Genomic DNA, 115,343 nt, shown 5'->3' with positions numbered 1-115,343 from the left:
CGGGAGAACGTCAACGGTCTGCGCAAGGACAACTCGCTGATGCGCCAGACGGTCAACAGCATGCAGAAGCAGCTGGAGACCGAGGAGGACTTCGCCGCCGAGATGGCCCAGCTGGTCCTGCCCGGCAAGCTGACCGGCCGCCGGGTGCTGGTGCTCACCATGCCCAGCGGCCGCGACCAGGCCGAGGGCGTGACGAAGATGCTCCAGACCGCCGGGGCCGACGTCACCGGCCGCATCGACGTCCAGGACAAGTTCGTCAACCCGGACAGCAACAACAACCTGCTGGAGCTGGCCGTCACCGCCGCCCGGCCGAACAGCGCCTCCAGCGCCAACCTGCCCGGCAACGGGCACGGCGTGGAGACCTCCAGCGCGCTGCTGGCAAACGTCCTGGTCGACCGCCCCGCCGGTAGCCCGCCGGTCAGCGAGGCCGACCGGCGCGCCGTGCTGGAGCACTACGCGACCGCCGGTTACCTCACCCCTGCGGACAAGATCTCCACCGCCGCCGAGGCCGTGGTGATGGTCACCGGCCAGCCGTACGTGGACAAGGACTCGGCGAAGAAGGACGAGTCGGTGGTGAAGATCGCCGAACAGTTCGACCAGGCCGGGGCGCTCGTGGTCGCCGGCATGGGCTCGACCGGCGGAAACCTCGTCTCCGTGGTGCGCGGCGACCCGGTGCTGGCGCAGACGATCTCCACCGTCGACAACGCCAACACCGTGCAGGGCCAGCTCGTCACCAGCCTCGCGCTGGCGCAGCAGCTCACCGAGAAGAAGACCGGCCAGTACGGCGTGGGCGACAACGCCGCCGCCCGGGTGCCTACACTGCCCCGGTGACCGCCCGGGCCGCCCGGTCCGTGCCGTGTCGCGTTCGAAGTCCGGATCGAGGAGGTCCCGTGAGACTGGGTCGGCTGCTCGCCGTGGGGGCCGGGGTGCTGGCCGCCCGCTACACGCTGCGCCAGACGCGTACGTCGCCGGGCGGGCCGGCGCTGGAGCGCACCAACTACCGGGGCCGCACCGTGACCCTGGCCGCCGGTCCGGCCCTGGCCGTGGGCGCGGCGGCCGGTGGCGCGCTGGGCGCAGGCAGCGCACCGGCCGGCGCCGCCGCGCTCGTCGCCGGGCTCGGCGCGGGCGCTGTCGGCCTCTACGACGACGTGGTCGGCGCGCGCCCCGAACAGAAGGCCGCCAAGGGCTTCGCCGGGCACCTCGCCGCGCTGCGCGAGGGCCAGATCACCGCCGGGATGGTGAAGGTCGCCGGGGTGGGCGTGGCCGGGCTCGGCGCCGCGGCGCTGCTCGCCGCCGACCGGCGGGTCGCCGCGCACCCCCGCCGCCTGCGCGCCGGGGCGTTCGGCCGCGGGCTCGACGTGCTGCTCGGCGCCGGCGTGGTGGCCGGCACCGCCAACCTGGTCAACCTGCTCGACCTGCGGCCCGGCCGGGCGCTGAAGTCCGGCATGCTGCTCGGCGCGCCATTGACCACCGGCCCGTACGGCGGCATCGCGGCGGGCGCCGTGGGCGCGTCGGCCGCGCTGGTCGGCGACGACCTGGGCGAACGGGTGATGGTCGGCGACAGCGGCGCCAACGCGCTCGGCGCGCTGCTCGGGGTGAGCATCGCCGCGCGTACCGGGCCGCTGGGCCGCGCCGGCGTGCTGGCCGTGCTCGCCGCGCTCACCGCCGCCAGCGAGAAGGTCAGCTTCACCCAGGTCATCGCGTCCACGCCGGGGCTGCGGCACCTCGACGAACTGGGCCGGCTGCCCGACTGACGTGACGAAACCGGCACCTCTCGCCGCCGCCGGCCGCGTCGCCGGGGCGGCCGCCCTCATCGCCGTCCTCACCGTGGTCAGCCGGCTCGCCGGCTTCGGCCGTACCGCCGTGTTCACCTGGACGCTGTCCACCAGCGACCTCGGCGGCGCCTACCTGGTGGCCAACTACGTCCCGAACTTCATCTTCGAGATCGTCGCGGGCGGTGCGCTCGCCAGTCTCGTCGTACCGCTGCTGGCCGGCGCGGTCGAGGCGGGTGACCGGCGCGCGGTGGCCGCCACCACCGGCGCGCTGCTGACCTGGACGCTGACGCTGCTGGTGCCGCTGGCGGTGCTGGTGGCGGTCTTCGCCGACCCGCTGCCGGGCCTGATCGGAGACGGCCTCAGCGAGGCGCAGCAGGCGTCCGGGGCCCGGATGCTGCGCGTCTTCGCGCCGCAGTTGCCGCTCTACGGCGTGGGCATCGTGCTCACCGGGGTGCTCCAGGCGCACCGCCGGTTCGCCTGGCCGGTCATCGCGCCGCTGCTGTCCAGCATCACCGTGATCGGCGTCTACCTCGCCTTCACCGCGACCGAGGGACGGCTGGCCACGATCGGCGAGGCCGGGCGCGGCGGCGAGCTGCTGCTGTCCGCCGGCACCACGCTCGGCGTGGTGGTGCTCTCGCTGTCGCTGCTGATCCCGCTGCGCCGGCTGAGGCTGCGGATCCGGCCGGGCTACCGGTTCCCGGCCGACGCCCGGGCCCGGGTCGGCGGCCTGGCCGTCGCCGGGGTGGTCACCGTCGCCGCCCAGCAGATCGCCCTGGTGGTCGCGCTCAACCAGGTCACGTACGGCCGGACCGCCGACGTCGGCGTCTACAACCTGGCCCAGACCGTCTACTTCCTGCCCTGGGCGGTGCTGGCGGTGCCGCTGGCGGTGGCCGCGTACCCGACGCTCGTCGCGGCCCGGGCCGGCGGCGACGAACGGGCCTACCGGGAGACGCTCGCCCCGGCGGTACGCGGCGTGGTGCTGTTCAGCCTGCTCGGCGCCGCCGCGCTCGTCGGCACCGCGATCCCGGTCGGGCACTTCTTCTTCGCCGACCCGCTCGACGCGCGCACCGCCGCGGCCGGGATCGCCGGATTCGCGCCCGGCCTGCTCGGCTACGGCCTGTTCGCGGTGCTGACCCGCGCCCTGTACGCGCGCGGCGAGACCCGCGCGGCCACCGTCGCCACCGCGCTGGGCTGGCTCAGCGTGCCCGCGTTCGCCGTGCTGTTCGCCCAGGCGCTGCCGCTGACCGACCGGGTCCTTGCGGTGACGCTGGCGTCCTCCGCCGGCATGGTGCTGCTCGGCGCGCTGCTGATCGCCGCCGTACGGCGTGCCGCCGGGCCCGAGGCGCTCGCCGGCATCGGGCGGGCCGGCGCCGCCGGGCTGCTGGCCGCCGTCGTCGCCGGAGCCGGCGGGGCGGCCGTCGCGGCGGGACTCGCCGGGCTCGGCGACGGCACCCCGACGACACCGTGGGCCCTCGCGCAGGGCATGCTGTCCGGGGTCGTGGTCGGTGTCCTGTTCCTCGCCGTCGCCTGGCTGACCGACGCCCGCGACCTGCGGCCGCTGCTCGCGGCCGTGACCCGCCGGCTGTGCCGGCGACGCCCGGCCGGCGGGAACGACGGCCCGCCGGCGCAGCAGCACCCCGGCGAGCGGGGCGACGGAAAGGAGACCGTTTCCTCATGACGGACGCCTCGCCCGCACCGCGCTGGCCCGGGTCGGTGGCCCTGGTACTCGCCTCCAGCACCGGCGGGGTCGGGCAGCACGTGCGCTCGGTCGTCGGAGGACTCACCGAGGCCGGAGCGTCGGTGCTGGTGTGCGGACCGGCCGCCACCGAGGAGCAGTTCGGCTTCACCGGCGTCGGCGCCCGGTTCACGCCCGTGGAGATCCCGGCCAGCCCCACGCCGGGCGACGCGCGCGCGGTCACCGCGCTGCGCCGGGCGCTCGCCGACACACCCGTCGACGTGGTGCACGCGCACGGGCTGCGCGCCGGCCTGGTCGCCGCGCTCGCCCGCCCTGCCGCGCCGCTCGTCGTCACCTGGCACAACGCGGTCCTCGCCACCGGGCTGCGCGGCGTGGCGTCCCGGCTGGTCGAGCGGATCGTCGCCCGCGCCGTCCGGGTCGCCCTGGGCGCCTCCGCCGACCTGGTCGAGCGCGCCGCCGCGCTGGGCGCCGCCGATGCCCGCCTGGCTCCGGTCGCCGCGCCCACGCTGCCCGCGCCGCGCCGCCGCCGCGCCGCCGTCCGCGCCGAGTTCGGCGTCACCGCCGACCGCCCGCTGATCCTCTCGGTGGGCCGGCTGCACCCGCAGAAGCGGTACGACGTGCTCATCGACGCCGCCGCCCGCTGGCGCACCCGTACCCCCGCCCCGGCCGTGGTGATCGCCGGCAGCGGGCCCGCGTACCTGCCACTGGCGGCCCGGATCTCGGCCGCCCGCGCGCCGGTCACGCTGCTCGGGCACCGCACCGACGTGGCGGACCTGCTGGCCGGCGCCGACCTCGCGGTGGTGACCAGCGACTGGGAGGCCCGGCAGTTGTTCGCGCAGGAAGCGCTGCGCGCCGGCGTACCGCTCGTCGCGACCGCCGTCGGCGGGCTGCCGGAGCTGGTCGGCGACGGCGCCGTGCTGGTGCCGCCCGGGGACGTCGACGCCGTCGACGCGGCCGTGCGCGACCTGCTCGACGACCCGGCCCGCCGGGCCGAGCTGGGCCGCCGGGGCGCCGCCCGCGCCGCGACCTGGCCCACCGAGGCGGACACCGTGGCCGCCCTCGCCGACCTCTACGCCGAGCTGACACCCCAGCACTCCGCCGGGAACCGCTGATGCTGCGCCGACTGACCCCGGTCCTGCTGACCCTGGTCGTGGTGGCGCTGGGCATCACCGCGCTGGCCGCCCGGCCGGACGACGGCGCGCAACGGCCCGGCGCTGACTTCGTGGTCCTCGTCGGCGCGGCCGGCCTGCGCTGGGACGACGTCGACCCGGAGAACACGCCGACGCTGTGGCGGATGGCCGAGCAGGGCGCGATCGGGTCCCTGTCGGTGCGTTCCGCGCACCGGCCCACCTGCCCGGTCGACGGCTGGCTCACACTCGGCGCCGGGAACTTCGCCGCCTGGCCCGGCACCCGTCCGGGCGGTGGCTGCCCGGCCACCGGCGTGACAGTGGAACGGCCCGACGGCATCGGCGCGAACCTGCCCGACCAGCCGAGCGTCGTCGCGCACAACCAGGAACAGCTCGCCTGGGGTGCCAGGCCCGGCGCGCTGGCCGAGTCGGTGCGCTGCTCGGTGGCCGTGGGGCCGGGCGCCGCGGTGGCCGCCGCCCGCCCGTTCGGCCGCGTCGACAGGTACGCGCCCACGCTGCCCGAGAACGCGGCGGAACTGCTCGGCTCGTGCGTGCTGAGCATCGTCGACGTCGGCACCGTGGACGACGACGACCCGGCCGTACGGGCCGCCCAGGCGCGGCAGGCCGACGCCCGGCTCGCCCGGGTGCTCGCCGCGCGCCCGCCGCGCTCGCTGGTGCTGGTCGCGGGCGTCTCCGACACCGACTCCCCGGCGCGGCTGCACGTCGCGATCGCCGACGGCCCCGGCTGGACGGGTGGCTGGCTGACCTCGCCGAGCACCGCCCGCTCCGGCTACCTGCAACTGGTCGACCTGGCCCCGACGGTGCTCGCCGTGCTCGACCGTCCGGCCCCGGAACGGGCCTTCGTCGGCCGGCCCGCGGTGATCGTCGACGACCGGCCCGACGACCTGCGGGCCGCGATCGAGGCGCCGGCCGACGCGGACCGGGAGGCCGCCGCCCAACGGCGCGTCGCCGGCTGGTTCTTCACGCTGCTCGCCGCCGCGCAGCTGGCCCTCGCGATAGCGGTGCTGCCGCTGCTGCGCCGGGCCCGCCGGCACGCCGGGCCGCACGGGCCCGAACCGGTGTCCCGGCGCGTCGTGGCGGTGGTGGAGCTGCTGCTGATCGCCGCCGCGCTCGCCGTGCCCGCGGCGCTGCTGGCCGACGCCGTGCCCTGGTGGCGCGGCAGCCACGCCGGCCTGTGGTACGCCTCGGTGACCGCGCTGCTCGTCGTCGGCGGCACCGCCCTGGTCCGGTTCAGCCCCGGGCACGAACGCACACTCGGCCCGCTCGGCGCGGTCGCCGGGCTGGCCGCGCTCGTGGTCGGCGTGGACGTGCTCACCGGCTCCCGGTTGCAGCTCAACGGCGTGGTCGGCTACTCCGCGCTGGAGGGCGGCCGGTACGCCGGGCTCGGCACCGTCGGGCTGGGCGTGTTCGTCGCCGGGTCACTGCTGTGCGGCGGCTGGCTCGCCCAGCGGTTCCGCAAGGGCTGGCGGCCGACGGTGATGGTGGCCGTCGGCGGACTCGCAGTGGTGATCGTCGGCAGCCCGTACCTGGGCGCCGACTCGATCGGCGCGATCGCGCTCACCGCCGGGGTCAGCGTCGCGGCCGCCATCTGCACCGGCGGCTGGCTCACCGTGAGCCGGCTGGCCTGGGCCACCATGGCCGCGCTCGCGGTCACCATCGGCTTCGCCCTGGTCGACCTGGGCCGACCCGCCGAGGAGCGGGGGAGCCTGGGCCGGTTCCTGGCCGCGCTCGGCGACGGCACCGGCGGGCTCACCGTGCACCGCTCCGGCGACTCCAACATCCAGACGCTGGTGAACAGCCCGCTCACCGTGCTGGCCCTGGCCGGGGCGGCGCTGGTCTGGCTGGCGCTGCTCCAGCCGTGGGGCGGGCTGATGCGGCTGTTCGGCATCTACCCGGCCATCCGGGCGGCGATGGCCGGCACCGCCGTGGCCGTCGGGCTGGGCGGCGTGCTGGGCGGCTCGGCGCTGGACGTGGCCGGCGCGGCGGCGGCGCTCGTGGTGCCCATGGCGGCCCTGTCGGCCCTGCGGGTGCTCGACCACTCCACCGACCGCACGTTGCCCGACAGCGGCCGTCCTGGCGGCGAGGGCGGCGCGGTCCCGCCGGGCGGCCCGGACGGCTCCTCCCGCGGCGGCGCCGCCGCCGACGGCCCGGCCGGCGACGGTGCCGAGGGCGGTCGGTCGGCGGGCAAGGGCCCGGCTGGCGATGGTGCGGGTGGCGGTCGGTCGGTGGGCGAGGGCCTGGCCGGGGACGGCGCTGTTGGCGGTCGGTCGGCCGACGGCTCGGCCGGAGATGGTGCGGGCGATCCGGGGGAGGCCGGGGAGCCGGCCGACCCGGACGAGCAGGACTCCTCAGGCACGGAGGAGCCGGACGGGTCGCGTGCCGCCGGGACGGCCCGCGGGGTGCGGGTGCCCGCACAGCCGGCCCCGGCATCCTCAGAGATCCCCGCCGGCTGAGCCGGACCCTGCGTGCTGCCCGCCAGGTCTGCCCGCCTCGCCAGTTCGGGGAGGTGGCGGGGTCGGGGCCCGGTGGATGGCGCCAGATCGGCGAGGTGGTGTCGATCAACGGCCTGGAGGGGCAGTGTGTCGCCGGGATGGCCCGCGGGGTGTGGGTGCCCGCACAGCCGGCTGGCGGCGGCCTCGGAGATCCCCGCTCGCTGACCCGGTCCGGGTGCTGCCCGCCAGGTGTGGCCGCCTCGCCAGTTCGGGGAGGTGGCGGGGTCGGGGCCCGGTGGATGGCGCCAGATCGGCGAGCCGGTGTCGATCAAGGTCCCAGACGGGCCGCGCGTCGCCGGGACGGCCCGCGGGGCGCGGGTTCCCGCACAGCCGGCCGGCGGCGTCCTCGGAGATCCCTGCCCGCTGAGCCGGTCCGCGTGCTGCCCGCCAGGTCTGCCGCCAGATCGGGGAGGTGGCGGGGTCAAGGCCCGGGGGATGGCGCCACATCGGCGAGGTGGTGTCGATCAAGGCCCCGGACCCGTGCCGGACCCGTGCCGGACCCGTCCTGGAAGAACCCGCGCGAGCGCCGGGAGAAGGCCGGCACCGGCCTCACGTGCGCCGACAGCGGGTGCGACGCCGGCTCACGGTCCGGATGGTGTTACCGTGGAATCCCGTGGATCGCGTGATCACTTGTCTGATCGGCACGGCGGTTCGCACGACCGCTACGGACGACACGGGAGCAGGCCTTGGCCCCAACAGCACGGACGACCAGGCACATTTTCGTCACCGGGGGCGTCGCCTCCTCGCTGGGTAAGGGCCTCACCGCCTCCAGCCTCGGCAGTCTGCTGACCGCGCGCGGACTGCGCGTGGTGATGCAGAAGCTCGACCCGTACCTGAACGTCGACCCCGGCACGATGAACCCGTTCCAGCACGGCGAGGTCTTCGTCACCGAGGACGGCGCCGAGACGGACCTCGACGTCGGCCACTACGAGCGGTTCCTCGACCGGGACCTCTCCGGCAAGGCGAACGTCACCACCGGCCAGATCTACTCGGCGGTGATCGCCAAGGAGCGGCGCGGGGAGTACCTCGGCGACACGGTTCAGGTCATCCCGCACATCACCAACGAGATCAAGGCCCGGATCCGCGGCATGGCCGACCCGGACGCCGACGGCCAGGTGCCCGACGTGGTGATCACCGAGGTCGGCGGCACGGTCGGCGACATCGAGTCGCTGCCGTTCCTGGAGTCGATCCGGCAGATCCGCCACGACCTGGGCCGGGACAACTGCTTCTACCTGCACGTGTCGCTGGTGCCGTACCTGGCGCCGTCGGGCGAGCTGAAGACCAAGCCGACCCAGCACTCGGTGGCGCAGCTGCGCAGCATCGGCATCCAGCCCGACGCGCTGGTGCTGCGCTGCGACCGGGAGATCCCGGACAAGGTCAAGGAGAAGCTGTCGCTGTACTGCGACGTCGACCGGGAGGCGGTCACCGCCGCGCCGGACGCGCCGAGCATCTACGACATCCCGAAGGTGCTGCACCGTGAGGGCCTCGACGCGTACGTGGTGCGCCGGCTCGGCCTGTCGTTCCGCGACGTCGACTGGACCCGCTGGGACGACCTTCTGGAGCGGGTGCACCAGCCGCGGCACACGATCACGGTCGCGCTCGTCGGCAAGTATGTCGACCTGCCCGACGCGTACCTGTCGGTCAGCGAGGCGATCCGGGCGGCCGGGTTCGGCCACCGCGCCCGGGTGAAGCTCAAGTGGGTGCCGAGCGACGACTGCGTCACAGCGGCCGGCGCGGCGGCCGCCCTGTCCGGCGTCGACGGCATCGTGATCCCCGGCGGCTTCGGCGTACGCGGCATCGAGGGCAAGGTCGGCACCGCCCGGTACGCGCGGGAGAACGGCATCCCGCTGCTCGGCCTCTGCCTCGGCCTGCAGTGCATGACCATCGAGGTGGCCCGCCACCTGGCCAACCTCGACGGGGCGAACTCGCTGGAGTTCGACGAGGAGGCGGTGCACCCGGTCATCGCCACCATGGCCGACCAGGAGGACATCGTGGCCGGCCGCGGTGACCTGGGCGGCACCATGCGGCTCGGGGCGTACCCGGCGAAGCTGGCCGAGGGGTCGATCGTCGCCGAGGCGTACGGCAGCACCGAGGTCAGCGAGCGGCACCGCCACCGGTACGAGGTGAACAACGCCTACCGGGACCAGCTCACCAAGGCCGGGCTGACCATCTCCGGCACCTCGCCGGACGGGCGGCTCGTGGAGTTCGTCGAGCTGGACCGCAACCTGCACCCGTTCTTCGTGGCCACCCAGGCGCACCCGGAGCTCAAGAGCCGCCCCACCCGCCCGCACCCGCTGTTCGCCGCGTTCGTCGGCGCCGCCGTGGCGTACTCGCAGGCCGACCAGCTGCCGGTGGACCTGGACGGCGCGGCGAAGAAGGCCGGCCGCGGCGGTGGCGCGAAGGCGACCGCGAAGTGAGCGGGCGGACCGCGCGGGCGCGCCGGGAGGCGGCGTGAGCGGCGTCGAGCACCGGTACGAGGTGACCGGCCGCCGGGAAATCTGGTCCGGCCGGATCTTCTCCGTGGTCAGCGACGACGTCACCATGCCCGGTGGCGGCGAGGCGACCCGGGACTACGTGCGGCACGTCGGCGCGGTCGCCGTGGTGGCGCTCGACGACGCCGGTCAGGTGGTGCTGATCCGCCAGTACCGGCACCCGGTCGGCCGGCACCTGTGGGAGCTGCCCGCCGGGCTGATGGACGTCGGCGGCGAGGACCTGGCCGCCGCGGCGCTGCGGGAGCTGGCCGAGGAGGCGGACCTGACCGCCGGGCGCGTGGACGTGCTCGTGGACCTGCACAGCTCGCCCGGCTTCGCCGACGAGGTGGTCCGGGTGTTCCTGGCCCGTGAGCTGGCCGAGGTGCCGGCGGAGCAGCGGCACGACCGGCACGACGAGGAGGCCGACCTCCAGGTGGTCCGCGTGGACCTGGACGAGGCGGTGCGGATGGTGCTGGCCGGTGAGATCACCAACGCGTCCTGCGTGGCCGGGCTGCTCGCCGCGGCCCGCGCCCGCGAGACCGGCTTTACCGAGCTGCGCCGGCCGGAGGCGCCGCTGCCGCGCTGATCGGGAACCGACGACGAAGGGGCCGCGCGGCGCTGTGCGCCGGGCGGCCCCGTTCCGTTCCGGTGGTCAGTCGCGCAGCGGGCGGCCCTGCCCGTCGACACCGCCGTTGACGAGGATCAGGATGCCGTCGACGAGGCCCCAGATCGCGCCGATACCGCACGTCACGAGCGTGACGATGAGCTGGATGACACCGGTCTTGGTGTCGCCCATGTAGAACCGGCCGATGCCGAAGCCGCCGAGGAGGATCTGGAGCACACCCGCGACGACCTTGCTCTTGTCCGAGAGGCCCTGCGGGTACTGCTGGTAAGGAGTGGTCATGAGCGGACACAATAGTGATCGACTCGCGTCCTGTCGGCCCCGGCACCCCGGTCGTGGAAGGATATTTACCGAACTCTGTCCTGTCGGCTGATGACGTCTCCACCGGCCAGCCTGGCGCATGCCTGACACACCGTCAGCACTAGCGGGCACCGGATGTCACAGTGTCGCCGTCCGTGGGCTTCCCACGGCTCTAGACTGCCGCCGGCGGGACCGGTGTACCGCGCCGGCAACGGAGCCGGCGCGGCGCCGCGCAGTCGGGGGTGAGCAGCCCCGGAGGAAGGTGTCTGCATCGTGAAGGTCGGAATCCCCCGCGAGGTCAAGAACCACGAGTACCGGGTGGCGATCACGCCCGCGGGCGTCAACGAGTTCACCCGCCACGGCCACGAGGTCTTCGTCGAGGCAGGCGCCGGCGTCGGCTCCAGCATCACCGACGACGAGTTCGCCGCCGCCGGCGCGAAGATCCTGGCCACCGCCGACGAGGTGTGGGACACCGCCGAGCTGGTCCTCAAGGTCAAGGAGCCGATCGCCGAGGAGTACCACCGGATGCACGAGGGACAGGTGCTCTTCACGTACCTGCACCTGGCCGCCTCCCGCGACTGCACCGACGCGCTGGTCGACCGCAAGGTCACCGGCATCGCGTACGAGACCGTCGAGCTGCCCGACCGGTCGCTGCCGCTGCTCGCCCCGATGTCCGAGGTGGCCGGCCGGCTCGCCCCCCAGGTGGGCGCCTTCTACATGATGCGCACCGGCGGCGGGCGGGGCGTGCTGCCCGGCGGCGTCTCCGGCGTGTACGCCGCAAAGACCGTGGTCATCGGCGCGGGCGTGTCCGGCCTCAACGCCGCCGCCATCGCGCTGGGCCTGCAGTCCGAGGTGCTGCTGCTGGACAAGAACGTGGCCCGGCTGCGCCAGGCCGACGCCATCTACCGGGGCCACCTGCAGACCGTCGCCTCCAACGCGTACGAGATCGAGCGGGCCGTGCTCGACGCGGACCTGGTCATCGGCGCGGTGCTGGTGCCCGGCGCGAAGGCCCCGAAGCTCATCTCCAACGAACTGGTCTCCCGGATGAAGCCGGGCAGCGTGCTCGTCGACATCGCCATCGACCAGGGCGGCTGCTTCGAGGACTCGCGCCCGACCACGCACGCCGACCCGACCTACAAGGTGCACGACTCGATCTTCTACTGCGTGGCGAACATGCCCGGCGCGGTGCCGAACACCAGCACCTACGCGCTGACCAACGTCACCCTGCCGTACGCCCTCGAACTGGCCAACCAGGGCTGGCAGCAGGCGCTGCGCAACGACCCGGCGCTGGCGCTGGGCCTCAACACCCACGCCGGCAAGGTCGTCTACGGCCCGGTCGCCGAGGCGCACGGCATGGACGTGCTGCCGCTGGACGAGGTGCTGAGCTGACCGACACCGCCGTGCGCGGGACCGGCGCGGAACCCGCGCCGGCCCTGCGCCGCGCGGTCCGCACGTACCTGGACCACCTGACCGTCGAGCGCGGGCTGTCCGCGAACACGCTCGCCTCGTACCGCCGGGACCTGGACCGGTACCTGGCCACGCTGGCCGCGGCCGGGGTGAGCGACCTGGCCGCCGCAGGGCCCGCGCAGGTCGAGGCCCACCTGGCCCGGCTGCGCGCCGGCGACGACGACCACCCGCCGCTCGCCGTCTCCTCCGCCGCCCGCGCCGCGAGCGCGGTACGCGGCCTGCACCGCTTCGCGCTGCGCGAGGGGCTGGCCGCCGCCGACCCCAGCCGCGACGTCCGCCCGCCCGCGCCGCCGCGCCGGCTGCCCCGGGCGCTGCCCGTCGACGCGGTCCTGCGGCTGCTGGAGGCCGCCGACCTGCCCGGCGCCACCGGCGACGCCGCCGCCCGCGCGCTGCGCGACCGCGCGCTGCTGGAATTCCTGTACGGCACCGGCGCGCGCATCTCCGAGGCGCTCGGCGCAGCAGTCGACGACCTGGACCTCGACGCCGGCGCCGCGCTGCTGCGCGGCAAGGGCGGCCGCACCCGGCTGGTCCCGGTCGGCGGGTACGCGGCCGACGCGCTGCGCGCCTGGCTGGTCCGGGGCCGCCCGGCGCTGCTTGCCGCCGGACGCGGCACCCACGCGGTCTTCGTCAACGCCCGCGGTGGCCCGCTCACCCGGCAGGGCGCCTGGGCCGTGCTGCGCGCGGCCGCCGGCCGGGCCGGCCTGCCCGTCGACGGCCCCGACGCGATCTCCCCGCACACGCTGCGCCACTCGTACGCCACCCACCTGCTCGACGGCGGCGCGGACGTGCGCGTGGTGCAGGAACTGCTCGGCCACGCCTCGGTGACCACCACCCAGGTCTACACACTGGTCACCGTGGAACGACTGCGCGAGGTGTACGCGACGGCGCATCCGCGGGCCCGCTGAGCGCCGACGTGGCCGGCCCTGGCTGACGGGCGGCCGACACGCCGACCCGCTACCGAACGCGCTGCTGGCCGGTGGCGTACAGTCGGCATCGGCGCGGGCCTCCAGGTACGACGGACCGGGGGTGCGCAGCGGCGCCGCGAGGGACGTCGGACGGCTCCGACGCCGGGTGGTCGTCGGGAGGGGGCAACGAGGACATGGCAGGCAACGGTGACCGTGCCGAGACCTGGACGTCGGAGCTCCGTGAGCAGCAGGCGACGCTGGGCGCCGATCTCGGCCCCGCCGACCCGGCCGCGTACACCATGCGCAAGCCGATCCCCGAACCCATGCCGACCGACCGGCACGGCCCGGCGCGGATCATCGCGATGGCCAACCAGAAGGGCGGCGTCGGCAAGACCACGACGACCATCAACCTGGGCGCGGCCCTTGCCGAGTACGGCCGCAAGGTGCTGCTCGTCGACTTCGACCCGCAGGGCGCCCTCTCGGTCGGGCTGGGCGTCAACCCGCACAACCTCGACCTGTCGGTCTACAACCTGCTCATGCAGGACGACGTCACCGCCGAGGACGTCCTGATCAAGACCGACGTGGCCGGCCTGCACCTGCTGCCCGCCAACATCGACCTCTCCGCCGCCGAGATACAGCTCGTCAACGAGGTCGCCCGGGAGATGGCCCTGGCGCGGGTGCTGCGCACCATCCGCAAGGAGTACGACTTCATCCTGATCGACTGCCAGCCCTCACTGGGCCTGCTGGCGATCAACGCGCTCACCGTCGCGCACGGCGTGCTCATCCCGCTGGAGTGCGAGTTCTTCAGCCTGCGCGGCGTGGCGCTGCTGCTGGACACCATCGACAAGGTGCGCGAGCGGCTCAACTTCGACCTGGAACTCGAAGGCATCCTCGCCACCATGTACGACAGCCGCACCACCCACTGCCGCCAGGTGCTCCAGCGGGTGGTCGAGGCGTTCGGCGACAAGGTCTACCAGACCGTCATCACCAAGACGGTGAAGTTCCCCGAGTCCACGGTGGCCGGCGCCCCGATCACCACCCTCGACCCGGCCTCCTCCGGCGCGCGCAACTACCGGCAGCTGGCCCGGGAGGTCATCGCCGCCCAGGCGGACCGGTAGGGCGCACGCCGGCTGCCCGCCGCGTCGTCTACGGTTTCCCGGTGACCGCACCGCCCCTCGACCCGCCGCACGGCACCGGCGACTCCGCCGTAGCCGCGGAGCTGGCCGCCGAGGTCGACGGTGTGGTGCCCGACAGCCCGGAGACCAGTGGCTTCACCGTCCGGCTGGACAACTTCACCGGCCCGTTCGACCTGCTGCTCCAGCTGATCAGCAAACACAAGCTGGACGTCACCGAGGTCGCGCTGCACAAGGTCACCGACGAGTTCATCGCGTACCTGCGTGCCATGGGCGACCAGTGGGACCTGGACGAGACCAGCGAGTTCCTGCTCGTCGCCGCCACCCTGCTCGACCTCAAGGCGGCCCGGCTACTGCCCTCGGCCGAGGTCGAGGACGAGGAGGACCTGGCGCTGCTGGAGGCGCGGGACCTGCTGTTCGCGCGGCTGCTGCAGTACAAGGCGTACAAGGAGGCCGCCGCGCACATCGCCGAACTGGAGGCGGTCGGCGGTCGGCGCTACCCGAGGGCGGTCACGCTCGAACCCCGCTACGCCGAGGCGCTGCCCGACCTGGTGCTCGGCATCGGCCCCGAACGGCTGCGCAAGCTCGCCGTCAAGGCGATGAGCCCGAAACCGGTGCCCGAGGTGTCCATCGCCCACGTGCACATGGTCCGGGTCAGCGTCCGCGAACACGCCGGCATCATCGCCGACCGGCTGCGCCGCGCCGGAATCGCCACGTTCTCGCTGCTCTGCGCCGACTGCGAGATGACGCTGGAGGTGGTGGCCCGGTTCCTGGCGCTGCTGGAGCTGTACCGACAGGGCCTGGTGGCGTTCGTGCAGGAGCAGGCGCTGGAGGAGCTGACTGTTCGCTGGACCGGCCCGGCCGACGGCGAGGCCGAGCTGAACGTCGACGAGTACGCCGGCACGCCCGAGCCCACCGACGCCGCCGGGCCGCCCGGCGCCGCACCCGCTGCCGCTGACGCGGCGGCTGACGCTGTGCCCGGCGGCGACATGTCGGCTGACATTGCCGCATCCGCTGACGCCGCCGTGCCTACCGTGGCGGCGGACGAGCCCGCACCGACGCAGGAGTGACCGGATGAGCGACGAGGAACGCCGCGATTCGCTGGCCGACCAGGCTGCCGCCTGGATCCCCCCGTGGCAGCGCCCGTCCCCGCCCGAGCCCGACCCGGACAGCCGTGAGTCCCGGGAAGCAGAGGAAGCCGACTCGGCCCCGGAGCCGCCGCCCACAGATCTTGGAAGCCAAGGGCCCCTGGAGGGGCCGTTTCCTTCCAAGATCGCCGAAACCGTGTCGGATCTTGGTACGAAGGCGCCCCCTGAGGGGCGGGAACGTACCAAGATCTCGGGTGAAAGCTCGACGGCCGACGCTGACGAGCGCATCGAGCCTTCGGCCGACGCCGGCACTGATATCGATCCGGCTGTCGACGCCGACATCGACATCGACACCGCCCCGGCCACCGGCGTGGGCAGCGCCCTCGCCGTCGACATCGCCCCGCCAACCGGGTCCGACAGGGCCCCGGCGCCCGGCATCGACCCGGCGGCCGACCCCGGCATCGCCCCGGCAACCAGCTCCGGCGTCGCCCCGGCAGCTGCCTCCTCCCCGACAACCAGCTCCGGCGTCGCCCCGGCAGCTGGCTCGGGCATCGACCCGGCAGCCGACACAGGCGTCGATCCGGCAGCCGGCTCCAGCGCGGGCTCCGAGGCTGACGCCGGCGATCACCCGGCAGTCGCCGTCGACTCCGTCACTTCCGACGCCCGCCGAGACGACGACGTCGACGCCGGGCACGGCGACGACGGCCGGCGAGACGCCGACAACACCGCTGGGCCGGACGCGGACGCGGGGCGAGACGGCGACGCGGCCGCGCAGGAACCCGCGGACCGGGCGAGTGGGGGAGCGGGCGCTGACGGCGTACCCCAGAAGCGGGGACGCCGGCGGGCCGCGCCGGAACCGCCGCCCGCGCCCGTCCTGGACGACGCGGAGCTGCGCGGCGCCCTGGAGGCGATCCTGCTGGTGGTGGACCAGCCGGTGAGCGAGCTGGTCCTGGCCGAGGTCCTGGAGCAGTCCCCGGAACGGGTCGGCGCGATGCTCGACGAGATCGCCGCCGGGTACACCGCCGCCGGGCACGGGTTCGACCTGCGCCGGGCGGCGGGTGGCTGGCGTCTCTACACCCGCCCGGAATACGCCACCTACGTCGAGCGGTTCGTACTGGACGGGCAGTCCGTGCGGCTGACCCAGGCCGCGCTGGAGACCCTGGCCGTGGTCGCCTACCGGCAGCCGGTGACCCGTTCGCGCATCTCGGCCATCCGGGGTGTCAACTGCGACGGGGTGCTCCGTACCCTGGTGGGTCGCGGCCTGGTCGAGGAGTGCGGCACCGAAGCGGACACCGGCGCCTACCTCTACCGGACCACCACGATGTTCCTGGAGAAGCTGGGGCTGAACTCGGTGGACGACCTGCCGCCCCTGGCCCCGTTCCTTCCCGACGACGTAGAAGAGCTTGCCGATGCGACGCGATGACCGTGCCCCGAAGCCTGACGCCCCCGTGTACGAGGGCGCCGAGCGCCTGCAGAAGGTGCTCGCCGCCGCGGGGGTGGGTTCCCGGCGCGCCTGTGAGGACCTGATCTTCCGGCGGCGGGTCACCGTGAACGGGCGGGTGGCGCAGCTCGGTGACAAGGCCGACCCGGCCCGTGACGTGATCGTCGTCGACGGGGAGCGGCTGCAGGCCGACGTCCGCCTGGTCTACGTGGCGATGAACAAGCCGCGCGGCGTGGTCACCACCATGGCTGACGAGAAGGGCCGCACCGAGCTCGCCGACTTCATCGGCGCGCGGGTGGAGCAGCGGGTCTACCACGTCGGGCGACTGGACGCCGACAGCGAGGGCCTGCTCCTGCTCACCAACGACGGCACCCTCGCCCACAAGCTCATGCACCCGTCGTACGAGGTGCTCAAGACCTACCTCGCCGAGGTGGCCGGGCCGATCCCGCGCAGCCTGGGCAGGCGGCTGACCGCCGGCGTCGAGCTGGAGGACGGGCCGGTGAAGGTCCACGGCTTCAAGGTGGTCGACACGCTGGGCAAATCCGCCCAGGTGGAGCTGACCCTGCACGAGGGGCGCAAACACATCGTCCGGCGCCTGATGGCCGAGGTGGGACATCCGGTGTCCCGGCTGATCCGTACCTCGATCGGTCCGATCAAGCTCGGCGACCTGCGCACCGGGCGGCTGCGGCGGCTGACGAACGCGGAGGTCGCCGCCCTGTTCAAGGCGGTGGGTGACTGACCCGCCGATCGGGGGTACGGCTCCCGGTAGGCTTCGACGCGGTCCGCGGGCCGGCGCGTGCCGCCCGGCGGGACGCCCGCGCGGCGCGGGCATGATTGACGACAGAACCATCCGCTCAACGGCGCCCGGGAATCCGGGCGACCCGCGAGGTACGGGCTGAGGAGGACAACGGTGGAGGAGAACGTACCGGCCGGGCGATGTGTGGTCGCTGTGGACGGGCCGTCCGGTTCGGGGAAGTCCACCGTGTCGCGGCGGCTCGCTGCGGGCCTCGGTGCCCGCTACCTCGACACCGGCGCCATGTACCGGGCGCTGACCTGGGCGGTCCTGCGCTCCGGCGTGGAACTCACCGACGCCGAGTCGGTGGCCAAGGTCGCCGCCGAGGCCGACCTGCGCATCGGCACCGACCCCCAGGGGTACGCCGTGACGGTCGACGGCACCGACGTGTCCACCGCCATCCGTGGCGCCGAGGTGACCGCCGCGGTGTCAGCGGTCGCCGCCGTCGCCGCCGTACGCGAGCTGCTGGTGGACCGGCAGCGGCGGGTGATCGCCGACGCGGGCCGGATCGTGGTCGAAGGCCGGGACATCGGCTCGGTGGTCGCGCCGGACGCGGAGCTGAAGGTGTACCTGACCGCCTCCGAGGCGGCGCGCGCGAAGCGGCGCAGCGCCGAGGACGCCGCCGACGTCGCGGCGACCGCCGCGGACCTGGCCCGCCGGGACCGCCTCGACTCGACCCGCAAGGTCAACCCGCTGCAGCAGGCCCCCGACGCGGTGGTGCTGGACACCACCGAGCTGGGCATCGACGAGGTAGTGGCCCGCCTGCGCGAGATGCTCACGGAGCGGGGTGCCGCGTGAGCGCGAGGAGTGAGCGGGTTGTGCGAGCCCCGCAGTCGCGAACGAAGGGCGGCTCGGCATGAGTGACGATTTCGGTGGCTGGGTGGAGCTGCGCGAGCCGGAGGTCGACTCCGGCGAGCCGGCCGGCCCGCAGCCCGTGGTGGCGGTGGTCGGCCGCCCCAACGTCGGCAAGTCCACGCTCGTCAACCGCATCATCGGCCGCCGGCAGGCGGTCGTCGAGGACATCCCCGGCGTGACCCGGGACCGCGTGCCCTACGACGCGCAGTGGAACGGCCGCGCGTTCACAGTGGTGGACACCGGCGGCTGGGAGCCCGACGCCAAGGACCGGGCCGCCGCCATCGCCGCCCAGGCCGAGACCGCTGTGGCGACCGCCGACGTGGTGCTGTTCGTGGTGGACGCCATGGTCGGCGCCACCGACGTGGACGAGGCCGCGGTGAAGATGCTGCGCCGCAGCGCCAAGCCGGTGATCCTCATCGCCAACAAGGCCGACAACACCACCATCGAGATGGAGGCGACCTCGCTGTGGTCCCTCGGCCTCGGTGAGCCGTTCCCGATCTCGGCGCTGCACGGCCGCGGATCCGGCGACCTGCTCGACGCCATCCTCGACGCGCTGCCCGAGGCGCCCGCGATCGTGGAGAACCGGCCGCGCGGCCCGCGCCGGGTGGCGCTGGTGGGCCGCCCCAATGTCGGCAAGTCCAGCCTGCTCAACCGCTTCTCCGGCGAGGAGCGGGCGGTGGTCGACTCGGTGGCCGGCACCACAGTGGACCCGGTCGACAGCCTGGTCGAGATCGGCGGCGAGACCTGGCAGCTGGTCGACACCGCCGGCCTGCGCAAGCGGGTCGGCAAGGCCAGCGGCACCGAGTACTACGCCAGCCTGCGTACCGCCTCGGCGATCGAGGCGGCCGAGGTCGCCGTGGTGCTGATCGACTCCAGCGAGGTGATCAGCGAACAGGACCAGCGGATCCTCACCATGGTCGTCGAGTCCGGCCGGGCGCTGGTCATCGCGTTCAACAAGTGGGACCTGGTCGACGGCGACCGCCGCTACTACCTGGACAAGGAGATCGACCGCGAGCTGCGGCGCATCCCCTGGGCGATCCGGCTGAACCTCTCCGCGAAGACCGGCCGCGCCGTCGACAAGCTCGCGCCCGCGCTGCGCAAGGCCCTGGCCAGCTGGGAGACGCGCATCCCGACCGCGCAGCTCAACCAGTGGCTCACCGCGCTGGTCCAGGCCACCCCGCACCCGGTACGCGGCGGACGCGCGCCGCGCATCCTGTTCGCCACCCAGGCCGGCGCGGCGCCGCCGCGGTTCGTGCTGTTCACCACCGGTCCGCTGGACGCCGGCTACCAGCGCTTCGTCGAGCGCAAGCTCCGCGAGGAGTTCGGCTTCGAGGGCAGCCCGATCGAGATCTCGGTACGCCCGCGCAAGAAGCTCGGCCCCGGTGGCCGGGGTAAGGCCCACGGCTGACCCTTCTGCCCGCTGCTTGCCGCTTGGTTGCCCCGCGCCACACCCTCCTAGGATGCTCTAGGGAGTGTGGCGCGCGGCGCAGGAGGGGCCTGTGCGCGCGGTGCGAAGATCCTGCGCTAAGCTGTACCGGCTGCCGCAGGGGAGACCTGGCGGGGGCATCGGGACGTGGCGCAGCTTGGTAGCGCACTTGACTGGGGGTCAAGGGGTCGTCGGTTCGAATCCGGCCGTCCCGACTGGTATTCACCAGCGAATATAGAAGATCATGTGTGATCTTGCGGTAACGCTGGCAGTAACGGAGATCGCTTAGCGTGGGCTGTGCTCCCCGATCCCGTTACTGCGGAGGTGCAGCCCGATGGCTGTCTACAGCTACCGCCTCGCCAACGGCCAGACCCGCTGGTTCTTCATCATCGATCTCCCGCCCGACGCGAACGGGCGCCGCCGCCAGCACAAGCGGCAGGGGTTCCCCAATCAGGCCGCTGCCCTGAAGGCGGAGGACGAGGCGCGCGCCGCGTACGGGGGAGCGGACCTCGGCGCCGACGGCAGCGTTGCTGCCGAGCTGGAGAGCTGGCTCAACGAGCGCGAGTTGGACGTCCAAGAGACGACCCTCAGCAACTACCGGGACGTCATCCGCTGCTACGTGGTCCCGCACATCGGCGGGCGACAGCTCTACGCGCTCGACAAGCGGGTGATCCACGACCTCTACAAGAAGCTGCTGAAGAGCGGCGGCAAGAACGGCGGGCCGCTGTCGCCGACCACCGTCCGCATCGTGCACCGGATCATGATGAAGGCATTGGGCGACCTCGGGGTCAATGTCGACGGTGTACGGCAGCCGCGGCAGGTCGAGCGGGAGACGATGGGGCGCAAGGGCGTCTGGACGCCGGCGCAGTCGGCGAAGTTCCTCAAGTACCACGCCGATCACCGGCTCCGTGCCGCGTGGGTGCTGGCGATCGTCGTCGGCACCAGGAGAGGGGAGCTGGCCGGTCTTAAGTGGCCGCGCGTCGAGCTCGACCGCGGCGTGCTGCTGCTGCACTGGCAACGCACTACAACCAGCAACGGGGTGGTGGAGAAGGCGCCAAAGGGCAAGAGCAAGCGGGCGGTAGCGCTCGGGCCGGCCCTGGTAGCGGAGTTGCTCGCCCACCGAGAGCGCCAGGCGGTGGAGAAGGCCGACGCCGGGGTGCTGTACCACGACGGCGGTTACCTGTTCTGCCGCGAGGATGGGGAGCCGTACTACCCGAAGTACTTCACCGATCAGTGGGCGAAGGCGTGCGCCGACGCCGGCGTCCCGGTGATCGCGCTGCATGACGCGCGGCATACCTCCGCTACCACCGGCGCTGACGCCGGTGTTCCCGAGCACGTGATGCAGCGGCGGCTTGGTCACGCTGACAGCCGGACGACGCGGGAGGTCTACACCCACGTGCTGCCGGAGAGCGAGCGTCGGGCCGCGGAGCTGATGGAAGCGGTGCTTGGAGACGCAGCGACCTGGTCACCTGCGGCGTAGCCCCGGCTGGTAACACCCGCTCTGCTGACGTTTGATCACGTTCGGCAACGCAGCAGGCAAGGGGTCGCCTGCAACGTGAAGATTACGCCGGTACCGGCGTACTCACGATTGCGGGAGGTGTGCGGACGATGTCGACTACCACGACTGGCGGGCGCAAGGCGGGCCAGATTTGGACGATTGAGGCGGTCCGTGACCTCGGGGTCACGACCGATGTGGAGACCGCTGCAGCGATCCTCGGCATCGGCCGCACCAAGGCATACGCCCTCGCCAGGACCAACGAGTTCCCGGTGCGTCTCCTGCGCGTCGGCCGGCGGTACCTTGTCCCCGTGCAGGCGATCATTAATCTCCTTGCCGTCGAGTAGCCGGTCTACGTGACCGGGCCTCTGAGCTCGAGCACACTGGTCTCCGTCGGCCGCAGTCGGTCGCTGCCATCCGACTACCGCTGGCGGTGCACTCCGGACCTCCGCAAACGTCAGCGATGACGACGCCACGTAGTTGGCCATTTACCTCTTGCCGTGCCTTATAGCAGCAGCTTCCTGGCGCCAGACGGGGGAGCGGAGAACAAGGGCGGCCGCGTTGATCTTGCGGCGTTCACTTTCACACGAGTTCCGTGGAAGCCGAGCAACCAGAGCTCTCGCCTCCCGTAACAGCTCCCATGCGATTGGCTCTCTACCGGCGCGCATCGCCGCGACGAGGTTCGTCAGGTCAGCGTTCAAGCGGTTCCGGATGGCCTTCTCTCGGGTGGGCAGAGGTCTGCGGGAGGACCGATCGCCCAGAGGATCGCGGATAGGGCGCAGGTCGGACGTCAGCCCGCCTGATGTGAGGTTCACGCGTCGTGACTTCATGCCACCTGCTCTCGGTGAGCGGCTGACCGAAAATTTTACCTACTGCCTGCGCGCCATAGCCAGCGTGCTACCAGGCACGAGGCCCGTGCCCTGCACTGCCTGAAGCGTTGCACTTGATCTTCGCATACGACTCCGAAACGCTCTCCCTCTCGTCAGTCGTACGTCCGCTTCGATCGAGCGGTCTAGCTCAAAGGCCAGCGTCGGAGAGCATCCATACCCTACGTAGTGGTACTTGGGTGCGCATCTCCTCCGGCAACCGGTCATATGTGCGCAAGACGGCGTCGACAACGTCACCTGCCTCCCACACTCGTACCCGCAAACGCTGGTTCTTCAGCGCGTCGCGTGCTGGTCTTGTCAGGCCGCCCCTGAAGTGACCCCATGAGACCGGACACCTCCTGACTTGGCATCCTGCCGAGGAGGAGGAAACCGCTGTGGCTCGACAGAGCAAGTACCCCGAGGAGTTCCGCCGCCAGGCTGCGGCGCTGGTGCTCGACTCCGGTCGCACGCTCCGTGACGTGGGTCGAGAGTTGGGCGTCAACCACGAGACGCTGCGCAACTGGGTCGACCGGATGCGGCAGGAACGCGACGGCGGCCGGGCCAGCGACCTGGCCGCTGACGAGCGGGCCGAACTGGTGCGGTTGCGGCGTCAGGTCGCCCAGCTGGAGCTGGAGAAAGAGATCCTGAAAAAAGCCGCGGTCTTCTTCGCACGCGAGACGGAGCGGTGAACCGGGCCGACGTGTACCGGTTCATCGACGCGGAGAAGACCACCTATCCGGTCCGTCTGCTCTGCCGGCTCCTCGGCGTCGGCCACAGCGCCTTCTACGACTGGCTGCGACAGGGACGCCACCGCAATGCCGAGCGGGAACGCCACGACCAGCAGCGCGTCGAGATCACCCAGCAGGCATGGTCAGAGCACCGCGGCGTCTATGGCGCCCGACGACTAACCGCCGAGCTGCACGAGCGCGGCCACAGGTGGAACCGCAAGGCGGTAGCGAGGCTAATGCGCCTGGCCGGTATCGAAGGCGCCCACCGCCGGCGGCGCGGTAAGGCCCGCCGCAAAGCCGTGTCCACCGCGACGGCGCCGGACCTGGTCCAGCGGCAGTTCACCGCGACAGCACCCAACCGGCTGTGGGTCGCCGACATCTCCTACCTGCGCACCTGGGAAGGCTTCCTCTACCTCGCCGTCGTGGTCGACGCCTACTCCCGCCGGGTAGTCGGCTGGGCGATGGCCGATCACCTGCGCACTGAACTGATCCTCGACGCGGTCGGCATGGCCATCCAGCACCGCCGACCCGCCCGTGATCAGCTCATTCATCACTCGGATCGCGGGACCCAGTACACGTCGTTCGAGTTCGGCCGGACCCTGCGCTCCTGCGGCGTCCTGGCCTCGATGGGCTCGGTCGCCGACTGCTACGACAACGCCATGGCCGAGACGTTCTTCGCCACCCTCAAGACCGAACTGGTCTACACCCGCGCCTGGCCGTCCCGTCACGAGCTGGAGATGGAGGTCTTCTCCTACATCGAAGGCTTCTACAACCCTCGCCGCCGGCACAGCCGTCTGGGTAACGTCAGCCCCGACACCTACGAGAAGATCCACCGAGAGTCCCTGACAGACATCGAGGTGTCCGGCCGATAGGGGTCACTTCAGTCAGCGATCGCGAGCGCAACCGGCCTGGGCGCCAGCCGCGTCTCTGAGATCGCAGGAGGCCGGCGAATCGTCACTGACTACTTGGTGCTGGAGCGCATCGCGGAAGGGCTGTGCATTCCCCGCCACTACATGGGACTCGCCCTCGACGAACAGGCTGTTCGCCACCGGCAGGGCTCGTCTTTTGAACAGGCCGGAGCTACCCCGCCGATTGATCCCCGCGAGCTGCTCGGCGTCGTCGCAAGCATCGCGGTGGGGTCCATACCCGCAGGCGTCGAGCGGTGGCTACCCACCTCTCAGGAGGTCGTCGTCCCGGCCGCGGTCGGCCAGGACGAGGTAGCCACCGTTCGTGCTGTGACCGCCTTCCACCGCCGGCTCGATGCCGCTGCTGGAGGAGGGCGCTGCCTGCAATCCGCACGCGGGTACGTGGCATGGGCGACACAGCTCCTGCAAGTGCGGTGCAACGACGTGGTAGCTGCCGAGCTGCGGGCCGCCCTCGCCGAGCTGCACAACCTCGTCGGTTGGGTGGCGCACGATCTCGACGATCACGACATGGCGCGTCGGCATCTCACCCAGAGCCTCGTACTGGCACGACAGACTGACGCTCTGCCGCTGCTGGCCAACACGCTGTATCGCCTGGGGCGGGTCAGTCTGCATCAGGAACAGCCGGCTGAAGCGCTCCAACTGTTCGGCCTTGGCCAGCTCGCTGCACAGCAGGCCGGCTGCCATGCCAGCGTCGGCATACTGCACGCCAACTCCGCGTGGGCCTACGCGCTCCTCGGCGCCGACCACCAAGTGGTTGACAGCCTGACCCGAGCTCGACGCGAGCTCGATCAGGCGGACCTGGACACGGCGCCGGCCTGGACCCACTTTGCGCTGACCGAGGCCGACGTGCATGGCATCTCCGCCGTCGTCTATTCCGCCCTGGCCCGCCACCCGGAGCACGTCGGCTACGTTGATCGCGCTTCCGAGCACTCCCACCAGGCGGTCCGGCTACGCCGCCCGCAAGATCGTCGGTCCTTCATCTTCGACACAATCTCGGTCGCGACCGCGAGTATCCTGGCCGGTGATCTCGCTACCGCTGGCGAGTACGGAATCAAGGCGGTGGGGCTGGTGGCGGACGGGATGCGGTCGGCTCGCGTCAACGATCGGCTGAACGCACTGTGGGAGCTCGCCGCGCCGCAGGTCGGGCGAGAGCCGGTGCTTGCTGCTCTCGGCAATCGCATCTCGGAGCTGCAGGGGGTCTGATGACCACCGCACTCAGCGACGCTGTCGCCTCGGAGCTCCGCAGCCACCTGGATGACGTCTGTCGGCAGCTTGGCGTCGATCCGGACGGCGCGAGCCTCGTCAAGTACACGATGAACGCGGTGTTCGTGGCGCCGCCGTTCGTGATCCGACTCGCTGCCGGCCCACCTGCCGCAGCGCTCGCCCATCGGGTGGTGTCGGTCGCGGCGTGCCTGGAAGGGGCCGGCATGCCGACCGTGCGGCTCGCCTCCGGGGTGCCGTCTCAACCGATCTTCAGCGGGGAGTGGGTTGCCACGGCTTGGGAGTACGTGCCCACCGTTGGAGACGAGCCTAAGCCCGTTGACCTCGCCGCGCCGCTCCGCGCTCTCCACAGCCTTGAGCAGTTAGAGGTTGCGTTGCCGCGCTGGGCGCCGATCGAGAAGTTTCGTCGGCGCCTCGCCGCTGCCGCGGCGCTACCGCTTGAAGGAGCCGCCGAGCTGGAGCACTGGTCGAGGACGGAGCTCGGGGTTCACGCCACCGACCTGCTTCGCGATCTTGACCGGCGGTGCTGCGAAGCAGAAGAAGACCTTGATCGGGTCGCGTGGCGACTCCCGCCCGGTGTCATCCACGGGGATGCGCACACAGGGAACGTTCTCCTGGCCGCCGCGGGCCATGGTAGGCCCGCCCCTTCAGGGCCTTTGCTGTGCGACTTGGACGGGATGTGTATCGGCCCGCGGGAGTGGGATCTTGTACCCACCGCCCACGGTGCTACCCGGTTCGGCCGCGCACCCGCCGACTACCAGGGTTTTGTCGAAGCCTACCAATTTGACGTCACCGCCTGGACGGGCTGGCCTGTCCTCCGCCGAGTCCGCGAGCTGCAGCTGGTGACCAGCACCATTGACCGTCTTGCGGGTCGCCCAGACGTCGCCGGTGAATTGGCCCACCGTCTGCGATCCCTGCTCACCGAGGACCTGGGCGCGACATGGACCCGCTACCGCTGACCTCGGTGCCCTCGGCTACATGCCATGCCGCTGAAACTGGCCCGCTCCCGGTTGGTGGCGGTCTCGTCGCTTAGAAGTTCTTTCTTCACACTGGTCCGTTTTATGACGAACTAAATCCTCTGCGCACCGCATGTCCGCCACTCGTCGCGCTGACGACACGGGTCGACAGCCAGCCCTGCACCCTTCTTGTCCGCCTCTGCCGTTACGGTAGGGCCCGCAACGAGTGCGTAATCGCAGGCCGCAAGGAGATGACAACAAGCATGACCCTGATGGATGCTCGCCCGGCTGACCGCTACGCGCGCGCTTCCAGGCCGACGCACGACACGCTTGCAGTCCCGCTGAGCCTGCCGGAGCTGGAGCAGTATTTGGCCCGTGCCGCTGACTTGTTGCGCGGGAACATCGACCAGGCGGACTTCAAGGCGTACATCTTCCCGCTGATGTTCTTCAAGCGGATCAGTGACTGCTACACCGAGGAGTACGAGCGGGCGCTGGCGGAGTCGGACGGCGACCACGAGTACGCGTCGCTCCGCGAGAACCACCGCTTCGGCATCCCCACCGGCAGCCTCTGGGAGGATGTTCGCGCCCGCACCCAGAACGTCGGGCAGGCCCTGGTAACCGCGTTCCGGGCGATAGAGAAGGTCAACCCGGATGTGCTGTACGGCATCTTCGGCAGTGCCGCCTGGACGAATAAGGACAAGCTGCCCGACGCCAAGCTCCGCGACCTCATCGAGCACTTCTCCACCAGAACGCTGAGCAACGCGGTTGTCGCGCCGGACGTGTTCGGGCAGGCGTACGAGTACCTCATCAAGCGGTTCGCGGACCAGTCCAACAAGAAGGCTGGCGAGTACTACACCCCGCGGTCGGTGGTGCGGCTGCTCGTCGACATCCTCGATCCGCAGGAGGGCGAGACGGTCTACGACCCGGCGTGCGGCACGGGCGGCATGCTCATCGAGGTCATCGAGCACGTGAAGCGCCAGGGTGGCCGGCCGCAGACCTTCTTGGGCAAGCTCTACGGTCAGGAGAAGGTGCTCGCCACTTCCGGCCTCGCCAAGATGAACCTGCTGCTGCACGGGGTCGAGGACTTCACGATCGAGCACGAGGACACCCTGCGCTCGCCGGCCTTCTACGACGGCGCACGCCTCGCCCAGTTCGACTGCGTGATCGCCAACCCGCCGTTCTCGCTCAAGAACTGGGGCGAAGTGGAGTGGGGCTCCGACCCGTGGGGCCGGAACCGGCTCGGGGGCGTGCCACCTAAGGGGTACGCCGACTGGGCCTGGGTCCAGCACATGATCGAATCCGCAGCACCGGGGACGGGTCGAGTCGCCGTCGTACTCCCGCAGGGTGCGTTGTTCCGTCAGGGCGCCGAGGGGCGCATCCGCGAGTTCGTGCTGAAGGCCGACCTGGTTGAGGCTGTGATCGGCCTCGCGCCGAACCTCTTCTACGGCACCGGCCTGGCCGCGTGCGTGCTGATCCTGCGCCGTCGCAAGCCCGAGGACCGCACGGGCAGGGTGCTGTTCGTCAACGGCGAGGCGCTATTCAAGCGCGGCCGCAACCAGAACAGCCTCGAACTCGAGCACGCCGAGGCCCTGCTGCGGACCTTCCAGGCGTTCGTCGACGCTCCCGGCCTGGCGGCGGTCGCCACGCTCGACGACATCAAGGCCCACGGATTCAACCTCAACATCCCGCTGTACGTCGCTCCTGCCGACGACGGCGAACAGCGTACCCTGGAGCAGGCCCTGACCGACCTCGAAGCGGCCCACGCCGCTGCCCGCGAGACCCGCGCCGCGCTAGAAGCCGAACTGGCCAAGTGGGGCCTTGGCCCGAGGGAGGTGGCGGCGTGAGCACGCGCATCACTCAGCGCGAGCTGGAGTCCTACCTGTGGGGCGCGGCCGTCGTGCTGCGCGGCCTCATCGACGCCGGCGACTACAAGCAGTACATCTTCCCGCTGGTCTTCCTCAAGCGGCTCTCCGACGTGTACGACGAGGAACGCGCCGCGGCGCTGGCCATCTACGGTGAGGACGAGGCGGCCGACCTGCCGGAGAACCACCGTTTCGCTATCCCCGACGGCGCCCACTGGCAGGACATCCGCGACGTCGGCAGCGGCGTCGGCGCGGCGGTCCTGGCCGCCATGCGGGCGATCGAGTCGGCCAACCCGGACACCCTGACCGGCGTGTTCGGTGACGGCGACTGGGGCAACAAGAACCTGCTGCCCGACCGGACGCTCAAGGAACTCATCGAGCACTTCTCCACCAAGACGCTCTCGGTGGCGAACCTGCCCGAGGACGAACTCGGTCAGGGATACGAATACCTGATCAAGAAGTTCGCCGACGACTCCGGCCATACCGCCCAGGAGTTCTACACTAACCGCACCCTCGTCCACCTCATGACGATGATGCTCAAGCCCGAGCCGGGGGAGTCGGTCTATGACCCGACCTGTGGCACCGGCGGGATGCTCATATCCACCGCCGCCGAGCTGCGCCGGCAGGGCAAGGAGTGGCGCAACCTGCGCCTGTACGGCCAGGAACTGAACTACGGGACTTCGGCCATCGCCCGGATGAACCTGTTCCTGCACGGGATCGCCGACGGCCGCATCGGGCACGGCGACACGCTTACCAAGCCCGCCTTCCTTGACGGTGCCCGGCTGCGCACCTTCGACGTGGTGCTCGCGAACCCGCCGTACTCCATCAAGGCGTGGAACCGCGCGGCGTTTGCCAATGATCCTTACGGCCGCAACCTGTGGGGAGTTCCGCCCCAGGGTCGTGCCGACTATGCCTTCTTCCAACACATCGCTGCGAGTCTCGACCCCGAAACTGGTCGGGCCGCGATTCTCTTTCCCCATGGCGTGCTATTCCGCCGCGAAGAGGCCGGACTGCGCGAGAAGTTGGTCAAGTCAGACATGCTTGAAGCCGTCGTCGGGCTTGGAGCAGGTCTTTTCTACAACTCGCCCATGGAAGCCGTGGTTGTCACCCTGCGCGCCAATAAGTCCGCCGAGCAGCGCGGCCGGGTTCTTTTCATCAATGCGGTCAACCAGGTTTCCCGTGAACAGGCGCAGTCGTTCCTCCGGGAGCGGCATCAAATGAAGATCCTGGCCGCATACGAGGCATTCGGTGGCGACGACGGCTTCGCGGCCGTTGCCACCCGCGACGAGATCTCCGACAAGCAGTATAGTTTAGCCATTTCGCTCTATGTCACCCACTCGGCTGGAGAAGCCAAGTCGCTCAATGTCAAAGAAGCGGTTAACGAATGGCGAGCTGTCGCTGGCGAGGTTGACGCGTCAATCCGAAACGTGGTCACCCTTCTGCGGCAGGAGGTCAACCGGTGATCCTCAACTTGGACAAGGCCAACTGGAAGCGCGTGGCGCTCGGAGACGTTGCAACGGCATCCAGAGAAAAGGTTGATCCTGCTTCCGGCGATGTGAAGCGCTACATCGCGGGCGAGCATATGAACACCAATGTCCTGAAGATTCATCGCTGGGGAGAAGTCGGCGAGGGCTACCTCGGGCCTGCATTCCACCGTCGCTTCCGCCCAGGGCAGGTACTGTATGGCTCTCGACGAACGTATTTGCGCAAGGTTGCCGTTGCAGACTTCGATGGAGTTACCGCCAATACCACCTTCGTTGTTGAGTCCAAGGACCAAGCCCATCTGCTGCAAGCTTTTCTGCCCTTTGTGATGGCGTCGGAGTCATTCCACAACTTTGCGGTTCGTGAGTCAAAGGGCTCGGTTAATCCTTACGTGAATTGGTCCGATATCGCACGGTATGAGTTTGACTTGGCTCCCATTGGCGAGCAGAAGCGCATGACTGATCTGCTGTGGGCCGTGGAGGCATCACGAGAAGCGGCTCGTGCTCGGCTGCATGCCGCGGAGCGAGTCGAGAAAAAGCTTCTAGAAGGCATGGTGCATTCGGATTGGCCTTATGCAACCGTGTCCGAGTTGGGCAATGTCCAACTGGGTCAACAGCTGCACCCAAAGTACCGGGTGGGTCCGAAGGTTCGACCGTATCTCCGTGTTGCTAACGTCGGCGATAATTGCCTTCGCCTAGATGATGTGGCAAGCATGGACTTTAGTGATCCTGGTGCCGAAAAGTTTCGACTAGAGCCTGGAGATGTGCTACTCAACGAGGGTCAAAGCCTTGAGCTGGTCGGTCGTTGCGCGATGTTCCGAGGTGAGATTCCGGACTGCTACATGCAGAAGACTCTACTGCGATTCCGGGCTGGTGCGGAAATTGTCCCTGAATTTGCGCTAGCATGGTTCCGTCGATGCTTCTATCTTGGCCATTTCGCCGAGATGGCAAAGAGGACCACGTCAATGGCTCACCTTACCGCTGTTCGCTTCTCGGCGATGCCGATGCCTTGTCCGCCGATGGCCGACCAGCGCGCCGTTGTTGAACTGGTGGAATCCGTCGGGGGCATGCTGGCGGCAGCCCGTGAGGAACTTCATGCGACAGAAAGTCTGCGTTCATCGCTCCTCACTGAAGTCTTTGGAGGCAACTAATGTCTCAGTTCACCGAGGACAAGACTGTTCGGGACTTTGTGCGTGACCTTGTTGAGTCAAACGACATCCAGTTCGTATCCGGCAAGGGGTTGCCGCGCCGGGAGGATGAGGTGCTGCTGGAGGGGCCGGTCAAGGAGGCTCTGCAGCGGTTGAACCCGGTCATCGAGGCCGATCCGCGGCTGGCGGACGAGGTGATCTACCACCTGCGAGCGATCGTCCTCTCCGCTCGCCGGACGCCCAATCCGGTGGTGGCGAACGAACAGTTCGCCGCGTGGCTGACCGGGCAAAAGTCGATGCCGTTCGGCCCGGCCGGGGAGCACGTCACCATCCGGCTCATCGACCCCGACAGTCCCGCGCCGAGCGCCAACCAGTGGATGATTTCCACGGAGGTGACGTATCGGGTTGGGCGGGTCGAACGCCGCTTTGACCTAGTGCTGTGGTGCAACGGTTTCCCGTTGGTCGTCGGCGAGGCGAAGTCGCCGGTCCGTCCTGCCTACTCCTGGATCGATGCGGCGGCGCAGATCAACGAGGATTACGAAGTCAACGTACCGGCGTTCTTCGTTCCCAACGTGTTCAACTTCGCCACCGAAGGCAAGGACTTCCGGTACGGCTCGGTCGGCATGCCGGTCGGCCTGTGGGGTCCGTGGCGGGAAGAGACCGACGACGAGGCCCCGGCGCGGACCGGCCTGGCGGTGGTGCGCGAGGCCGTCGAAGGCGTGCTGTCGCCGGCGGCGGTGCTGGACTTCCTGCGGTTCTTCACGGTGTTCGCAACTGACAAGAAGCACCGCAAGATAAAGATGATCGCGCGATTCCAGCAGTTCCAGGCAACGAACCTCATCGTCGAACGGGTGCTGCACGGGCGGATCAAGCAGGGCCTGATCTGGCACTTTCAGGGTTCGGGCAAGTCGCTGCTCATGGTCTTCACCGCGCAGAAGCTGCGCGCGACGGCCGGTTTGACGAACCCCACGGTGATCATCGTGGTCGACCGGATCGACCTGGACACCCAGATTACCGGCACCTTCAACGCCTCGGATGTGCCGAATCTCGTCTCGACTGACAGCCGCAGGGAGCTACAAGCTTTTCTCACGGCGGGCGCTCGGAAGGTCATCATCACCACCGTGCACAAGTTCGGCGAGGCGCCGGGGGTGCTGGACGACCGCGACAACATCATCGTCATGGTCGACGAGGCCCACCGTTCCCAGGAGGGTGACTACGGGCGCAAGATGCGTGAGGCCCTGCCGAACGCGTTCCTCTTCGGCCTGACCGGCACCCCGATCAACCGGCGGGACCGCAACACCTTCATGTGGTTCGGGTCCACAGACGATGAAGGTGGCTATCTCTCGCGGTACTCGTTCCAGGATTCGATCCGCGATGGGGCGACGTTGCCGCTGCACTTCGAGCCGCGCCTGTCGGAAATCCACCTTGACGAGGCCGCGATCGACGCGGCGTTCGCCGAGTTGGCCGAGCAGCACCGACTCACCGAGGCAGACAAGAGCACGCTGTCGAAGCGGGCCGCATCGCTCGAGGTGTTGATCAAAGCGGACGAGCGGGTCCGCCGGATCGCGGCCGACATCGCCGAACACTTCCGGACGAAGGTCGAGCCACAGGGGCTGAAGGCGCAGGTGGTCGTCTACGACAAGGCGACCTGCGTCGCCTACAAGGCGGAGTTCGACGAGATTCTCGGTCCCGACGCCTCCACGGTCGTCATGAGCCGCACCGCTCGTGACCCGGAGGAGTGGAAGGAGTACACCCCCGACCGGGACGAGTTGGAGCGCATCACCGCCCGATTCAACGACCCGGCCGACCCACTGAAGATCATCATCGTGACGGCGAAGCTCCTCACCGGGTTCGACGCGCCGATCCTCTACGCGCAGTATCTCGACAAGCCGCTGAAGGAACACAACCTGCTCCAGGCGATCACCCGAACCAACCGGGTCTACCCGCCGACCAAGACGCACGGGCTGATCGTCGACTACCTGGGCATCTTCGACGACGTCGCCAAGGCGTTCGCCTTCGACGAGAAGAACGTCCAGCAGGTCATCAGCAACATCGCCGTACTGCGGAATCAGCTTGGCCCCGCAATTGAAGCCGCGCTGGCCTTCTTCCCCGCCGTCGACCGTACCGTCGGTGGCTACGAGGGGCTCATCGCCGCCCAGACCGCGATTAGCAGCGACGAGGCCCGCGACGCGTTCGGCGCGGCCTTCAGCGTCGTCGCCCAACTCTGGGAAACCCTCAGCCCGGACCCGATCCTCTCCACCTACGCGGCCGACTACCGGTGGCTCACCGACGTCTACGAGTCGGTGCGGCCGTCGGACATCGCCGGTCGGCTCGTGTGGCACACCCTCGGGGCCAAGACGTTGGAACTCATCAACGAACACGTCACCGTCGAGGTACCCCGTACCGACCTCGACATGATCGTCCTGGACGCCCAGGTGATCGAAGACCTCATGACGGGCCGGCGGAAGGACGTCGACCCGGTCGAGGTCGAAAAGTGGATTACCGCCCGTATCGCCAAGCACATCGGTAATCCTGTCTTCATCGAACTCGGCAAGCGGCTCACCGCACTGCGGGAGAAGTACGCCCACTCCCAGCAGGCCAGCCTGGACTTCCTGAAGGAGCTGTTCGCCCTTGCCCGGGACACCGTGGCCGCGGAGAAGGCCGCCGCCGAGGTGCCCCGCGAGGACCGAGGCAAGGCGGCGCTCACCGAGCTGTTCCAGTCCCTCAAGGGCAACGGCACCCCGATCATCGCCGAGAAGATCGTCGACGAGGTCGACGAGGTCGTTCGGGCGGTGCGGTTCACGGGCTGGCAGGACACCCGTGAGGGCGACCGACTGGTCCAGCAGTCCCTCCGCAAGACGCTCTGGACCAAGTTCAAGATCCGCGACAACGACGTTTACGAGCGTGCCCTCGGCTACATCCGCGAGTACTACTAACGCTGCCTGCTCGGCGCAGGCGTAGGCCGCAAGAACGGTTGATGCTACGCACCGCTACCAGTCCTAGCGCCAGCATCTGCACATGCCCGGTCTTCGCGCGCGATTTCGCGGAACGCGTCGTCGAGAGAGTCGATGGGAAGCTCGCTGTATTCCCACGCCTCGGTGTACCCGTCCTGCCGATCGACCACGAGCGACGATCGGGTGCGGCGCAGCCCACGGCTGAGGAGACCGCGGAGGAACGCTTGCTCCAGGTCGAATGCGCGCCCGCCGTCCATCTCGTCGCTGATCTCAATCAGCTTCCAGCCGAACCGGCGTAGCTTCTTCAGCCGTGCCGCCGGCACATTCGTGATCCCAATCTTCCGCTGCTCCTGCCCTTCGTAGGTGCGGCGAAGCAGGTACAGATACGCAGGCAGGGCCGGGCGAAACCCGGTGACGGCGCACGTGGGACATCCATGTCCATCGCCGGCTGTCCGATTCGCCACTGACGTTGTCCAGAGGTGGGCTGGGTCGGTGCGGCACCGCCAGGTGAAGCGCTTGTGCGTGCCAGCGAGGACCTGATCAGGGGTGCGGCCACCATTAAGTGCTGGGTCGAGCTCGGCGGCGACCTCGGGGAACCGGGCGGCGAGGGAGTTGGTACGGGACAGACGCATACCGGCGCAGCACGGGCAGCCGAGCCCGTTTGTCGTGCGGGAGTACACCTTGGCGGGCCAGATGTGGTCCGGGCCGGCTGGGCATCGCCAGACGAGGGTACGGTCGCTGCGGCTGACGACCTTGTCGGCGGTGAGCCCGTCGTTGAGGGTGGGATCGAGTTGAGCAGCGACCGCTGGGTAGAGGTTCGCGAGTGAGTTCGTGACAGACACCTGCCAGCCGGCGCAGGCCGGACAGCCGGTCCTGGCACTCGTTCGTTTGTCTACCGACACCCTCCACTCGTGATCGGGGCCCTCCGGGCACTTCCACCACACCGCCTCACCGCTCCCAGCCACGATTTGGTCGGGGGTACGGTCACCGTTCCGGGTGGGGTGCCACTGGGCGGCGATCTCTGGGTGTCGGGCCCGGAGGGAGTTCGTCACGGATAAGCGCAGTCCGGCGCAGCACGGGCATCCGGCGCCGGCGACTGTCCGGGTTCGGATGACTGTCTCCCACTCGTGGTCGGGGCCTTCGCCGCAGATCCACCAGGCACGGTCGACGCTGCTGGTGCTGATCACATCGGCCGGGGTGCGGGTGCCGTTCCTGCTGGGGTGCCACTGCGCGGCGATCTCTGGGTATCGGGTCGCGAGGGAGTTCGTCTTCGACAGCTGCCGTCCGCCGCAGGCCGGGCAGCCGGCGTCTCGGGTGGTGCGGCCACACACCGGGGTCGACCACACGTGGTCGGGGCCAGCGTCGCACCGCCAGACGGCTGGTGTCGCACTGCCAGCAACGATCTGATCGGCGGTGAGACCGCCGTTCAGCGCCGGATCGAACTGCGCCGCGATCTCCGGAAACCGGGCGGCGAGGGAGTTCGTCCGTGACACCTTCTTGTTGGCGCAGTACGGGCAGCCCGTCCGGCCGCGGGTGCGGGAGCTGGGGCTGGCTTGCCAGTCGTGGCCAGGGTCAACGACGCACTGCCACCACACGAGCTTGTTGCTCTGCGCGGTCACCTGCTCAGGCCGAAGCGGCCCGTTCCGGTCGGGGTGCCACTGCGCCGCGACCGGCGGAAACAGCGCGGCGAGAGAGTTAGTGGACGACACTTGATTGCTCGCGCATGCCGGGCAACCGGTCTTGTCGAAGGTGCGGCTGTTCGGCGAGACCCGCCAGGTATGGTCAGGCCCCTTGTCGCAGATCCACCACAGCGGTTTGTTGCTGCCGGCGATTACCCGGTCGGCGGTGATCCCGCCGTTGCGGGCCGGGTCCAACTGCGCGGCAACCTCAGGGAACAGGGCGGCGAGGGAGTTGGTGACCGACACCTTCTGGTTCGCGCAGCACGGGCAATTGGTGCCCATGGTGGTGCGCTGCACGATCCGTACCTGCCACTCATGGTCCGGGGCCGTGTCGCACAGCCACCACACCGCTGTGCCGCTACCGAACACGACGGTGCCGGGGGTCAGCTCGCCGTTCTTGGTGGGATGCCACTGCGCGGCGACATGTGGGTAGCGGACGGCGAGCGAGTTCGTCACGGATACCCGCTTGTTGGCACAGAAGGGGCAGCCATTCCCCCCGGTCGTGCGCGAAGAGATTTGCGCCTGCCACTCGTGATCAGGTCCCAAATCGCACCACCACCAAGCGGTCCGATTGCTGCCGAACACGACGGTGTCCGGGGTCAGGTCGCAGTTCTGAGTGGGATGCCACTGGGCGGCAACGGCTGGGTACCGGGCCGCAAGGGAGTTCGTCACCGAGACTCGTTGTCCGGCGCAGAACGGGCACCCTGCACCCGGCCTTGTCATGTTCCCTACGACGGCCTGCCACTCGTGGTCAGGTCCTTCGGGGCACTTCCACCACAGTTTCCGTCCGTTGCCGGCTGACAGGGTTGCGAGGTCAAGTGTGGGATTGAGGTCCGCGTGAATCATCGCAACCAGGTGTGGATACCCGTCCCGCAGAGTCAGACCGCGCCGCAGCGGCACGGTCCTATTGTCCGGAAGGGATCGCTCGGAGTCAGCGGGCGGAGTCGCGACGGCAGGGTCGAGCCCTGCACGAACACCGGAGTCAACGGCTTCTCTTGGCACAAGCAGCAGGGTATTCGTAGGGTAGGACGCTGGTCCTGCCGCAACGTTGGGCCGGCGACGATGGCACACCACATGCACCTTTCCCTTGCGGACCGACCTGTGGCTCGGAAGCCGGAACGCGCTGATTCCGCGAACCAAGGACGCCGAGTTCTACGAGGCCATCAAGGACCTCACCGGCTAGACCTATACGCGTCACGGCCTCGCCGAACGGCAGATCACCACGCCAAGCTCCTGCGCCGGTTCGCAACCTGGCACGTCCTGCCCCGGCTCCGGGCTCGCGCCGAGACTCGGCCGATCACCCGGCCGGGCGCCGCTACGCCGGCGAGCAGATCAGCCAGGCTGCCGACCTGCTCGAATGGCTGGCCGCCCGTGGCTCTGCGCTCGCCGACTGCCGTCAGGCCGACGTCGACGCGTGGTCCGTCGAGCACAGCGACAGCAACCGCGACACCGTCCGGGCGTTCCTGCAGTGGTCGGCCGCGAACCGGCTCAGCCCACGGTTCGAGCTGTCGGCCGCCCAAGGACCGGCCGCCGCGGCGCTGCCCCAGCACTACCGCACCGCCACCAACCGCGAATCATGCTGGCTGTTCCCCGGCCGCCGCGCCGGCCGACCGCTCCAGCCCCGCACCCTATCGCCGCTGATCCAAAAGTTCGGCGTCCTCACCACCGCCCCGGGATCCGCCAGCACGTGCTCGACGTGCCTGCCCCGGATCGTCGCCACCGCACGCCGGCTCCACGTGGTCCAGCTACGCCCCCACCGGTCGCGCGGACACGGCCTGACGCGTCCGAGGTCCAGTGATCCGAGTGCCGGGCCCCTCACTGGCCGCCAGGTGACCGGCCCGCCGCGCGCCCGAATCACCGCCGCCAGTTCTCACTCCCCCGAGTGGGGCGGCGTCCGACCTGACTTGTCCGCCCCTGCCGCCGACCGGGCCCACCCCGATGACCGATCGGGCAGGGCGGATGCTGAGGCATCGGTTTGGTCTTGAAGACGCCTTGGCTTGCTTGCATAGTCGCCCTACCGCGCTGCCCCCCAACCCAGAAGAGGGAGACCGTGTCACACGCATCCGAGATACTTCGGCTCCGGGAAGCCGAGTGGGCGCCAGCCCTGCGCGCGGTGTCGCTGGTCGCCGAGATTGACGCACCGGAGGACCACGCCAAAGAGGTCATTCGCGCCCTGGGACGGGCTTTTTGGTATTGCAAGCCCCTAGAGCGGCAGCGGTTGCTCACCCGTCACTACCCCGCGTGCCTGGTCGTCGGCCTGGCTGGAATCGGTGCCGTCGGGTACGAACACGGCGACTACTGGAGCGCCGTCCACAACGAGGCGCCGGGCCAGGTCGACCAGACGTTCTGGGGGAGGGCCTTCCGCCTCAACCTCGACCACTTCCGGCTGGCTCGGTTTCCTGGTCTGCCGCAGGTCTACGTCGGTGAGATCCTCATGCATGCCGGGGTCCCCGCGTACTGCCTCGGCGATCTGCTGAATCTCCTCCTGCACCGCCAGGCCCGCGAGCCCGGACTCACTGGCGAGAGCTTCCTCGCCTGGGCGCTCGCGCCCGGCCGTGAGTCGCGGCTGAACGGGACCGACAAGCCGGTGCAGCGGTTCATCCAGCGCGGCGAGGACTACGCGGCGGACCTTGTCGACCGCTGCCTCGACCTGTTGGAACGGCTGCGGCAGCCGGGGTTCACCGCCGACGGACTCGGACTCTCCCCACACCTGGTTGCCAAAGCACAGGCGTTAGCGGAGGCGGAGCAGCTCGACTGGACGGGCAGCTCGGAGCGCGTCGGATCGGCCGCGCAGGCGGCGCAGCAGCGCCCCCACCTGGAGTTGGAGCCGTTCGGCCGTGGCCTGATGGTGTGGTTGCCGCAGGTCCACGACGCACCGGACGGTCGCGTCATGTGGCAGTTGCGCTTCGATGGCGAGGTCCAGTCGGTCGTCAGCCAATCGCGTTGGCCTGGCACCAGCGAGACGGCACCCGCAACGGTGGTAGCCATCGCACGCCCCGCGCGTCAGGCGACGGTGGAGCTGGCCGGCTACGACCAGGAGTACGAACTGGATGTTGTCGACCCGCGGGATCCCCTGTTGGTCTTCACCGAGGACGGCCGACGGGTGCCGGCGACCACCGGCCTGCCGCCCGAGCCGGTCTGGTTGCTGTACCCGCAAGAGAGCGACGGCGGTAGGCCGCTCGAGCTGCAGGTGGATGGCGACCTGGTCGACACGTACGACGTGCCGGCCCCGTACGGCTGGCTCGGCTGGACGCTGCGCCGCGCCGACCTTCGCCAGGTGTCGCAGCTGTGGCTTGGTGGCGGAACGCCCCGCCGGGTTAAGGGTGCCCGCCGCGCCCATCTGCAGCTCGCCCAGCCCTTGCCCGGAGTGAGCAGCCTCGCCGGCGCACCGGTGATCGCGACGGCCCCGCGGCTGACCCTGCCGACGGAGCCCGGCGTGAGCACCGACTGGTCGATCCGGATCCGCCGCCCCGGCTCCGGTCAGCTCCTGCACACCGAGAGCCTCTCCGCCGACCACGACACGACGGTCGACCCGTGGCGGGACCTTGCCCGCCCCTTGGTCGGCCCCTACGAGATCACTGTCCGAGGTCCGCTCGGCCGCGGCCTGGCCCGCACGCTCGAGTTCGGCGAGGGGTTGTCCGTCATCTCCTACCCCGCCTGGCGGGAGATCACGGCGGACGGGCTGGAACCAGCCACCGTAGGAGCCGACGTCACCCTGCCCGGCCTGTCGGTCACGCCCCCAATGACTCACCTGGGCCCCGCCGACACCGCTGTCGAGCTGCAGCTCGACAGCCCGGGCGGCGCAACCACCGTACGGGTCACGCCCGCCCACATGGCGCTCCAACGGCTGGGCGGCGGCAGCCGCGGCGAATGGTCCCTGCAGCCACTGCGTCTGGACACCGAGACGATCGGTGAGGGCGAACTGCTGGTGCGGCTGCCGCGGGCGGCGGACGCGCGGCTGATCGTCCGTTCCGGGGGCCGCGAGCTGCAAACTGTTCCGTCTGGAGCGACCTATGGGCAGCCGATGGCCCGGTTCCCGCTCGCGGCCATCGCCGACACGGTCGGCACCCACGGGCTCGCCCAGCTCGATGTCCGCTTTGACGGGCAGGACTTCCCAGCAGCGCGCTGCGTACCTCGACGCCTCGCCAGCGCGGTGCACCTCAAGGACGACCGGCTGGTGCTGGTCGACGGCGTGCGAGCCGAAGGGCTGACGGCCGCGCTGTACCAGGTGTACGCGCCGTGGGAACCGCCGTACCTCGCACGCCTCAGCGCGGACCTGGTCAGCGACCGGCTCCCCACGCGGGTTACCACGGCGGGTCCCCTCGTGGCGCTGCTGCGCATCGAGGATCCGTGGTTGCCGTCGGACTGGCCGGAGTGGCCCGGCCGCGACAACGCCTTCGACCTCGCCGAGCTGAAGTGGCAGCCGACCGGTCAGGACCCGGCGGGTGAGGCGGTCTCGGCGTACCTGGCCGGAGCAGGTGCCCTACGCGACCTACCGGACATCGCGCCGCTGCTGTTCGACCTCTACCCGCGCGCGGACGACCTTCGTGCCCGTGGCGTCACAGCCAACATCCGTGGCGCCGCGGCGCTCCTGCGCCCGCATCCCGCCGCCGCGCTGGCCGCGCTCACCAAGCACCGCGCCTCGGCCGACCAGGTGGTCGCGCCCCTGGTGCACTCCGGTCTGATCGCCCTGCCTCCCGGCAGGTACGTCAGTGCGGCCGACGAGGCGCGGCTATGGACGACGAGCCCACTGGCCGCAATGCTCGCCTCGGCCCACCGGCTCCCCGACATCGCCTCCCAAACCGATCTGGGCGAACAGATCGCCGCGGTGTGCGGGGAGGTGGCGGCGCACCTGCTCGCCGGCGGGCCCGATCCGCACGAGACGGTCGGCAGGTTCGACCAGTCGGCCGAGGTGTTCGCGTTGCTGCCGGCCGAGGAACGCGACCGGGTGTGGCGGGCGATGCGCGTCGTTCCCGGCGGCCTGCTCGACGCCGACGAACGGATGGTTGCGGCCCGCCACCTGTTCGAGGTACGGGTGCGGCCCGGCCTGGGACGGCTCTCCAGCAACGCAGAGGGGCTGCTGCGCGCCCTGCAAAAGCCCTTGGCCGAGTGCGGCGGCCCGCGGGTGGTGGCCGCGCTACAGGCGCGCAACCCGACTCGAGGGTGGCTTGCTCTCCCCGCGCTGTCGCTGGCGTTCGCCTTCGTGGCGCGGCTGGCCGCCCGAGGGCACGCGGCCCCGGCCGGGCTGCTGCCACGAACCCTGCCCTCGCACGCGACGCTCGCCCGCAGTGCGCCCCGTCTCGTGGCCATCGACCTTCTCCTCGCGGAGTTCCTCCTGACCGGAGCCGGAGCAGCCGAATGATCCTCGACCCCCTTGCCACCAGCGACGCGATCGTCTCCACCTACCGGCGCTATCTTCGTTCCCTCGTGGAGCCGAAGGATCCCCGGCTCGCGACCGCGCTCGAAGCTGCCATCGGCGACGCGATCAACCAGGAGATCACCAAGGGGCCACTGCTCGAGGCGACCCCGCCCTACGTCACCAGCGCCACACCCCGGCAGCTCATCGACGCGGGCGTGCTCGATCCCGGCATCGCCAGCCTGGGCGCCGGCCTGGCCATCAACCGTCCGCTCTACCAACACCAGGAGCGGGCGATCCGGAAGGCAACCGCAGGGCGCAACATCGTCGTCGCCACCGGCACCGGATCCGGCAAGACCGAGAGCTTCCTCATCCCCATCCTGAGCCGGCTGATGGCCGAACGTGCGGCGGGCAGCCTCGGGCCTGGCGTGCGGGCGCTGCTGCTGTACCCGATGAACGCGCTGGCCAACGATCAGATGAAGCGGCTGCGGGGCTTGCTGGCCGAGGCGCCGGACATCACCTTTGGCCGGTACACGGGTGAGACCCGCCGGAGTCGCCGGGAGGCCGTGGAGGTCTTCGAGCAGCAGAACCCTGGCGAGCGGCCGCTGCCCAACGAACTGCTCAGCCGGGAGGAGATGCAGCAGCGACCGCCGCACCTCCTGCTGACCAACTACGCCATGCTCGAATACCTGCTGCTGCGGCCCTTGGACATGGATCTCTTCGAGGGCGAACACGCCGGGCACTGGCAGTTCATCGTCGTCGACGAGGCGCACGTCTACGACGGGGCTCGCGGGGCCGAGCTGGCGATGCTGCTGCGCCGACTCGCCGACCGGGTGGATTCGGGCCGACCGGTGCAGTGCATCGCGACGAGCGCGACCGTCGGTAGCGACATGGGAGCCGTGGTCGACTTCGCTGCCTCCCTCTTCCCCGTCCCCTTCGAGTACGACCCCGCCGATGAAGCGAGGCAGGACGTCATCACCGCCGACCGGGTCCAGCCGCCGCCCGGGCCCGAGTGGGGACCCCTGCCCGCCACGGCGTACGAGAAACTGCTAAACGCGCCGGACCCCGCCGGTGCCGTCGTGGCCCTCGCCCGAGAGCACGGGTACGCCGGGGACGACCCCGCCGAGGCGCTGGCGTATGAGCAGCGCGTTCGCCGGCTCAAGGCGCTGCTCGCCCACGGGCCGATACCGCTGCACGAGGTCGCCCAGGCCCTGTTCCCCAGTAGCGGCGCGTCCGCGACCGCGTCGATGGTCGCCTTGGCCAACAGCGTCCACGACAAGGACGGCACACCGGTGCTCTCCGCCCGCTACCACCTCTTTGCCCGCGCGACGGAAGGGGCTTTCGCCTGCCTCGGAGCCAACGGGCCGCACGTCAGTCTGACCCGACACGAGCGCTGCGGACGGTGCGGCGACGCCGCCTTCGAGTTCGGCACCTGCCGCCGCTGCGGCACCGTCTACCTGATGGGCACGCTGGAGCGGGTCGGCACCTTCACCGTGTTTCGGTCCCGCCGCTCCCGTGACGAGCAGCAGGTGTGGATGGCGCTGGTCGACGAAGTGGCGACCGACGAGGACGAGGAGATGTTCAGCGGTGCCGCCCAGGCGGCCGGCGAGCTGGGCGCGCTGTGCACCCGGTGCGGGGTGTTCCAGATCGGTAAGGCGGCCAACTGCCCGCGCTGCCCGGACGGCGCAATGCGCGCCGTTCGTTTCCTACGGCAGCGCAGCGACGAACTCACGGCCTGCCTCGCGTGCGGGGGGCGCGGAGCCGGCCTGATCCGACTCTTCGCCAGCGGTAACGAAGCCTCCGCCTCGGTCCTGGCGACCGCCCTCTATCAGAAACTGCCCGTAGCCTCCGATCCCGTTCAGCAGGGCCTGCGGGGCGGCGGGCGCAAGCTACTGCTGTTCAGCGACAGCCGGCAGTCTGCGGCGTACTTCGCGCCGTACCTCGAAGACTCCTACGAGCGGGTACAGCGTCGGCGGCTGCTCCACGAGGGTGCCGTCGCCGCTGCGGCGGCCGACGACGAGGTTCGCCTCACCGACGTCGTCTACCACACCTCCCGAGTAGCCGACCGGTACGGCATCTTCGAACGGCGGCAGAGCCGACAGGCTCGGGAGCGGCAGGTCGCCCTCTGGGCGCAGGTCGAGGCTGTCGGCGTTGACGAACGCAACTCCCTGGAGGGCAGGGGACTCATCGCCTGGGACATGTCCCGCGACCCTGCCTGGCTACCACCCCAGCCGCTGCTTGCCCTCGGCCTCAGCGACGAAGAGGTCTGGGCGCTGCTCGCCGAGTTGATCCGATCGATTCGGCTCCAGGGCGCCGTCGGCGCCCTTGACGGAGTGGACCCCCGCGACGAGGCGTTCCAGCCGCGGCTCGGCCCGATCTACGTACGCGGCACCGGCTCCGACGCGCGCCGCAAGGTGCTCAGCTGGCTGCCGACCAGGGGGACCAACCGGCGGGCCGACTTCGTGACCCGCGTGCTTGCTCGGCTCGACCGGCAGGCGGACCCGATCCAACTGCTGGAGGGCGTGTGGCGCCTGCTGACCAAGGGGCCACAGGCCGAGTGGCTGATCGCCGGCACCGAAGCCGGCATCGGGCAGGTCCACCAGCTCGACTCCGCCCTGATCACCTGCACGCCGACGGCCGGCGGCCTGACCATGTGGCAGTGCAGCAGGTGCCGCAAGCTCACCCCGTTCAACGTGCGCGCCACCTGCCCCACCATGGCCTGCACCGGCGATCTCCAAACTTGGACGTCCCCTGCTGCGGACACCGACCCGGACCACTACCGCAACGTCTACCGGGACATGAACCCAGTGCCGCTGCGCGTACTCGAACACACCGCCCAGTGGACCAGCGAACGAGCCGCCGAAATCCAGCAGCAGTTCGTCCGCGGCGAAGTCAACGCCCTCTCCTGCTCCACCACGTTCGAACTCGGCGTCGACGTCGGTGAGCTGCAAGCCGTCATGCTGCGCAACATGCCTCCGACCACCGCGAACTACGTCCAACGGGCCGGCCGGGCCGGCCGCCGAACCGATTCAGCCGCGCTCGTGCTCACCTATGCCCAGCGCCGCTCGCACGACCTCTCCCGTTTCGCCGAGCCCGACCGGATGATCGCGGGCGAGGTCCGGGCGCCGTACGTGCCCCTGACCAACGTGCGGATTGATCGGCGGCACGCCCACTCCGTCGCGCTCGCCGCATTCTTCCGGCACCAATTTCGGTCCCACGGCACCATCTGGCGAACGGCAGGGGAGTTCTTCCTGCCAGGTGACGACGGGATCGCCCCAGTCACGTTGGTCCGCGACTTCCTCAACCCAGTTCCTGGGCGGGTCACCGACTCGCTGCGGCAGGTGCTGCCGGCCGAGGTGCGCGACATCATCGGCGTCGACTCCGAAGAGTGGGTCGAGCACCTGGTCGACCTGCTGGAGTCGGTCCGGGCCGAGCTGCAGCAGGATGTCGACACGTACGAGCAGAAGCGGCAGGAGGCCTTCACCGCCCGCCAGGACGACAAGGCCGCGCGGTACGGCCGCGTGATGAACACGATCACTCGCCGCGAACTGCTCGGGCTGCTTGCCAACCGAAACGTCCTGCCAAAGTACGGGTTTCCCGTCGACACCGTCGAGCTGCGGCTGGCCTTCGCGGACGCCCCCATCGCCAAGCAACTTGAGCTTTCCAGAGACCTCTCGTCGGCCATCTATGAGTACGCACCCGGTGCAGAGGTCGTCGCCGGGGGACTGGTCTGGCAGTCGGCTGGCCTGTACCGGCTGCCCGGACGCGACCTTGAGCGACGCTACTACGGGGTGTGCGACGGATGCGGCCACTACCGCGACTCGATCGACCGCCTCGACCAGGAGTGCCCGGCCTGCGGCTCCGCCCTCGTCGGCGTACCCCGTCAGTACGCCATTCCCGTCTTCGGCTTCGTCGCGGCGCGCGGTACGGGCCGGCGACCCACCAGCGCGCCGCGCCGGGCCTGGCACGGCGCGACCCATGTCGTGTCTCCCGGCGCTGAGCTCTACGCGGACAAGTTGGACCTCGCCGGCGGCGCGATCACCATCCGGGCCGGTGCCCGGGGCGAGCTGGTGGCAATCAGCGACGGTGCGATGGGACGCGGCTTCCTCGTTTGCGCGACCTGTGGCTTCGCCGGCCGGGCCATCGACGGTCGGGTTGACCACCAGAGTCCGCTCAGCGGCCGCGAGTGCCGTGGCCGCATGGAGAACTTGTCGCTGGCCCACAAATATCAGACGGACGTCCTCGACCTGAGCTTCGATGGTGCCGTCGTGGTCGGAGTCGAGGACAACGCCTGGCGATCGGTCGCGTACGCACTGGTGGAGGGGGCGGTGCGCGCGCTCGAGATCTCCCGCGACGACATCGACGCGACGGTCTACCGAACCGAAGCCGGCCGTAGCGTGATCATGCTGTACGACACCGTGCCCGGGGGAGCCGGCCACGTCCGGCGCATCGCTGAGCGGCTGCGGGACGTACTCAACCATGCCCTGCAGCGGGTCCGCGACTGTGAATGCGGCCCGGAGACCAGCTGCTACCGCTGCTTGCGGGTGTTCCGCAACGAGCGTCACCACGAGCAGCTACGTCGCGGCGTGGCGGCGGACGTGCTCAGCCGCCTCCTCGGTAAGCACGACCAAGCGCCCGTCGGGGCGCTGCGGGTCTCGCTCTCGGACGTCGGGCCCGCCCTTACCGCGACTCGCCGATTCCTGGTGACGGAGGCGCCCGGCGAGGTCTTCGAGCCCGTCACCTCGGGACAACTCGACCTTTACGAAGGTCGTGTCGTCCTCGCCCGCCGTGACGGCGACGCCGCGGTAGGGCGGCTCTGGCTCCAACGCGATGCCAACGATGTGGTCGGGGCGGGCCTGCAGCCGGTAGCCGGAGCGCCGTTGGATGACGGGGCAGACGATCTCATGCTGATCGGCGTCGCTGTGTGGTGATGTGGAGCTGGCTGTTGCTCCGCATACCTCTTCTGGTCGCCGCCTTGGGCTGTGGCCCCCGCAGAGCGTGGTGACTTCGATAACCGACACCCGCCGATGCAACTCAACTGGAGAGGTGGTCGAGTCCTATGGGGCGATCGGCTAGCAGAGAGGTAGCCGGCGTTGATGCGCCGCGGCCGAAGGTGTGTCGCATCGCCTCGGAGGACGAGGCCAGCGAGCTAGCGCACCGGTTGTTGGTGCCTGGGCGGCGGTGGCCGGTCGTCGTGCTGACGATTCCGGCGGGGTATGACCAGCCGTTCGGTGATCCGGACGAGATCAAGCAGGCGGTCGGCGACCTGGCAGAGGTGGTGCTGATGCCCACGAGCGACGTCTCGTGGGCGTTCTCGCGGGTGATGCCCACCATGACACAGGTGTACGGCGGCGCGGGTCGGGTGTACCCGGTCGATCATGCCTGGGTTTCTGACCCTGGGCGTAGCAGGTTGCGCTTCGCCTACTCGCCAGACGACCGCAAACGCATCACCGATCAGTTGATCAGCGATGCGCTGCAAGCGGCCATGGCAGCCGGACTCGTCGAGCCCCGCCCGCGTTCGGAGTCTCAGCATCGGTCGGGACGGGTGCAGGGCGTCATCGGTTCGCGGGCGCTGGTCACGTTGGAAGACATGTCGGCGGCGACGGTGTGGGAGGAGTTGACCCTTCCCGGTGTGACGCTGGACCAGGTGCTCGTCAAGGGGCAGTCAGTCGCGGGCAGCTACGACCGGGACTCGCGGCGCCTGGACGTGCGGGCCGCACTGATGTTCACCGACCTCGCCAGCGCCTTTGTAGGTGTGAACGAGGCGTACCAGATCGGTGACGTGGTTCTGGCTGAGGTGGCCGCCGTCACCGATGACGCGGTCACCGTGCGGCTGTTGCCCGGTCTTGCGGTCGAGGTCGGCCGGGAAGCGGTCACCACCAACCCCAACGACAACCTGAGCGGCCTGTTCAGCGTCGGGGAGATCGTCGCCGGCCGCCTCGTTGCGTTGGAGCCGCTGCGGTTGCGGTTGGACGACGTCGATGACGAGGAGTTGGCAAAGCCGGCGCCGAGTCTGCTTTTGGGCGGGCCGCCGTGGCTGCGTCCGCCCGCCCCGCAGCCCTCAGCTGCGGCGGCGCCCCCCACACCGGCACCGCCGCCGTCGACTACGCCACCGAAGCCTCTCGTACGGAGTACGGCGCCGCGACAGCCAACCCCGTCCGACCTTGCCCGACAGCTTGCTCCACCGCAGCAACCCGTGCTGCCGCGACCTGCCGAGCCTGCGTCAGCGCGGGAGCAGGCGCGTATCCTACACCTGAGCAACGAGCTGGCGGCCGAGCGGGCGACCCGCAAGGCCCTCGCCGACGAGCTGACGGGTCTACGGGCCCGAGCCGCTGACCTAGAGGCTGAGCTCACGCAAGCGACTCGGTCCATTGGACAGCTACAGACCCGCTACCGCGGCGCCGACCTGGCTCGGCAGCGGTTGATCAAGCAGCTCAAGAGCGCGCAGAGCCGTGCAGGCCAGTCTGCGGATGCGGAGGGGCCGCTCTTCCTCGATCCCGAGGACCAGTTTCGCTACGAGGTCATTTGTGAGTGGGCGCAGCGCGTTCCCGCCGCTGAGAAGGCCGCCAAGCCACTCGCTACGTATGTGGTGGCCCCCGGCTTCCTCGATTCCATTGAACAAGTCGAGGGCGTCAGCCGGGCGAAGGTCGTAGCCGTCGTGGTCGAGGTGCTCACTGGTCAGGTCCAGCACATCGCCGGGCGCGACGTGCACCAACTACGGAGTGGCAGCGCGGGCAGCCCCTACGTTCGCCGCGCCGATGGTGCCACCTGTTGGCGAGTGGCGCTGCAGCGGGAATCAGCCGCCGCGCGCCGGCTGCACTACTGGCGTACCCAAGACGGCTACGAGTTCTCCCGCGTCGTTCTCCACGACGACTACCGTCCCTGACGATCGGTGTCATCACTTTCACCATGACGGACGGGCCCCTGTCGAGCGCCGGCGCCGGTCATCGGGCGGGACACGGCCGGAAGACCCTGCGGTGTGGGGGAAGTCGACCCTCACCCGCAACCACGTGTGGGGAGGAACCGGCCGCGCCTGTGGGATGACCCCTACGCGTGTGAGGAGGAGAGAACCCAGGTCGGGACGGAGACAATTCGCAGCTACCACCGGTGGCGCGGCGGTGCGGCTCGTTGACTGCCTTGCCGCGGCGCGGCCTGTTCATGCTCCCTCCTTCGAGTAGTAGAGCAGCCGTCCGGCGACTTCTCTGGCCCTCTCGGGATACTCGTACGCGTTCGGGCCGTAGCCCAGGTTGGGGATTACGTACTTGACCGGGTCCGACGCCAGACCGAGCGAGGTTCCGTGGCCCTTGACGACCTTGGGCGGGACGCCGGCGTCCTCGTAGGCACGGATGTGCCGCGGCGGCAGGCCGGTCGAGCGCCATGTCAGGAACCTCTTCAATGTCATGTTGGTGAGCCCGTACTTCAGGTAGGTGTCGCCGTTGATGCCGGCCGCCGCCCAGCGGGGGATGTCATGTTCGGCGACGGTGCCCTCGCGTAGGCGGTCCAGCCATCCTGCGACTTCCTCAACCGGCACGTCGCGGGCCTGCCAGGCAGCGACGCCGTCCGGCCCGACGCCGTATCGGTCAAGCGCTGCGGCGGCATCGGCGCTGACTTGCGGGTAACTGGTCCAGCGGAGGCAGCCAGCCAGATCGTGCCTGCCGTACCAGGCGGCGATCCGCTCGGGTGGGACACCGGCTTGCGCCCACACAATGGCCTGGTCGGGACTCGGCCCCTGTTCCAGCAGCGGTGCGACCTGGTGGACGGTGTGGCCGGACTTCAGCCACCGGTACGCCAGCCACACTGTGCGGTACGACTCGATCAGCGACACTCGCCTTCTGTAGTCGCGTTCTGGTGCGTCCGGCAGCGGCCCGCAAGCGTGCAGCGACTTCTCGACGGTGAAACAGGCCAGCTGTTCACCGGAGAGGGCGGCCAGGAATTCCTCGTGCTCCCGCTGATGCTCGTTGTGGTCGGCTAGTACAACCCGGTTGTCGATGATGCGCACCTCATGGGTCGCCCAGTTGCGGTGCGCTCCGTCGGTGGATTGGCCGCAGCCCACGGTCAGCGGGGGCAGTCCGACCGCCACCCAGGACATGAATTCGTCGGGTGATCGAGGACATCTGCCCGGCTCCACTGCGGTGATGGCATCGGCCAGCACAGCCGGCAGAGTCTCGTACCAGTTGACCTCTGGGGTAGCGTCCTGGGTTCGCGGACCGGTCGTGGTCAATCGGCGCAGGTCAACGGTCATCGGGGTGCCGTGCCGGGCCGCCAGCTCTTCGGCGAGCCGGGTGACGGTGGCGATGGTGTTGCGGTCGAGCCGCTTCCGACAAGCGTTGGTGCGCTGGAGGCCGATGTGTTCGACGTCGTCGAGCCGAACCGTCCCGTCGAAGTGATTGGTTAGGGCGATCGACGGGTGATTGCCGGGTGAACTGTCGTCCACGGTCAGCCGGAAGACGTCGGCCGTCCACAGCAGCAAGGCGAGCTTGGCGGCCCGCCAGGCGTCCGCGATTGCCTCGTTCGCTCGAGCCGCCGGCGGTAGCCGGAGGTCTCCCAGGCGGTGGCGGTCGGCGCGCCACAACCGTTGAAACAGGCGGCGTGCGCCGTGGGCGGTCAGCGTCGCCTGGTAAGTGCGGCAGTCGTCCGACGTGGTGACGGTTATCCAGTCACGGCGTAGAAGCGTCCGCAGGCTCTCGCCGGCCGTTCCTGCCACGCCGGTCACATCGGCCTTGAGCATCGCCAACGCGGCGCCGAGTTCTTCGTCGCTGACCCAATCACGCGGACGCTCGCCTGCGGTGTCACCCAGCAAAGCCCGTTGTGCCGCGGCGCTCCATCTCGCGGCCGACCGGATGCCGTCGTGACTGGCGATGTCGGCGTCCAAGGCGGCCGTTGCCTCCGCGCTGAGGTGCGGTGACCGCTCCCAGGCTAGGCAGGCCGCCAGGTCCCGGCGGCCGTACCAGGCTATGACCCGATCGAGGGGCACGCCCGCGTCAACCCATTCCCCGGCTTGTTCCGGGCTCGGCCCGTGCACGAGCAGCGGCTCGACCTTCGCCAGGGAATGGCTGTGACGCAGCCATCGGTACGCGAGCCAGATCGTGCGCAACTGCTCGGCCCGCCGCGCCTGACTGCTCGATAGGTGCGCTCCAGGATGTTCCTCGGGATACCGGCCGGCGCGCCGCCCAGAACGAGTCAGCGGCCCGGCGCTGCGTAACGTGTCCGCCAGCGCATAACACGCTAGGAAACGGCCCTGCCCGGCCGCCGTTGCCTCCTCGTCAGCACGGTCGGCACTGTCGTGGTGGGTCACCACCGTGTCGGCGACGACGCGCACTTGGTGCATGATCCCTTCGTGGGCTTTGCCGCCCGTGGGGTATCCGCAGCGGGTCTGCACCGGCGGCAGGCCCTGCTCCACCAGAACCACGACATCCCGGGCGCAGGTCACCCGCGTGTGCGGCGCGACGACGGCCACCGCGTCGGTCACCACGGCAGGTAGAGGTGCGTCCGGATCCGGCACCGCCCAGGTCAGCTGCGCAGGGCCCGGCTGCGCCAGCGCGGGGACTTTCGCGCGAGACGGGCGTGCCCTCGGCACGGCGATCCAGCACACGGGTCCTGGCTCGGCGCTCTGTCGCGGACTCGGACCCTCGGCTAGGACGTGGGGCTGCAGGGTACGCAGGTCATGCCCAGCGTGCATCCACCGGTACGCCAACCAAATCGTGCGTAGGTTCTTTAGACGTTTGGCCTGATCGCTGCCGATCCGCCGGCCTCGCGCCGCCGCTCCGGTTAGCGGACCATTGCTGCGCAGCGCTTCCTCCATGGCGTAGCAGGCCAGGTGCCTGCCCGCAGCGGACGCGGCCGCCATCTCCGTGTCCCGGGCCCGGACGTCATGGTGAGCGAACGCCACGGTGTCGCCCACGATCTGAATCTGGTGCATGGCACCGGAGTTGTGGCCCTTGGCGACCACGTAGTCGCACCACGTCCACGCTGGCGGCAGGCCGGAGGACACCCAGGCGAGGAGATCCTCGTCCGAGCCGGGTGGTCGGCGGGAGCCGACTGCGGCGATTACTGTGAGCGCCGACGCCAGCACTGGTGGAATCGTCGCCATCCACGGCTCACTGTCGAACTCGGCAGTGTCATCCGACATGTTCGCCTGCCCCCACCCGTCCTGTGGATCACGCACCGGTCGAGACTAGCCATACAGATTAACGATGCCGTCTACTGGTATGCGAGGACCCGGACGGAGCGCGGCGGGTGGTGTGACGCAATGCCCAGGCAGCTTATTGGCGGGATTTGCTCTGCATCAGGAACCGGGCAAGCTTCGGCCCAAGCGGCAGTCGCTGTTCCGGTCGAGTCATGCTCGGTTCGCTGATCCCTGGTGTCACGTCGGCACGGGAGAGGATCGACACGGGTCTCACAGCGGGTGCCATACGCCCTGCGGAGTCCGTGACTCACCGGCCTCGGGTCTTGGACCCCGACGCGGGACGGCTGGGGGCCGTTGTTCCGCCGGAGAACCTTCCGCCATGATCTTGGCTAGCGCAGAAGCGAGGAGATCCGACAGCATGAACCAGCACTACGCAGACACGATCACGGCGCTCGGCGTCGCGCTGCTCGCCGATGTTCCCGTGGTGCTGTGGGGTGATCCTGGCCAGGGTAAGAGCAGTGTCATCGAGGGGCTGGGTGAGGATCTCGGCGTTCACGTGGAGACCGTCATCGCGTCACTGCATGAACCGACTGACTTCGGTGGCATTCCCGCGATCGACCCGGTGACCGGAACGGCACGCAAGCTCCCACCAGACTGGGCCAAGCGGGTCGTGGAGCTCGGTACGCAAGGCAAGGGGAGCATCGTCTTCTACGACGAGATCAGCACCACCCCGCCAGCGACCCAGGCCGCGTTGCTGCGGCCGATTCTGACTGGCTGGGTGGGCGACATCAGGCTGCCGTCGAACACCCGCAGCGTCGCCGCTGCGAATCCGCCGGACATCGCCGCCGACGGCTGGGACCTGGCGCCGCCGCTGGCGAATCGTTTCCTGCACCTCGAGTGGGCGCTGCCCGCCGACGTGGTCCGCGACGGCTTCACGATCGGCTGGCCCAAGCTGACCCTTTCCCGGGTGGACGACCGAACCGTCCAGGACGGCTTTGCCGAGGGCAAAGCACTGGTCGCCGCGTTCCTCAACGCCCGCCCGGAATTGGTCACCAAGATTCCTGCCTCGTCAGAGGACGCTGGTCGTGCTTTCCCGACCCCGCGGACTTGGGAGATGGCGGCAAAGCTCTATGCCACCGCCAAAGCGGCGGGCTGCAACGACACGGTGGTCGTCATGCTCCTCAACGGAGCGATCGGTGTCCCGGCCGCGGGCGAGTTAACCGAGTTCCTTCGGAAGCTGGACCTGCCTGACCCAGAGGCCCTCCTGCACGACCCTGAGTCGTACGTGGTTCCGGTCGCTCGAGGCGACAAGGTCTTTGCGACGGCGGCATCGGTGTTCACTGCCATGTCGCGGGAGATCACCGGAGAGCGTTGGCTGGCCTGCGGCACAATCCTCGGGAAGATCGCCGACGCCGGTCTGGCGGACATGGCGTTCATGTATGCGCGGCGGTGGGCGCAGAGTGATGTACGTCCGAGGGGTGCACTGCCGACGCAGGAGCACATGCGCGCGCTTGCGCCGATCCTGACTGAAATGGGGCTGCTGACCAGAGGCGTTCCAGCGCCGGCCTGACGTGGCCGGGCCATCGACATGACGTAGGCACGCTGGACGGGGATCGCTCATGACAAATGTCAGCATGGACGTCGCGCTACGGCTGGCGGCTGGCCGCGCCGTCGCAGCGGAAAAGTTCCCGTACCTGCGCACGGCGTTATTCGCCATGGCTTCGGTCATCACCGGCGCGGTGAAGACGTGCGCGGTGGACCGGCGTTGGCGCATGTACGCGAACCCCGACTTCGTGCTCAACCTCACCGTCGAGGAGGTGGCGGGAGCATGGCTCCACGAACTCGGTCATGTGATCAACAAGCACGCCGAACGGTGGACGTTGCTCATGGAGCCGGAGAGGCGCCACCCGCTCTACAACATCGGCAGCGACGCCGCCATCAACGAGACACTGCGTGACGCCGGCGTCGTGCTGCCTCCCATCAAGGCAAGCTTCTGGGAGCACATACCCGGCGCACGCCGCGGCATGACCGCGGAACAGATGTACCGGCTCTTGCTCGACACCCCCGCCGCCACCGAGCTGACCCACCAGGAAGCCGATCTCGTCCTGCTGCCGGACCGGCTCCGTGCAGGCTACGGCCCGGGAATGAAGATCGCTGCCCGGTCCCGGAAGGGAATCTTCGCCGGACACACGACGGTGACGATAGCCGACGACGGCGGGCGGACAGTCTTTGACGAGCCGAGCGCGAAGGTCCACGACCTCAACACCGTCTCCTTCGACCTGAAGCCGAGCCTGCCCGGCGGCATTTACGAGGTGTCGGTCACCTGCGGCACTGACAGCGTGCAGGCGCGGCTATCGGTCACGACACCGTCCATCACCCTGCTACCGGATAACGTCGTACGGGGTTACCGAGTACCTTCCAACATCACGATTGCGGGCGACGACACCCGGTTCGCCGACGGTTTGGCCGTCGCCGTCCTCGACGTCGACGGCAAGTTGATTCCCTCGGCGGTGACCGAGGTGCAGGTGGTCTCCGCACAGCACGTCGACTTCCGGCTGGCAGCCGTGCCGGACGGTCTCTATACGGTTCGAGCCACCACCAGCCGCGAGGCGTACGAAGCTGCGCTACCTGTGGGGGTTCCGGGAACGACGAACGGCGGGGGTGACCTGGACGGCACCGACGCGTCAGACCCGCAGGAGAGCAACGTCAACCGTGGCGAGCTTGGCCAGGAGAACCAGGGTGACGGCAGCGGTGAACAACGCGACGACTGCGGCTCAGGATCGGGCGGCAGCCAGAGGCCCTGGGAGAAGGACGGCCCTGGTGACGACGTCGACGACGGGAGTGTCAGCGAAGGTCGGGCCGAGATGATCCGTCGCCAGGTCGCCAAGGAAATCAAGACCCACCAGCAGGGTATCGGCAACGTACCAGCCGGCTGGCTCCGGTTTGCCGACGAAGTCCTCACACCCAGAGTCGATTGGCGCAGAGAGCTGCACAGCGTCGTCAGCCGCGCCAGAGCCACAATCGCCGGCCTGCGAGATTACACCTTCGCTCGTGTTTCGCGCCGCGCCAGCTCCACGCCCGGTATCGCGCTGCCGGCGATGCGGCAGCCGCGTCCGCCTCGCCTAGACATCGTCATCGACACCTCAGCCTCGGTCTCCGACCGCATGCTCGCCCAGGTCAAGGCCGAGATCAAAATGATCGTCAAGCACATGCGGGGCGAGAACGTACGGGTGTTCTCCTGCGACGTGGCCAGCACTTCGGCCCGGCGAGTGCGCCGCATCGAGGACATCGAGTTGGTCGGCGGCGGAGGCACCGACATGCGGGTCGGTCTCGCCGCCTCGGCCGCGCTGCGGCCCAAGGCCGACATCGTCATCGTGGCTACCGACGGTGACACGCCATGGGACGACATCCCGCCAGACAGGAACCCGCAAGCCCGCTACGTCACCCTGCTACTGGACGGCGACCGCGACGCCGTTCCACCCTGGATGCGTAAGATCATCGTGGCGGAACCGGAATGACGGCAGCAGGGCAGCGAGCTCGCTGAAGCCGCTCGTTTGCTGTGGAGGCGCCAGAACCCTGCGGCGCTCCCGCTGCCCCAGCGCGTAGGCTCTCGACCGCGGGATGGTGGGCGGCACGGCAACCCATCCATGCGCAGCGCGTCGAGGAGGGCAGACGTGAGCGAAACCGGGTCGACGGGCGTCGCCGACGTAGCCGGGCTGATCAATTCGTGTGACGCGGTCGATGTCCGGCTCGCCCTCGGGCGCGGCGAGGAGGGCTGGAAGGTACGCCACGGCGAGGTAACGCTTCACGCAGCGGCCGCGGCCTCGGCACGGACCTGGCGGTACCCCGAAGCGGTGTTCCTCGAACGGCGAATCCCCGGGGCGGTGGTAGCCGGACTGGTCCGCGCAGAACCGCAGGATCTCGATGGGTTGAAGGTCACCTCACCGTCGACGCAGCCCACTTGCGTCTTCAATCGGTTGCCCTCCCACGTTGACTGGCGTCCGGTGACCCTGCCCTGGCCCCGCACCCAGTGGGAGATCAATCCCTCAGAGACGGCGTACTCCTGGCAGGGCGGCCTGCTGGTCGGTGACGGGCCGGGCTTCATCACTTACGAGGCGGCGTTCAGCGCCTTCTTCTTTGCCGCGCCGCCGAGCAACCAGGCCAGCCAGCAGCCGCTCTGGCGGATCATTCAGTTGGATCGCCGGGCCTGCCTGCACCGAGTCACGATCGCGGCGGACACGCTGACGGCGTTGGTGAAAGGCACCGCGGCGCAAGGGGCCACCCTCGAGCTGAGCACGCCGGCCACCCGCGTCGTCCGCCGGGTCGGTCGGGCCGGTCGAGTTCGGCTGCGGCTACCGCGCGGGCTCGCCGACAGTAGCCTGCTGCTCCTCCGGCAAGACGAGGAGTGGCTGGACTACCGCTACTTCGCCTCTCCCGTCCCTGGTCGGCCGGGCGACGCCTCGATCGTGTGGGACCAGCCGGACGCGGACCTGGGAGTCCTCATCGCCGGCGGCGAGGGCACCTATGTGGAGTTCAAGCAGGAGATCCCCAGCACACCGGAGTCACGGCGCAAGGTGCTCAAGACCATCGCGGCGTTCGCGTCGGGTGACGGCGGAACACTGCTGTTCGGCGTCGACGACGCGGCTCAGCCAATCGGGCTTGACCCGACGACGATGGACCGCATCACGGTCGCGGTCGGCAGCATGATCCGCGACTCAATCGTGCCGGAGCCGCCGTACGTGCTGCGGGTCGCCGAAATGAACGGCCGGACACTCCTGCTGGTCGAGGTCACCGGCGGAGGCCGCTGGTACGCGCTCAACCACACCAAGCCGGAGTTCTACGTCCGGCGTGGGGCCAGCACCGTGCCAGCGCGCATCGACGAGATCGCCGCAGGTTTCGGCCAGCAGCACCTTGTCCAACCCTGGTGAGACGTCCGACCGGCGCCGGACGGCGCTACGACCGGCAGTGGTGACTGCGCTACCAGGCCGGGCTCGCTCCGCGCGTGATCAACAAACGGCAGTGACTGGCTTCGGCAGGGATTCCGACGGCAACTGTCTTACCCAGTCGTACCCTTCAGCGGCTGTATCAAGGGAGGAAGGGGAGCGCCATGCGCGGGCGCGACTTCAAGTGCATCTTGGAGTTCAGCGGGCATCGCACCGACGAGTCAGTGTTGACGTGCATGACTGCTGGCCGTACGGAGCGCTGGTCCATCGACATCCCGACCGTGTTGTGGCTTTTAGAACGAATCGCTGACGGCGATGTGGACCCACGCACCGCTCAGGATGAGTTGCGGTGCGCGACGTCGTGGCGCAGCGGTTGCTGCGGCGAGTGCGACGAGGCTGCCCCGCACTACGCTGAGGCCCGCCGCCGTCAGGAAGAAGTAGTCCAGCGGTGGACGCAGCGGCACCTTCAGACGAACCCGAACGATCACCCGTACCTGCTCAACAAGGGCAAGCTCCATCGTCTCAACTGCCAGCGCTCGGCGAAGCCATCGCCACCCCCGTTTCCAGATGACCTGCACTCGTTTGCCGTCCTTTGGGACGGCTGCGGGGGAAACCTCGATCTGATGTTCAAGGCGCTCGACGACGAATCCGTTCGGGCTGGCGCCGAGCAGATCAGTGTGGCTGATGTGCTCAAAATGATCGCCCGGGACGGCGTCACGCCGATAACAGCGAAGCGGTGCCGGGCTTGTAAGCCGCCTCTACCTACGCTCGACCCGTCCAGCTTCTTGGTGCAGCCCGTCTGTTGGAGCTGGGCTGCCAGTGCCCCCGCACTCCAACAAGCGAGGGCAAACGCGACAGATCGGTCGAGCGCGGAGACAAATGTTCTGCCTGAACAGCGAGTGGCCTACGCGTTGCTGAAGCATTGGCATGCTGGCCGGTGCGCAGTCTGTGGGGAAACACCCGTCCGTGGCGGATTGGTCCGTGATCACGACCATTCGAGCGGTTTGATGCGTGGTCTTCTCTGCTCCTCATGCAACACGGCCGAGGGTCGATCGAACTCCCTGTTGTTCGAAAATTACCGGCGACGTCCGCCAGCTGCGATCTTGAACGTAGAGGTGTTGTACCTTCCTCTCGGCTTCCGGCCCGGCAGCCGGCACCAAACGCCTTCGGCCATGTGAGCATCGATGGCTGCGGGTCACCCCTCGGCCTCACCGAGCGGTTGAAGGTGGCCGCCGTGGGCGCGGCGGAGTGCGGGCGTGTTCTGCACTACGCGTGCTTCACCAGGTGATCGAGAATGCTCAACGTCAGCGCTGCGAGATCGTGGCGGGTGAGCTCGGCGGTCTTGACACGTAGCTGGGTGGCTAACCGCAAACCGCGATCGTGGAAGAAGACTGGGTGTCGCCGGCCCGGCTGATCACCGGCGACGATCCGAGCGCGCCAATCAGCCAAGACGCCTGAATCCGCTGGATGAGAAAGACCGTCGTGCTCCTCGGCGTACAAGGCCGCCGCCAGCAGGTTCCGTCCCTGAGCGGTCAGAGCATGCCGGATAGCAGGCAGCACCATCGCTGGTCGCAGCGCTACGGCCACGTCGTGCGCTTCCAGGAGAGCGGCCTGCCCCGTGGACATCACGTCGACGCACGGACGGACCAGCCACGGGCGCGACGGAACGCCGCGCCCGTCACAGCGCACATCCACCGCGATCCAGGCATCGTCGGAGCCGTGCGGGTGCCGACGCCACGCCATGAACATGGGGTTGCCGCCACTGGTTCGGTAGGCGCGGGCCTCGCTGCCGTCGTCGTACGCCCGTCGCAGCTCAGCGTCGACACTGGTGGCGGTTCGCCGGCTCACCAGGTCCGGGACGTACCAGCCGGTCGCTTGCCCGATGACACCGTCGGCCTCAAGGTCCCACGTGCGCAGGACATCGGTGATCTCGCCCGCGAGCCAGGTGGCGTGAGCGTCCCGACACGTCTGCCAGGCGTCAAAGACGGTGATCAGGCTCAACGGCTGCCATGGCGCCGGCGGGATCACGTCGTCGCCGTCGAGGGTGCAGTAGAACCGTCGGGGGGCAGGTTCGAAATTGTCGGCCCACGAGTTGTACCGGTCGAGTTGGTCGCCGTGGACGTCCGAGGCCCCTTTCATCTCCAGCAGCGCGACCGGGTAACCGTCGGCCTGCCGTCGCAGCACCAGATCGAGCCGGCCCTTTCCCTTGCTGGCCTGGACTTCTCGATGGCAGGTGTAGGGGCCGCCGTCGAGGTGCAACAGGTGTAGCAGGGGTTGAGGGTCGACCTCGAAGAGGAACGCAAGCAGGTCGTTAGCGCTGTTCTCATGTGCGACCAGACGCCCAAGGGCGTTGCGGCGGCGCGGGCTGTTGTCCACCAGATCATTTTCCTTGACCAGGGGCGCCTTCGGTAAGACATGATGCCGGGTTGGGACTGCCCCCGTTCGAACGCGGCCGTTGTCGGACCTGGCGGCAGACAAACGCACTTAACGCGCCGCAGCTTGGACCAAGACCGCACCCGTACAGGTCAGGACGAAGCCGGCTATTAGCGTGAGAGGGTCGGAACCCCGCTCCCCCGGGCTAGAGGGTCACATCACCCCGACGACTTCACCTTCGCACTTCAGGCGGGTCTGGGAGACCGCGTTAACAATGACGGTCCCACCTGCCTTGACGTCTCTGCTGTGCCTTCGTCGAGAGCCCCTCTAGCTCAAAGGTCGAGTACGAATGCCACAGAGGCATCCTCCCAGGGTGCTTGCAGAAGGACTGGCGCAATAGAGCGGCTGGCGTTGGCACACCATCAGGCTGCCCGACGCCGGCACCACTCGGTCGAACTTCACCGGCCCGCCTGATCACGCTGACGCCAGTGCGACCTCGGGCAGAGCCTGAGCGGGTCTGGCGTCGGTGACCGTCTGCTCGACCGCGGCGGGGGCGGCGTCCAGGGCGGGTGGTGGCAGCCGCAGATCGACCAGCGCCGGGTGAGGGAATTACGCGATCCAATCCTCAGGCGGAGGTATTACAAGATCGCCGACAGAGCCGGACGCCATTGACGGCTACCTGGAGCGGTGTGGCCGTCGTTGCTGGCGGGCGCAAGGCTCCCTCACACAGCCCAAGGGGTCGGACGGTAATGGGTGTGGTCTCTTCGGTAAGCGGTCGAAGGCCTGCTGGCAACGCAACGCGTTGGCTACGCCGATGTCGAACCCGGCTGCGAGGCGCTGGAATGCCGGCCTTGCACCGCTGAGCCCGCTGTCAGTTGCCGCGCTGGCTCGGTCCCGCCGGGGATGCACTGCGGGACGACACCCCGGCACCGAGAGTCTCGACCGTTTGTGGCGGCACGCCGCCACAAACGGTCGAGACGCCCCCTTGTTAGCGCTTGCTAGGTTGTCCCTCGGCGACGCTTCCATTGAGAGGGGTGTCGTGTCGTCCGGAAGGGTGTGCGGTGGACATCATTGTGCCGGCCCTCGTTGGCGTAATTCAGACCACGTCGGAACGTGACCACAACTCTGATTCTGGAATGGAGGGCTTCGACCGCCTTCGCAGAGGTACTCCATGGATCGAATTCCGCTATTACGACGAGTACACGGTGGACCGATTTTTCCGTGACGTGTCGGAAATGAGGTTCAGTGCCATTGTCTTCGCGTCGAACTCCCTGACTCATCCGTCCATCTTTGAGGCGTCCTGTGCCGCCAGAGAAGTCATCCGGGCGGCGTCGAACCAGGGCATGGGAATTGTCATTCTCCATCAATTCCTGCCGCCCGGCGTGGTTCGCGACTGCACCTTTCTGCCGCTGGCGCACCAAGTTTCGTTTCGCGGCATTGCCGATTCAACGGTGCAACGTGTGACGGTGGACCGGCGTGCCCTACGTGTGGACAGCCAGCGTCCGATCACCCTGAATCTAGGACAATTCGGTGATCGGTCTCCTGTTGTGTGGAGCGAGGTTCGACCGCTTTATGAACGCGAGTGGCGCTCCATCACCACAATGCGCATGGGTGGTCGCCAGGTCGACGCGATATTGCGGAGCCGGACGCCGCGGGCGCGCACAATCATTAGTATGCTTCCGCTGGACTGGCTGGCTGATCCGGGCCTGCTGGCGCATGCCGTATCACGTGCGGTACGCGGGCGCGGCACGCTGTACCTCCACCCGGCAGGTGAGGACTCGTCGATGGACGCTTGCATCCAACTCGCCTTCGGGCGTGCGGTGCTTCGCGGCGGACACCTGAGCAGTCAAGCAATCTCGGACCCATCCGAGGTCCGTGTCAACTTTGTGCCGTACCGGCACTTCAGTCACCTCGTGATCTCCCGTAGCTGGACATGGTCCGATCTGGGGTCGCTGCTAGGTCAGGAGACCAAGACGCGGTTGGAGAATGAAGGGTCGATCACGGCACACGCGCGAGACGGCGGTAGTCAAAGCGTTGGGGAGTACCAACCACTGCTTGTCACCGTGGGCGGGGGCAGGCCGGCGTATCTTGAGATTGCCGATCGGTTCGCTCGCTGGTTCGAGACGGTTCAGGAACGCTTCCGGGATGGGCAGACTACTCTCGCGCGGGCACTCGCAACGGTGGCGAGCACCATCAACGAGGCGGTCGAGGATCCGGATGCGGCGCCGCAGGCACTAGCACTGGACCAGATCAGGGACCTGTTGTCGCCATACATCGACATGCGCTTGCGCGGTATGCCACACGTTGACGGGCATGTCCTGCCAACCGCGGCCATCGCCTCTACGATGGAATTGCTCGAGTTCCCGGCGGAGCGTGTTGCGCCACTGCGCTCCTGGATCGAGGGACGAAACTATACGAGCAGTACCGCATCGTTGCAGCAGGCCAAGTTGTGGTTGCAGGGCCTCAACGTCCACGACCGCCTAGTGCCGAAGACGGAAATCGACCGGATATATCAGGCTCTGCTCGCGGTGCGGGCAGACGGACACGACGCTGCCAGCATGGATTTCCTGTGCGAGGTTCTAAAAGACGAAAGTCAGTCCATCTCGCGTCGCGCGATCATCGCTGAGTCGCTGACAAACAGCGACGATCCACTGGTACGCGCGCGAGTGGCCGATTCGGCGCGCACGCTCCAGAACGATCTTGAGTCCTCCCTGGTGGCCGGGCACCCGCCCTTGGAGGCGATCTGTCTGGCGACGGCCGCGTTGATCCGGATCCACGCGACCAGCGGCCTGACCAGCGGCGTCAACGTGCGGGACGAGAGCACTGGGACGTGGCACGATCCGGACCGGGACTCAGAGCTGCGGCGAAAGCTCGAGCTTACGCGTCAGCAGAAGGCTGATGCCGAGGCCATGGTTGCAAAGGTGCAGACCTTTGCCAGACGCACAGTAGGGATTTCGGTGACCGTGGCGATCGCGACGGTTCTGGCGGCATACAGCCTGCTCATATCATCGGTCAAACTCGATGTGGCCACCTGGGTGCAGATTACCGCGTCCGGCTTCGTCGCCCTCGCGGCCCTGGTCGCGTACATCGGCTATCGCGCGAGCCGAGTCGGTGGCGAGCCTCGCTGGATGGCGGCCCTTCGCGACGTGGTCATCGCGAGGAACGGCTCGAGTGGATCGGCGAATTGAGTCGCCTATGGCGTTCTTCAATGCGGCTTCTCCACTAAGACGTCCTCGAGCACCAGGAAGTCGAGGTCGCTCGCGACGAAGGTGCGAAGCGCGTCCATCGGTGAGTTGACCATCGGCTCGAATTCCTGGTTGAACGAAGTGTTCGTCACGACCCCGTGGCCCGTGTCGTGCCGGACCGCTTGGAGGAGGTCGAAGAACGGGTGCCGGTCCTCGGTCACCACTAGGGGCCGGATCGAGTTGTCGAGATGGACGATTCCGGCGAGCGGGCCTTCGGTGTGTTCGGGGGAAAGCCATCTCGCCTCGATCATGAAATCGAGCCCGTCACCGCCGACCCCCACGGCCGCTGCGGTGTCGGGCGTCATCGCCGGGGCGAGCGGGCGCCAGGCTTCCCGCCCTTTGATCGCATTGATTCGGGAGCGGACGTCGATGCGATCGGACCGGGCGATGATGGACCGTCCGCCGAGAGCGCGGGGACCGTACTCCGAGCGGCCGGAGAACCAACCTCCGACCCGGCTGTCCATGAGGCGTCGGCTCACCAGGCCGGCGATGTCACCGCCGGTGGAGGTGACGGTCAGCCCGAGACGCCGCGCTCGGAGGACGGTTGGCCCTGGATCGAAGGACGGGCCAGTGAACATGCTTCGGGAACGCACGAGAGGGACCGGCTCGCTGCACTCGGCCGCCAGCGCAAAGGCAGCACCAAGCGCGGTCCCACCGTCGTGTGCGGCGCCGTTGATGAACAGTTGCGCGTCGCCGATCGTTTCCCTGATCCGGCCGTTCGCCGAGCAGTTCAACGCGACCCCGCCGGAGATGACCAGGTTCCGGCTGCCCGTATGGACCAGCGCCAGCCGGGCCAGATGCACCAGTGCCGACTCCAGGATGGCTTGAGCGGAGGCTGCCGCGTTACGCAGGTGGGGCGGTAGTTCGACAGGGGATCGCAGCAGGCCGGTCGAGGCGTCCATGTGGAAGCTGTTCGCCGCAGGCGGGCCGAAGACCTCGTCGAATCGGCGCATCCAGTTCGTCATCCGAGCCGGCTTGTCGTTGCCGGTCATCTTGATCTGGTAACCGTCCGGGGAGAGGATGAACTCCGGGAAGTCATAGGTCGGCAGACCGGAGGCGGCCAGTCCCATAGTCTTCCCGCCGCCGCCAACCGAAAATCCAAGATACCGGGTGACGGCCGCGTAGAAGAATCCGAGCGAGTCGGCGATGCCGAACCGCAGACGTTCTTCAATCCTTTGTCCTCGGCCATGGAAGATCGTGGTTGCCACATCCTCGCCTTGACCGTCCACGACGAGGATCGCCGCATCGTCGAAACCCGAGGTGAAGTAGCCGAGCGCCGCGTGTGCCAAGTGATGCGGCACACGATGGATAGAGGGCGGCGACTCACGTATCAGCCGGTGGCTGGCCAGGAAGTTGGCGAGGCTGTCCCGCAGCCGCATATCGTGGGGTGCGAGGTCTGGATCCCAGCCGATCGCGATGTGGTCAACGTCGGCCAGCTCGATCCTCCCCATGTCCAGGCAGGCCTGGACGCTATGCATGGCCGGTTGACGCATGGCCCGCTTCTGGCGGGTAAAGCGCTCTTCCTCGCAAGCGCCTACAAGCACTCCATCGCTGACTAGTGCGGCGGCCGGATCATGACCAAAAGCGCCCGAGATTCCAAGGATATTCATTCGGCAACCCCCTCAGTCGCTTCCGGGTAGCTAGCCCAGTCCGAGTACGGCCGAGGCGACGTGCCGAGGGTCCGCGAACACATGCACTGATTGGGTGGACGGGTAGGTGTCCGTCTTGGCAGCCGCCGCGACCTCGATTGCGTGGGATAGTCCGTGCGGGTGCCCTAGGGACGCCGTGGAGATGGACGGGAACCACTCGGCGAACAGCCTTGCACGGATCGCTTGCTCGAGATCGTCCGGCTCTTCCCTCGCGACGAGGACCCGGGGCACACCGGACCAACCGGCTTCTACGCAGGAGTTGTACCCGGCCATCGAGACCACGACGTCGGGCCAGGGCTCCAGCTTCGCCGCTGGGTCGACGATGTCGTCGGACCACGGCCGGATCTGCGTACCGGCATGGTCGATGGACTGCAGAGCCGATGCCACGGCGGGCGGCATGAGAGGGCCCGTCGTGGCGAGCAGTTCCACCCGGCGACCGGATCGGCGTCGCAGAGCGGCTACTGCATCAGCCACCGCCGCGACGAGACGGGCGCCATCGCGCCCGCCGCCCACCTGACAGCGGATCCGCAGCGAATCGTTGCTGGCGGTCACGGGTACCGGTTGAGGTTCGAGGGGCCGGAGATACCCGAAGAGGTTCACCTTCGGCGCAAGGCCTCCGTCGAAAAGCCCTCCCGGTAGCCACTCCAGCGTGGCCGATCGGCCCGCAACCAGTACGAGGTCGAACTCGTTACCGGCCATGGACCCGAAATCATCCACGTACATCGGTGGATGATAGATATCGCGGAGAGCCAGTACCAGCCGACAACCACGCTCGCGGGACGACCGCAGCAGTTCGTCGGCTTCGCCAAGGACGCCCCGATGCGAGGTCGACACGACCACGTCCGGAGCGAAGGCCGAAGTGATGGCCGACACTCGACGCGAGGCCGCCATTCGCAGAGCGGCCATGTGATCATCCCCGCCTTGTTCCGTCCCGGCCTGCAGGTGCAGAGCAGCGATCAGCTCGGTAATCTCGGCGGGCGCGAGCACGCTCCAGGATCGGCCGCGGAAAAGACGATCCCCAGACCTGACGCCGGTGACGACAAGAGTTTCCGTGTCGGCGTCCAGCTCTCGGAGGTAAGAGGCGAGACGCAATGCACGTACTGTTTGACCCACGCCCGTCCGGCCCGTCGCATAGAAAAGGACGCGGCGCGGGCGGGAGCTTTTCAATGGTGACCCTCAGGTGCCTGATCTTGGGCGTCGATCGCCTCGGCCAGTTCGGCGAGCGACCGGAGAATGCCGTCGGTGGTCGACCGGGAATGGAAACCAGGGTCGAGCCGCTGAAACGGGACGCCGACTTTCTCCGCTACGAGGCCGTCCTCATAGCGGTCGCCGACATAGAGAAGTTCCGCGGGCTCGAGCCGGAAGTCGACCAAAATCTCGCGCAATGCGGCCTCCTTGGATACGGGCCAGCCGTACGTTCGCGCGAAGTAAGCGCTCAGGGAGAGTTTGTCGCACAGTTCCACGATCTCAGTACGAGGTGCGTTGGAGGAAATCATGATGCGTTTCGCGGCATACCGTTCACAGAATTCGGCCAGGCCCGGAAAAACCACGATCTCGTCGATGTGCCGCCGAAAGTAGTCCGTGTACGCTTCGACCAAAGCCTGGTGCTCAGCGGGGTCAGGCTCGCGGCCGTAGAGGTCGGTGAAACTCGAGGCGAGCAGTCCCGTCCGGTTCACGGTGCCATGCGTCGCGTACGCCTTCTCGCATGCTTTACGGTCGACGGAATCACCCGCACCGAGAGCGGTCATGAATGCCGTCTTTTTGATTTCGCCCGAGTCGACGAGTGTGCCGTCGAAGTCGAAAACAATGGTCGATATGGCCGTCGGAGAAGGTTTTACCATCTATTCCTCCACTCTGTCGGGTCACCAGACAGGCTGGTCCAGTGTAGAGTCTCCAGGTGGCTGTGCAACAGGATCGGATCGCCCTTCACTTTGACGCCCGGGCACCCAACTACGCTCGCGCTGCAGGCTGGGTCACCGACCCGGTGTCCTTGGAGCCGGTAGTCACTCTCCTGTCCCGCCGGCCTGGCGGTGTAGCGCTGGAGATCGGGGCCGGCAGCGGTGCGGTCGCGCAGGCGGTCACCAAGTCATCAGCGAAAGTCCGTTCCTACGTCGGCGTCGACATCTCGCCCGCCATGACGCGGGAACATGCCAGGCATGCCCCGTCGGTGATCAGCGACGGCCACCATCTGCCGATCGCGGCCGGCAGGATTGACACCGTGATCTGCCGGCAGTCGTTCCACTACCTCCAGCATCCGGACGCCGCCCTCGCCGAGGTCGTCCGCGTCCTGGCGCCCGACGGCCGGCTGCTCATCGCGCAGATAGTCCCGTTCGACGAGACTTCCGACCAAGCCTGGTGGTCGACTGCAATGAAGATTCGTCAGCCACTGCGCAAGCACCTCTGGACCGCCGCAGAGCTGCGGAGCACGGTAGAGCGATGTGGGTTCGCAGTGGAGCTGACGAACGAATTGCGGCGCCGGACTTCACTGAACGAATGGGTGGATCGGTACCCGCTGGAATCGGCAGCACGTGCAGCCCTCCTCGAGCACTTCGGATCGACCCCGGCATTCGTGCGCAGCTTGCGCGCGTTCGGCGAGAGTGACGGCGATGTCGAGTACGACCTGCGGTGGGTGTTCATCACCGCGCGACCGGCAGGAGCGCGTACGGAGTCGCATGAGGGTCGCGGAAGCGCCGACCCATCGTGACCGAGTGTGAACCTCCGTGCGAGGAGCTCCTGGCCGACAGGATCCTGCGGTTCGTGCTGGCGGGCATCAGTGCCTTCACCACTCGCGTGGCTCCCGGCTTCCACCTCCCCGGGAGCTACGCAGGGCACCCGGTCGGCGCGGACACGCGCGCGGATTTGATCTACGTCCTTGGGCTGCTGCTCGATCTGGGCGTGACGGAGGTCGCCGGCGTCGGCCTCGAGCCGGCGGTGCTCCGCCTGCTGGACAACCTGCCAGCCGACGAAATTGAGGCCTTCTCGTCCTACCGCGTCGCGGAAACCGTGCACCGCCTCGGTGGGCTTTCCCGGCTGTCGGCCGAACAAGCAGCAGCAGCACGAATGGCGTCGAGATCACCGCGTCTCCTCGGCTCGCTCGCCGAGGAGCGGCCCCGGCCCCGCCGGAACTTCCACGTCGTTCTCGCCCGCTGCATGTGGGCGCAGGGCCGGATCGAGGGCGGCGAGCCGGATGGCCTCGACGACGCCATGCACCGCGCCCGCGAGCTTTTCTCGTCGACATCCACCGGTTGGATCAACGACGCGCGTGAGCCTTGGACGCAGTACGACATCTACACCCCCGACATGTATCTGCTGGCGGAACCGTTCGCGTCGTCGATCGGTCCCTCATGGCTCGCCGGGTTGACCCGAGTGATCGTTGACCTCGACGACCTCGTTCAGCCTGGCGGCGCCGTGGTGTGGGGACGCTCCGTCGGTATCCTTTCGCTGGCGATGACGATCGAGTTGGCTGCAGTCAGCCTGCACCGCCGGCTCGGCCCGTCCCCGGACCGTTGGCGTGCTCGCCTCGCACACGCCGTTGACGACTTGGCCGGCTGGTTCTCTCACGGCGTCGTCACGGCGCATCAGCACCGGAGTTCTGATCCCTACCGGGGGGCTTCGCGGCGCCTGCAACTGACTCTCGACGTCTATGGGAAACTGCTGCTGGCGGTTCGGGCGTTGCGGAGTTGTTCGCCGTCCCCGAGATATCCCGCACCGGCGGGACCGCAGCCGCCCGCGAATCGCCTGATTGTGTTCGACGAGCGAAGCCATTCCGGTGCCTGGACGGTCCGATCGAGAGATCTTGCCTTCGTGCTGCCAGTGATGCGCGGCGAATCGTCTGGCTATCTCCCGGTGCCGCGCCGGCCCAGGCTTTTTGAGCAGAGCGTCTTAGGGCCGCCCACCATGATCCCGACCGTGCTGCTTGCCTCCTCGCCCCTCCTCGTTCCCTCGGGACCGGTGCGACGTCTCGACCTGGACGATCGGGGCCTGACCGTGGAACACCACGCCTGGGCGCCATTGGGGGCTGCTGCCGACGACCGATGGAGCATGCCAGGACGGCGTACGGCGACCTACCGGACGCGTGGACGCACTCTGGAAGTGCACGAGGAGCTGGAATTCGATACGGACCGAGCGGTTACGGTGGGACTGGCCGTCGGCGACAACGCCGAGCAGCCGCTCTGCCTCGCCACCGAGCCGACGAGCGGTCACCTAACTGTTGACACGGACGGAATGGCAGAGTGGTACGGCCATTGGGACGCCGTCACACGGGTCCAGCAGGTGGAGTTCATCTGCCGCCGGGCGTTCGCCTTTACCTGGCGTCTCACTCGGGGTCTCCGGATCGCCAGCACTGATCTGGACCACCAGTACAACCAGGCGTTGTACGGTCCGCTCGTAGGTGCAGCGGCCGTGCTGTCCACCGGCGACTGCGACGCCGGGTTGACGGATCGCCTTCGCGGCGTGGACGTTCTCCACCTGGCCTGGCCCGAGCGTTGGAGTGGGACCGATCCCAAGAGGACCGCCGCGGCTATCCGCTGGGTACGGGCGGCCGGGGTCCGTATCGTGTGGACCCAGCACAACCTTATGCCGCACCGGTTGAAGGATCAGTCTGGCTTTGAGTCATACGCGCTCTGGGCGAAAGCGGCCGACCTAGTCCTGCACCATAGCGAGTACGGCAAGGCCGTCGCTCAAGAGCACTATGCCTATGGTCCGCACACGAGACATCTGGTTGTTCCGCACGGTGCGTGGACAACGCACTACGACGACTTCCGGTCAGTGACACGTGCGGAGGTGGAACGAGAGGAGGCTTGGCCGACCGCGAAGCTTCGCATTGCAGTCATCGGACAGCCGCGAGTGGAGAAGGACGTCCGCTTGGTGGTCGAGGCGGTCGAGGCATGCGGCCGAGACGACGTGCACCTCGTGGCCCGGGCGGCGACCGGCACGGCGTCGGGGGACCCGCGCGTCACGGTTGAATACGGGCATTTGCCTGACCGCCGCTTCCGTCGCCGAATGGCCGCCTTTGATGCGATCGTGCTCCCGTTCACATCCGAGGGCATGCTTGCCACCGGCACTGTCTTCGACTGCATCGGCAGCGGCACGGCAGCGCTAACCTCCGATTGGGGATTCCTCCGTGAAGTGCTGCGGGATGCCGGAATCCGTTACGGGCAGACCGCGCAGGATCTCGCTGCGTGTATCGATGCCTTGACGGATGAGCGCCTGGCACAGGCACGAGACGCCATCACCGAGTTGCGTCGTGACTACGACTGGTCCGTAATCGCGAAACAGACCTTGGCCGCGATGGAAGATCTCTGACGGCGGACCTACTTCTTCAGTGGCTTGAGTGTCCGGGGTCCAAGGTCATGGCGTAATGGGAATATATCCTGGTCACAACCTCGATGAGGCCGTTAGGGCGGAGGTTGCGCGTGGCGGGTGGCTCTGGCGATGTTGGCCTCGCCCCTGCGGCAGTGGAACCCGATCGCGGAGTTACGCTGGACTGATGCCCGCGTGCGCGGGCGACCGCGACGGGCAGGGCGCCGACAGGCGCGGGCTGGTCCACCACCACCAGCACCCGCCCGTGGCGGCCGAGTTGGTCGAACATTCCTGCACCCAGGCCCCAGTGTCGAGCAGGGGCGCGTCGTGTAGCCGCTTGCCTTCCGCGGCCAACCCCGACCGCATAATGATCACCCTGACCGACATCCAAGCTCAGGAAGGCTTGGTAGTCGCCGTATACCCGCACCGCCTCGCATGCGATCGCCGCGCCTTGGCCGCGAGCCAGTGCGTCGGATTGCCGGCAGCCACGTTACGAAGAGACCTGCCCAGGGGCGGCCGTGTCCGTCTGCCCCTGTCGCACGCATGATCCGGGGTGTTGTCGCCCCGGTCGGGTGGCGTCGGCGAACCGCTGATAGTGGAATCGGCGCAGCTGATGCTCGTCACGGTTGGCCGCCGCACCGGCGACCGGGCTGCGGCGACCGCGCGCTGGCCCTCCCCAGGCCAGGAAGACGACGAACCCGCCCAGAAAGCGGCGCTTGTGTAGCGCGACAGGTGCTCGTCGGCCGGCAATACCCAGGCCAACTCGGCCCGAGCTATCGAGAGTGTGCTGATCGCGAAGAGCGCCCGGATTTCTCGGCAGCCATATCCTAGGACGTCCTGCAGGCAGTGTTTCTCCTCAACAGGGCAGCCTGGACGGGGCGGCAGGGCGGCTCCTTGACCGCTCGCCGTAACGGGCCCGGCAACGGCGACGGCCCGCCGGGGGAGGAGTGGCCGACATGGCATGGCATTGGGACTTGATGCGTGCTGTCGTTCTGTCCGGGTACGCGAATGTATTGAGCTATTCCGGCATGCCGTGACAGAATCGTTGTAAAACTGGGGGTCAAGGGGTCGTCGGTTCGAATCCGGCCGTCCCGACAAAGAAAAAGCCCTGACCAGCGGGAACACTGGTCAGGGCTTTGATTTTCTTCGATCAAGGTTTGAACTGCCCCCGAAAACCCCCCGTTTACGCGGTGCGGCAACCAAGCTGGCGATGTAGTAGGTCCTTGATCGCCTACGACCACTGACCCGACTTCGGAATTACTCGTCTAGGAGAACAGATCACCTGCGGACTGCCCTGCTTCACGCTTGCGGCGGAAGTAGTCGTTGATGATGGTTCGGTACCGGTCAGCGTCCGAGCGGGCCCAGTTCCGCATGAGTTCACAGCCGAACGCCAGCGAGGTGATCGGCTGCGCCCCGGCCTGAAGCATGCGGTCGATGGCTGTCTGGTGGGTCACCGCCGAAACGCCTCCAACAGCATCGATCACGGGGTAGATCTCGTAGCCCTCCAGAAGCATGTCCAGGGTTGGGAACGCGAGGCAGACCTCTGTCCACAGGCCGGCCATCACGATCTTCTTGCGTCCAGTGGCCTCGATCGCGGCCCGAAAGTCCGCATCCTCCCAGGAATTGACACCTGTGCGGTCGATTTCAGTGATGCCGGGTAGTTCACGGGTGATCTCGTCGACGGTCGGCTTGTGCACGCCCATTCCCACCGCCACGGTGGTCACGACCGTCGGAATCTCATAAGCTCGCGCCAGTTGCGCCAGCGTCACCACACCGAGGTTGATCTCGTCCCGGCTGGCGGAACCGACTGTGGCGTACTGGCCTTCCTGGTAGTCGATGAACGCAATGGCGCAGTTTTGCGGTGTCAAGAGGTGGTCGGAATCGGGATCGCGGATCGGTTCAGGATTGATCTTCTTGCTTGTCGGGATAGTAGTCATACTCATCTCCTCTGGTGTCTGCTGGCCTAAGAGCGGATGCCGGCGGCGCGCGAGGTGGTCTTGCGCGTCAGGTCCACGAAGTCGGGTTCGAAATTCGGATCGACGTTGACCGCTTCCCACAGTCGCTGTCGGCCCGCGGTGGAGATCGGCAGCAACCTGGCCGGGTCATCGACGGCAGACACCAGCGTGTCGTCGTCCTCCGCAGAGCGACGTAGCGGACGAGGGTTGGCGACGTCCAGAGCACGCTCCACGACCGCTCTCATAGGCCCAGCCGCCATCAACTCCAACGAGGTCTCATAGTCGCGTCCGAGGATGTCCGCGAGGTCCAGCGCCTCGCGCAGTCCCGCCTCCGCAGCCATGATGGCTACGTTGGTGATCAGTTTGTAGTCCACGCCCGCACCGAACTCACCCAGGTGCCGGGATCTGCCGAGATCATCGAGTACCGACTTCACCCGCCCGAAATCGTCGGCCGATCCGCCGACCAGGAACGTGATCGTCCGCTCGCGCGCGTACTTCACACCGCCGACGATGGGCGAGTCGAGCACGGCCACTCCGCTGGGCGCCGCCGCGCGGACCTGGTCGACGATTGCTCGGGTGGTGGTCGAGCAGATCAGCACTGATGCACCAGGCTGGGCGCCGGCGAGTATTCCATCGTCGCCCAGGTAGGCGGTCGGGATGTCATTCGACATCACGAGGCCGAAGATCACATCAGCGCCCCGCGCCGCTTCTGCGGCCGACGCGACCGCGGTCGTCCCGATGCGCCTAGCTTTTTCGAGCCGGGAGTCCGAGATATCAGATACTCGCACTTGATGTCCGGCAGCGAGGAGATGAGGCGCCATCTGCTCGCCCATGTCGCCGAATCCCACGATTGCGATCGTTGCCATGCATTTAGCTCCTATTCAATAGATCCGTGCCCACGGGTGAGGTGTGGCAGGTCATGGGTCGGCCAGACCGTTGAACTGCGTAGTGAACGTCATGGAACTCCCCGTGGCCGGACACCCCGCACCCGTGACGCCGGAGGCGATCCAGGGCCCTTGCCGCCGCCGGCGAGGCCGGTCCGACCGCGGTCGCTCGGACCTCGAGCGCCTGGTCCAGGGCGGCTGTCGAGCGTTCCTTTCGCCGGTCGGCGCTCACCTGGTGGTAGTCGCCACGCTGGCGGCACTGGCGGCGACGATCGCCGCCGCGGTGCGGGTCACCGCGGTGGAGACGGCCTCTGATCCCCAATGGCCGCGTCCGATCTCGCTGGCTCGGGCCACCGTTGTCGATGTCCAAGACAGTGGGGGCCGCAGCGAAGGCACAGCGCCGCTGGCGAAGAGCAGCCCGATGATCGCCGCAGTGCGGGGATCCGGGGCTTCGCCGTCCTCCAGGATCCGGCGGATCCGCGCTCGTAGCTGCGCCTCCTCAGGACGTGCTGGGTGCAGCAGGCCGCGGTCCACGAGCCGGTCGATTACCACCCACCACAGATCGGTGCCGAGCGCGACGAGCAGCGGCCGCACCCGCTGGGGCTTCTCGGCGACGGTGTCGTAGGCCGACTGCAGCAGCGGGTCGGGCAGCGGACCATCGCCCGACGGGGTGACCCGCGGGCCGTCCAGCACCCCGGAGTTGTCGGTCTGGATCCGACCGAGCAGGGCAAGCTCGGTGAGCACCGCGCCGCCAAGCGCGTCGTGCAGGGCGCCCGCTGTCTGGATGGAAACGCCGTCGTCGTCCATCAGGAGCAGCATGAGGTCGTCGACGATGAGCAGGTCGTCCCGTACCGACGTCGGCTTCTCGCCCATATCTCGTTCCTTTCTCGTAGTTCCCTCCGCGCGGTGTCCCTTCCGTCAGTTCAGCGGAGGAAGGTGCGCAGGACGGCGTTGACCTCCTCGGCGTGGGTCCAGAGCAGACCGTGTGGGGCGCCTTCGATTTCGACGTACTCGGCGTCGAGCAGGCCCTGGCGAAAGCGCCGGGCGGTGGCGTCGATGGGGAGGATGTTGTCGGCGGTGCCGTGCAGGATCAGGGCCGGTTTGCGGCTGGCACGGACCGCCTCGACGTCGGCGCGGAAGTCCTCGATCCAAGAAGACACGACGGCGTAGGCCGCCACCGGCGCGCTGGAGACTGCGACGTTCCAACTGCCGGTGACAGCCTCCTGGCTGATCCGGCTGCCAAGGTTCTCGTCGAGGTTGTAGAAGTCCGAGAAGAACTGCGTGTACCAGGCGTAGCGGTCAGCCTTCGCCGCGGCCTCGATCCCGTCGAACACCTTCTGCGGCAGGCCCTCGGGGTTGTCGTCCTGCTCGACCAGGAACGGTTCGAGTGAGGCGAGGAATGCCAGCTTCGCCACCCGCTGATGGCCGTACCGCGAGACATAGCGGGCCAGCTCACCGGTGCCCATCGAGAACCCGACCAGGACGACGTCGCGCAGGTCGAGCGTCTCCAGCACGGTGTCCAGATCGGCCGCGAACGTGTCGTAGTCGTAGCCGGAACCTACCTTCGACGAGCGCCCGAAGCCACGACGGTCGTAGGTGATCACCCGGTATCCGGCAGCAAGCAGTTCACGCGTCTGAAGCTCCCAGCTGTGGCCGTTCAGCGGATACCCGTGGATGAGGACAATCGGCTGACCGGCACCCTGATCCTCGTAGTACAGCTCGATCGGGGTGCTGTTCTCGGTCCCGACGGCGATGAATCCCATGATCGTTTCCCTCCTGTTGTCGCATACCGGGTGGTGGTGTCGGTGTTGGACGTCGTTGTCGTGGCCCGACGCCTATCGACGGGGCTCCCAGCGGAACATCCGCGCGGCCAATACGATCGCCACCACCACCCAGCCCAGGGTCGGCGCCAGCAGGATGATGGAGTCGGCGAGTGGGACCCCGCCGTTCCAGGCGTTGACGACCAGCTCGGTGGCCGAGCCGCCGGGCAGTATCCGCTTCAGCAGCGCAAGGCTCTCGGTGCCGGTGATCCCGACCCAACTGGCCACGGCGACCACAGCCAGACTGAGCGGAAGCGTGGTGACCTGCGCGTGCTCCGGGGAGTTCGTGATTCCGGCAGTGGCGATCGCGAACGCGAGCATCATCACCAACGTCGCGGCCAGGGCCGCCGCCACCAGTGCGGGGTTGGCGGGGGTTCGGCCCACGCCGGCGAACACGACGAGGATCACCGTCACCGGACGGTCGCGATGACGCTGATCGGGAGCACCAGACCGGTCAGGATCGTCGCGTCACTGGCGGCGGTGGACCTGAGCCGCTTGAGGAAGAGGTTCTGCCGGCGAGCTGCCAGGGTGGTCACCGTGGTGGCGTAGAGACCGAACGCGGCGATGGTGAAGATGAGCACTGCCGCGACGTAGCCGAGGCTGCCGATCCGGCTGAACGTGTCGCGGTAACTGATGAAGAAGATGCTCACCGCCACGGGCACGATCAAGCTATTGATCAGCACGGCACGGTTTCGGAGGAGCTGGATGAGCTCGCCCTGCGCGATGGGGAACATGGGCAACCCTTCGAGGTCAGGAGGGTACGGACTCGGTGCCGACGGCGCGGAAGACATCGTCCAGCCGCGTCGGTGCGGCGGACAGTCCCGCCAGCTCGACCATGTGAACGTCCGCCCAGTCGAGCAGCGTCTTGAGGTCCCGCTGAAGGTCGAACGTGTCGATCGTGTAGGAACCGTCGGCCGTCGGAGCGGGTCGCAGCGGCAGCGCCGGGGCACCGGGTGGCAGCGAGAACCGAATGGATGCCGGCAGGGTCTGAGTCAGCTCGGGCAGCGTGCCCTGACGGCGGAAGACGCCCTGGTGCATCAGGCCGATGCGGTCGGCCCGCTGCTGCGCCTCCTCCAGGTAGTGCGTGGTGAGCACGACCGTGGCGCCGTCCTCGCGTAACTGCCGAACGGTCTCCCACAGGGCGTCCCGTGACTGGATGTCCAGCCCGGTGGTGGGTTCGTCCAGGATGATCAGCTCCGGCCGCCCGTACACGGCGGTGGCGAAGTCCAATCGCCGCTTCTCTCCGCCGGAAAGCTGCGCCACCCGGGTGTCGGCCCGGTGGGCGAGATCGACCAGATCGAGCACCCTCGCCACGGTGTCCTGACGTTCGGAGAGCCGGCCGATCAGCCGGACCGACTCGGCAACGGTGAGGTCGCCGGCGAAGCCGCTCTCCTGCAGCATGATCCCCATCCTGGGACGTACCGCGCGCCGGTCGGTGGGACTCCTGCCGAAGACACGCACCGTGCCCGCCGACACGGTCCGGTGGCCCTCGATGACCTCGAGGGTCGAGGTCTTGCCGGCTCCGTTGGTGCCGAGGAGTGCGTAGAGCTCCCCGCGGGCGACCTGGAACGAGAGGTCCTTGACGGCGTGGAACTCGCCGTAGGTGACATTCAGTTGGTCGACTTCGATGACTGGGTTGACGGGCATCTCGGATCCTTTCGTCTTCGGCACAAGACTTCCGTCACTGGCGGCGCCATCGCATCGGTGTGAACGCCTTAGCTCGCACCGTCAGCTCACCGTGTCGGGCGCGAGCTGGTCGCTGGCGGTGCGAGTAGCAGGCGAGGGGCGGCCGGTACGCGGTTGACCAGCGATAAAGGCCGTGGGCCTGGGGCCCGCCTCGACCTGCGGCATCCGCTTCGTCAGCCGCTCCGTGTGAAGATCACGGGCTTGCCACGGCGATCAAGATCAGAAAGTATTGCGGTTCGCGTCGGTGAGAACTACCTAACTCCGGCCCGACGGACCTCAGCCAGCCTCGGATGGGAGCGGAATTGACCGACCTTCTCGGCCGGCGCGCGGAGCGCATCGCCATCGAACACCTGCTCGCCCAGGTTCAAGCTGGACGCAGCGGGAAGCTGGTGGTGCGCGGGGAAGCTGGCATCGGGAAGACCGCGATCCTGGAGTACACCCGTGGCGTCGCGGTCGGATCGGGGTTCCGGGTGGAGCACTCGGTCGGAGTGGAGTCCGAGGAGCTGTTCGCGTTCGCCGGTCTGCATCAGCTGTGCAGGCCGCTGCTGGACCGCGCGGCTCCGCTGCCCGAGCCGCAGCAGGCCGCCCTCGGCGTGGCGTTCGGCCTACGCGACGGGCCTGCCCCGGACCGGTTCCTGGTCGGGCTGGCCACCCTCAACCTGCTGGCCGAGGTCGCCGAGGACGGGCCGCTGTTGTGCCTCGTCGACGATGCGCAATGGCTGGACGAGGCTTCCGGGCAGGTGCTGGCGTTCGTGGCACGTCGGTTGGCAGCCGAGCAGGTGGCGCTGGTGTTCGCGCTACGCGACGCCAGCACCAGTCACCCATTCTCCGGATTGCCTGAGCTGAGCCTGGGCGGACTCGGTGAGCCCGACGCCCGGATGCTGCTGACGGCCGCGGTCCGCGCACCGCTGGACGGCCGGGTACGCGATCGGATCGTCGCCGAAGCGCGCGGCAACCCGCTGGCGCTGCTGGAACTCCCCCGCAGTACGCGGCCCACCCAGCTGGCCGGCGGGTTCGAGCTGCCCAACACCCTCAGCGTCCCGTATCGCGTCGAGGACGAATTCCGGCGCCGCTCCGACGATCTGCCCCCCGACACCCAACTGCTACTGCTGGTCGCCGCCGCCGAGCCGACCGGCGACGTGACACTGCTGTGGCGCGCCGCCGCCGAGCTGAGGATCGCCCGCGAGGCGGCCGCACCCGCAGAAGCCGCCGGACTGCTCGAGATCGATACCAGGGTGCGGTTCTGTCATCCGTTGGCGCGTTCGGCGGTCTACCGGGCCACCACGCCGCCCGACCACCGCCGCGCCCACGGCGCCCTGGCCGCCGCCATCGACCCGCAGACCAACCCGGACCGGCGCGCCTGGCACCGCGCACAAGCGGTCCTGGGCACCGACGAGGAAGCCGCCGCGGAGCTGGAGCGCTCGGCGGACCGGGCGCGGGCCCGTGGCGGGCTGGCCGCCGCAGCCGCATTCCTGCAGCGCGCGGCAGCCCTCACCCCCGATCACGCCACCCGTGCTCGGCGGATGCTGGGAGCCGCCCGCGCCAAGCACGAGGCCGGCGCGTCCGACAGCGCGCTGGACCTGCTCACGACGGCACCGCTCGAGCCGCTGGATTCCCTGCAACGCGCGCATCTCGACCTGTTGCGAGCCCAGATCGCCTTCCACCTGACCCGAGGCACCGAGGTGCCGGGCATGCTGATGGATGCCGCCAAGGCACTCGCCCCGTTAGACGCTGCGCTGTCCCGCGAGACCTACCTACATGCGCTGGATGCGGCGATCATCAACGGAGGGGGTGACGCGGCGCGCATCGCCGAAGCGGCCTTGGCCGCCCCCGCACCCGAGACGCCGACGCGACCGGTGGACCTGCTCCTCGACGGGCTCACGACGACCTTGAGCAAGGGCTCTGCGGCGGGAGTGCCAGGTCTACGGCTCGCGTTGGAAGCGTTCCGCGACGGCCCGCAGGCGGAATCTGTGCAGTGCAGCCAGAGCGACCGGTGGCTGTGGCTGGCCGCCCGCAACGCCGTGGCGATCCTCGACGACGAGCTGCTCCATGTGCTGGCCAGCCGTAACGTCCAGCTCGCTCGTGAGGCCGGCGCGCTGGCGACGCTCCCCGCCGCACTGAACTTCCTGTCCATCACATCGGTCCTGACGGGCGATCTCGCCCGCGCCGACGAGCTGGCCACCGAGGCCACGGTGATCACCCAGGCCACCGGGGGCGTGCCGTTGCGCCATGCTCGCGTTATTCTCCACGCCTGGCGTGGTGACCAAGCCGAGACCACCGCGCTCGACGCCACCGTCGCCAGCGATGACACCTACCCCGACGAGGGCGCGGAGGTCTCCCTGGCTCAGTACGCGATGGCAGTGCTCCACAACGGGTTGGGCAACTACTCGGTCGCGCAGGAAGCGGCGACGAGGGCGTGCAGGTCTGATGAACAGTCGATCAGCAGCGCGTGCCTACCCGAGCTCATCGAGGCTTCCGTCCGTGCCGGCGAGCCGGCACGAGCAGCGCTCGCACTAGAGCAGTTCACCTCACTCGCAGTTGCGTGCGGCACCTCGTGGGCGCTGGGCCTGGCCGCGCGCTCACGAGCGCTGACCAGCGCAGGGCCTGATGCCGAGGAGCACTACCGCGAAGCGATCGAACGGCTCGGAAAGTCCCGGATGGCCGGCGACGCGGCTCGTGCTCGGCTCGTCTACGGCGAGTGGCTGCGCCGCGAAGGGCGGCGCCAGGACGCGCGCGACCAACTCCACACCGCCCATCAACTGCTGTCGGACATGGGCGCGGGCGCATTCGCCGAGCGGGCCGCCCGCGAACTCCGCGCCACCGGCGAACACCCACGAAAGCGCACCGCCCACCCGACCGACGCCCTCACCCCACACGAGGTGCACATCGCCCGGCTGGTAGCCACCGGGGCGACCTCCCGGGAGATCGGCGCACAACTGTTCCTCAGTCCCCGCACCATCGAAGCCCACCTGCGCAACATCTTCCGCAAACTCGGCATCACCTCCCGCCGGCAACTCAAAGATGTGCGGCTGCCCTGAGCGGGCCGTCGCTGTCTCGTGTCAGGTGGAACCCGATCTGGGCGCGGAGCAGTTCCAGGCGGGCGCGTGGCAGAGGGTCCAGCGGCCCGACAGCCGCGACCGCCAGCAGCTCAAGGGCGGCCTCGGGCGCACCGGACTCGTGCTTGGCGTGTGCGCCCGCAAGAGCCCGCCTCGCGCGGGCGCCGGGCTCAGGGGACAGCTCGGCTGCACGCTGCAGGAACGCGGCCGCGGCGGCCAGGCCTCCGCAGGCACGCGCCCGCTCGGCCGAGCGCTCCAACCCTTCAGCTACCTCTTCGTCAGCTCCGAGCACCGACTGTGCGCGGTGCCAGGCACGGCGATCAGGGTCGGCCTGTGGGTCGGTTGCTTCGGCCAGCGCGCCGTGGGCGCGGCGACGGCCCGGGAGGGTGGCCGCCTGGTACACGGCGGACCGCACCAGCGGGTGACGGAACCGTACCCGGACGTCGATCTCCAGCAGCCCGGCGACCTCCGCGGGTGTCGTGGCCTCGCGAGCCAGGCCCAGGTGCGCGGCCGCACGCCACAGCAGGGCCACGTCGCCTGTCGGCTCGGGCGCGGCGGCCAGCAGCAGCTGCGTCTGCGGGGGCAGGCTCGCTGACCGGCGTCGGAAGCTCTCCTCCAAGCGCCGCGGGACGCTGAGCGCGTCGGGCAGCTCGAACCCGCCGGCCCAGTACGGCGACCGTATGTTGCGGGGCAGCTCCAGCAGCGCCAACGGGTTGCCGCCCGCTTCGGCGAGGATTCGTTCGCGCACACCCTCGTCCAGCGGTGTGCGTACCGCAGCGTTGAGCAGTACCCGCGCATCGGACGCGCCGAGCCGCTCCACGCCCAGCTCTGGTAACCCCGGCGAACGGAAGGCGGTCGCCGTCGTCGGAGTCGCGCACCCCGAACAGGAGGGCCAACCTGTTGGCCCCCACCCGTCGGGCCACGAGGTCCGAGAGCTGCGCCGATGCCTCATCCAGCCACTGCGCGTCATCGACGAGACACAGCAGCGGTTGTTCTTCGGCGACCTCGGCCAGCAGTTGTGCCTCCGTCAACGCGCCAGATGTAGGTAGCCGACACCGTAGTCGTCCCTGATGCGAAGTGCGGAAGCTGCGAGTTAGCACCTGCCACCTCAGTGGTTCTCGGTGGCGCTGGGCCGTGAGGACCTACGTGGTTGTGACCGACGCGAGGGCTCGGCCTCCGGTGCGAGCCTGGTGACGTCGCCAGGATCGGGCATCCGGACCCCGGCGTACCCGGGGTTGATGGACTCCGGAACCCGTGGCGGGCGTCTGAAGACCAGACGTCGAACCCGTTCCCGGTACGCACCGACAACGAGAAAGTTGGGAGGACCCATGAGTACGGATCGTGTGCTTGGCGGACGCTATGAGCTCTGCGACGTCCTGGGCAGGGGCGGCATGGCCGTTGTTCACCTGGCTCGTGACATCCGGCTCAAGCGCTGGGTCGCGGTCAAGGTGCTCCGCGCAGAGCTAGCCCGCGATCCGCTGTTCCGGTCCCGGTTCCGGCGAGAAGCACAGGCCGTCGCCCGCCTCAATCACCCCGGCATCGTCGCCGTTCATGACGTCGGACATGAGAACGTCGAAGGCAGCCGGGCGGACGAGCCGACCGTTCCGTTCATCGTCATGGAGCACGTCGCCGGCCAGTCGCTGGGGGCCCGACTCCGCGAGGGCGCGCTCACGCTGGAGGAGTCGATCCAGCATCAGATAGCGGTCCTGTCGGCGCTCGAGTTCAGCCATCGTGCAGGCGTTGTCCATCGCGACATCAAGCCCGCCAACGTCATGGTCACTCCCGACGGCGCAATCAAGGTCGTGGACTTCGGCATCGCGCGTGTCGAGGGTGGTGCCGCCCCAGCAACGCAGACCCACGAACTCCTCGGAACCGCCCAGTACCTCTCTCCCGAACAGGTGCGCGGTGAGGTCGCCGACGCGCGCAGTGACCTGTACTCCGCGGGCTGCCTGCTCTACGAGTTGCTGACCGGGCGGCCGCCCTTCACCGGTGACAACCCGGTTGCCGTCGCCTATCAGCACGTGCACCAGGAGCCCTCGCGAGCCAGTGCCTACCGCACCGAGGTGACTCCGGCGCTTGACGCGGTGCTCCTCACGGCGCTCGCCAAGGACCGAAAGGATCGGTTCCAGAGCGCCCGATCGTTCAGGGAAGCGCTCCAATCCGCGGCGAAGGGCCTGGTCCGTGCGGACGAGCGCACCGACATGGACGCGTTGGACAACGCGAATCCGATCCACCCGCCGTGGCGCACTGCGCTGACATCGACGATCTCCACCGCATCGCCATCGGACCACTCGCCTCGTCGACCCGCCCGTGACAAGGACATGGCCACCACACGATCCACCTAGGCAACGGTTCGCACTGGCTCACCACCTCTGGCCGCTCTGGACGCACGCCGGCGAGGTCAACGCCACCTGCGCGCCTTTCGTAACTCCCTCGACGGCGAGGACTGCCGCGCCGCCATATGACGCACTCACATCACATGAAGGTGAGGACCAGACATGAGTCCAATCGAGCAGCTCATCAGCAATTTCCAGGAGCTCGTCGCCCAAGTGCCCGGGATCGTCCAGCCGTTCATCGTCATGCTGGCGGGCGCGATCCCGTTTGTCGATGGTGAGGGAGCGGCCATCATCGGCATTGCCGGTGGTCTCCATCCGATTGTCGCAGGCGTCGCAGCCGCCGTAGGGAACTTTCTGTGCGTGCTGCTGGTCGTCGCGGTCACCTCACGCGCCAGGACGACCATCGTCGATCGCCGAGACAGCCTGGTCGGGGTGGGGGGAGGCGCAGGAGCGCGATCGAGCGCCCTCGGGGAGACGTACCAGGAGACGGCAGCCACGAAGCCGGAGTCGAAGGGGCGCCGGCGCTTCAACAGATGGCTCGTCCTTTTTGGCGTCCCCGGTGCGAGCATCCTCGGTCCTCTCGCCATTCCGACCCAGATCACGTCGGCGATCCTCGTGGGCGGCGGAACTCCACGCCGGTGGGTCCTGCTCTGGCAGGCCATCTCCATCGTCATCTGGACGACGGTTGGCACCGTCGCGGCGTGGGCCGCGCTCACCTTCGTCGTCGAGGTGCCGTGAGCCATGACTGAGCAAACGCACACCGTTCCGCCCGATGTCGAGTACCACAGGGTGCTGGCCGGGGAGAGACGTCGTATCGGTCGTGGGATCCTCGCGATCGTGCTTCTGATCGGCGGGATGACGCTGTCCGGCGTCGCTCTCAGCCTGATGGCGGCGTTCGTGGATGCCGCCGTCGACACCGACGGCCGCACTGAGTGGACGCCTCTGATGCACACCGCCGGCATGGTTTCCGTCGCACTGATCATCCCGTGGAGCATGCTCATCCAGCGGTGGCTCTACGGCGTGAGAGGCCCGTCGCTGCACTCGGTGATCTCGCGGTTTCGGTTCGACGTCTTCGGGCGCGCGCTGCTTCTGATCACCCCCGCGTGGGTTGCCGTCATGGCGTTCCACTACTGGGTGCCGTTGCCGCAGACCGAATGGAGTTACACCGACGTCCTGTGGATACTCCTCGCCACGCTCCTGCTCACGCCCCTGCAGGCCGCGGGTGAGGAATACGGGTTCCGTGGGCTCATCTTCCGCGTCGCCGGTGGCTGGACGCGCGGAGCGCGGGCGGGCCTCGCCGTCGGTGTGCTGGTATCCAGCGTCGCCTTCGCGGTCGTCCACCTGTCGACCGACATCTGGCTGAATCTCTGGTACCTGATCTTCGGCATCGGGCTCACGCTCATCACCTGGCGCAGCGGGGGTATCGAGATCGCAGTGGTGCTACACGCGGGGTACAACACCCTGTCCTTCGTGTTCGATGCTGCGCTGCGCACCGATATCGCCAATGTCGTGACGGATCGCGCAGCGGGCGCCGCGACGATCGGAGTCCTCGTTCCCAGCGCGGTTGTCGTCATCACCGCCTTGGTGGTCTGGGTGCGCACCCGGCGCAGCGGCCCCACGCGAACACCGCACTCGGCGGCCGTTCGATCCGCGTCCGCGCTCTCGAGGGCCGCAGCTCGCGGGTAGCCGAAGATGGCCCTCGTGACGTTCTCGTGGGACGGTTTCGACCCTGATCAACAGCGCACGCCGTACCCCGTCCAGGTTTCCGAGTTGCGGGAGACACGGAAACCGAAGGTCGGGGTACGGCGTGCGGGAGTGCCACGGAGTCGGTCCTACGGAGGGCTCGGCCAGCGCACCTGAGCAAGGCCGTACGTGGCAGGGCCCCTTGCCGGCAAGGGGCCCTGCCACGTAGCTCAGTCGAGTAGTTCGGTCACGGTGCCGGCGGCCACGGTACGGCCGCCCTCCCGGACGGCGAAGCCGAGCCCGACATCCATCGCGATCGGCCTGCCAAGCTCCACCGACAGGTCGACGGTGTCACCGGGCAGGACCATCGTCAGATCACCGAGGTCTACCGACCCGACCACGTCGGTGGTGCGGAAGTAGAACTGCGGCCGGTAGTTGGCGAGAAACGGCGTGTGGCGCCCGCCCTCGGCGGTGGTCAGCGCATAGAGCCTGGCCCGGAACCGCTGGTGCGGCGTGACGCTGCCCGGCAGTGCTACCACCTGGCCCCGCTGCACCTGGTCGCGCTTGATCCCGCGCAGCAGCACGGCGGCGTTGTCCCCGGCCTCGGCGGTCGCCAGCGACTTGCCGAACGTTTCCAGCCCAGTTGCCACAGTGGACAGCGTTGGGCTGAGACCGACCACCTCGACCGGGTCGCCGACACGGAGCACGCCACGCTCGACAGCGCCGGTCACCACTGTCCCCCGTCCGGAGATCGTCAGCACGTTCTCGATCGGCATGAGGAACGGCTCGCCGAGTTCGCGGGGTGGCACCGGGACGTACCGGTCGACCGCGTCGAGCAGCTCCATGACGGAGGAAACCCAGCGTGGGTCGCCCTCGAGGGCCCGCAGCGCCGACACCCGTACGACGGGCACCTCGTCGCCGGGGAACCCGTACTCGGACACCAACTCCCGCATCTCGAGTTCAACCAGGTCGAGAAGTTCCGGGTCTTCGACGGCGTCGGCCTTGTTCATCGCCACCACCAGGTAGGGCACGCCGACCCGCTGAGCGAGCAGCACGTGCTCGCGGGTCTGCGGCATCGCCCCGTCAAGCGCGGAGACAACCAGGATCGCGCCATCGACCTGCGCCACTCCTGTGATCATGTTCTTGACGAAGTCGGCGTGGCCGGGCATGTCCACATGAGCGTAGTGCCGGGTCTCGGTCTCGTACTCGACATGGGCGATGTTGATGGTGATGCCGCGCGCCGCTTCCTCCGGGGCCCGGTCGATGCCGTCGAAGGACACGAACCGGTTGACGACGGGGTCGCGGTCGGCGAGGACCTTGGTGATGGCGGCCGTCAGGGTCGTCTTGCCGTGGTCGACGTGACCCATCGTGCCGATGTTGAGGTGCGGCTTCGCGCGCACGAATTGGCTCTTGGCCATGATGAGCTCCACACTGGAGACGAATTGGCGGACGACGAACGCGGGCGGATGCCACTCCGCGAAGAACCGCGCCAGAACCGCATGTCACGGCGCGCTCACCAGCGCGCCGGATCACCGGGCCACCCTCCTCCGTGGTTCTGCCGGAGCGGGAGGAGGGTCAGCCTCGGGTATCAGCCAGCCATGCGCACACGTCGGCGGCAGCCGGCAGGTGGAAACCTGCGGGCCGCACAGAGCCGATGGTGCCGAACATGGCGATCACGCTAGCTCTGAACCTCTGGAGGGGCGACTGATATTCCCGGCCCGTCCCCAGCACCTAGTACGTGCCGTCCAACTGCCCGCGCAGCTTGGTCAGCGCCCGGGCCAGCAGCCGGGACACGTGCGGCTGGGGCACGCCGATCTGCTCGGCGATCTGCGACTGGGTCAGGTTGCCGTAGAAGCGCAGGGTGAGGATCCGCTGCTCGCATTCGGTGAGCGTGGCCAGCGCAGGGCCCAAGGCGACCCGCAGTTCGGACAGCTCGAACTCGCTGTCCGCACCGCCGAGCATGTCATCCGACTCGGTGGCCCGGTCGCCGTCGCCGGTTGAGGTGGACACCGCGTCGTACGCGCGGGCGCCCTCCAGGCCCTCCAGGACCTCCTCCTCGGTGATGCTGAGGTGGACGGCGACGTCGGCCACCGTCGGCGAACGGCCCAGGGCCTGCAGCAGTGAACTGTTGGCGTCGAAGATGGCCAGCCGCAACTCCTGAAGACGGCACGGCGCCTGGACGTCCCAGGTGCGGTCGCGGAGATGCCGCTTGGGCTCCCCGATGGCGACCGGGTCGGTGGGCGGGCGCGGGTCGGGCTTCCGGGCGGCACACGGTCTGGTCCGCTGCTCGCTGATCGTGTGCGCGGTCATTGGTGATCCTCCCTGCACGCTCGTAGCGGAGAAGAGACGCGGGACGTCGTAGCGCGCCTGACGAGCGCCATGTCGGTAGGTGTCGGCGCACGGAACTTGCCCCCATCCGCGACGAACTCGGCACCATGCCTTCGTAGATGGCCAGCGAACAGCGGGCACACCGGAACGACTGTGACACCCGTGCGAATGCTGTCCGCGAGCACTTCGCGGACCAGCAGCCCGGCCAGGCCCCGTCCAAGGAACTTCTGGTCTACTTCGGTGTGAAAAACGACTCTCTCACCATCCACCCCGGGAGAGTCGACGAAGTCGGCCCGACCGAGCGGTGATCCCTCGGCGAGGCTGATGGTGTAGGTACCGATCGGGAGGGTTTGATTGAGCCTTACCGTTACGAGTGCTCCGGTTCTGTCACGGATTTCTCGAATCATTCGGCGTCCTTTCCAGATACTGATGACGTCCGTGCTGGCCGCTCCCCGGCCACGATGCGTCGACGATCTGCTCGGTAGCCGAGCCTCCGTGCGGAAGGACGCACCGCGCTCCGGTCTGTGGGGCTCCTGCCGAACACGCGCACCGTGCCTACCGACGCCGTCCGGTGGCCCTCGATGACCGCCGGCGTGGAGGAGGCGTTGACGGCGCGGAGCTCGCTGTAGGCGAGCTTCGGTTCGTCGACTTCGATGGCACATCGGATGGGCATCGCGGATCCTTTCGTCTCGACACAAGGCTTCCGCCACTGGCGGCACCTCGGCATCGGTAAAAGCCCCTTAGCCGGCACCGTCAGCGCGCTCGGTTGCAAGCGAACTGGTCGCTGTCTGTCCGAGCAGCCTGGTTGGGGGCGGCTGGCGCGCGGTTGACCAGCGGCGAAAGCGGCGTGCTCGAGGTCTGCCTCGACCTGCGGCATGCGAATCGTCAATCCGACGGCGTTGAGGACGCGGCCCTGTAGGGACGGTCAGCATGGTCAGACAAGCGGATTCGCATCGGTGACAACCACCTACTCCGACTCACCTCAGGGTGAGAGGGGCAGTGGCTCAGCTCGTGGGCCGCCGTGCAGAGCACGTGACCATCGAGCATGTTCCGCCCTGAGAAACAAGCCCTGGAGAGGGCTCGACAAGAGGCTGTCGTGGGTTCAAGTCCCTCGTGTTGGTGGTCTTTGCGGTCAGGCGCCGGCGAGGGTGAGTAGTCGCTCCATCTCGGCCACGGGAAGCGCCGCCGCCGCCGCGTGCGCCACCCATTCGCTCGAATCCGCGAGTAAGCGCGACGCGCCATCGCGGTCGAGCTGGCCCGGCGGCTGGAGGAGGCCGGGGTGGACCTGCGCCGGCTGGTGGTCGGCGGCCACTTTCCGGCGCCCCGGCTGCCCGGCCGGGCAGCCCGCTGGTTCCGCCGGGTCTTCCCGATGGAACGGTGGACCTCGAAGCGGCACGCGCTGGAGATGCTGCGCGCGATGGGCTTCTTCACCGACGTGCTGGACCAGCGGGAGAAGGACTTCCTGATGGGCGTCTTCCTCAGCGACACCCGCATCGGCGAGGAGTACTACACCGACGTCTACGCCAACCCGCCCGCCCGCCGCCTCGGTGCGCCGATCGTCTGCGTGGTGGGCACCGGCGACCGCACCACCGAGCTGTACGAGGAGCGCTACCGGGGGTGGACCTACTTCGCCGACGACGTCTCCCTGCGCACCATCGACGGCGCCGGGCACTACTTCCAGAAGCACCAGCCGGGCGAACTGGTCGACATCATCCTCACCGAGCCCGAGCCCGAGCCCGAGCCCGAGCCCGAGCCCGAGCCCGAGCCCGAGCCCGAGCCCGAGCCCGAGCCCGAGCCCGAGCCCGAGCCCGAGCCCGAGCCCGCCCTGGCCGCCTCGGTCGAGCCGGCCGGACCGGCGACGGCGCCCCCACGCCGGGCACGACCCGCGGCGCCGTCACCCCGGGACGGGCGGGCGGCCCCGGCCGGCCCGGGACGGGGTGACCTGCGCACCTTCCTCCTGGTCGCCTCCGGGCAGCTGATCTCCCTGGTCGGCACCGGCCTGACCAACTTCGCCGTGTCGCTCTGGGTCTACCAGCGCACCGGCTCGATCTCCTGGTTCGCGCTGGCTGCGATGCTGGCGCTGCTGCCCGCGGCGGTGCTCGCCCCGGTGGCCGGGGCGGTGGCCGACCGGTTCGACCGGCGGCTGGTCATGATCGGCGCGGACTGCCTCGCCGCCACCGGCACGGTCACCCTGGCCGGACTGCTCTGGCTGGACCGGTTGCAGATCTGGCACGTCTTCGCCGCGGTCACGGTCAGCGCAGTCGCCACCGCCTTCCAACAGCCCGCGTACCTGGCGGCGGTGACCCAGCTGGTGCCGAAGCGGTACTACGGCCGGGCCAACGGCATCGTGTCGCTCGGCAGTGCCACCGGCACCGTTCTCGCCCCGCTGCTCGGCGGCGCGCTGGTGGTCGCCGTCGGGCTGCGCGGGGTGGTCCTGATCGACCTGGTGAGCTTCCTGGTCGCGGTGGGCATCACGCTCTCCGTACGCTTCCCGGCGACCATGTTCAAGCGCCGTGAGGAGTCCTTCGGCCGGGAGCTGCTCGGCGGCTGGCGGTTCGTGTCCCGGCGGCACGGCCTGCTCTCGCTCATCCTGCTCGCCGCGGCGCTGAACTACTTCTTCGCCGTGGTGGAGGTGCTGGCCACCCCGCTGACCCTCGCCCTCGGCGACCCGTCGGTGCTCGGCATGGTGCTCGCCGCCAGCGGTATCGGCATGCTGCTGGCAGCGTGCTGATGGGGGTATGGGGCGGCACGTCGCGGCGGACCACCGGGGTGCTGGTCGGAATCCTGCTGCTGGGCGTGGCGATGATCGTGGCGGGGCTGCGGCCGAACCCGGTTTTCCCGGCCATCGGCCTGTTCGGTCTCGGCCTGACCTCGGCGCTGGTCAACACCCACCTGCTGGCGCTGGTGCAGGCCAAGGTCGGGCTGGAGCTGCAGGGGCGGGTGCTCGCCACCAACCTGATGCTCACCTGGCTGATGGTCCCGGTCGGCTTTCCTCACCGCCGCGCCGCTGGCCGAGCGGGTCTTCACCCCTCTGGTCTCCGGCACCGGGCCGGTCGCCGACCTGGCGGCCGTCCTGGTCGGCCACGGCCCGGGACGGGGCACCGCGCTCACCGCGGTGGCTGCCGACCTGTGCAGCCTGCTGCTGGCCGCCGTCGGCTGGTCGTACGGGCCGATCCGGCGGCTGGAGGACGAGCTGCCCGACGCCGACCCGGGAACGGTCATCGTGGCGGACAAGGATCGCATCCAGGACGAGGCCGACCGCCGGCTGGCCGAACTGGCCGACGCCGGCCACGGCTGACCGCGCACCGAGCCCGGCCCCGCCCTGGCGTCAAGATCAACCGACGGTCCATGATGGGGTGGCACGCTCCATCGACCGGCCGTGGCACGTGTCCGGTCGGACCGGTCAGTAGCGACCGATGCTGTCCAGCGGGCACATCACGATGCGCGGCTGGGCCGCCGGGTCGAGCCACCGGAGTACGCCGACCAGGTCGGCGTGCGACAGGCTGACGCAGCCGGCGGTCGGGCCCGAGGGCGTCGTGCTGAACTCGTGCAGGAAGATCCCGCTGCCTGCGTTCGGCACCGGCTTCGGCACGTTCGGCGCCATGTTGTAGGTGACCACCGCGAAGTGCGTGTAGGCCGGCTTCTCCTTCCACAGCGCCTCGCTGTAACCGCCAGGGCTGGTGGCCGTGTGCCGGAACGTGTTGTAGGTGGACGAGTTCGGGTTCTCGTCCCACCAGTCGTCGGTGACGACCTGGTGGTACGGATATCTCACGCCCGGGTTCGCGGCGATGCCGTACATCGTCGGGCCGAACGCGTAGACCCCCGTGGGCGTGGTCGGGACGCCCTCGACGTGGTTGTCGCTGAAGAACTGGGAGCCGATCCGCGCGGACAGCGCCCCCGAGACCGCGGTCCAGAGGCCGTCGGTCTTCGCGAACGTCTCCAGTGTGGCGTAGCTGGTATTCCAACTCGCCGCGGTCACCACGACAACCTGCTGCGTGGTGGCCGGCAGGGTGCGCAGACCGCTTGCCTTGTTGCTCGGCGTCCAGGTGCGGGGTCGTGGACGTGGGGGGTCGGTGGTGGCGTCGGGAGACGCCGCCGCTGCCGGCGTCGCGCCGGAGACGACGACGGGCGCGGCGATGCCGGCCGCCGCCCCGACGATCAGGGATCTGCGTCGCATGCGGCAGATCCTCCCACCCGGCGCGCCGTTCCGATGTCCCGCGCGAACCGACCGGCCGCCGGTCGCCCGGTTTCGTGGCCGGACCGGCAGGGGTAGAGGTGCACCGCCCGCCAGCAGACCCTGAGGAGACAACCATGTCGGTACAAGCGTTTCTCTACCTTGTCGCGGTCATCCTGCTCGCGCTCGCCGCGTTGCCCTTCCGTACCCGGGGCGTCTCGCTCGCCCTGCTCGGAGCGGCGTGCGCCCTGCTGGCCTACGCCTGGCCGGTGATCACCGGTTAGGCGAAGGGTGAGTGATGAGTCATCGGTGGCCCTTGACGCCTGGTGGCGCGCCCGGGGAGCACCCTCGGCACGGACGGGTGGCCGCGCCGGGGCCGAGGGCGGCGACCAACGAACGGGGTGGGCCGGCGACCGAGGTCGCCGGCCCACGGCGTCGGGTCAGGGAGTGGTGAGGTCGAAGCGGTTGACGGTGACCGAACCGCCGAGCGACGACGTGGCGTAGTTGAAGATGCCGTACCGGTAGCCCATGAAGACCGGCCAGTCGTTGTTCAACGTGTACGCCGGCCCGAGCGAGGTGAAGGTGACCCCGTCGGTGCTGTAGGAGAACCTTGCCTGCCTGCCTGCCTGCCTGCCTGCCGGCCGGCGCCGGGTCTGACGTCCGCGTTGACACGCAGCCAGATCCGGCCGCCGGACCGCCGCGCTTGCCCGTTCGGTGCCGGTGCTGGTGGTGTTCCAGTTGCTGTCCATGGCGAGGCCGTCGACCATCGAGACCCGCGTCTGGCCGCCGTCGCGGCGGACGCCGATCCAGGCGGAGAGATGTCTCAGCATGGCCAGGCCGGACCGGTAACCGTCACGCATTGTCGAGTAGTCCAGTTGGATCGTGGCGGTCGACGTCGGTCCCTGGATCCGGGACGCGTTTGCCGGTGTTCGCCGTGCCCTGCACGATGCCGTCGATCCGCCAGCCGGGGTGCCCCTCGTGGTCGTGGTCGCCCAGGCTCGCCGGCCCGTTGTACTGCGAGCCAACGAGGTCGACCCGGTAACCTCCGCCGGTCAGCCGCTGCCACAGGCCGATCCGGTAACCACCCGGCACCTGGGTAACCTCGGTGATCGAGTCGCCCAGCGGAATGACCCGTACGCCTCCGTTGGACTCGGCGCCCGCCGGCGCGGCGACGGCTGAGTCCGTAGACCGCGCCCTGCGTGTAGTTCCGAGTCGAGCGGCTCGTCCCGCCGGTCTCGGCGGATCGACGAGACGAGCGCCGGTCACCACCCGGACGTCAGCGCAAGCCCCACGTCTGGTCGGACCGGCGGTTGCCGCAGTCCCAGATGGTCAACCGGGGTGCCGTCCGCCGTGAAGCATCGGTGCGGGCCGTCCACGTCGTGTTTTATAGGCGGCACTGCGTCGTGGCGTCTGTGCGGGCACCGTCCGGAGCGGTGGTCATCTGCTCCTAGAATGCGCCGATGGATGCTCAATTCGCGGCTAACGCCGCGGCCACCGCCGCGATCTTCGGAGTCTTCGGGATCGTCTGGTTCGGCTGGGCGCAGGAGGCACCGCCCAGGGCGTGGCGTCCGTGGCTCGCTATCGGTTCGGTGTTGTCCCTGGTCGCAGCGATCATCGGTGGCATCGTCACCGCACGCACCTGGGACGAGGGCAGTTCCGTGGACGAGAGGACGGGGCCGGTCTTCGGGGTGATCGTCCTGATCGAGGTGGTCCTCTGTGCCGTCGGCGCGATCTGGCTCCGGCGGGCCGGCCGCACGTCCCTGGTTCCGGTCTGGATCGCCCTGATCGTCGGCTTGCACTTCTTCCCCCTGGCACCGCTTCTGGGGTATCCGGCCCTCGCGATCTGGGCCGCGCTCGTCACCCTGGTCGCGCTCGTCAGCGTCGCTGTCGCCCGACGGTGCGACTTCACCCCCAGCGCCGTCGTCGGTGCCGGCACGGGCGTGGCCCTCCTGGCCGGAGCGGCGACCGCACTGGTGCACGCGCTCACCTAGGGGTACTGCCGGAGTCGCTCGTGCAACTCCATGCTCATCTTTGGGGCATCGCCCGCTTCATACGCCTCCACAGAGGGCACTCACGCCGCAGGCTTCCAGGTCCGACTCGGATCCCGAGGACGCAATGCCATTGGGCGGTATGAGCTAGCCGTCGCGCGCTGTACAGGCACTTCTGTGTGCTGCTCCTCGGCGGGGCCGAGGAGCAGCACGCAGCTGGACTTGCTTGAGCCTCAGAGTCGCGCCGAGCACCATCGGCGGTGGGGCAACGGGTCGTGTGGCCCCACCGACACGACCCCCACGCCTGCGGCCAGCGAGTAGCGAATGGGTAGGGCGTACGGTTCCGTTGCCGGCGGATGCTCTGCTGATGGGGGAGCGGGGCGCGGTGGACTGGCGACGCACTTTCGGCCCCCGTTTACCCCTCGAATGATTGACAAGCAGTGACAATTGGCGATCGGCCTCTGGCCACGTCTGCGCAGCTCAACGCCTACTTCTGAAGTGAAGTAACCCCTAATGGCCGGACACAGTGTCCGGTCGCAGGGGGTCACTTCAAAGGTGCCAGCGGCGCAGCCCGCTCGGCTATGAGCGGGCGTCGGTGGAAGGCGCGCATGAGCACGGTTCGATCACTGCTGACCGGTTTCCTCGCCGGTCACCTTGTCCTCGGAGCCGACGGACGGGGCCGTGCCGTCGCGGAGGTCGTGGGCGGCGCCGGGCACGGCGAACTCCAGCAGCCGGGCGCCTTCGGCCTCGATCTCGGCGCGCTCGATGGCGGTCAGCGGCCGGAACGGGTCGATCTCCAGAGTCGCTGACGCCTTGCCTGGATGGAGCTTCCAGGTGCCCGTCACCTGCCCGTCCACGAGGAAGGTGGCACGCATCCCGTTGCGCGTCATGACCCGTTTGCGGGCCTCCTCTGAGATCACGCGGGTGCGGTCGGTATGGGAGGCCAGAAGGTTGTCGTATTCGGGCAGGAAGCGAACCGGCGCGCGGGCGTCGGCGTCGGGGCGTGGCGCATCCGGGAGGTCGAACAGCTCCACCCCGTGCTCGTCGCGGAAGACCGCCAGCCGTGGCCGCAGCCTCTCCAGGACGGGCCGCAGCCGGGTTCGGCCGGCCCACGTCTGCACGTCGGCGACCGACGCCGGGCCGAACGCGGCGAGGTAGCGCAGCACGATGTGTTCGGAGTCGGCGGCGGAGGCGGGCTCGGCTCCGGTCCAGCAGGCCGCCGTCGCGTACCGGGTGGTGCCGCCGACGCCCCAGACGGCGCGTGGCGGCACCTGCACCAGCGGTACCAGGTTCCGCACCACGGTGGCGAGTGCGCGGGGCTCGCGATCGGGCCACCGCTCGTGCAGCGCCGCGCCGAGTTCCTTGGGGGTGAGGTGTCGTGCGCCGAGCAGTGCCCGGCCCGACTCCGCCACGGCCGCACCGTCCAGACCGGTCAGGATCGTCTTGAACGCGGTGTCCAGCTCGCGGTCGAGCGCGGGCTGCGCCCATGGCCGCAACGAGCGGTAGTCCGCCGTGGTGACCAGGTGGACGGTGCTGCGCATCAGCGCGACCCGCACCAGGCGGCGCTTGGTCAGCGCGTCCGTCAGGTCGGCAGTGCCGAACTTCCGCAATCTGCTCCAGAGCCCGAAGTAGGGCGCGTAGGGCGCCTGCGCCTGCATGCCGACCAGCCGGGTGACCGCCTCCTCGGCGGTCGCGTCGGCCCGTTCCAGCAGCATCTGACGGGCCAGCAGGGCTCGCCCCAGCTCCCGTCGCCGCAGCACCTGTGCCACCGTGCCGTCCTTTCCATCGTATGGCAGGGGCGGCGGAAGCCGCCCTTGCCTCGTCGATCAGCCGCCGAAGTCGGCCCGGTGATCCGCGGCCCACCGAGCGTAGGTACGCGCGGGGTGCCCGGTGATCTGCTCGATGACGGCGTTGACCGGCGCAGGCCTGCCGACCGCCTGCGCCATGAGACCGAACAGCGCCGCCAGGAACTCGGGGTCCATGAACTGGCTCATCTGCTCCAGCACGGGCTCCGGGTCGAGGTCCTCGACGGTGAGCGGGCGCCCCAACGTCTCGCCGAGGATGCGGACCTGCTGCGCCTGGGTCAGCGACTCGGGGCCGGTCAGGTCGTAGGCCCGCCCCGCTTGCCCGCCGCCGGTCAGGATCCGCGCGGCCACCTCGGCGACGTCCCTCTCGTGCGCGGCGCTGAACGCGGCTTCGGCGTACGGCGCGCGAATGACGTCACCGCCCTGGAGCTGCATCGCGAACGTCAACGAGTTGATGGCGGGGAAGAGTAGCCGCAGGAACGTCCACTCGATCCCAGATGCCTCGATGGCCTGCTCGACGTCGCGGTGGTACTGGGCGATTACGTCGGGCTGCCGCTCGGCGCCCGGGACGATCGCCCCCGAGGACAGGAACACCAGCCGCCGCACCCCGGCTCGCCCCGCGGCCGCCAGTAGCGGAGCGACATCCATCCCGTACTGCAGAACCAGGAAGGCGGCTTCGACGCCGGCCAGCGCCGCTGGCAGCGTCTCGGGCTTGGTCAGATCGCCCTGGACGACGTCGACTTCCGCCGGGAGCCCGGCCTGTTCCGGGGTACGGGTCAGCGCCCGTACCGGCGCACCCGCGGCGACCAGCTCTTCTACTGCCTGACGTCCGAACTGAGCCGTGGCACCAATGACGAGATACATGAGGGTCTCCCTTCGTGTGAAGACTGAGGGGTCTGATGGGGTCCGCCTACAACCGGCGGCGGATCAGCGAACCTTGCGGAAGAACTGCTGGATGTCGTGGACGAGCAGATCGGGCGCGTCGTGGGCGGCGAAGTGGCTGCCCCGGTCGTAGACGTTCCAGGAGACGATGTTTTCGTGGTCGCGGTCGGCGAACGTCCGGATCGACTGGTAGTCCCAGGCGAAGTTGGCCAGGCCGAGGGGCACGGTGGTCGGTTTCGGCACGGTGGTGCCCCGGCCGTTCGACTTCTGCTGTACGGGGGCCGCCGCCGCGTCCTCGTAGTAGAACCGGGCGGCTGAGGCGGCTGTGTTGGTCAGCCAGTAGATCATCACGTTCGTGAGCACGTAGTCCGGGTCGAGCGAAGCGCCGAGCAACTGCGCGTTCCAGCCCAGCAGGCCGGCCGGGGAGTCGGCTAGAGCGTGCGCCAGATTCTGCGGCTCGGTGGACTGGAGCTTGTCGTACGCGCCCCGGTTCTGGGTGAACCACTCGGCGAACGCGAGCTTGCCGCGCTCCTCCTCGGAGAGGCCGGCCAGTTCGGCGGGGTCGCCCGACGGGAACGAGAAGACCTGTGTCACGTGCACGCCGCAGACGTGCTCAGGAGCGATCCGGCCCACCTCGGGCGAGATCAGCGATCCGCCGTCGTTGCCGGCCGCGCCGTACCGGTCGTAGCCGAGCCGCTGCATCAGCTCGGCCCAGGCCCGGGCCACCCGGTACCGGTCCCAGCCGCGCTCCCGGGTCGACCCGGAGAAGCCGAAACCCGGCACCGACGGAATGACCAGGTGGAACGCGTCCGCCGGGTCGCCGCCGTGCGTTCGTGGCTCGGTGAGCGGGCCGATCACATCCAGCCACTCGACCACCGAGGTCGGCCAACCGTGGGTCAGTATCAGCGGCGTCGCGTCCGGCTCCGGCGACCGCACGTGCAGGAAGTGGATGTTCTGGCCGTCGATCTCGGTGGTGAACTGCGGGTACGCGTTCAGCCTCGCCTCCCAGGCCCGCCAGTCGTACCCGGTGCGCCACCGCTCGACCAGCTGCCTCACGTAGCCCACCGGGACGCCGTACTCCCAACCGGGCGGCACCGGACCAGCCGGCGCCGACTCGTCCGCGGGCAGTTCCTCCGCCCACCGAGTGCGGGCCAGCCGCTGCTGGAGATCGTCGAGCTCGGCCTGGGGGATGTCGATCCGGAACGGTGCGATCGTGCTGTCGTTCGTCATGGTCATCAGCGTAGGAGGAGATTAGGCAAGGACCGTTCCTAATAAACTGGCATACTGCGAAGAATGTTGGAAACAGCGGCGCGGCTGCTGCGCCTGCTCTCGCTACTCCAGACACCCCGCGAGTGGACCGGGGCCGAACTGGCCGAACGGCTGTCGGTCAGCACCCGGACCGTTCGCAACGACGTGGACCGCCTGCGGAACCTCGGCTATCCGGTGCACGGCAGCCGGGGCGCGGTGGGCGGCTACCGACTCGGCGCCGGGGCCACGCTGCCGCCGCTGCTGCTCGACGACGAGGAAGCGGTCGCGGTGGCGATCGGGCTGCGCACTGCTGCCGGGGGCACGATCACCGGGGTCGAGGAGACCTCGTTGCGCGCGCTGGCCAAGCTGGAGCAGGTGCTACCGGCGCGACTCCAGCGTCGCGTTGACGCCCTCAAGCGGTACGCCGTCGTGGTGCCGCGGGACGACCTGGGCCCGCGGGTGGACGCGGACAGGCTGAGTGTCCTCGCCGCAGCCTGCCGGGACCACGAGCGCCTGCGATTCGGCTACCGAAGCCACGACGGCTCCGAGAGCCGGCGCGAGGTGGAACCGTACCGGCTGGTCAACTGGGGACGACGGTGGTACCTCGTCGGGTTCGACGTCGAGCGGGCCGACTGGCGAACGTTCCGGGTGGACCGGCTCCACCCACGTACCCCGACGGGCCCCCGATTCATCCCCCGCGATCTCCCCGAGGAAGCCGTCGACCAGGTACGCCGGGGCGTGTCGTCAGCCGCATGGCGGTACCGGGCCCAGGTCGTCGTGCACGCACCGGCCGAACAGCTCATCGAGCAAATCAACGCCGCCATCGGCACCATCACCCCGGTCGACGACACCCACTGTCTGCTGGACACCGGCGCCGACAGCATCGAGGCGCTCGCCGTCCACCTCGGCCTGCTCGGCGTCGACTTCACCGTGACGGAACCCGCGGAACTCGTCGAACTCGTGCGTACGCTCGCCAGCCGCTACCACCGCGCCACCACCGAACCGCGTCCGCAGGACACCTAGGCCAGGGCTGCCTCGGACCGCCCGGCACGACCCATCTTCACCATCAAGGTCGCACGGATTACCGCAGACCGACAGGACGATCCGCACACCCGAGGCATGCACTCTTCTCGGCAGAAGCAGACACCGCATCGATGTCGCAGAGCTGCCGGTAGCAACTCACCGTGGTCTCGATCAAGCCGCGTGGGTCGGCATGGTCAGGTTGACTGCGCGGGGACGTCTCGCCCCTGAGACACCTCGAAATCTCTGGAGAACCATCCGACTTCGACTCGTGCACCAGGTCTCGGCGCGCCCGGGCACCCCGTCGACCGGCGCGGCGAGCATCGGCGCGACCGGCCGGCGCAGCGCTGGGTCAGCCGGCGTGCCGGTCCCGCGCTGGGCCACGCTCACCGCCCACTCGCGGGCGTCCGAGCATCGTAGGAGCGGTTGAAGTTCCGCGGTTCGACCGGCAACCCATAGCGGGTCGTGAAGATCATGCCGGTGTCGTGCCACGCCTCGCCCACCTTCTCCCGGGCCGCCTCCTGCTGCCGATAGCGGTGCCGCAGGGCGGTAACGCAGATGGCCGGCAGCGGTAGGGGGGCGGACTCCTCGGTCTTGGGGGCTCGGTGCAGGAGTCGCCCGCGTACCCGTTGGAGCTGCTTGTCGATGACGAGGCTGATGTCGTGGCCGTCCCGACAGTGCTCGCAGATTCCTAGATCCCGCCCGGTGGTTCTTTATCCCCGGTGCCCGTCACCACGGGCACCGGCGGCGTGTTGATGGGCGCGGCTGATTGTGGAGTCGACGCTGACGCTCCAGTCGATGCGCCCGGCCGTATCGGCGGCGGCTTGCAGCCCAGCCAGGATCCGGGCCCAGGTGCCATCACGCTGCCAGTGGCGGAACCATCGATACAGCGTCGGCTGCGGGTGTAGTTGGCGGCGGGTCTTCGGCTGGGCGCGATAGCCGCTCACCTCGAGCCCTCGCCCGATATACGACCGGGCGGTGGTGTGCCGCGCACCGGGACCTGAGCGAGAATGGGCCAGTTCGAACTCTGTGCAACCCTGGAAGGACCCTCCCTTGGCCGGTGGACTCGTAGCCCTGCTGGATGACGTGGCGGTGCTGGCCCGAGCCGCTGCCGCGTCGATCGATGACATCGGGGCGGCCGCCGCGAAGGCCGGCGCCAAGGCTGCGGGCGTCGTCGTCGACGATGCTGCCGTCACGCCGCAGTACGTACGGAACCTGGCGGCCGAGCGTGAGTTGCCGATTATCAAGCGCATTGCCGTGGGGTCGCTGCGCAACAAGTTCTTCATCATCCTGCCGGCGGTGCTGCTGCTCAGTCAGTTCGTGCCCTGGCTGCTCACTCCGATCCTCATGCTCGGCGGCGTCTACCTCTGTTACGAGGGCGCGGAGAAGGTGTGGGCCAAGATCGCCCATCACGATGCCCACGGCGCGGGCGAGGAGAAGGTGCAGGACGAGACGACACTGGTGTCCGGGGCGGTACGAACCGACCTGATCCTCTCGGCGGAGATCATGGTCATCACCCTGAACGAGGTGATCGATGAGGCGTTCTGGTCCCGCCTGGTGATCCTGGCTGTCGTCGCCGTCGTCATAACCGTCCTGGTGTACGGCGTGGTGGCCCTGATCGTAAAGATGGACGACGCCGGGCTTCGCCTGTCGCAACGTTCCGGCGCCGTCGCCACGTTCGGCCGCAATCTGGTGAGGGCGATGCCGGTGGTCCTCACCGTGCTGACGGTAGTCGGCACCGCGGCGATGCTGTGGGTGGGCGGGCACATCCTGCTGCTGGGCACGAACGAGCTGAACCTGCACTTCCTGTACGAGGCCGTGCACCACGTGGAGGTCGCCGCCCACGACGCCACGGGTGTTCTCGGCGGGCTCGTCGGCTGGCTCGTCAACACGGTGGCCAGCGCGATCCTCGGGCTGATCGTCGGAGCGCTGGTCGTGCTGGTCATGACTCTCACGCTCCACCGCCGCAAATCCAAGCCTGCGGCTGCGACTGCGGCGGCCACGACTCGTACTGACGTCACCATCCCCGCTCCGCCGAGCCGTGCAGCTCAACCGCGCGACGCTCCTGCGGACCGAGCGCCGCGCGGTTGACCGCAAATCATCGCAACTCGACCACCGGGTCAGGCGTTCTGGTGCTGAACGCTCAGTACTCCAGCCGCACCTGGTGGAGTCAGAGTCTTTCGCTGGTAGTGGGCCGTTTTGGCGCGGTATTGATGTCGTCGCCATCGTGACCTGACGACGCAAAGACCGCGCCCTCGGCCGCGTCGGTGGACGGACTGACCATCCCGGGCCGTCCGCGGGCCGGTGGCCGCACCGCTCGATGCCAGACCGCCTGTCGGGTCCGCCTGAAGGCTGGGGTTGGGGCGGCGTTGACAGGAGCCCACCGGCCGTTCCGTCCGTCGCTGGAGCTGACGGGGGCAGTGTCGGTCACCTTGGCGGAGGCTCCCCACAGCTCAGTCGACAGACAGAGGCGGTACTCGACCTAGAGCCGGACCGCCCCTTCTGTCCTTAGGGTGGTGGGAGGCGCCCCCTGCAGCGGGCCGGCCGTCCGTCCCTCGTTCACGCCACGGGAGAGACACCATGACCTCCACGTTTGCCCGACGGTTGACGGGCGCGGTCGGCCAGGTCGCGTTGGGCGCGATGCTGCTCGTTGCCGGCATCGCCCACCTGACAGTCGCGCGCCAGGAGTTCTTGGCGCAGGTGCCCTCCTGGCTTCCGCTCGACGCCGATCTCGTCGTCGTCGCCTCCGGAGTGGTCGAGATCTGTCTCGGGCTGGCCCTGCTCGCGGCTTGGAGACAGCCTGTACGCGGCCTCACCGGAGCGGTCGTAGCGGCCTTCTTCGTCGCGGTCTTCCCGGGCAACATCGCTCAGTTCACCGAAGGGCGTGACGGATTCGGCCTGGATACCGACGCGGCACGGGCGGTCCGCCTGCTCTTCCAGCCGCTGCTCGTGCTCTGGGCGCTTGCCGCCACCGACGTGGTTTCCACGCTGCGCTCACTGCGCCGTCGTCCCTGAGCGTGCTGGTCTTCTCTCAGCGGGTGGAGACCCGGTAACGCGACCAACTGATTGCCGAACACCCCGAGCGGATCGGGTAGCTGTTGAGCGTCCGCGGGATCGATCAGCAAGCGCTCCGCGTGATTCTGAACTGTTCCCAGGTGCCGAAGCTGGCCGCGCGCGCCTGGATCGGGTAGTCGGGACCCAGGGTCAGATTGGCACCCGCGTACCTGGCCACAGCGGTGGGCGAGATGGTGAAGTAGCTGCCCCAGTTGGTGACGTAGAACCGCTCCCAGGAACCGATGCTGGTGGCGTTGGCCTTCAGCGGATAGTTGGTCGCGGCGAGATCCGCCCTCACGTACTTTTGGGCGGCCATCGAGTAGATGGCGTAGTCGCCATTGCTGCTCAACCAAATGAGCTTGAACTGCTCCCACGCACCGGAGCTGCTGGCGCGGGCCTGGAGCGGGGCGCCGGTGGCCGTGAGATTCGCGCTGACGTACCTGTTCGCCGCGATCGACTCCCATCGATCCTAATGGATTAGGCGACCGTGGGTCGTCGCGGGGCCCCGGTCGAGGTCTCAGCCTGCGCAATCGCCTTGTTCCGGCCAGCGCATGCCCGTGCTAACCTACCAATCGCTTGGTTGGTTGATTCGGAAGTCATGCCGGCTCCCAGACTCACGCCGAGGGAGCCGCCTCACTACGCAAGGAGACCTCGCGATGGAGGTACTCGTGGTCGGTGGAACCGGCATGATCGGGGTCCACACCGCCCTTCACCTGCGCGACCGGGGAGACAACGTCACCGTCGCCGCCCGAGGCGCGGTCGACGCGGACTCGCCCGTCGCCGGCCTGCCGGTCCTCCGCGGGGACTACACCCGCCAGACCTTCACCCGGGACGACCTGGCCCCCTTCGACGCGGTCGTCTTCGCCGCCGGGCAGGATGTGCGCCACCTGCCCCGCGACGCGGACGAGACGGCGTTCTGGAAGGAGACCCAGAGCGCGGGGGTGCCAGCCTTCGCCGCGCTCGCCAAGAGCGCCGGTGTCTCCCGCTTCGTCCAGGTCGGCAGCTACTACCACCACCTGCGACCCGACCTGGCCGACTCCAGCGCCTACGTCGCCGCCCGGCGCGACGCCGACGAGGGTGCCCGGGCGCTTGCCGACGACTCCTTCTCGGTCTGCACTCTCAACCCGCCCTCGATCATCGGCGCCATCCCCGGCATCACGGCCAAGCGCTACCGCCGCATGGTGTCCTGGGCGGCGGGTAACGAGCCGCAGATCCCCGACCACGCGCCGGCGGGCGGCACGAACTACATGTCGGCCCGGTCCCTGGCCGAGGCGATCGGCGGCGCGCTCGACCGCGGCACGTCGGGCGCGGCGTACCTCATCGGTGACGCCAACCTGACGTTCGCGCAGTTCTTCCAGCTGCTCGTCGACGCGGCCGGGGGCGACCGCACCATCGCCGAGCTCGACGAGCCGCACCCCTTCATGCCCGACTCGATGATCGTCCAGGGCCGCGGGAATGTCCTCGCCTATGAACCGGATCCGGCCGAGACCGCTCTGCTCGGCTACACCCGCGGCGACTGCGAGCGTGCCGTCGCCGAGCTCGTCCAGGTCGTGCGCGCGGCGACCGCTCCCGCAGCGTGAGCGGTCTCGACGCGGCCGACCTCACCGCGTTGCGCGCGCTCTCCGAGACGTACGCCGCGGCCACCGACGACCGTGACGCGGCAGCGGTGGGGGAGCTGTTCATACCGGAGGGTGTCCTGGTGGTCCCCGAGCCGCCGGCGCACCTCGACCCGCACGTGTCGCATGTCGGCCGCGCCGCTGTCGTGGCCACGTTCGGGGCACTCGCCGGCACGCTGGCGACGACCCACGTCGTGGCCGGGGCGCGCTACCTGCCAACGGCGGCCGGAGCCCGTGGCCGGGTCCGCGGCACGGCCCACCACGTGCTTCCCGCTCGTGACGGGCCTTCGGACCTCGTCTGGTTCCTGCACTACGACGACGAGTACGCGCGCACCGACGAAGGATGGGCTTTCACCCGTCGCGCGTTGACCATCAACTGGATCGAACGCCACCGCGTCTCCGTGGTCAGGGCCGACGAGGAAGGAACCGGCAGATGAGCGCCACCCGCAGGCTCGCGGACCAGATCGCGGTCGTCACCGGCGGCGCCCTCGGCATCGGCGGCGGCATCTCCCGCCGTCTCGCCGCCGCGGGCGCCCACGTCGTCCTCGTCGACATCGACGGGCACGCCGCCGCCGATACCGCCGCCGACATCCGTGGCGCCGGCGGCGAGGTCGAGGTCGTCCTCGCCGACGTACGCACCGCCGACGGTGTCGCCGCCGCGGTGGCCGCCGCGGCTGCCGTCGACTCGGGGCGGGTCGACGTGCTCGTCAACAACGTCGGCGACTTCCGCCCGGCCTCCAAGACCTTCCTGCACTCGACGCCGCAGCAGTGGCAGGCGCTCTACGAGATCAACCTGTGGCACGTGCTCGCGATGACGCATGCGCTGCTGCCCGGCATGGTCGATCGGGGCCGCGGGGCCATCGTCAACAACTCGACCGTCGAGGCCTTCCGCGGTATCCCGGCGTGCGCCCCGTACTCCGCCTACAACGCCGGGGTCAGCGCCTTCACCAGGAGTCTCGCCGTCGAGGTCGCCGGCCACGGGGTACGGGTCAACGCGATCGCGCCCGACCTCGCCGACACGCCCCAGACGCCGGCCGCGGCGATGCTGCGCGGACGCGACCCGGAGCTCATCCGTACGTGGATTCCCGTCGGGCGCTTCGGCGAGCCCGACGACTACGCCGCCGTCGTCGAGTTCCTCGCCAGCGACGACGCCCGTTTCGTCACCGGGCACACGATCCCCGTCGACGGAGGGACGCTGGCCGCGTCGGGCTGGTACGCGCGTACCGACCGCAAGGGCTGGTCGAACATGCCCAACGAGGCGTGACCGTGGACGCCGGGGCCGGACGTCGGGCCCCGGCGTCCACGGCCGTGCTCAGTTTCGGCGGTCGAGACCGAAGAGCTCAGCTGCCGCCGCGAGCTGGTCGAGGTACTCGGCCAGGTCACGGTGCCGTACGACGAGGTTGACCACAGTGGCCCCCGCCTCGCCGATCCGGCCGACGAGGTCGAGCGCGGCCTCGGGGGCGCCCGTCGGGTCGAGGCGGGCCGGGGGCGTGATGAGGACGTCGAACCCCTCCGGCAGGTCGTGCTCGGCGAGCATCCGCGGCAGCGTCTCCAGGTCCGGCCCGCGATACGTGACCGGGGCCGGCGCCCACCCGTCGCCCAGGGTGACGGCCCGCCGCAGAGCACGCCTGCTGTGGCCACCGACCCAGATCGGGACCTTCTCCTGAACGGCGTGCGGGCTGATCACCTGGTCGGTGAAGTGGTAGTACTCCCCATGGTAGGTCGCGAGCCGTACCGACAGGGACGCCCGCAGGGCCCGCAGGGCGTCGTCGGCCCGTGGCCCGCGGTCGGCGAACGGGCGCCCGAGCAGCGCGAACTCCTCCTCCAGGTTGCCGACGCCGACGCCGAGGACGACCCGTCCGCCACTGAGGTGGTCGAGGGTGCCGTACCGCTTGGCCAACTCCAGCGGATGGTGCAGCCCCAGCACGAGCACGTACGGCAGGAAGCGGATCCGCTCGGTGATCGCCGCGAGGTACGAGAACGTCGCGACCGGGTCGTAGAAGCGCTCACCCCGCGCCAGCCCCGGTGACACGCTGACGTGCTCCGGGCAGGTGAAGAACTCGTACCCGAGCCGGTCGGCGGTCGTGAAGACGGTCCGCAGTTCGGCGACCCCGGCCTCGGCCTCCCACGGGGGCCGGGGCCCGGAGTCGGCCAGGACCGGGGAGCTGAGGCCGATCCGCACGGCCTCAGGCCTCGGAGTCGACGGCGCGGGCGAGCAGGTCGCGGCCCTCGTCGGTGCCGTCGAGCTGGCGGTTCCAGCGGTGGGTGACCTTCCAGCCCTCGTCGGTGCGGGTGAACTCCCACCGGTTGGAGCCGGTACGCCAGATCCGGTAGCCGTTCTGGTCGGGAGCGCTGAGCACGAGCTGCGAGTAGTTCGTCACCACGGCCCGGTCGCCGTCGACGACGATGTGCGGCAGCCCCATGAGGTGGGCGGCACCGGAGTTGATCAGGGCCTGGTGCCGCTCACCGTTGACCATGCCGCGCAGCGCGTCCCGGCCGTTGAGCACGACCGGGAAGGTGTCGTACACGCCCTCCTCGGTCCACAACTGGGCGGTGATCTCGGCCGAGCCGCTGTCCACTGCGGGGCCGTAGCTGGCCACGATCCGCCAGAGGGCGAGTTGGTCCTCGGCCGCGGCGAGGCGTCGCTCGGCCTGTTCGAGGCGCGCCTCGATCAGGGCGAGCCGGTCGGGCTGCGAGTCGCTCATGGTGGGTTCCTTTCGATCGGGCCTCGCCGGCCGAGCCGGTCGGCGGCCGGTCAGGTAGTGGACGGGTTCGTCTCGAAGCGTTCCGGGGCGAGTTCGCGCAGCGCGGCCATCTGCTCGAGGTGGTGAGCCGCCGAGGTGGCCACGAGGCTCGCGTTGACAGCGGTCGCCCCGACGGCGTCGGCCGTGCGCAGGTGCTCGCGGGAGCCGTCCGGGTCCCCGAGCGGGTCCAGCGGCGGAATCTGCAGCACGAGGTCGAAGCCGTCCGGGCGTTCCACGGAGTTCCAGATGCGGCTCAGCTCCCGCGGCCCGAGGCCGAACGGCGCCCACCCGGTGCCGTACTCCACGGCGCGGCGCAGCGAGCGGCGGGTGCGTCCGCCGATCCAGATCGGGACCGTGGTGCGCGGCGCGTGCGGTTCGACGACGAAGTCGGTGAACGTGAAGTGGGGCCCCTCGTGGTGCGGCACGGCCCTGCCCCACGCCGCGCGCAGGGCCGTGATCGCCTCGTCCGCGATCGCGCCGCGCGCGGCGAACTCGGCGCCGAGCAGGTCGAACTCCTCTTCGAGGCTGCCGACTCCGATCCCGAGGACGACGCGCCCGCCGCTGAGCAGGTCGAGGGTGCCGTAGGTCTTGGCGAGGGCGAGCGGATGGTGGTAGCCGATGACGACCACGTTCGTCGCGAGCCGGACGCGGCGCGTCGCCGAGGCGAGGAACGACAGCGTGGCCACGGGGTCGAAGTACGTCGCGCCCCGCTCGGCGGCGATCGGGGCGGGCACGGCGACGTGCTCGCTGCATGTCAGGTGGTGGTAGCCCAGGTCGTCGGCGGCGCGGGCGACGGCCAGCAGCGCGCCGCCGACGTCGGGGCCGGACAGGACGTCCCGTTCCCAGGCGGCCGCGGTGCGCGGATGCTGGACGACGACCGGGGTGAGCAGTCCGATGCGTGCGGTCATGACAGGGTCTCCGATCCGGCGACGCCGCGCGTCGCGCTGGTGGGGCCGCCGGTCGCGGGCGGGGCGCCGGCCGCGGCACTGGTCGGGATGAGCCGGAGGCGTTCGAGCAACGCGCCGAAGTCCTCGTCGTCGTCCGGGTCGAGCGGCAGCCCGAGCCCGAGCCCGTCGGCGATCCCGCCGTAGGCCTGCCCGAGCACGTTCGGCAGCTCGGCGTAGGTGCCGTGCGGGATGAGCGTGGCCAGCGTCTCGTCGTCGAGGGTGCCGGCGAGTCCGGTCCAGCGCCCGGAGGCGGCCATCGCGGCGAGCTGTTCGCCGACCCGGCCCAGGCCGAGCCGGTCCAGGGTGGTGCGGTAGGCGGGAGTGGAGAAGAGGAACGCCAGCTCCTGGCGGGCGGAGTCGCGGCTCGCGGCGAGCGCGGCCGGCGTCGCACCGGTGATCGACTTGGACACGACGACGACCCGGGGGAGCGCGGCGCGTCCGGCCCGCTCGGCCCCGGCGCGCAGCGCCGGGAGTACGACGGTGCGCAGGTGACTCGGGTGCGAGTTCGTCGCGTGGGTGACGAAGCCGTCGGCGAGTTCGCCGGCCACCTCGCAGACCCGCCGGTTGACCCCGCCAGTGTAGAGCGCCGGGGCCGCGGTCGGCAGCGGACCGGGATTGAAGTACGGCTGGAGCCGGGTGAAGCGGTAGTGACTGCCCTCGTGCTCCAGGGGCTCGCCGGTGCTGAACGCGGCGAAGATCGCCCGGATCGAGGCGAGGTAGTCGCGCAGGTTCTCGGCCGGCCGATCCCACGGCACTGAGAAGCGGCCGACGATGTTGCCGCGTACCTGGGTGGCCAGACCGAGCTGGAAGCGGCCCTCGGAGAACCGTGCGAGGTCCCACGCGGCGTACGCGGTGATCATCGGGCTGCGGGGGAAGGCGAGCGTCATGCTGGTGCGTACGGTGATCCGGCTGGTGTGCTCGGCCGCGAGCAGCGCGACCGCCAGGGAGTCGTGCGTCGTCTCGGGGATGTGCACGGTGTCGAAGCCGAGCCGTTCGATGCGCGCCACGACCTCGGGCACCTCGCGCAGCGCCGTCGTCGGCGGCAGCGTCGTGGTCAGTTCCATCGGGGTGGCGGGTGTCTGGGGTGTCGTCACGGGATGCGGCCCGCCAGGGTGGCGTCGACGACCTCGTCGCCGTTGACGATCCGGGCGAGCTTCTCCAGCCGGGGCGCGCGCCGCAGGTGGGCTCCGCCCTCGACGGGCAGGCAGGCGCCGGTGATCCATGAGGAGCCGGGACCGCACAGGAAGCGGACCGCTGCGGCGACGTCCTCGGCGCGCCCGATGCGCGACAGGGGCTTCTCGGCGACTGTCGCGGCGGCCAGTTCGGGGTCGGCCAGCAGCAGGCCCGGGTTGTCCCCGTCGGTGGCGACGATGCCGGGGCGTACGACGTTGACCCGTACCGCGAGGTGGCCGAGCTCGTCGGCGGCGACCCGGACGAGCGCCTCCAGCGCTGCCTTGCTCACCGAGTACGACGGCATGAACGGGAAGGAGTGTCCGCCCGCGCTCGACGAGGTGCACACGATCGCGCCCCCGCCGCGGGCGGCGAGGGCCTGCCCGCCGTGCCGGATGGCGTGCAGCGCCGTGGTGACGTTGCGCCGGAAGTCGTGTTCGAGGGTCTCGGCGTCGAGGGCGAGCACGGGACGGAAGGTGCCGCCGCCGACAGTGGTGACGACGGCCGCCAGCGGGGTCTCGTCGGCGACGCGTACCGCGAGGGCGACGTCCTGCTCCTGGGTGGAGTCGCCGGCGCTGATCCGTACCGGTGGTGCTCCGGGGGTGGCTGCGGCGATCGTCTCGGCCGCCGCCCGCAGCGTCGCCTCGGTCCGTCCCATGATCGTCACGGCGGCGCCGTCGGCGGCCAGCGCGGCGGCGATGGCGCGGCCGAAGCCGCCGCCCCCGCCGATGACGAGCGCGCCGCGGCCGGCGAGCGGGCCGGGTCGGGCGGTGGTCGGGTGGGGATCCGTGCTCATGCCTGCTCCCTCGACGGTCGGCGGAACTTCTCCCGCGTCGACGGGTCGTCCATGAGGACGAAGGTGCCGGTGGCCGTGACGCATGTCAGGTCCCCGACGCGCAGCTCGCCGGAGCTGCGCACCTTGCGTCCGTCGCGTCCGTCGTGCCGGGCCAGGATCGTGATCGTCGAGCCGATCGGGATGGCCGCGCGGAAGGAGAGTTCGAGCCCGACGGTCACCGCGGCGTAGCCGGCCCGGGCGTTGGCGATGCCGAGGGCGTGGTCCATGAGCATGGCCGAGGTGCCGCCGTGCACGTGCCCGGGTGGCCCCTGGAAGGCGAGCCTCAGGGTGACCTCTCCGCGCAGTGAGCCGTCCGGCTGGACCCAGAGGGCCACCGGCGGCGACAGCGGGTTCTCGGTGCCGCCGGCGGGGTCGAAGCGGCCCGGGCCGGGCCGGTGCCACATCGTCGCGATCCGCTCGGGGAGGTCCGGGGCGTGGGCGTCGATCCGGGCGGTGAGCGCGTCGAGGTCGGCCACGATCCGGTCGGCGTGAGGATCGACGGCATCGCCGGCGCGGGTGATCGCGTCGATGAGCCGGCGGGTGGCCGAGGCGACCGCGTCGATGCCGGTGTCGCGGGGCTGTGCCGTGGCGAGGGGGGCTTCCACCGTGCGGACTCCTTCGGCCGACTCAAGGCAATCAAGCGCTTGCTTGATGCGCACCTTAGCGACCCGATCGCACGCTGGCAACGGTTGCCCGCCGCGCGCCGTTCCTTGTCGATCATGCTGCCGTTCGCCCTATTGACGTGCCCGCACGCTGCCCCTACGGTTCCCAATCGAGCGCTTGTTTGGATCGCGATCGGCCGCAACACCGCCAGCCTCGGGCGCGGATGCCGATCAGTTCCGGACAGGCGCTCCACACCAGCGCCGCCATCCACCACCTCCATGACCGTCGCGCCCGCACGGCCGCCGCCGAACGGCCCGGCCGCCCCGGGAACCCGCCGGGTGAGCCGCGGAGCCGCTCCCGCTCTCGGGCCGAAGGTCAGGAAAGGACCATTGTGTCTCGCCTCCCGCGCCGCCGACGCTTCGCCGTCGCCGTGAGCCTGCTCGCCGTCACCCTCGCCGTCGGAGCCTGCTCTGCCACCCCGACAAGCGACCCCGGTGCCACCACGGGTGAGATCGACCCCAACGCCGTCCTGCGGGTGACGGCCTCGTCGCCGTTCCAGAACCTCGACCCGGCGCAGCCGGCCCCCGGCGGCTACCCCTACCTCACGCTGATCTACGACCGGCTCACCATGGTCGACTCCACCGACCAGGTCGTCCCCGGCCTGGCCAAGAAGTGGACCTACGCCGAGGACGGCTCCCACCTCGAACTCGCCCTGCGCGACGACGTCAAGTTCCACGACGGGACGCCCTTCGACGCCAACGCCGTCAAGGTCAACATCGAGCGCGGCCAGACGCTGCCCACGAGCACCATCAAGCAGGACCTCGCCAGCATCACCGGCGTCACAGTCGTCGACGCGCACACCGTGCGCCTCAACCTCAAGCCGGGCACCGGCGCCGTGCTCCCCTCGGCCCTGGCCACCGCCGCCGGGATGATGGTCTCGCCCAAGGCGATCGCCGACGGCGTCGACCTCAAGCGCGCCCCGGGCAAGGCCGGCTCGGGCCCGTACGTCGCCACCGAGTTCATCCCCAACGAGAAGTACGTCCTCAAGCGCGCCGAGGGCACCTACTGGGACCCCAACGCCGGACGCCTCGCCGGGATGGAGATCACCCGGGTCCCCGAGGGCGCCACCCGGCTCAACGGCGTCATCAGCGGTCAGACCGACCTCAGCTTCGTCTCCTCGGCCAACGAGATCACCCAGGCCCGCCAGCTCGGCGAGGACGGCCAGCTCAAGGTGACCACCCGCCCGTTCCGCAACGTCCTCGGCATCCTGCTGCGCGCCAACATGGGCGACCTGAAGGACAAGCGGGTCCGTGAGGCCATCGCCCGCTCGATCGACCCGGCCGCCATCCGCGCGCTCTTCGCCGACACCTGCACGCCGACCCGCAGCATCTACCCGAACAGCCCGTGGGAGGACCCGGCGGCGACCTACCCGTACGAGTTCGACATGGCCAAGGCCAAGGCGCTGATCGCCGAGGCCGGCGGGGCCAAGGTGTCGATCAGCTTCTCCGCCGGCACCAACACCGAGCAGCCCGCCACCGCCATCCAGGCCGCCATGTCCCAGGCCGGCATCGACGCGAAGCTCAACCCGACGCCGAACTCGGAGACCGAGGCCCGCTTCATCGCCGGCGACTTCGAGCTCGAGGTTTCAAACACCTTCAACCCGCGTCTGGACCCGGCGGGCACTGTCGACAACTACCTCACCGGCAACTACAAGCTCGCCACCGACCCCGAGGCCATCGGCCCGATCGCGGCCAAGGCCGCCGACCCCCGCTCCAGCGTCGAGGAGCGCGCCAAGCAGTACCACCAGCTGTGGGAGCGGCTGTTCAGCGAGGCGTGGTTCATCCCGCTCTGCAACCTCACCAGCGCCACCATCGCCTCCCCGAAGGTCGTCGGGGCCGAGCAGCTGCCGTGGACCAACCTCGGCCTGTTCGACCTGCGGACCGTCGCGATGACGAAGGGCTGAGTGTCAGGTCCCGGCCGCCCGCCACCGCGGGCGGCCGACCCGAAGAAAGGTAGCCAGAGCCAGTGAACCGTCCCACCGCAGCCACCCCGCTCCTGCCCGCCCTGTCCCGCCTGCTCGACGAGCAGCCGGACCTCACCCTCACCCTCGCCGGCGCCTCGTTCACAGTGGCCGAGCTCGATGCCGGGTCGCGTCGCCTCGCCGGGTTCCTCGCCGACCGCGTCGCTCCCGGCGACCGGGTCGTCGTCCTCGCCCGCAACGGCCGCCTGGCTCTGCTCTCCTGGTGGGCGACGACGCTCCGCGGCGGTTTCGTCGTCCCGCTCAACACGAGCAACCGCGGCCCCGTACTGGCCCACCAGGTGCTCGACGCCGATCCGGTCGCGATGATCGTCGAGGACGAGTTCGTGCCCGTCCTGGACGACGCCCTCGCCGGCACGGGGCTGCAGGTGCCGGTCCTCGTCGGCGCTCCCGAGGTCGGCCGGACCTCCTCGGGCCCGGCGCCCGCCTGGGCCACCGAGGTCGTCGACTTCGACGCCGCCGTCGCTGAGGGCTCGGCGGTGACGACCACCCCGGACCTCGACGCGTACGCCACCAGCCACCTCATCTACACGGCCGGCACGACCGGGCCGTCCAAGGCGTGCATGGTCAGCCACGGCTACGTGGCGAACATGGCCCGCCAGATGCACGAGAACCTGGAACGCCGCTCCGACGACGTCCTGTGGACGGCGATGCCGCTGTTCCACATGGCCGCCGTCGGGCACGTCATGGGTTCGCTCCAGCTCGGCTCGGCCATCGACCTCGCGTCGCGCTTCTCGGTCCGGGGCTTCTGGGACGAGATCCTGCGCAGCCGCGCGACGATGGCCGCGCTCATGGGCTCGATGCTGCCGATGATCGCCGGCGCCCCCGACTCCGAGGCCACCCGCGAGGCCTTCGGCCGGCTGCGCGTGGTGTCCGGCTCGCCGGTCACGCCCGAGCTCGCCGCCCGCTGGACGGAGCGCTTCGGCGTCGAACGGGTCGGCTCGGGCGCCTACGGTCTGACCGAGGCCTGCCTGATCACCCTCACCCCACCCGGTGGCTACCGCGCCGGGAGCGCGGGCAAGATCAACGACTCCTTCGAGGTACGCATCGTCGACGAGCACGACAACCCGCTGCCCGTCGGCGAGGTCGGCGAGATCGTCGCCCGTCCCAACCGTCCGGCGATCATGTTCAACGGTTACTGGCGTGAGCCGGAGAAGACGCTGGAGGTCTTCCGCGGTCTGTGGTTCCACTGCGGTGACTACGGCCGCCTCGACGAGGACGGCTACCTCTACTTCGTCGACCGTGGCAAGGACTACCTGCGCCGCGGCGGCGAGAACATCTCCAGCTTCGAGATCGAGGGCGTCGTCGCGACCCACCCGGCCGTCGGCGAGGTCGCCGTCCACGCGGTCCCCTCCCCGCTGGCCGAGGACGACCTCAAGGTGACTGTGGTGCCCGCGCCCGGCGCGGAGATCGACCCCGCCGAGCTCTTCGAGTGGCTGCACCCGCGCATCCCGCGCTACGCCGTCCCCTCCCACATCGAGGTCCGCGCCGAACTGCCCAAGAACGCCGTCGGGCGGGTCCTCAAGCGGGTCCTGCGCGAGGAGGGCGTGACTCCGCAGACGTGGAGCACGGACCCCCGTGCCGTGACCGGCCTCCCGGTCCCGGCCGGCACCAGGGAACAGGCGTGAGCGCGGTGCCCGGCCGGCGGTCTGAAGGGCCGCTGGCCGGCCTGCGCCTCCTTGAACTCGGTGGGCAGGGGCCGGTGCCGTTCGCGACGATGATGCTCGCCGACCTGGGTGCCCAGGTGGTACGGGTCGACCCGCCCGGCGAGCCCGACCGGCGGGAACGCGCGCAGGTGAACGCGATCGACCGGGGCCGTACGACAGTCACGCTCGACCTGAAGTCCGAGGCCGACCGGGCGCTCGTGCACCGGCTGCTCGCCGACGCGGACGTGCTGCTCGACCCGTTCCGGCCCGGGGTGCTCGAACGTCTCGGCCTGGACCCGGCCGAACTCACCGAGCGGTACCCGCGCCTGGTCGTGGCGCGGATGACCGGCTGGGGCCAGGACGGCCCGCTCGCCGCGGCCGCCGGGCACGACCTCAACTACATCGCCGTCTCCGGGGTGCTCGACACGATCGGCCTGCCCGACACCGGCCCTGTCGTGCCGCCGATGTATCTGGCCGACTTCGCCGGCGGCGGCATGGTGCTGGCCTTCGGCGTGCTGGCCGCCCTGCAGGAGCGTGTCTCCTCCGGGCGTGGGCAGGTCGTGGACGCCTCGATGCTCGAGGGCAGCGCGCTGCTCACCGTCGTCATCCACTCGATGCACGCGCGGGGGGCCTGGAACCTCACCCGTGGCACGAACTACCTCGACGGTGGGGCGCACTTCTACCGGGTGTACCGCACCGCCGACGACAAGTTCATGTCCGTGGCGGCCATCGAGGCGAAGTTCTACCGCACGTTCCTGCGTACCCTCGGCCTCGATCCGGAGGACGGGCCGGGGCAGTTCGACGAGTCGGGGTGGGCCGGCTGGGCCGAGCGGATCGCGTCGGTCTTCGCCGGACGCACCCGGCAGGAGTGGACCGGCGTCTTCGAGGGCGTCGACGCGTGCGTGCATCCGGTGCTGGACATCGCCGAGTCGGCCGAGCACCCGCAGGTGCGTGCCCGGGGCGGCGTCGTCGAGGTCGAGGGGGTCGCTCAGCCGGCCCCGACGCCCCGGTTCTCGCGTACGCCGGCGGGCGTCCCACGGGCCCCGCGGCGCCGTGGTGAGGACACCGGCCGGGTGCGCTCTGCGCTCGCCGCGAGCAGCCCATGGGAAGCGTTGTCAAGGTCTTGACCTGCGGCAAGCCTCACTCTACGCTTCGACCAAGCGCTTGCTTGATTGCTGCCTCGCATTCGACGACGGACGAGACGGAGCAAACGTCAATGACGACTCAGGCCCCGGTGGCCCGGAACTCGGGACCCGCTGTCTTCGCCGACATCGTGCGCGCACGCACCGGTGACGACCATCCCGGCCTGCTCTTCGAAGGCCGCACCATCAGCTGGGGCCAGATCGTGCAGGAAGCCGCCGACCGGGCCGCCGCCCTGAACGACGTGCCCCGGCCCGAAGGCCGGCCACTGCACATCGGGGTGCTCCTGGAGAACACCCCCGACTACGTGTACTGGATCTGCGCCGCCGCGCTGGCCGGCGCCACAGTGGTCGGGATCAACCCGACCCGACGTGGCGCCGAGCTGGCCCACGACGTGCGGCACACCGACACCGACCTGCTGCTCACCGAGGACCGCCTCGCCGGCCTCGTCGACGGGCTCGACCTGGGCATCCCCGCCGGGCAGGTGCACAACATCGACTCCCCGGAGTACGCCGCCTGGCTGGCCCGGCACGCCGGCGCGCCGGTGCCCACCGGCGGGACCGACCCTCGCGCCAACCTGCTGCTCCTGTTCTCCTCGGGCTCGACCGGGGCGCCCAAGGCGGTCATCTGCTCCCACGGGCGTCTCGCCGCGGTCTCCGAGGCGCTGCTGGCCCGCACCGAGCTGACCCGCGACTCGGTCACCCACCTGTCGATGCCGCTGTTCCACGGCAACGCCGTCATGCTCAATTTCGGCCCCGCCATGGTCTGCGGCGCGACGATCTCCATGGTCCGCAAGTTCTCCGCGTCCGGCTTCGTCCGCGACGTGCACGAGCACGGCGTCACCTACTTCAACTACGTCGGCCGGGCCCTGGCCTACATCCTGGCCCAGCCGGTCGACCCGCGCGACGCGACGAGCACGCTGCGGCGCGCCGTCGGCACCGAGGCCTCGGCCGCCGACATCGCCCGCTTCGCCGAGCGCTTCGGTGTCGACATCTCCGAAGGCTACGGCTCCAGCGAGGGCGTCATGCGGATCAACCGCACCCCCGAGACGCCGGCCGAGGCGCTCGGCGTGGCAGTCGCCGGCGCCGAGATCAAGGTGATGAACGAGGAGACCGGGCTGGAGTGCCCGCCGGCCCGGCTCGACGCGACCGGGCGGCTCCTCAACGCCGACGAGGCCATCGGCCAGATCGTCGGCGTCGGCATGGCGGCGAAGTTCGAGGGCTACTACAAGAACCCCGAGGCCGCCGCCGAGCGGGTCCGCGGCGACGACTTCTGGTCCGGGGACCTGGCCTACCGCGACGCCGACGGCTACTTCTACTTCGCCGGCCGCTCCTCGGACTGGATCCGCGTCGACAGCGAGAACTTCGCGGCCGGGCCCGCCGAGCGGATCATCGAGCGCTGGGACCGGGTGGCTGTCGCCCCCGTCTTCGCCGTGCCCGACCCGCGTACCGGCGACCAGGTCATGTGCGTGATCCAGCTGCGCAGCGGCGCCACCTTCGACCCCGAGGCGTTCACCGCCTTCCTCGACGCGCAGGCCGACCTCGGCACCAAGTGGCGGCCCCGCTTCGTGCGGATCGTCGACCAGATCCCCAGCACTGGTAACGGCAAGGTCGCCAAGCAGGTCCTGCGCCGTACCGCCTGGGTCACCACCGACCCCGTCTACGTCCGCGACGGCGCGTCCACCGCGTACCGCCCGCTGACCGAGGCGGACGTCCGGGACCTCGAGAAGCAGTTCGCCGACAACGGACGTGCCGCGCTCCTGCCGGCCACCTGACCTGCCGGCCCGCCCGGCACACCGACTGGCGCCCACGCCCCGAGAATGAGGAACATCCATGTACCTGGAGTACACCCCCGAGCAGCGAGAGCTGAGCAGGGAGCTGCGAGCCTACTTCGCGCGCCTGCTCACGCCTGAGGTCCGCGAGGCGCTCGGCGGTACCAACGAGGACCGCCCGGCGTACCGCGAGATCATCCGTCAGATCGGCAAGGACGGCCTGCTCGGGCTCGGCTGGCCCACGGAGTACGGCGGCCAGGGCCGCCCGGCGATCGACCAGTACATCCTCTTCGACGAGATCAACCGCGCCCAGGCGCCGTTCCCCTTCGTCACCATCAACAACATCGGCCCGATGCTGATGCGCTACGGCACCGAGGAGCAGAAGCGCAGGTACCTGCCGGGCATGCTGACGGGCGACGTCATCTTCGCCATCGGCTACAGCGAGCCGGGGTCCGGCACCGACCTCGCCTCGCTGAGCGCCCGGGCCGAGGCCACGCCCGACGGCGGCTGGGTCGTCAACGGCCAGAAGGTGTTCACCAGCGGCGTCAGCCAGGCCGACTTCGTCTGGATGGCCGTGCGCACCGACCCCGCCGCCCCGAAGCACAAGGGCATCACCATCCTCATCGTGCCGACGTCGGACCCCGGTTTCAGCTGCACGCCGATCGCCACCAGCGGCATCACCCACACCAATGCCTCCTACTACGAGGACGTACGCGTCGGCCCCGAGGCCCTCGTCGGCGAGGTCAACGGCGGCTGGCGCCTGATCACCGGCCAGCTCGGTCACGAGCGGGTGGGCCTGGCCGCGATGGGCGGGCGCACCGAGCAGCTGTGGACCGACGTCGCTGCGTGGGCCGCCGAGCCCGACGCCGACGGCAACCGCGTCCTCGACAAGCCGTGGGTGCGCACGGAGCTGGCCCGCGACTACGCCGAGCTGACCGCGATGCGCCTGCTCAACTGGAAGATCGCCGTGGTGGGGGAGGGCCAGAACCCGGCGCCGGCCGCCGCGTCGGTCGCCAAGGTCTACGGCACCGAGACCCACGACCGGGTCTGCCGCAACCTCGTCTCCGTCGTCGGGCCCCGCGCGACCCGGCGACCCGGCGCGCCGGACGCCGTCCTCGGCGGGCAGCTGGAGGCGTACACCCGCGGCTCCTACATCAACACCTTCGGCGGCGGCACCAACGAGGTGCTGCGCGACATGATCGCGGTCGCAGGTCTCGGCATGCCGAGGAAGGGACGTTCCGCATGAGCACCACGACGCACGCCCCCGCCCCCGACGCCACCGGCCAGGACGCCTTCCTCGCCCGCCTGCGCGAGTTCGTCGGCCTCGAGGCCACGCCCACCCGCTACGCCCAGGACGCCGTCAACCAGGCGATGATCCGTCACTTCGTCGAGGCGATGGGCGACGAGAACCCCGTCTACGTCGACGACCAGGCCGCCCGGGACACCGGCCGCGAGGGCGTCGTCGCCCCGCCGCCGATGCTGTCCACCTGGCTCATGGTCGGCTACAAGGCCCACGTGGCCGCCGCCGCGGGCGCCGCGCCGGACACCCCGATGGCCCGGCTGCTCGCGCTCCTGGCCGACGCCGGCTTCGTCGGGGTCGTCGCGACAAACGACGAGCACGAGTACGTGCGCGAGCTGCGCCTGGGCGACGAGATCAAGATGACCACGGTCATCGAGGACGTCTCCCCGCGCAAGACCACGGGGCTGGGCACCGGCCACTTCATCACGACGCTGCGCACCTACACCGACCAGAACGACGAGGTCGTGGCTCGCCAGCGCTTCCGCATCCTGCGCTTCGACCCGTCCGGCGCCAAGCCCGCCGCGCCGGCCGCGGCCGACCCGGCGCTGCGGCACAAGCCGTTCATCCTGCGCGACAACGCGTTCTGGTTCGCGGCCGCCGCGCAGCGCCGCCTCGTCATCCAGGCCTGCACCGACTGCGGCACGCTGCGCCACCCGCCCGGCCCGATCTGCCCCTCCTGCCACTCGTACGCGTGGCACGAGGTCGAGGCGAGCGGCCGGGGCACTGTGCACAGCTACGTCGTCAGCCACCACCCGAAGGCTCCCGGGTACGACTACCCGCTCACCGTCGTGCTCGTCGACCTCGAAGAGGGCACCCGCCTCGTCGCCGACTTCGTCGGGGACGCCGGCGAGGTCGAGATCGGCATGCCCGTGCAGGTCGACTGGCTCGACTACGACGAGAACCTCACGCTGCCGCGTTTCCGGGCCGCGACCTCCGCATCGGAGCCCACAGAAGAGGAAGGGAACTGATGGACTTCCAGCTCGCCGAGGAGCAGGTCACGGTCAACGGCCTGGCGCGCGACGTCTTCGCGCGCAACGGCGACCCGCAGCGGCTCTTCGACATCGAGGCCGGGCCGGACCGCTTCGACCGCGCCCTGTACCGCGACCTGGCCGAGTCCGGCATCCTCGGACTGCCCGTGCCCGAGGAGCACGGCGGCGCCGGGCTGGGCCTGTGGGAGATCGCCGGTGTCTTCGTCGAACAGGGCCGCACGCTGGGCACCGTCCCGCTGTGGGAGACCCTCGTCGGCGGCGTCCTGCCGCTGCTGCGCTACGGCAACGCCAAGCAGCAGGCCGAGTGGCTGCCCCGCGTCGCCGCCGGGGACACGGTCCTCACCGTGGCCGTCGACGACCTGACCGACGTCCGGCCGTACGGCGCCCGCGTTCGCGCGCGGTCCGGCGCCGAGCCCGGCGGTGACGGAGTCACCCTGAGCGGCACCGCGGTCGGCGTCCGTTCGGCGCACCTCGCCGACGCGATCGTCGTCCCGGCCACCGACGAGGCGGGCGCGGTCGGGCTCTACCTCGTGCCGACCGCCGGCGCCGGGGTACGCCGGGACACCTTCGAGCGCACCGACCGTGGACTCGCCGCCGACGTGCGCTTCGACGGCGCCGCCGCGGTGCTGCTCGCCGAGGGCCCCGAGGAGGACCGGCTCGACTGGCTGCTGCGCCAGATCTGGATCGCCGTGGCGGCGCTGCAG

At 69.5% G+C, this 115,343-nt stretch carries 85 protein-coding genes, 1 tRNA gene and 5 pseudogenes (2 of these 91 only partly in view); 57 read left to right on the top strand and 34 right to left on the bottom strand.

Going from position 1 to position 115,343, the window contains the following annotated elements; genetic code table 11:
* The 7 genes from ACSDG8_RS05250 to ACSDG8_RS05220 all read left to right on the top strand — a co-directional run.
* Positions 1 to 831, top strand: the 3' portion of a protein-coding gene (locus ACSDG8_RS05250) for a copper transporter (RefSeq protein ID WP_210942733.1). The gene continues 111 nt to the left of window position 1, outside the view; only the last 831 of its 942 coding nucleotides appear in the window; its start codon lies off the left edge, out of view; its stop codon occupies positions 829 to 831.
* 59 nt (positions 832 to 890) lie between these two features.
* Positions 891 to 1,754, top strand: coding sequence for a hypothetical protein (locus ACSDG8_RS05245; RefSeq protein WP_210890674.1), 864 nt, complete (start codon positions 891 to 893; stop codon positions 1,752 to 1,754).
* Between the two features lies 1 nt (position 1,755).
* Positions 1,756 to 3,453, top strand: a complete 1,698-nt coding sequence (murJ, locus tag ACSDG8_RS05240; RefSeq protein ID WP_210942732.1) for a murein biosynthesis integral membrane protein MurJ — start codon at positions 1,756 to 1,758, stop codon at positions 3,451 to 3,453.
* Positions 3,450 to 4,583, top strand: a complete 1,134-nt coding sequence (locus ACSDG8_RS05235; RefSeq protein WP_210942731.1) for a glycosyltransferase family 4 protein — start codon at positions 3,450 to 3,452, stop codon at positions 4,581 to 4,583. The genes murJ and ACSDG8_RS05235 overlap by 4 nt, the downstream gene beginning before the upstream one ends.
* Positions 4,583 to 7,072 (top strand): hypothetical protein, encoded by a 2,490-nt coding sequence (locus ACSDG8_RS05230; protein WP_210942730.1) that lies wholly within the window; start codon positions 4,583 to 4,585, stop codon positions 7,070 to 7,072. The genes ACSDG8_RS05235 and ACSDG8_RS05230 overlap by 1 nt, the downstream gene beginning before the upstream one ends.
* A 725-nt stretch (positions 7,073 to 7,797) precedes the next feature.
* The gene (locus ACSDG8_RS05225; RefSeq protein WP_210942729.1) at positions 7,798 to 9,528 is read left to right on the top strand and encodes a CTP synthase; all 1,731 of its coding nucleotides are present in this window, start codon (positions 7,798 to 7,800) and stop codon (positions 9,526 to 9,528) included.
* Between the two features lie 34 nt (positions 9,529 to 9,562).
* The gene (locus tag ACSDG8_RS05220; protein WP_210942728.1) at positions 9,563 to 10,168 is read left to right on the top strand and encodes an NUDIX domain-containing protein; all 606 of its coding nucleotides are present in this window, start codon (positions 9,563 to 9,565) and stop codon (positions 10,166 to 10,168) included.
* A 66-nt stretch (positions 10,169 to 10,234) separates the two neighbouring features.
* Here ACSDG8_RS05220 and ACSDG8_RS05215 read toward each other — a convergent pair whose 3' ends face one another.
* The gene (locus tag ACSDG8_RS05215; protein ID WP_307856166.1) at positions 10,235 to 10,606 is read right to left on the bottom strand and encodes a TM2 domain-containing protein; all 372 of its coding nucleotides are present in this window, start codon (positions 10,604 to 10,606) and stop codon (positions 10,235 to 10,237) included.
* A gap of 171 nt (positions 10,607 to 10,777) precedes the next feature.
* On the opposite strand from ACSDG8_RS05215, the gene ald reads away from it, so the two are divergent.
* From ald to ACSDG8_RS05120, 19 genes and pseudogenes are all read left to right on the top strand, one after another.
* Positions 10,778 to 11,893 (top strand): alanine dehydrogenase, encoded by a 1,116-nt coding sequence (gene ald, locus ACSDG8_RS05210; RefSeq protein WP_210890687.1) that lies wholly within the window; start codon positions 10,778 to 10,780, stop codon positions 11,891 to 11,893.
* Between the two features lie 11 nt (positions 11,894 to 11,904).
* Positions 11,905 to 12,876, top strand: a complete 972-nt coding sequence (locus tag ACSDG8_RS05205; RefSeq protein WP_210942727.1) for a tyrosine recombinase — start codon at positions 11,905 to 11,907, stop codon at positions 12,874 to 12,876.
* Between the two features lie 194 nt (positions 12,877 to 13,070).
* On the top strand, positions 13,071 to 13,994 hold the full coding sequence (locus tag ACSDG8_RS05200) for a ParA family protein (RefSeq protein ID WP_013285595.1): 924 nt from the start codon (positions 13,071 to 13,073) through the stop codon (positions 13,992 to 13,994).
* Between the two features lie 41 nt (positions 13,995 to 14,035).
* Positions 14,036 to 15,079: a segregation and condensation protein A gene (locus tag ACSDG8_RS05195; RefSeq protein WP_210890691.1), complete on the top strand. Its 1,044-nt coding sequence runs from the start codon at positions 14,036 to 14,038 to the stop codon at positions 15,077 to 15,079.
* A gap of 596 nt (positions 15,080 to 15,675) precedes the next feature.
* A pseudogene (scpB, locus tag ACSDG8_RS05190) lies at positions 15,676 to 16,520 on the top strand (SMC-Scp complex subunit ScpB).
* Complete coding sequence (locus ACSDG8_RS05185; protein WP_210890696.1) at positions 16,507 to 17,277, top strand: pseudouridine synthase; 771 nt, start codon at positions 16,507 to 16,509, stop codon at positions 17,275 to 17,277. Before scpB ends, ACSDG8_RS05185 begins: the two are co-directional and overlap by 14 nt.
* Positions 17,278 to 17,448: 171 nt before the next feature.
* On the top strand, positions 17,449 to 18,129 hold the full coding sequence (cmk, locus tag ACSDG8_RS05180; RefSeq protein ID WP_073831621.1) for a (d)CMP kinase: 681 nt from the start codon (positions 17,449 to 17,451) through the stop codon (positions 18,127 to 18,129).
* Between the two features lie 58 nt (positions 18,130 to 18,187).
* Positions 18,188 to 19,594, top strand: coding sequence for a ribosome biogenesis GTPase Der (gene der / locus ACSDG8_RS05175; protein ID WP_043324888.1), 1,407 nt, complete (start codon positions 18,188 to 18,190; stop codon positions 19,592 to 19,594).
* 159 nt (positions 19,595 to 19,753) lie between these two features.
* Positions 19,754 to 19,827 (top strand) — tRNA-Pro (locus tag ACSDG8_RS05170).
* Positions 19,828 to 19,946: 119 nt separating this feature from the next.
* The gene (locus tag ACSDG8_RS05165) at positions 19,947 to 21,092 is read left to right on the top strand and encodes a tyrosine-type recombinase/integrase (protein WP_439427719.1); all 1,146 of its coding nucleotides are present in this window, start codon (positions 19,947 to 19,949) and stop codon (positions 21,090 to 21,092) included.
* Positions 21,093 to 21,220: 128 nt separating this feature from the next.
* The gene (locus tag ACSDG8_RS05160; protein ID WP_425703057.1) at positions 21,221 to 21,454 is read left to right on the top strand and encodes a helix-turn-helix domain-containing protein; all 234 of its coding nucleotides are present in this window, start codon (positions 21,221 to 21,223) and stop codon (positions 21,452 to 21,454) included.
* Positions 21,455 to 22,368: 914 nt separating this feature from the next.
* Positions 22,369 to 22,662, top strand: coding sequence for a transposase (locus ACSDG8_RS05155; protein WP_439427718.1), 294 nt, complete (start codon positions 22,369 to 22,371; stop codon positions 22,660 to 22,662).
* Positions 22,659 to 23,573 carry an IS3 family transposase gene (locus tag ACSDG8_RS05150; RefSeq protein WP_439427717.1) on the top strand — a complete coding sequence of 305 codons (915 nt, stop codon included), beginning with the start codon at positions 22,659 to 22,661 and terminating at the stop codon, positions 23,571 to 23,573. Before ACSDG8_RS05155 ends, ACSDG8_RS05150 begins: the two co-directional genes overlap by 4 nt.
* 96 nt (positions 23,574 to 23,669) lie before the next feature.
* Positions 23,670 to 24,830 (top strand): tetratricopeptide repeat protein, encoded by a 1,161-nt coding sequence (locus ACSDG8_RS05145; protein WP_439427716.1) that lies wholly within the window; start codon positions 23,670 to 23,672, stop codon positions 24,828 to 24,830.
* A complete protein-coding gene (locus ACSDG8_RS05140) occupies positions 24,830 to 25,807 on the top strand; it encodes a phosphotransferase (protein ID WP_439427715.1) in 978 nt (325 codons plus the stop codon). The genes ACSDG8_RS05145 and ACSDG8_RS05140 overlap by 1 nt, the downstream gene beginning before the upstream one ends.
* Positions 25,808 to 26,067: 260 nt before the next feature.
* Complete coding sequence (locus ACSDG8_RS05135; RefSeq protein WP_439427714.1) at positions 26,068 to 27,648, top strand: N-6 DNA methylase; 1,581 nt, start codon at positions 26,068 to 26,070, stop codon at positions 27,646 to 27,648.
* The gene (locus tag ACSDG8_RS05130; protein ID WP_439427713.1) at positions 27,645 to 29,129 is read left to right on the top strand and encodes a type I restriction-modification system subunit M; all 1,485 of its coding nucleotides are present in this window, start codon (positions 27,645 to 27,647) and stop codon (positions 29,127 to 29,129) included. The genes ACSDG8_RS05135 and ACSDG8_RS05130 overlap by 4 nt, the downstream gene beginning before the upstream one ends.
* Positions 29,126 to 30,298: a restriction endonuclease subunit S gene (locus ACSDG8_RS05125; RefSeq protein ID WP_439427712.1), complete on the top strand. Its 1,173-nt coding sequence runs from the start codon at positions 29,126 to 29,128 to the stop codon at positions 30,296 to 30,298. Before ACSDG8_RS05130 ends, ACSDG8_RS05125 begins: the two co-directional genes overlap by 4 nt.
* Positions 30,298 to 33,231 carry a type I restriction endonuclease subunit R gene (locus tag ACSDG8_RS05120; protein ID WP_439427711.1) on the top strand — a complete coding sequence of 978 codons (2,934 nt, stop codon included), beginning with the start codon at positions 30,298 to 30,300 and terminating at the stop codon, positions 33,229 to 33,231. The genes ACSDG8_RS05125 and ACSDG8_RS05120 overlap by 1 nt, the downstream gene beginning before the upstream one ends.
* A 44-nt stretch (positions 33,232 to 33,275) precedes the next feature.
* Here ACSDG8_RS05120 and ACSDG8_RS05115 read toward each other — a convergent pair whose 3' ends face one another.
* Both ACSDG8_RS05115 and ACSDG8_RS05110 read right to left on the bottom strand, forming a co-directional pair.
* Positions 33,276 to 35,600 (bottom strand): zinc-ribbon domain-containing protein, encoded by a 2,325-nt coding sequence (locus ACSDG8_RS05115; RefSeq protein WP_439428032.1) that lies wholly within the window; start codon positions 35,598 to 35,600, stop codon positions 33,276 to 33,278.
* A gap of 69 nt (positions 35,601 to 35,669) precedes the next feature.
* Positions 35,670 to 35,774: pseudogene (locus tag ACSDG8_RS05110) on the bottom strand (zinc-ribbon domain-containing protein); the annotation flags it as partial.
* 1,267 nt (positions 35,775 to 37,041) lie between these two features.
* Between ACSDG8_RS05110 and ACSDG8_RS05105 the strand changes: the two are divergent.
* The 3 genes from ACSDG8_RS05105 (at position 37,042) to ACSDG8_RS05095 (ending at position 47,170) form a co-directional block, all read left to right on the top strand.
* On the top strand, positions 37,042 to 40,290 hold the full coding sequence (locus ACSDG8_RS05105; protein WP_439427710.1) for a hypothetical protein: 3,249 nt from the start codon (positions 37,042 to 37,044) through the stop codon (positions 40,288 to 40,290).
* A complete protein-coding gene (locus ACSDG8_RS05100; RefSeq protein WP_439427709.1) occupies positions 40,287 to 45,215 on the top strand; it encodes a DEAD/DEAH box helicase in 4,929 nt (1,642 codons plus the stop codon). The genes ACSDG8_RS05105 and ACSDG8_RS05100 overlap by 4 nt, the downstream gene beginning before the upstream one ends.
* Before the next feature lie 263 nt (positions 45,216 to 45,478).
* Positions 45,479 to 47,170, top strand: coding sequence for a hypothetical protein (locus ACSDG8_RS05095; protein ID WP_439427708.1), 1,692 nt, complete (start codon positions 45,479 to 45,481; stop codon positions 47,168 to 47,170).
* 270 nt (positions 47,171 to 47,440) lie between these two features.
* Here ACSDG8_RS05095 and ACSDG8_RS05090 read toward each other — a convergent pair whose 3' ends face one another.
* On the bottom strand, positions 47,441 to 50,449 hold the full coding sequence (locus tag ACSDG8_RS05090) for a hypothetical protein (protein WP_439427707.1): 3,009 nt from the start codon (positions 50,447 to 50,449) through the stop codon (positions 47,441 to 47,443).
* A 379-nt stretch (positions 50,450 to 50,828) separates the two neighbouring features.
* On the opposite strand from ACSDG8_RS05090, the gene ACSDG8_RS05085 reads away from it, so the two are divergent.
* The 3 genes from ACSDG8_RS05085 (at position 50,829) to ACSDG8_RS05075 (ending at position 55,338) form a co-directional block, all read left to right on the top strand.
* Complete coding sequence (locus tag ACSDG8_RS05085; RefSeq protein WP_439427706.1) at positions 50,829 to 51,980, top strand: ATP-binding protein; 1,152 nt, start codon at positions 50,829 to 50,831, stop codon at positions 51,978 to 51,980.
* A gap of 49 nt (positions 51,981 to 52,029) precedes the next feature.
* Complete coding sequence (locus ACSDG8_RS05080; RefSeq protein ID WP_439427705.1) at positions 52,030 to 53,928, top strand: DUF2201 family putative metallopeptidase; 1,899 nt, start codon at positions 52,030 to 52,032, stop codon at positions 53,926 to 53,928.
* 156 nt (positions 53,929 to 54,084) lie between these two features.
* A complete protein-coding gene (locus ACSDG8_RS05075; protein WP_439427704.1) occupies positions 54,085 to 55,338 on the top strand; it encodes an AlbA family DNA-binding domain-containing protein in 1,254 nt (417 codons plus the stop codon).
* Positions 55,339 to 55,646: 308 nt separating this feature from the next.
* Here the strand turns inward: ACSDG8_RS05075 and ACSDG8_RS05070 are convergent, their stop codons facing one another.
* Positions 55,647 to 55,871 carry a hypothetical protein gene (locus tag ACSDG8_RS05070; RefSeq protein ID WP_439428087.1) on the bottom strand — a complete coding sequence of 75 codons (225 nt, stop codon included), beginning with the start codon at positions 55,869 to 55,871 and terminating at the stop codon, positions 55,647 to 55,649.
* Positions 55,872 to 55,976: 105 nt separating this feature from the next.
* On the opposite strand from ACSDG8_RS05070, the gene ACSDG8_RS05065 reads away from it, so the two are divergent.
* Positions 55,977 to 56,531, top strand: coding sequence for an endonuclease domain-containing protein (locus tag ACSDG8_RS05065; protein WP_439428031.1), 555 nt, complete (start codon positions 55,977 to 55,979; stop codon positions 56,529 to 56,531).
* Between the two features lie 88 nt (positions 56,532 to 56,619).
* Here ACSDG8_RS05065 and ACSDG8_RS05060 read toward each other — a convergent pair whose 3' ends face one another.
* Entirely contained in the window at positions 56,620 to 57,729 is a 1,110-nt protein-coding gene (locus ACSDG8_RS05060) for a hypothetical protein (protein ID WP_439427703.1), read from the bottom strand.
* A 1,058-nt stretch (positions 57,730 to 58,787) separates the two neighbouring features.
* Here ACSDG8_RS05060 and ACSDG8_RS05055 point away from each other — a divergent pair.
* Positions 58,788 to 60,914, top strand: coding sequence for a hypothetical protein (locus ACSDG8_RS05055; RefSeq protein WP_439427702.1), 2,127 nt, complete (start codon positions 58,788 to 58,790; stop codon positions 60,912 to 60,914).
* Positions 60,915 to 60,931: 17 nt separating this feature from the next.
* Here the strand turns inward: ACSDG8_RS05055 and ACSDG8_RS05050 are convergent, their stop codons facing one another.
* From ACSDG8_RS05050 to ACSDG8_RS05040, 3 genes are all read right to left on the bottom strand, one after another.
* Positions 60,932 to 62,581: a carbamoyltransferase family protein gene (locus ACSDG8_RS05050; RefSeq protein WP_439427701.1), complete on the bottom strand. Its 1,650-nt coding sequence runs from the start codon at positions 62,579 to 62,581 to the stop codon at positions 60,932 to 60,934.
* A gap of 30 nt (positions 62,582 to 62,611) precedes the next feature.
* The gene (locus ACSDG8_RS05045) at positions 62,612 to 63,607 is read right to left on the bottom strand and encodes a hypothetical protein (protein WP_439427700.1); all 996 of its coding nucleotides are present in this window, start codon (positions 63,605 to 63,607) and stop codon (positions 62,612 to 62,614) included.
* Positions 63,608 to 63,783: 176 nt separating this feature from the next.
* Positions 63,784 to 64,461 carry an HAD family hydrolase gene (locus ACSDG8_RS05040; RefSeq protein ID WP_439427699.1) on the bottom strand — a complete coding sequence of 226 codons (678 nt, stop codon included), beginning with the start codon at positions 64,459 to 64,461 and terminating at the stop codon, positions 63,784 to 63,786.
* 56 nt (positions 64,462 to 64,517) lie between these two features.
* On the opposite strand from ACSDG8_RS05040, the gene ACSDG8_RS05035 reads away from it, so the two are divergent.
* A complete protein-coding gene (locus tag ACSDG8_RS05035) occupies positions 64,518 to 65,324 on the top strand; it encodes a class I SAM-dependent methyltransferase (protein ID WP_439427698.1) in 807 nt (268 codons plus the stop codon).
* A 53-nt stretch (positions 65,325 to 65,377) separates the two neighbouring features.
* Positions 65,378 to 67,924 (top strand): hypothetical protein, encoded by a 2,547-nt coding sequence (locus ACSDG8_RS05030; protein ID WP_439427697.1) that lies wholly within the window; start codon positions 65,378 to 65,380, stop codon positions 67,922 to 67,924.
* A gap of 1,262 nt (positions 67,925 to 69,186) precedes the next feature.
* Here the strand turns inward: ACSDG8_RS05030 and ACSDG8_RS05025 are convergent.
* The 7 genes from ACSDG8_RS05025 to ACSDG8_RS04995 form a co-directional block, all read right to left on the bottom strand.
* Complete coding sequence (locus tag ACSDG8_RS05025; RefSeq protein ID WP_210890698.1) at positions 69,187 to 69,858, bottom strand: hydrolase; 672 nt, start codon at positions 69,856 to 69,858, stop codon at positions 69,187 to 69,189.
* Between the two features lie 26 nt (positions 69,859 to 69,884).
* Positions 69,885 to 70,742 (bottom strand): NAD(P)-dependent oxidoreductase, encoded by an 858-nt coding sequence (locus ACSDG8_RS05020; protein ID WP_210890700.1) that lies wholly within the window; start codon positions 70,740 to 70,742, stop codon positions 69,885 to 69,887.
* A 246-nt stretch (positions 70,743 to 70,988) separates the two neighbouring features.
* Positions 70,989 to 71,633 carry a GOLPH3/VPS74 family protein gene (locus tag ACSDG8_RS05015; RefSeq protein ID WP_210890702.1) on the bottom strand — a complete coding sequence of 215 codons (645 nt, stop codon included), beginning with the start codon at positions 71,631 to 71,633 and terminating at the stop codon, positions 70,989 to 70,991.
* A gap of 50 nt (positions 71,634 to 71,683) precedes the next feature.
* The gene (locus ACSDG8_RS05010; protein WP_210890704.1) at positions 71,684 to 72,523 is read right to left on the bottom strand and encodes an alpha/beta fold hydrolase; all 840 of its coding nucleotides are present in this window, start codon (positions 72,521 to 72,523) and stop codon (positions 71,684 to 71,686) included.
* A 72-nt stretch (positions 72,524 to 72,595) separates the two neighbouring features.
* On the bottom strand, positions 72,596 to 72,988 hold the full coding sequence (locus tag ACSDG8_RS05005; RefSeq protein WP_439427696.1) for a hypothetical protein: 393 nt from the start codon (positions 72,986 to 72,988) through the stop codon (positions 72,596 to 72,598).
* Positions 72,989 to 72,990: 2 nt separating this feature from the next.
* Positions 72,991 to 73,314 carry a hypothetical protein gene (locus ACSDG8_RS05000; protein WP_439427695.1) on the bottom strand — a complete coding sequence of 108 codons (324 nt, stop codon included), beginning with the start codon at positions 73,312 to 73,314 and terminating at the stop codon, positions 72,991 to 72,993.
* A 16-nt stretch (positions 73,315 to 73,330) separates the two neighbouring features.
* Positions 73,331 to 74,227: an ABC transporter ATP-binding protein gene (locus ACSDG8_RS04995; RefSeq protein WP_210890708.1), complete on the bottom strand. Its 897-nt coding sequence runs from the start codon at positions 74,225 to 74,227 to the stop codon at positions 73,331 to 73,333.
* Positions 74,228 to 74,568: 341 nt separating this feature from the next.
* Between ACSDG8_RS04995 and ACSDG8_RS04990 the strand changes: the two genes are divergently transcribed.
* Complete coding sequence (locus ACSDG8_RS04990; protein WP_247677895.1) at positions 74,569 to 77,304, top strand: AAA family ATPase; 2,736 nt, start codon at positions 74,569 to 74,571, stop codon at positions 77,302 to 77,304.
* Here the strand turns inward: ACSDG8_RS04990 and ACSDG8_RS04985 are convergent.
* Positions 77,282 to 78,142 (bottom strand): hypothetical protein, encoded by an 861-nt coding sequence (locus ACSDG8_RS04985; protein WP_210942726.1) that lies wholly within the window; start codon positions 78,140 to 78,142, stop codon positions 77,282 to 77,284. The two genes, ACSDG8_RS04990 and ACSDG8_RS04985, sit on opposite strands and share 23 nt — an antisense overlap.
* 508 nt (positions 78,143 to 78,650) lie before the next feature.
* On the opposite strand from ACSDG8_RS04985, the gene ACSDG8_RS04980 reads away from it, so the two are divergent.
* From ACSDG8_RS04980 to ACSDG8_RS04970, 3 genes are all read left to right on the top strand, one after another.
* Positions 78,651 to 79,667 (top strand): protein kinase domain-containing protein, encoded by a 1,017-nt coding sequence (locus ACSDG8_RS04980; protein ID WP_210890714.1) that lies wholly within the window; start codon positions 78,651 to 78,653, stop codon positions 79,665 to 79,667.
* Between the two features lie 153 nt (positions 79,668 to 79,820).
* A complete protein-coding gene (locus ACSDG8_RS04975) occupies positions 79,821 to 80,396 on the top strand; it encodes a hypothetical protein (RefSeq protein WP_210890716.1) in 576 nt (191 codons plus the stop codon).
* Between the two features lie 3 nt (positions 80,397 to 80,399).
* Positions 80,400 to 81,344, top strand: a complete 945-nt coding sequence (locus ACSDG8_RS04970) for a CPBP family intramembrane glutamic endopeptidase (RefSeq protein WP_210890718.1) — start codon at positions 80,400 to 80,402, stop codon at positions 81,342 to 81,344.
* A gap of 227 nt (positions 81,345 to 81,571) precedes the next feature.
* Here ACSDG8_RS04970 and tuf read toward each other — a convergent pair whose 3' ends face one another.
* The 3 genes and pseudogenes from tuf to ACSDG8_RS04955 form a co-directional block, all read right to left on the bottom strand.
* Entirely contained in the window at positions 81,572 to 82,759 is a 1,188-nt protein-coding gene (gene tuf, locus ACSDG8_RS04965; protein WP_210890720.1) for an elongation factor Tu, read from the bottom strand.
* A gap of 313 nt (positions 82,760 to 83,072) precedes the next feature.
* Positions 83,073 to 83,573: pseudogene (locus tag ACSDG8_RS04960) on the bottom strand (sigma-70 family RNA polymerase sigma factor); the annotation flags it as partial.
* Positions 83,574 to 83,647: 74 nt separating this feature from the next.
* Complete coding sequence (locus tag ACSDG8_RS04955; RefSeq protein WP_247677896.1) at positions 83,648 to 84,076, bottom strand: GNAT family N-acetyltransferase; 429 nt, start codon at positions 84,074 to 84,076, stop codon at positions 83,648 to 83,650.
* An 872-nt stretch (positions 84,077 to 84,948) separates the two neighbouring features.
* Between ACSDG8_RS04955 and ACSDG8_RS04950 the strand changes: the two genes are divergently transcribed.
* Both ACSDG8_RS04950 and ACSDG8_RS04945 read left to right on the top strand, forming a co-directional pair.
* Positions 84,949 to 86,400, top strand: coding sequence for an MFS transporter (locus tag ACSDG8_RS04950; protein WP_439427694.1), 1,452 nt, complete (start codon positions 84,949 to 84,951; stop codon positions 86,398 to 86,400).
* 384 nt (positions 86,401 to 86,784) lie between these two features.
* A complete protein-coding gene (locus ACSDG8_RS04945; RefSeq protein ID WP_439427693.1) occupies positions 86,785 to 86,967 on the top strand; it encodes a hypothetical protein in 183 nt (60 codons plus the stop codon).
* 105 nt (positions 86,968 to 87,072) lie between these two features.
* Here the strand turns inward: ACSDG8_RS04945 and ACSDG8_RS04940 are convergent, their stop codons facing one another.
* Positions 87,073 to 87,846, bottom strand: a complete 774-nt coding sequence (locus tag ACSDG8_RS04940) for a L,D-transpeptidase family protein (protein WP_439427692.1) — start codon at positions 87,844 to 87,846, stop codon at positions 87,073 to 87,075.
* Positions 87,847 to 87,980: 134 nt separating this feature from the next.
* Here ACSDG8_RS04940 and ACSDG8_RS04935 point away from each other — a divergent pair, with 134 nt between their 5' ends.
* Positions 87,981 to 88,127 carry a hypothetical protein gene (locus ACSDG8_RS04935; RefSeq protein ID WP_192900242.1) on the top strand — a complete coding sequence of 49 codons (147 nt, stop codon included), beginning with the start codon at positions 87,981 to 87,983 and terminating at the stop codon, positions 88,125 to 88,127.
* 156 nt (positions 88,128 to 88,283) lie between these two features.
* Here the strand turns inward: ACSDG8_RS04935 and ACSDG8_RS04930 are convergent, their stop codons facing one another.
* Positions 88,284 to 88,703, bottom strand: coding sequence for a hypothetical protein (locus tag ACSDG8_RS04930; RefSeq protein WP_439427691.1), 420 nt, complete (start codon positions 88,701 to 88,703; stop codon positions 88,284 to 88,286).
* 85 nt (positions 88,704 to 88,788) lie between these two features.
* Positions 88,789 to 89,109: pseudogene (locus tag ACSDG8_RS04925) on the bottom strand (GDSL family lipase); the annotation flags it as partial.
* 194 nt (positions 89,110 to 89,303) lie between these two features.
* Between ACSDG8_RS04925 and ACSDG8_RS04920 the strand changes: the two are divergent.
* Complete coding sequence (locus ACSDG8_RS04920) at positions 89,304 to 89,834, top strand: hypothetical protein (RefSeq protein WP_210890728.1); 531 nt, start codon at positions 89,304 to 89,306, stop codon at positions 89,832 to 89,834.
* Between the two features lie 620 nt (positions 89,835 to 90,454).
* On the opposite strand, the gene ACSDG8_RS04915 is transcribed toward ACSDG8_RS04920, so the two are convergent.
* From ACSDG8_RS04915 to ACSDG8_RS04905, 3 genes are all read right to left on the bottom strand, one after another.
* The gene (locus ACSDG8_RS04915) at positions 90,455 to 91,600 is read right to left on the bottom strand and encodes a winged helix DNA-binding domain-containing protein (RefSeq protein WP_439427690.1); all 1,146 of its coding nucleotides are present in this window, start codon (positions 91,598 to 91,600) and stop codon (positions 90,455 to 90,457) included.
* 57 nt (positions 91,601 to 91,657) lie between these two features.
* Positions 91,658 to 92,500: an NAD(P)H-binding protein gene (locus ACSDG8_RS04910; RefSeq protein WP_439427689.1), complete on the bottom strand. Its 843-nt coding sequence runs from the start codon at positions 92,498 to 92,500 to the stop codon at positions 91,658 to 91,660.
* A 63-nt stretch (positions 92,501 to 92,563) separates the two neighbouring features.
* Positions 92,564 to 93,748 (bottom strand): epoxide hydrolase family protein, encoded by a 1,185-nt coding sequence (locus ACSDG8_RS04905; protein ID WP_210890731.1) that lies wholly within the window; start codon positions 93,746 to 93,748, stop codon positions 92,564 to 92,566.
* Between the two features lie 63 nt (positions 93,749 to 93,811).
* On the opposite strand from ACSDG8_RS04905, the gene ACSDG8_RS04900 reads away from it, so the two are divergent.
* A complete protein-coding gene (locus ACSDG8_RS04900) occupies positions 93,812 to 94,789 on the top strand; it encodes a helix-turn-helix transcriptional regulator (RefSeq protein ID WP_210890733.1) in 978 nt (325 codons plus the stop codon).
* A 731-nt stretch (positions 94,790 to 95,520) separates the two neighbouring features.
* On the opposite strand, the pseudogene ACSDG8_RS04895 reads toward ACSDG8_RS04900, so the two are convergent.
* A pseudogene (locus tag ACSDG8_RS04895) lies at positions 95,521 to 95,655 on the bottom strand (IS5 family transposase); the annotation flags it as partial.
* 184 nt (positions 95,656 to 95,839) lie between these two features.
* Here ACSDG8_RS04895 and ACSDG8_RS04890 point away from each other — a divergent pair.
* Both ACSDG8_RS04890 and ACSDG8_RS04885 read left to right on the top strand, forming a co-directional pair.
* Positions 95,840 to 96,877, top strand: coding sequence for a DUF808 domain-containing protein (locus ACSDG8_RS04890; protein WP_439427688.1), 1,038 nt, complete (start codon positions 95,840 to 95,842; stop codon positions 96,875 to 96,877).
* Positions 96,878 to 97,366: 489 nt separating this feature from the next.
* A complete protein-coding gene (locus tag ACSDG8_RS04885; RefSeq protein ID WP_210890746.1) occupies positions 97,367 to 97,801 on the top strand; it encodes a DoxX family protein in 435 nt (144 codons plus the stop codon).
* Positions 97,802 to 97,904: 103 nt separating this feature from the next.
* Here ACSDG8_RS04885 and ACSDG8_RS04880 read toward each other — a convergent pair whose 3' ends face one another.
* A complete protein-coding gene (locus ACSDG8_RS04880; protein WP_439427687.1) occupies positions 97,905 to 98,189 on the bottom strand; it encodes a fascin domain-containing protein in 285 nt (94 codons plus the stop codon).
* Positions 98,190 to 98,496: 307 nt separating this feature from the next.
* On the opposite strand from ACSDG8_RS04880, the gene ACSDG8_RS04875 reads away from it, so the two are divergent.
* The 3 genes from ACSDG8_RS04875 to ACSDG8_RS04865 are packed head-to-tail and all read left to right on the top strand — an operon-like array spanning position 98,497 to position 100,720.
* The gene (locus ACSDG8_RS04875) at positions 98,497 to 99,420 is read left to right on the top strand and encodes an NAD-dependent epimerase/dehydratase family protein (protein WP_210890750.1); all 924 of its coding nucleotides are present in this window, start codon (positions 98,497 to 98,499) and stop codon (positions 99,418 to 99,420) included.
* Positions 99,417 to 99,893 (top strand): nuclear transport factor 2 family protein, encoded by a 477-nt coding sequence (locus tag ACSDG8_RS04870; protein ID WP_210890752.1) that lies wholly within the window; start codon positions 99,417 to 99,419, stop codon positions 99,891 to 99,893. The genes ACSDG8_RS04875 and ACSDG8_RS04870 overlap by 4 nt, the downstream gene beginning before the upstream one ends.
* Complete coding sequence (locus tag ACSDG8_RS04865; RefSeq protein WP_210890754.1) at positions 99,890 to 100,720, top strand: SDR family NAD(P)-dependent oxidoreductase; 831 nt, start codon at positions 99,890 to 99,892, stop codon at positions 100,718 to 100,720. The genes ACSDG8_RS04870 and ACSDG8_RS04865 overlap by 4 nt, the downstream gene beginning before the upstream one ends.
* Before the next feature lie 48 nt (positions 100,721 to 100,768).
* On the opposite strand, the gene ACSDG8_RS04860 is transcribed toward ACSDG8_RS04865, so the two are convergent.
* The 6 genes from ACSDG8_RS04860 to ACSDG8_RS04835 are packed head-to-tail and all read right to left on the bottom strand — an operon-like array spanning position 100,769 to position 105,757.
* Positions 100,769 to 101,638, bottom strand: coding sequence for a TIGR03619 family F420-dependent LLM class oxidoreductase (locus tag ACSDG8_RS04860; protein ID WP_210890756.1), 870 nt, complete (start codon positions 101,636 to 101,638; stop codon positions 100,769 to 100,771).
* Positions 101,639 to 101,642: 4 nt separating this feature from the next.
* A complete protein-coding gene (locus tag ACSDG8_RS04855) occupies positions 101,643 to 102,161 on the bottom strand; it encodes a nuclear transport factor 2 family protein (protein ID WP_210890757.1) in 519 nt (172 codons plus the stop codon).
* Positions 102,162 to 102,211: 50 nt separating this feature from the next.
* Entirely contained in the window at positions 102,212 to 103,108 is an 897-nt protein-coding gene (locus ACSDG8_RS04850; RefSeq protein WP_210890759.1) for an LLM class F420-dependent oxidoreductase, read from the bottom strand.
* Entirely contained in the window at positions 103,105 to 104,241 is a 1,137-nt protein-coding gene (locus ACSDG8_RS04845; RefSeq protein WP_210890761.1) for a TIGR03617 family F420-dependent LLM class oxidoreductase, read from the bottom strand. The genes ACSDG8_RS04850 and ACSDG8_RS04845 overlap by 4 nt, the downstream gene beginning before the upstream one ends.
* Entirely contained in the window at positions 104,238 to 105,113 is an 876-nt protein-coding gene (locus ACSDG8_RS04840; RefSeq protein ID WP_210890763.1) for an SDR family NAD(P)-dependent oxidoreductase, read from the bottom strand. Before ACSDG8_RS04840 ends, ACSDG8_RS04845 begins: the two co-directional genes overlap by 4 nt.
* Entirely contained in the window at positions 105,110 to 105,757 is a 648-nt protein-coding gene (locus ACSDG8_RS04835; RefSeq protein WP_439427686.1) for a PaaI family thioesterase, read from the bottom strand. The genes ACSDG8_RS04840 and ACSDG8_RS04835 overlap by 4 nt, the downstream gene beginning before the upstream one ends.
* A 389-nt stretch (positions 105,758 to 106,146) precedes the next feature.
* Between ACSDG8_RS04835 and ACSDG8_RS04830 the strand changes: the two genes are divergently transcribed.
* From ACSDG8_RS04830 to ACSDG8_RS04800, 7 genes are all read left to right on the top strand, one after another.
* Positions 106,147 to 107,718, top strand: coding sequence for an ABC transporter substrate-binding protein (locus ACSDG8_RS04830; protein WP_210890767.1), 1,572 nt, complete (start codon positions 106,147 to 106,149; stop codon positions 107,716 to 107,718).
* Between the two features lie 62 nt (positions 107,719 to 107,780).
* A complete protein-coding gene (locus ACSDG8_RS04825; protein WP_210890769.1) occupies positions 107,781 to 109,421 on the top strand; it encodes an AMP-binding protein in 1,641 nt (546 codons plus the stop codon).
* Complete coding sequence (locus tag ACSDG8_RS04820) at positions 109,418 to 110,566, top strand: CaiB/BaiF CoA transferase family protein (protein ID WP_307856162.1); 1,149 nt, start codon at positions 109,418 to 109,420, stop codon at positions 110,564 to 110,566. The genes ACSDG8_RS04825 and ACSDG8_RS04820 overlap by 4 nt, the downstream gene beginning before the upstream one ends.
* 89 nt (positions 110,567 to 110,655) lie before the next feature.
* The gene (locus ACSDG8_RS04815) at positions 110,656 to 112,353 is read left to right on the top strand and encodes an AMP-binding protein (RefSeq protein ID WP_439427685.1); all 1,698 of its coding nucleotides are present in this window, start codon (positions 110,656 to 110,658) and stop codon (positions 112,351 to 112,353) included.
* Positions 112,354 to 112,411: 58 nt separating this feature from the next.
* The gene (locus ACSDG8_RS04810) at positions 112,412 to 113,596 is read left to right on the top strand and encodes an acyl-CoA dehydrogenase family protein (RefSeq protein WP_210890773.1); all 1,185 of its coding nucleotides are present in this window, start codon (positions 112,412 to 112,414) and stop codon (positions 113,594 to 113,596) included.
* Positions 113,593 to 114,618 (top strand): bifunctional MaoC family dehydratase N-terminal/OB-fold nucleic acid binding domain-containing protein, encoded by a 1,026-nt coding sequence (locus ACSDG8_RS04805; protein WP_210890776.1) that lies wholly within the window; start codon positions 113,593 to 113,595, stop codon positions 114,616 to 114,618. Before ACSDG8_RS04810 ends, ACSDG8_RS04805 begins: the two co-directional genes overlap by 4 nt.
* Positions 114,618 to 115,343, top strand: the 5' portion of a protein-coding gene (locus ACSDG8_RS04800; RefSeq protein WP_439427684.1) for an acyl-CoA dehydrogenase family protein. It continues 402 nt past the right edge of the window; the window shows 726 of its 1,128 coding nt (coding positions 1-726); the start codon lies at positions 114,618 to 114,620; the stop codon falls past the right edge of the window. The genes ACSDG8_RS04805 and ACSDG8_RS04800 overlap by 1 nt, the downstream gene beginning before the upstream one ends.

The organism is Micromonospora sp. LA-10, assembly GCF_051853095.1.
GTDB classification, from domain to species: Bacteria; Actinomycetota; Actinomycetes; order Mycobacteriales; family Micromonosporaceae; genus Micromonospora; species Micromonospora echinospora_A.
Note: the sequence above shows the minus strand (reverse complement) of the source record. Positions and strands in the feature narration are given on the sequence as shown.

What these genes read in the sequence shown, in the direction of transcription:
- ACSDG8_RS05235 (WP_210942731.1), top strand. Translation starts at nt 3,450, where the DNA reads ATGACGGACGCCTCGCCCGCACCGCGCTGGCCCGGGTCGGTGGCCCTG.
- ACSDG8_RS05230 (WP_210942730.1), top strand. Translation starts at nt 4,583, where the DNA reads ATGCTGCGCCGACTGACCCCGGTCCTGCTGACCCTGGTCGTGGTGGCG.
- ACSDG8_RS05215 (WP_307856166.1), bottom strand. Translation starts at nt 10,606, where the DNA reads ATGCGCCAGGCTGGCCGGTGGAGACGTCATCAGCCGACAGGACAGAGT.
- ACSDG8_RS05200 (WP_013285595.1), top strand. Translation starts at nt 13,071, where the DNA reads ATGGCAGGCAACGGTGACCGTGCCGAGACCTGGACGTCGGAGCTCCGT.
- ACSDG8_RS05185 (WP_210890696.1), top strand. Translation starts at nt 16,507, where the DNA reads ATGCGACGCGATGACCGTGCCCCGAAGCCTGACGCCCCCGTGTACGAG.
- der (WP_043324888.1), top strand. Translation starts at nt 18,188, where the DNA reads ATGAGTGACGATTTCGGTGGCTGGGTGGAGCTGCGCGAGCCGGAGGTC.
- ACSDG8_RS05165 (WP_439427719.1), top strand. Translation starts at nt 19,947, where the DNA reads ATGGCTGTCTACAGCTACCGCCTCGCCAACGGCCAGACCCGCTGGTTC.
- ACSDG8_RS05160 (WP_425703057.1), top strand. Translation starts at nt 21,221, where the DNA reads ATGTCGACTACCACGACTGGCGGGCGCAAGGCGGGCCAGATTTGGACG.
- ACSDG8_RS05140 (WP_439427715.1), top strand. Translation starts at nt 24,830, where the DNA reads ATGACCACCGCACTCAGCGACGCTGTCGCCTCGGAGCTCCGCAGCCAC.
- ACSDG8_RS05135 (WP_439427714.1), top strand. Translation starts at nt 26,068, where the DNA reads ATGACCCTGATGGATGCTCGCCCGGCTGACCGCTACGCGCGCGCTTCC.
- ACSDG8_RS05120 (WP_439427711.1), top strand. Translation starts at nt 30,298, where the DNA reads ATGTCTCAGTTCACCGAGGACAAGACTGTTCGGGACTTTGTGCGTGAC.
- ACSDG8_RS05100 (WP_439427709.1), top strand. Translation starts at nt 40,287, where the DNA reads ATGATCCTCGACCCCCTTGCCACCAGCGACGCGATCGTCTCCACCTAC.
- ACSDG8_RS05085 (WP_439427706.1), top strand. Translation starts at nt 50,829, where the DNA reads ATGAACCAGCACTACGCAGACACGATCACGGCGCTCGGCGTCGCGCTG.
- ACSDG8_RS05080 (WP_439427705.1), top strand. Translation starts at nt 52,030, where the DNA reads ATGACAAATGTCAGCATGGACGTCGCGCTACGGCTGGCGGCTGGCCGC.
- ACSDG8_RS05070 (WP_439428087.1), bottom strand. Translation starts at nt 55,871, where the DNA reads ATGGAGCTTGCCCTTGTTGAGCAGGTACGGGTGATCGTTCGGGTTCGT.
- ACSDG8_RS05065 (WP_439428031.1), top strand. Translation starts at nt 55,977, where the DNA reads ATGTTCAAGGCGCTCGACGACGAATCCGTTCGGGCTGGCGCCGAGCAG.
- ACSDG8_RS05050 (WP_439427701.1), bottom strand. Translation starts at nt 62,581, where the DNA reads ATGAATATCCTTGGAATCTCGGGCGCTTTTGGTCATGATCCGGCCGCC.
- ACSDG8_RS05040 (WP_439427699.1), bottom strand. Translation starts at nt 64,461, where the DNA reads ATGGTAAAACCTTCTCCGACGGCCATATCGACCATTGTTTTCGACTTC.
- ACSDG8_RS05025 (WP_210890698.1), bottom strand. Translation starts at nt 69,858, where the DNA reads ATGACTACTATCCCGACAAGCAAGAAGATCAATCCTGAACCGATCCGC.
- ACSDG8_RS05020 (WP_210890700.1), bottom strand. Translation starts at nt 70,742, where the DNA reads ATGGCAACGATCGCAATCGTGGGATTCGGCGACATGGGCGAGCAGATG.
- ACSDG8_RS05015 (WP_210890702.1), bottom strand. Translation starts at nt 71,633, where the DNA reads ATGGGCGAGAAGCCGACGTCGGTACGGGACGACCTGCTCATCGTCGAC.
- ACSDG8_RS05010 (WP_210890704.1), bottom strand. Translation starts at nt 72,523, where the DNA reads ATGGGATTCATCGCCGTCGGGACCGAGAACAGCACCCCGATCGAGCTG.
- ACSDG8_RS05000 (WP_439427695.1), bottom strand. Translation starts at nt 73,314, where the DNA reads ATGTTCCCCATCGCGCAGGGCGAGCTCATCCAGCTCCTCCGAAACCGT.
- ACSDG8_RS04995 (WP_210890708.1), bottom strand. Translation starts at nt 74,227, where the DNA reads ATGCCCGTCAACCCAGTCATCGAAGTCGACCAACTGAATGTCACCTAC.
- ACSDG8_RS04980 (WP_210890714.1), top strand. Translation starts at nt 78,651, where the DNA reads ATGAGTACGGATCGTGTGCTTGGCGGACGCTATGAGCTCTGCGACGTC.
- ACSDG8_RS04975 (WP_210890716.1), top strand. Translation starts at nt 79,821, where the DNA reads ATGAGTCCAATCGAGCAGCTCATCAGCAATTTCCAGGAGCTCGTCGCC.
- ACSDG8_RS04970 (WP_210890718.1), top strand. Translation starts at nt 80,400, where the DNA reads ATGACTGAGCAAACGCACACCGTTCCGCCCGATGTCGAGTACCACAGG.
- tuf (WP_210890720.1), bottom strand. Translation starts at nt 82,759, where the DNA reads ATGGCCAAGAGCCAATTCGTGCGCGCGAAGCCGCACCTCAACATCGGC.
- ACSDG8_RS04955 (WP_247677896.1), bottom strand. Translation starts at nt 84,076, where the DNA reads ATGATTCGAGAAATCCGTGACAGAACCGGAGCACTCGTAACGGTAAGG.
- ACSDG8_RS04940 (WP_439427692.1), bottom strand. Translation starts at nt 87,846, where the DNA reads ATGCGACGCAGATCCCTGATCGTCGGGGCGGCGGCCGGCATCGCCGCG.
- ACSDG8_RS04935 (WP_192900242.1), top strand. Translation starts at nt 87,981, where the DNA reads ATGTCGGTACAAGCGTTTCTCTACCTTGTCGCGGTCATCCTGCTCGCG.
- ACSDG8_RS04930 (WP_439427691.1), bottom strand. Translation starts at nt 88,703, where the DNA reads ATGCGTGACGGTTACCGGTCCGGCCTGGCCATGCTGAGACATCTCTCC.
- ACSDG8_RS04920 (WP_210890728.1), top strand. Translation starts at nt 89,304, where the DNA reads ATGGATGCTCAATTCGCGGCTAACGCCGCGGCCACCGCCGCGATCTTC.
- ACSDG8_RS04910 (WP_439427689.1), bottom strand. Translation starts at nt 92,500, where the DNA reads ATGTATCTCGTCATTGGTGCCACGGCTCAGTTCGGACGTCAGGCAGTA.
- ACSDG8_RS04905 (WP_210890731.1), bottom strand. Translation starts at nt 93,748, where the DNA reads ATGACGAACGACAGCACGATCGCACCGTTCCGGATCGACATCCCCCAG.
- ACSDG8_RS04900 (WP_210890733.1), top strand. Translation starts at nt 93,812, where the DNA reads ATGTTGGAAACAGCGGCGCGGCTGCTGCGCCTGCTCTCGCTACTCCAG.
- ACSDG8_RS04885 (WP_210890746.1), top strand. Translation starts at nt 97,367, where the DNA reads ATGACCTCCACGTTTGCCCGACGGTTGACGGGCGCGGTCGGCCAGGTC.
- ACSDG8_RS04875 (WP_210890750.1), top strand. Translation starts at nt 98,497, where the DNA reads ATGGAGGTACTCGTGGTCGGTGGAACCGGCATGATCGGGGTCCACACC.
- ACSDG8_RS04865 (WP_210890754.1), top strand. Translation starts at nt 99,890, where the DNA reads ATGAGCGCCACCCGCAGGCTCGCGGACCAGATCGCGGTCGTCACCGGC.
- ACSDG8_RS04855 (WP_210890757.1), bottom strand. Translation starts at nt 102,161, where the DNA reads ATGAGCGACTCGCAGCCCGACCGGCTCGCCCTGATCGAGGCGCGCCTC.
- ACSDG8_RS04850 (WP_210890759.1), bottom strand. Translation starts at nt 103,108, where the DNA reads ATGACCGCACGCATCGGACTGCTCACCCCGGTCGTCGTCCAGCATCCG.
- ACSDG8_RS04840 (WP_210890763.1), bottom strand. Translation starts at nt 105,113, where the DNA reads ATGAGCACGGATCCCCACCCGACCACCGCCCGACCCGGCCCGCTCGCC.
- ACSDG8_RS04815 (WP_439427685.1), top strand. Translation starts at nt 110,656, where the DNA reads ATGACGACTCAGGCCCCGGTGGCCCGGAACTCGGGACCCGCTGTCTTC.
- ACSDG8_RS04810 (WP_210890773.1), top strand. Translation starts at nt 112,412, where the DNA reads ATGTACCTGGAGTACACCCCCGAGCAGCGAGAGCTGAGCAGGGAGCTG.
- ACSDG8_RS04805 (WP_210890776.1), top strand. Translation starts at nt 113,593, where the DNA reads ATGAGCACCACGACGCACGCCCCCGCCCCCGACGCCACCGGCCAGGAC.